We start from the raw sequence: 109,949 nt of genomic DNA, 5'->3' as shown, positions 1-109,949 counted from the left end.
ACCAAAGCCCAATCGGGCCGAATAACCTAGCAAATCTCACCAGCAACCTCAAGAAGTTTCCCTCAGCGCCGCCGGTGAGTGCGGATATAGGTCCCACCCTCAAAACCGTCAATCAGAAAATACACATCATTGGAAAAAAATTTCACGCGCCATGATCCAGAAGCCTGAAAAACCCTGCTCTACCGCCCTTCCGGGACCATGGCAGCCTTCACTGCAATATCGGCCAGAACCGATGGCGTGCCGGATTCCGTGAATGGAGACGCCATTTTCCCCTTTCCCGGCATAAATCCTATCTAACTCCCGGTGGACGCAAGCCGACATGTTTTGAGACATATAGGCGGAACCCCATGTAGACATAGAAACAGGCTGGAACCCATGTCCCGATCACCCAAACCATCCGCCCTGATCCAACAGGTCAATGATCACGTAGCCGTCCGCATGACGATCATTTTCGGGAGCATCTGGTGCGTCTACGCCTTTCTTGTCTTTTCCCTCATCCCGCTGGCAGCCCCTGCCTGGCAGAATACGCTGCTCTATATCAGCAACTGCATCCAGCTTGTGGCCCTGCCTGCCCTTATGGTTGGCAATGCGGTCCTGAGCCGCGGCACGGACCAGCGCGCGGCGGAAGACCATGCGGCGCTGATCGAGATCCTGAATGACGTGCGTGCCGAAGTTGGCGAACTGAAGGCCGTCACCAACGATCTGGCCCGCAAGACCGATGCGGCCGCACATCGCCCGCCTTCCGAGGTTGTATCCATTTCGGATGAAGCGGTTATAAATGTGATGGATGAGGCCCCCCGCACGACGGTATCCTCCAGACCTGCATAACCCTAGCCTTCCCGTAGGAACGACCATGCCGCCAGAACTCAATCGTCCAGACATCGTGGCGGAGCTTGCCGCCGTATCCGACCGTTATGAGACCGCACTGGGCAGCAACGACATACCCGTCCTTGATGCCCTGTTTTACCAGGGACCGGAAACCGTGCGGTATGGCGTGGGAGAGATGCTGTACGGATTTGACGAAATAGCCGCCTTCCGCCGTAACCGTCCGGGCGGTTCGCCGCCGCGTGATGTCCTGCGCCGCCATATCACCACCATCGGGACCGATATGGGAACGGTTGATCTGGAATTCCGCCGTCACGGCGGCACGCGCATCGGTCGGCAGAGCCAGACATGGATCCGCACGCCCGATGGCTGGAAGATCATCGCCGCCCATGTTTCCCTTATGGCGGATGTTTCCTGACCCCTTTGCGGACAGGATTTTTCAGACGGCTGCCCCGTAGCGGACCAGTCACCCTGCCGTCTGCTGCAGACGTGACAGGGCATCGACAAACCCCATAGCGAAAGATGCCGTGCCCTGTGCGTTGCGGGCCGCCATTTCGGCGGCGCGGGCATACAGGGCATGGACCGCCACGACCGCGACAGGACGCTCCGGCCCGGCCTGCGTTACGGCAAGGGCCGCCGCGATCAACCCGCCCAGCGCGCACCCGGCCCCCGTAACGGCGGTCAGAAGGCGATGCCCCCCGGGCACGACAACCATCTGGCCATCGGGGGCAAGGATATGGTCTTCCTCCCCGCTTATGGCCACGATCGCGTTACGCTCACGCGCCAGCACCCGCCCCAGCGGCACGGCCTGCGCGATCGTGACCGTGGTTTCCACCCCGCGCGCCGTACTGGCGCCCCCTGCCAGCGCCATGATTTCACTGGCATTCCCCCGGATGACAGCAGGACCACTGCCTGCAAGCTGCCGGACAAGGGCGTCATATTCCGCAACCCCCGCGCCCATGGCCACGGGGTCCAGCACCCACGGCACCTGACTGGCGTTGGCCGCCGCGACGGCAGCCTGCATCGCCGCCATGCTGCCGTTGATCAGCCCCGCCGCATTGATCCACACCGCACCGGCCCGGGCGCCAAAACCGCTGGCCCAGCCGGGTGCCGCGCCAATGGCGGGTGCGGCCCCCACCGCCAGAAGCACGTTGGCGCTCAGGGTTGCCGCGACATAGTTGGTCAATCCATAAACAAAGGGGGCCTGCGCCCGAATCTTGCGCCCGATGGCCCGACAGGCCGGATGATCATAATCCATGGAAACAGGAGAAGGCTGCATTGACCAGGGTCCTTCCACCCCATTGTCGGCCCGTGGGTACCCGACCGGACGGACAGGGGGTTGCCTTTTGATTGTAATGGACTGAAATACAAAGGACGCAGCCGGTCAAGCATGCCGGATTGCCCCTTATTTCACATATGCGCCTTTATACGCGGCATATTGTCAGGAACACACCGTGCGCCCAGTCCGCCTTTCCGCCCCTTTCCTTCTTGCCGTTGGGCTACTGGCCGCCCCCTCCGCACGGGCAGCGGATGACGCACTGGGACAGCCAACCGCCAAGCTGTGCTTCGGCCTGCGCGATGTCGCGCTGGCGGGAGGATATTCCTGGGGGAAAGGGCGCCTTTATTTTGGCGGACATTCCTATCCCGTCAGGATCAGTGGCGGTGGCGCGGTCGGAATCGGTTACAGCAGGCTGCGCGGCGAAGGAACGGTGTACAATCTGGCCCGCCTGTCGGACATCAACGGGACCTACTGGTCCGTCCGGGCGGAAGCGACCATTGCCCGTGGCCGTAACGTGGCGGTACTGGACAACAACCATGGTGTGGATATCAAGACCACCATGCACACCACCGGCGCGCATCTGGCTGCGGCCGTGATGCGACTGACCCTGCGTGTGGACCCGGGCGGTGAACGGGTTGAAACCGCGCCCGCCCGCTGCACCTTCCCCATCCATTAACAGACTGCTTTAAAACAGAAAAATTTTTCCGGATGTCGCCTTTTTTCAAGAAGGCGACGCCTCCCGAATCTTTCTGGAAAACGCTTCACCAAAAACTTTCATATGCGTTCGGGATACCGTCCCGACTGGCTTTTCGGATAGCCGTCAGGACTGGGCGCAACGGCTTCATACAACCGTACTGATCACGATTTCCACCAGATTGGGACGGCCCGAAGCCATGGCGGCCTCGATGACGGGGGCGATGTCGTCTGCCCGTGTCACAAGGCGGGAATCCAGCCCATAGGACATTGCCATGGCCTGATAGTCGATGGGGGGGTCACGCAGGTCCATGGCCAGGAAATTGCCTTCCCGTGCCGAGACATAATGTGTCTGTCCGCGCATGAAGCCCTTGAGCACATTATATTCGCGATTATTCATCACCACGAAAGTCACCGGCAACTGCTCATGCGCGGCGGTCCACAGCGCCTGGGGGGAGTAGAGCGCCGCACCGTCGCCCACCAGGCAGACCACTGGCTCACGCCCCAGCCCCAGCGATGCCCCGACCGCGGCGGGCATGCCCCAGCCCAGCGCCCCCCCGCGCAGGAAGGAGTACTGCGCGGCCCAGTCACTATCGAGGAACATGCGGGTATAGGAGGATGTGGCAATCGCCTCATCCACAATCGCAACAGCGGGGCCGATGGCCCGCACCGCCTCATAGGCCGCGACGCAGGGTGCGACGACCGGATCATGGCGATGGCGGGCAACCAGTTCACATGCCTGCTCCTGCCGCGCCGCGCGGGCGGCCACAACCCGGTCACGCGCCGCCGTGAAGGCCGCCTGCCGGGGTCGGGTTTCCTGCACCAGCAGGGGCAGCAGTGCCTCAAGCGAGGCACGGATGTTACCCACGAGCGAAAGCGGGGTCTGGAACGTACGGCCCAGATCACGCGCATCGGCCGAGACCTGATAGACCGCGCATCCCGGCGGCACGGGGGAACCTTCGGAATACAGGATGGTGATCAGCGATTTGCCACCCAGCGCAAAGATCGCATCATAATCCGCCAGACGGCGGGCGATGTCGGTTGCGCGCGTGGGCATGTTGCCCGCCCATAGCGGGCACGACGTGGCAAAGGGTATGCGCGACGGCCATGACGCGCCATAAACCGGCGCCCCCAGCACTTCAGCCACCGCCGCGACCTGTGCCGCCGCGTTCGCACCATGCACCTCATCGCCCGCAATGATGGCCAGCCGCCCCGGCGTGATGGTGGCCAGCGCCCGCGCCAGTTCCGGCAGGCCGCCTGCTATCGAGTCCCGGTTGATGACGGACGGGAACCCGATATCGACATCACTGGCTTCCTCCATCACATCCATGGGCAGCGAGAGAAAGACCGGGCCGGACGGCGCGGCCATCGAATCGTTGAAGGCACGGCGCACCAGCACCGGCAACTGGTCGGCATGCAGCACTTCCTGCGCCCATTTGACGGCGGGGGTGGCAATGCTGACCAGATCACCAAACAGAAGCGGGTCGGAAATCGTGTGCCGGGAATCCTGCTGTCCCGCCGTCACGACAAGTGGCGTCTGGGAAACACTGGCATTGAGCAGGTTGCCCATGCCGTGACCCAGACCGCCCGCCGTATGCAGGTTCAGGAAACCGGGCCGTCCCGCCGCCTGGGCATAGCCATCGGCCATGGCCACCACGCTCGCTTCCTGCAGGGCCAGGATATATTTCAGGTCCGGCCGGCGCTGGAGGGCATCGATCAGCGGCAGTTCCGTCGTGCCGGGATTGCCGAAGATGTAGCGGACCCCTTCACTTTCCAGAATTTCCAGCAGGATGTCCGCCCCACGCCGCCCCCCGGCGCGCCGTGCGGCAACTTCAAGCGGTGTAATGGCCATGCTGTTCCCTGCCTGCTTTTGTCATTATGGCCATGGCACCACGTTTTCAGGATCGGGTCCACCGCATGTCACTGAAGTGGATATCATTTTTTCCTTGAAAATGATAATAATTATTATTATCAACAACACAACCCGTGGGTTACCCGACAGCTTTCCAACCGTCGATTTCCCAACCTTCCTCACGGAACCTCAACGGCATCACCCCGGCCCGGGTGATGCCGTTCTTTTATGGACCGTAGCGATACGGAAGGCGCATATTTTCATGGCAGGCGTGCGCGGCCGGGCACTCTTTCAATTGACCCGCACGGGGGAACGCGAAGATGATACGGTCCATGTGCCGAAATGAAAGCAAACTCCTTGCCTGCTGACAGTCCTGCCGTTCACACGCCCGCATCCCCCGACACGGCGCACGCGACCGAACTGCCGCTGCCGACGGTCATCGAGGTCCTGCACCGTATCGGCACGCTCAATGCGCAGCATATTGCGGCGGCCCGTTTCTGGGCCACGGATTACCGTATTGGCGTGATGGGGGAAGATGACCCGCATCTGGACCGGACATCGCTCGGCCTGTCCCGCCGCCCCCTTAACGGACGCATGGGGTCGATCAACCGCTACAGATATATTCATGAAATCATTGGCAACCGCTACGAACGGGTCCTGATCGCCACCATGATCAACAATATGCCGATGCATGAACTGGCATACCATACCCAGCATGATGCCCATGACGTGGCGCATCTGATCACGGTGCTGCTGGAATTCCTGACCCGGCAGTACGATGCCATGCCCGGCCATCTGTGGCAGGGCTGAAAGCCCTGTCGCCACGCCTGCTGCGGTATCCGCCCCACGGACAACAATACCGCCGGACGGATACGGACAGAATGCCTGAAGGCTGCCTAAAACAGCCAATTCAGGAAACATCCAAGAATCACCGGAAAGTTCCAGGTGAAGCTTTTTTCAAAAAGCTTCAAGGAACGTCGCCTTTCTGAAAAAAGGCGACACCCAAAAACTTTTATTATTTTTAAAAAATAAATTATTTCAAACAGGTTCTTAGCGATAAGCCTCGGCAAAGGCCGCGGCAGCACCCAGCAGTCCTGGCTGGGGGTAGGTGATCAGCTTGACGGGCATTTCCGCCATCATGCCTTCAAACCGGCCCTTGGCCACGAACCGCTCGGCAAAGCCGGAACTGGGCAGATGCTTGGCCAGGCGCAGCCCCAGACCGCCCGCGATCACGACGGCACTGCCCCCCTGCGCCAGGGCCAGGTCACCCGCGACCGTGCCAAGGCTGAGGCAGAAACGCTCGAGTGCCGCGGCGGCCACCGGGTCGGAGCCTTCCAGCGCCATGGTCCACAATGCCTTGTCATCGCGCGCCTTGACCGAAAGCTCACCCATTTCGGCAATCGCCTCATACAGGTTCAGCAGCCCCGGCCCGGATACCACGCGTTCGACCGATACGCGGCGGTAACGCCGGCGCAGCACGGTCAGGATCCGGTCCTCCAGCGGGTCAAGCGGGGAAAAATCGATGTGGCCGCCTTCGGTCTCGCACACGAAATAGCCGTTCTTGCGGCGCACGACATAGGCCGACCCCAGCCCGGTGCCCGGCCCGACAACGGTTGTCACACCCTCCTCGGGCAGCGGCACGTCCGGGCCGCAGATATGCTGGAGACTGTCCGCCCCCACCTGCGCCACCGCATGGGCCACGGCCCCGAAATCATTGACCAGGATCAGTTCATCCACCCCCAGCTTGACCGGCAGCCACGCGGGCTGGATCACCCACGGGTTGTTGGTCAGCTTCAGGATATCGCCCTTGATGGGACAGGCCACCGCAATGCCCGCGGCACGCGGCAGGGGGCGGTCGATCACGCTGGCAAAGGCTTCCCATGCCAGCTGAAGGCTGGCGTGATCGGCACATTTCAGGGTCGTGGCTTCCCCCAGTGTGACAACCCGGCCCTGGTCCACCTGGGCAATGGCGAAACGGGCATGCGTCCCGCCGATATCAACTGCTACGATCTCTTTCATGTCCGGTCACGCTCCGTGCCCATGCGGCATGCTCCTTGCCTGCAATTGCAATAAAAACAGTCTACGATCATGCCCCTCCCATCACATCTTGCGCAACAGGGGACAAAAATCAGGCATCGCAGGCCTGGTTGTTAACATATCTGTGCAGGAAACAAGCCCATGCTCCGGCCAATTTCATTGATCAATGTCACGAAATGGCCACAATCATCCAGATCCGCAACAAACGCCATGCCCATGGGATGGCAGTCCTCCTGCCGCTCAGCCGGTCTGGTCGGCTTTGATTGCTGACAGAATGCGCCGCTTGAGCGGCCACGGCACCAGGGTATCGACCAGCCGCAGCACGGAAAACAGGAACGGAAAGATCAGATGCGGCCGGTCACGGTCCACCGCGCGGGCAATCCGGCGCGCGGCCATGGGGGCAGTCTGCAGGAACGGCTTGGCCCCCACCACGCGGCGGCTCATGGGCGTATCCACAAACCCCGGCGAGACCAGGGTCACCCCGATGCCAAGCGGGGCCAGCGCCATCTGCTGTGCCTCGGCAAAGCGTTTCAGCCCCGCCTTGGAGCCGGAATAGGCAGCGGCGAACGGCAGGGCATGGAAGGCCGCCACCGAACCGATCAGCACGATATGCCCCTGCCCGCGCGGCACCATGCATTCGGCGGCGGCGGCGGCCATGGCCGAAGGTGTTGCGTAATTGACCAGACCCAGCCTGAGCACGTCCTCCGCCCGTTCCACCACATCATCCCCGCGCCGCATGTCGCCCTGCCCCGCGGCAAGGATGACGATATCAAGCGGGTGGCTGGCATCGTCTTCCCGCAGGGCGGCGATGGCGGCCGTACCATCGGCCACGTCCAGTACGCGGGTCCGCACATCCACCCCGCAGCCACGCGCCCGGGCGGCCACGTTTTCCAGCCGTCCGGCATTGCGCCCCCACAGCACCAGCGGCCGCCCACGGGCGGCGTAAAGCCACGCCAGTTCCGCCCCGATCCCGCTGGATGCACCCGTAATCAGCACATATCTGCCTTCATCCATGCGTGAAGCGGTCCTTACTGTCATTGTCCATCTTCCTTTTCAGGGTCCATCTGTGCAATGAGCACAACAACAGGACGGACCACCGAATCACTTCTCTCAACCCATGCCTGCATAGCCTGCGCGGTTCCACCATGGAAACAAGGGCCCATGCCGGTAATGTTCAGGATGCAACGAACCGGTCATGAACGAAACCGATCGTCTTACTATCATTCCCGTTTCCGGCTTTCGTCAGATGACCACCTTTATCCAGTTGCCCCGCCGCCTGTACGCCGGCCTGCCCGGTTACGTGCCGCCACTGGACCTGACCCAGCGCGACCTGCTGACACCGCGCAAGAACGCCTTTTTCCGGCTGGGCCGGGCGCAGTATTTCCTTGCCATGCGCGGCGGGCGCGCGGTGGGCCGGATCTCGGCCCAGATCGACCCGGTCTCCATGGCGCATTATGGCGAACCCGTGGGCTTTTTCGGGGCACTGGACGCGATTGACGACCTGGAGGTGGTCTCCGCCCTGCTGGATGCCGCAGGCACATGGCTGCGCCAGCATGGCATGAAGCTCATGCGCGGGCCGCAGACGCTGGACAGCAATGGCGAATTCGGCGTGATGATCGAAGGCCATCACGCCATGCCCATGGTCGCCATGCCGTGGCACCCGCAATGGCTGCCGGGCATGATGGAGGCCTGTGGCTGCGTCAAGATACGCGACCTGGTGGCCTACCAGATGCGCACCGGCCCCGATGCGGAGGAAGCGCATCTGGTCCCCGCCAGCCTGCGCCTGGGGGAAGGAAGGCTGGGCAATGTCACCACCCGTGGCCTGCGCATGGACCGGATCGAGGAGGATGGCGAGATCCTGCGCACGCTTTACAACGATGCGTGGCGCAACAACTGGGGTTCGATCCCGCTGGCGCGCGAGGATGTGCAGTCCATGATCGTGGAGATGAAGCCCATCCTGCGGCCGGAGCATTTCGTGCTGATCGAACAGGCCGGCAAGCCGGTCTGTGTTGCCCTTGTGGTGCCCAATGTATTCGATATCTCATGGGACCTGAACGGCGACCCCTCGCCGCTGGGCTGGCTCAAGCTGGGCAAGCGGCTGCTGCGGCATGAATTCCATTCCGCCCGCGTCATCCTGCTGGGGGTCAGTTCCACGCTGGATGGTACGGCGCTGGGCGCCATCATGCCCGCCCTGGCCATTACCGAACTGATGAAGCGCGGCCGCAGCCTGCCCTACCGCACCATCGAACTGGGCTGGGTACTGGAAACCAACCTGCCCATGCGCCGCCTGATCGAGCGCATCACGCCCCGGCCGTGCAAGCGCTACCGTGTGTACGACCGCCCGCTGGCGGACTGAACGCGCCTAGCCGCCTACATGGCTCCAGCCGCGCCGGGCCAGCACCATCTCTGCCCCGCAGGCGTCAAGCACACGCACGCCCGCCCCTGCCACCACCTGCCCGATGCGGGTAACCGGCACCCCCTGCCGCGCCGCATGGTCACGCAGCAACGCGTCATGCCCCGGCGGCACCGCCAGCAGCAGTTCATAGTCATCCCCCCCACCCAGGCAGGTGGGCAGCCATTGCGGCCCGAGCATACGCACGGCGGGGGAAAGTGGCACCTGTGCCGCATGGATGACCGCGCCCACGCCACTTTCGCGCGCCATGTGCCCCAGGTCCTGCACCAGCCCGTCGGAAACATCCATGCCAGCGGAAGCAACCGCACCAAGCGCCAGCCCCAGACGGGGGCGTGGCAACTGGTAGCGACCCGCCAGGTAGCCATCCCTGTCGGCTATCTCGCCCCGGCGTGCCAGAAGGCCCATCGCGCCATCGCCAATGGTGCCTGTCACCCATAGCCCGTCCCCCACGCGCGCCGTATTCCGGCGCAGTGCCATGCCGGGGGCGACATGCCCCAGCACGGTCAGCGAGAGCACCAGCGGGCCGGTGGTGGATGTGGTATCGCCCCCCAGCAGGGTAATGCCGAATTCCTGCTGGTCACGCGCAAGCCCGGTCGCAAAGCCCGCGAACCAGGCCTCGTCACGCGCGGGGGGCATGGATACCGTCAGCAGGTAGCCCAGCGGCGTCGCATCCATGCCCGCAAGGTCGGACAGGTTGCAGCGCAGCAGCTTGCGGCCCACGGTCTCCGCCGGGTCATCGGGCAGGAAATGCACGCTCTCCACCATGGCGTCGGCCGCGATCACGATCTGCCGGCCCGGTGGCGGGGTAAACACGGCGGCATCATCACGCAGGTCCAGCGCGCCATGGCCTGCAAGCGGGCGGAAAATACGGGCTATGAACCCGAATTCGGCTGGCAGCCCGGTATCGGGCAGGTCACGGCACGCCATAGCCGCCCATCCTGCTTCAGGATTCCGGGGTATCGGGCGTCACGTCCATGGCTGGCTGCGCCGCCGGTTCCTGCAGGCGCCGTGACAGCGCATCAAGCACGCCATTGAGCATGCGCGGCTCATCCCCCGCCAGAAAACCGTGGGCGATATCCATGTATTCATTGATGATGACACGCGCGGGGACGGGGTCCGCCCCCGTCATTTCGCCACCCGCCGCATGCATGATCGCGCGCAGCACCGGGTCCAGCCGGGCCAGCGGCCACGAAGCCGGCAGGATCTCGTGCAGCAGGCCGTCTATGCGTTCCTGCCGCGCCACGGCGCCACGCACCACGATGCCAAACAGGCGGGCATCGGCATCGGGCACCTGCCCTTCGGCATAGCTGCCGTCCTGCACCACGGATGTGCCCAGCCGGTGGCGGTTGAACTGGTTTATGACGTGCTCGGGGCTTTCGCCAGCCTGCTCGATCTGGAACAGGGCCTGCACCGCCGCCACGCGCGATGCGGTGCGGGAACGGACCTTGGGCTGCCGGTCACCGTCTGTCTGTGTCATGGCGGGGTACTCCTGCTGTGGCGATGCTGCGAAATCAGGGCTTCATCGCCTCTTTGGGCCGCGGGGTCCAGTTCAATCTTTGTCCTTGGCACCGTCGGGGGCAAAGTCGCTGCCCTCCTCCCCCGATACGGAGGCGGAAATCGTGTCCAGGATATCGGCAAAATCCTTGGTATCCCGGAAATCCCAGTGCACGCTGGCAAAGCGGATATAGGCCACGGAATCAATCTCGCGCAGCGTTTCCATGACCAGCCGCCCGATATCGCGTGAAGGGATATCCGTCTCCCCCATGGCTTCAAGACGGCGGACAATCCCGTTGACGATCCGCTCGATCCGCTCGGCATCGACCGGGCGCTTGCGCAGCGCGATGCGGACCGAGCGCGCCAACTTCTCGCGCTCGAACGGCACGCGGCGCCCGTCGGCCTTGATGACCACAAGATCACGCAGCTGCACCCGCTCGATGGTGGTGAAGCGCTGCCCGCACGCACCGCAGATACGCCGGCGCCGGATGGCGGCGCCATCTTCATGCGGGCGGCTGTCCTTGACCTGGGTATCATCATTTCCACAAAAGGGGCAACGCATGCGCAACGGGTTCCCGACTACAGCATAAAACAGGGGCGGCCCATGCCGGCCAGCCGGACGGGACTAGCCGCCCACTTCCGCCAGCACATCCAGCACGGCTTCACCATAACGGGCCAGCTTGGAGCCACCAACCCCACGGATCATACCCAGCTCATCCAGCGTGGATGGCCGCTCCATGGCAATGTCATGCAGCACGGCATCATGAAAGATAACGTAAGGCGGGATTTCCTGTTCCCGTGCCTCTCCCAGCCGCCAGGCCCGCAGGGCTTCGTACCGCGCGGCGGCCTCGGGCGCAAGATCGGGTCGTTGCGGGCGGGCATTCCCCATCGTGCGGGCGGCGGCCTTCAGGTCCTCGGTCGCGTCCTCGCGCAGCATGATCGGCTCCTCGCCACGCAGGATGGGGCGCGCGCGCCCTTCCTCCAGCGCCAGGGAGTTGTATTCACCCGTCACCTTTATCGCGCCACGGGCAATCAGCTGGCGGATCACCCCACGCCAGAAGGGTTCCGGCCGGTCCTGGCCGATGCCGAACACGCTCAGCTTCTCATGCCCGTGGCGCGAGACCATGTCCGATCCCTTGCCCCGCAGCACGCCCACCACATGCACCGCGCCAAAACGCTGGCCGGTGCGGTAGATGGCGGACAGCACCTTCTGCGCCGCCACCGTGCCATCAAACGTGGCGACAGGATTGCGGCAGTTGTCGCAATGCCCGCAGGCATGGTCCAGTTCCTCACCAAAACAGGACAGGAGGGACTGGGTACGGCAGCCGGTCGTCTCGGTCAGGGCGATCATGGCTTCCAGCCGCGCACTCATGATGCGTTTCTGGGCATCGGGCGCGTTGGACTGTTCCAGCCAGTAGCGTGCGCGCGCCATGTCGTCGCCGCCATACAGCAGCACCGTCTCGGCCTGTTCGCCATCGCGGCCCGCGCGGCCGATCTGCTGGTAATACCCCTCGGGCGAGGAAGGCATGTCCAGATGCACCACCGCGCGCACATCGGGCCGGTCAATCCCCATGCCAAAGGCGATGGTGGCCACGATCACCACCGGCTCTCCTGAACGGAAGCGCATCAGCGCCGCACGCTTTTCAACGGGGGAAAGCCCGGCATGGAAGGGCAGCGCCGGATACCCCTTGCCCACCAGCGAACGCGCCACGCGCTCGGTCTTGCTGCGGCTGCCGCAATAGACGATGGAGGCCGCCCCCCGGTGCCGGTCCAGTATGGCGGTCAGCTGACGCAGTTCCGATGTCTTGGGCCGGACGGCGATATCAAGGTTGGGGCGGTGGAAACTGGCCTTGAGCACCGTGGCGTCGGGCATGGCCAGGGCTTCAAGGATGTCGCTGCGGGTACGCGCGTCTGCCGTGGCGGTCAGGGCAATGCGCGGCACATGGGGGAAATGCTGCGGCAGCGCCGCAAGTTCGCGGTATTCGGGCCGGAATTCATGGCCCCAGGCGGAAATGCAGTGGGCTTCGTCAATCGCGATGACGGACAGCGTCAGCCGTCCCAGCCGCTCCAGCATGCCCGGAGAGAGCAGCCGCTCGGGCGAGACATAAAGGATATCCAGCCGCCCCGCCACCAGGTCGGCGCGCACGCGGGCGGCCTCGTCGGGTTCCAGTTCGGAATGCAGCGCGCCCGCATTGACCCCCAGCTGGCGCAGGGCGGCCACCTGGTCATCCATCAGGGCGATCAGGGGCGAGATGACAAGCCCGGTGCCCGGCCGGGCCAGGGCGGGCACCTGATAGCACACACTCTTGCCGCCACCCGTAGGCATGAGCACAAGGCAGTCGCGCCCGGCCATGACCTCATCCACGGCCTGCTGCTGCAGGCCGCGAAAGTCGGGAAAACCGAAAACATCGGCCAGCACGCCGCGCGGGTCGCGCGACGGGACTGCGTGCGGTGTCATGGCATGAAGCGGTGCGCCGTCGCTCAGTGTCCGCCCACCTCGATCTCGACGCGGCGGGACGCCAGCGCACCGCTTTCATTGTTCATCGGGCCACGCGGCTGCTGGCGGATGCGGCTGGTGTCCACGCCATCCACCACCAGCTGGCGGGCGACGACCTTGGCGCGGTCAATGGCCAGCAGTTCATCGGCCGACAGGTCATGGCTGGCGGCGGCGTAACCTTCGACACGCACATTGGCGTGGCTGGCCACCGCCCGCTGGGCCGCCTGCGTGATGACAGTCTGGGCCGGCGTGTCAAGCTGGGTGGAGTTCTCGGTAAAGAACACGACATATTTGCCCGGATGGCCACCAGCGCATCCTGTCAGCAGACCAAGACCAAGAAGAAGGGACAGGCGACGCATGATGAACTTACTCCTGTTTCAGAGATTCAAAAGACGGACCGCTTGCGCGCTTCTGGTGCGTCCGACCCGGTTTTCCGCTACTTCGTGCCCTGCGGGGCTGGGCACGTCAATCCTCTGGACCGACATGCCCGCCTTCTTATGCACCAATACCGGCCATCTTGCCGCCAGAAATCCGCCATGCGTGATCCAGTTTTTCAACCCCCGCCAGCCGGTGGGCAATCAGGATGACCGTGCGGCCGCGTGTGACCTCATTCAGGGTCAGCAGGAATTCCTGCTCGGTCCGCGCATCAAGCCCCGTGGCCGGTTCATCCAGAATCAGAATTGGCGCGCGTGAAAGCAGGACACGCGCCAGCGCAAGCCGCCTGCCCTGCCCGCCCGACAGACTGGCCCCGCCTTCCCCCAGCCAGCTGTCCAGCCCTTCGGGCAGATCACGCACCACATCGGCCACCCGGGCCTGCTCCAACGCGGCCCACAGTTCCGCCTCGTCCGCGTCGGGCCGACCCAGCAGCAGGTTGGCACGAATCGTATCGGCGAACAGATGCGTCGCCTGTGAAAGCCATGCAATGCGCCCGCGCAGGTCGTCATCGCGGATGGTGGCGATATCCTGCCCCCCCAGCGTGATGCGTCCCGCCTCGGGCGCCACCACCTTGAGCAGCAGCGCCGCAAGGGTGGACTTGCCCGCCCCCGATGCCCCGAGTATCGCAACGCGCTCGCCCGCCGCTATATTTAGGCTCAGGTCATCCAGCACCGGCTGGCGGTGGGCATCCCAGCGGAAGGTAACGTGCTCGAAGCGGATATCCGTGCCGGCCGGTGCCGGTTCGGTGCCTTCGGGCGGGGCATGTTCGGGCATGGCGCCCACCGCCACCACCCGCGCCGCCGCACGGGTAATGCTACCCGCCAGCGCACCGGCACGGGTCAGGCCGCCCACGCTTTCAAACGCCGCCACGGTCAGGAACAGCACGGCTGCCGCGGGCAGCGGGGCAATGCGCGGCAGGCCCAGGCCAAGGGCCGCCGCCAGCACGGCCACAACCGCCGCCTGCCCGCACAGATAGGACGCGGCACCGGCCAGGGCCAGCATGCGCGCCTGCCGCATCTGTGCGCGGAACAATGCCGCGTCACGGGCATGGACATGGTCACGCATGCGGCCTTCCGCGCCAAAGGTCGCGATCTCGCGCAGGCCGCCCACCATATCCAGCACGCCAATGCGCAGCTGCGCGCTGGCATGGCTGACCAGCCCGCCCTCGCGCCGCCCCAGAATGGCAGCAAGCAGGGGCAGGCCAAAGGCACCACAGGCGAACAGCCCGCTCACCACCAGTGCCAGTTCGGTATCCACCATATTGATGGCAATGAACAGGAACGGCAGGACCAGCAGCGCACCCGCAAGCGGGATGATGATGCGCAGGTAAAGCCCGTCCAGCGCCTCGACATCGGACACCAGACGCGACAGCAGGTCACCCGCGCGGCGGAAGCCAAGCCCCGCCGCGGCGCCACGCGCCAGATGGCGGAAGAACCAGACCCGCACATCCGCCAGCGCGCGGAACATGGCATCATGCGTGACCAGACGCTCGGTATAGCGCAGGATAACGCGCGAGGCGCCAAAGATGCGCAGCGCCCCGGTGGTGACCACCAGCATGCCCACCGTCATGGCCGCCACACGCAGCCCCGCCGCCCGCATGAGCAGCAGCCCGATCAGCAGCGCCAGCAGCGACAGCAGCGCGCCCGCCGTCAGCAGCGGCGCGCGACGCTGCCATATCTGCAAGATCTGCAGCACCGGGGCCAGCACGCCCTCACGCCGTGCCTGGCGCGAGAATTCCCGGTTTTCCGTGGATTTCACGATGCATGCTCCCCGCTGGTGACAATCCGCCCGTGGTCAAGGTCGATCCGCTGGCCGCCAAAGCCAGCCGCCGCCGGCGAATGGCTGGCCAGGATGACGGTGCGATGTTCCGCCAGCCTGCGCAGGCTGGCGAACACATCCGCCTCGGTTTCCGGGTCGAGATGCGAAGTGGGTTCATCCAGCAGCAGCAGCGGCGCGTCCTTGAGAAAGGCGCGTGCGATCGCCACCCGCTGGGCCTGCCCGCCGGACAGGCCGAACCCGCCTTCACCAATGCGCGTATCAAGCCCGTGGGGCAGATGGGCCACGAAACTGTCCGCCGCCGCCGCCGTGACGGCGGCCTGCAGCTGGGCTTCGGTCGCACCGGGACGAGCAAAAAGGATGTTTTCGCGCAGCGTACCCGCGAACAGCACCGGCTTCTGCCCGATCCACGATGTGATGGCCACCAGTGCGGCGGGATCGATGGCCGCCATGTCGGTGCCATTGAAGGTGATGCGCCCGGCTGCGGGCTGGATGAAGCCCAGCAGCATCTCGATCAGGGTGGACTTGCCCGAACCCGACGGCCCCCACAGCACGACGGCCTGCCCGGCGGGCACGGTGAAGGAAATGTCCTCCAGTGTCGCCCCCCGCGCGGCGTCCCACGCGAAACCCACGTTCTCGAACGCCACCCGCACGCCCTGCCCCGCGTCACACAGCGCCTGGCCTTCGGCCCGCGCGGTGGCGGCATCGGGCAATATCCGCATGGCCGCCGCCGCACCCGAGGCATGGGCACGATCCTGATAGGCCAGCGCCAGACTGCGGAAGGGGGCGAAGAACTCCGGCACCAGCAGCACGACAAACAGCCCGCGCGCCACATGCGCCGCCATCACGGTGGCGGGCACGCCCTGTTCATGCAGCGCCATGATCTGCGCCCCGTTGCGCAGCGCCACCAGCACCAGCGCCACGACCAGCGCGCAGTCAATGGAGGCGGAGGAGAGGAACGCGACACGCAGCACCTTCATGGTCCGCATGCGCAGTTCCTCGGCGCTTGCGGCAAGGCGACGGGTCTCGTCCTCGGTCCGGCCGGACAGCACGATGGTGGCAATGCCACGCACCCGGTCCAGAAACCGCGCCTGTAGACGGGTCATGGCCAGGAACTGGTTGCGCGACGCCACGGCGGCCCCGATGCCGAACAGCGCCTGACCAAACGGCACGGCAAGGCCGCATGCCGCCATGATCAGCGCCGAACCCGGCTGGACCAGCGCTGCAAGGACGCCAATGACAAGCGGCGCCGCCACCCACAGCACGGAAGCGGGCAGCCAGCGGGCAAAAAAACCGTCCAGCGCCTCGATCCGGTCAACGGCAAGGGCCGTGAGTTCCCCGCTATGGTGGTTGCGCAGCAGGCCCGGCCCGCCGCGCAGGATGGCATCGACCACGCCCCCGCGCAGCCGCGCGCGCGCCTTCATGCCCGCACGCGCGGCCAGCACGTCAATACCCATCTGCAGCGCGGCGCGCAGCACGGCCAGCCCGACAAGACCGGCAAGCGGCCATGCCGCCACCTTCGTACCGCCCGGCACCAGCACGCAGGCCAGTATGCTGGCCACGCACCAGACCTGTCCCACCGCCACACCGGCCACCGCCAGCCCCAGCAACACTACAGGCATGGCCAGCCTGCGCCCAAGGCGCGACTGTGCCCTGGTCCACGCCTTCATCACTGTCTTGTCATCGTTCATGACCGCTCCCTATACCGAATGACACGGCACAGGGACAGTCATCATGCGCCACCCCAAACTGCCCGGAACATAACTCTGCCATGCATTTTTGCATGCGATCAGGGGGCCATTTCGTCTTCTTCGGGCTGCTTTAGTGGAAAAACAAGGACATAACGTGTCCCGTTTTCCTCAAAAATCTGCAGGTTGCCCCCCAGCTGGCGCGCAAAGCCCCGGATCAGCTGCATGCCGATGCCACTGCGGGCCTCATGTTCATGCGCATTGCTGCGCACGGCGGCCATGCCCACGCCGTTATCGGCAATCCACAGGCAGGCCCGCCCGCCATCCAGCGCGCGCAGCCCCACTTCCAGCGTGCCGCGCTGCTGGTCGGGGAAGGCATACTTGATCGTGTTGCTGACCGCTTCCGTCACGATCAGGGCCAGCGGCACGGCCTGGTCGGGCACCATGAGCAGGTCATCCACGCGGATGTCGAGCGTGATCCGCCCTTCGTCGGATTCGCCAATGGCGTGCATGATCTGGCCGCACAGTTCGCGCACGAAGCTCTGCATGTTCAGGCTGTACAGTTCCCCATCGGCGTACAGGTAGCGGTGCAGGGTGGCCAGCGCGCGCACGCGGTCGCGCGCCTGGGCGAATTCTTCCCTTGCCGCGGGCTGGCGGATCCGCCCGGCCTGCAGGTTGAGCAGGGACGCCACGATCTGCAGGTTGTTCTTGACGCGATGATGCATTTCCTTGAGCAGCAGTTCCTGGCGCACCTGCGCGCGTTCCAGCCGCTTCTCATGCCGCGCCAGCCTGCGCGTCGCCTTGCTGAAGGCGTGGGCAAGCTGCCTGACCTCCAGCGGCATGGCCCAGTTGGAACGGACTTCATACATCCCCCCCAGCTGCCACTGGTTGACCGATGCCGTAAGCCTGCGCAGCGGCGTTATGACCAGCACGTCGGCGCTCTTGGACGCACCCAGCAGGCCGACAAGCAGCAGCCGCCCGCTGCTGACCAGCGATATGGCGAACATGACCACCGCGTGCCGCTCCCCCGCGTTGCGCCGCGTCATGGTCAGCACATGCACGCCCCCCAGTACGCGCCCCACGGAAAACGCGCCGTCCGACAGCGTGACATGGACCTGTTCGTGCCCCTGCGCCATCATGGCGCGCGCCCACTGCATGATCCGCGCCGGGGGGCGGGTGACCCAGTTGCAGTCCGCGCACAGCGGGGCCGCCATGCGGGCACGGGCGTCCAGCACCCATATCTCGATCGGGCCATTCTGCTGCAGCAGGTCAAGCCGGGGGTCGCTGGACTGCAGGATGCTGCTGCGCCAGGACAGGGGCATGACGGCGGCAAGATAGCCCGCGCGCGCCGGGCGGCCCATGTCGTCACTGATCATGGTGGCGACGGTAATGCGGAAGAAAGCGGGAACGTTGGTCAGCGGATCGGTAATGACCCGCATGCCGATATCACCCTGGAAGCGGGGCATGTCATCCACCGTAAGCGGGATGACATCCGTCATGCGGCCCACGGCGGTCAGGATGTTGCCGCGGTCATCGGTCAGGGCGATCTGGCTGTAATGCTGCCCGGTCAGGGACTGGACCAGTTCAAGCATGCGGTGCAGGCCGCCGTCATCAAGCCGCATGCGCGAGACGGCCCTGAGCAGCGAGCCGAGATGCTCGGATTCGTGGCGCAGTTCCAGATCAATGCGCGCCACGGCCAGGTCCGTGCGATAGCCCGGTGCCTCCAGCGTGTTGTGATAGCTGTGCCACGCCTGCACCGCGCCGATCATGGCAATGGGGGTGGCGGCCAGCAGGATGATGGCCATCATCCGGCCACGCACGGCATCGAACACACGACCGATACGGGTGAACAGGCTACGGTGACGGCCCTGCCTGCCCTGACCCGGGGAGCGAAATACGGACATTTATTTTGTCCGTTTCCGGTCTTCCTCAATCAGGCGCAGCAGTTCCTCGGAGACAGGTTCCTTGGTCACATCATCGAACAACTGATGCAGCCCCCGCTTCAACCATAGCTCGAACGCATCATCCGATCTGTTTGTGGACTTCTTTCCTGGTTGCCTGGGAGGACACTTGTCCTTCAGAGCCATCGCATTATCCCGAAGTAAATTCCCACCTCAACCACATCCCCGCACATGCGGGAACGTGCATCTTACCCTGCTGTATCCTGACAGACTGGCGCGGGCATACCTGTCAGTGCCATATTAACACCACAATTCAAAGTGGGAATTCGCTTGGTCAGAACGATGCCGCAACAGGTTCGCCCACGCGGGCGCGCAGGCGCTGCACGGCCCCGCGCAGTTCGACGGTCGACAGGTCACGCTCCTCACCATACAGCCATGTGGCAAGCTGGCGGCGGGCACGGAACACGCGGCTCTTGGCGGTGCCCACGGCACATCCCGTGGCGGCGGCCAGTTCGTCATAGCTCATGCCCTGCATCACCACCAGCACCAGCGCCTCGCGCTGGTCGGCGGGCAGGCGGTTCATGGCTTCGGCCAGTTCCTTGACCACCAGGCGCTCTTCATGCGCGCCGCTTCCCGCCATGGCGGACGCGGGCACGTCCTCGATATTGCCGGTCTCGCGCTTCTTGCGCAGGTCGGAAATGAAACGGTTGCGCAGGATGCGGTGCATCCAGGCGGAAAAATTGGTGCCGGGCGTGAAGCTGTGCTGCGCAGCCAGCGCGTTGCACACGGCATCCTGCACCAGATCATCCGCCGCCGCGCGGTTGCGCGTCAGCGACAGGGCCTGAACGCGCAGGCGGGGCAGGATTGCAATCATCTCGTCATGGAAGCTGCCGGTCATCTTGGTCTCCGCTTTGATGTCGTTCATGCAGAGGGAATGAACAGGAAGCGCGAAAGGTTACATCCGGGCATATAACGAAAACGCGAGCAGGCGGAAAAAGGCCCCTACGCCCCCCGGCCCGGGCCACCGTCGCCCATGTATTCCATGATCTGCACGCGCGCGCGTGACACACGGGCCTTGATCGTGCCGACCGTCACGCCGCACACGGCCGCGGCCTCCGCATAGGTCATTTCCTGAACGCCCACCAGCACCAGCGCCTCACGCAGGCGGGGGGAGAGCCGCCAGATCGCGCCGTTGAGGTCACGCAGGGCATCGGCCTCCCCTTCCGGCGTGCCGCTTTCGGGACGGTCGGGACGCAGGGCGTAATCCGACATCACATCGCGCTCGCGCCGCCTGTGGCGCGCCTGCTCGTAGAACAGGTTGCGCGCGATGGTGTACAGCCACGCCTTCATGCTGGTGCCGGGCGTGAACTGCCCGATCGCATCCAGCGCCCGCAGCACGGTTTCCTGCACCAGATCGTCCGCCGCCGCCGCCTGCCCGGTCAGGAAACGGGCAAAACCCCGCAACTGGGGGAGAAGGGCAAGCATCTCCCCACGCAAGTGCGTGACCGCCGACGGATCAAGTGGTATTCTGGATTCCAGTTTGTTTACTCTTCAACTCTTGCAGCACAGCCTAACGCTGTCATGATCCGGAGTGTAACAGTTTATCTGGGGAGATGAATGCCTCATGCCGCTATCACGGCGTCAAGACCTGCTTCGCGCCCTGCCCTATGCCCGGCGTTACGCCCGCGCATTATGCGGCAGCCAGTCCAGTGGCGACCTGCTGGTGGCCGAGAGCCTGCGCGAACTCATGGCGGTGGATGATCCCGCCATGCCACCAAGGCTGCGTCTGTACCAGTGGATCTCGCGTCACCATGCGCAGAACGGCACGGAAAACACGAAGGCGGGCGGCATGCCGCCCATGGCGCGCAAGCTGCTGCTGCTGACATCGCTGGAGGAACTGAGCCCGGCCGACGCCGCGCGCGTGCTCTCGCTCAGCCCCACGCAGGCCGCCACCATGCTGGAAGATGCCCATGCCCGCCTGCGCTCCTGCGCGCAGACCAGCGTGCTGATCATTGAGGACGAACCCATCATCGCGATGGACATCGAGGAACTGGTGCGCCAGTGCGGGCATACCATAGCCGGTGTTGCCAGCAGCGAGGCCGAGGCCATCCGCCTGGCGCGCGAGACCCGTCCCGGCCTGATCCTGGCCGACATCAACCTGGGTGACGGGGGGGACGGCATGCACGCGGTGTCCAGCATCCTGCAGCATCAGGACATTCCCATCATCTTCGTCACCGCCTATCCCGAGCGCCTGCTGACCGGCGACACGATCGAGCCCGCCTTCGTCATCACCAAGCCGTTCGAACCGCTGACCCTTGCGGTCTCGACCTACCAGGCCGTTTCCGGTGGCGTGCCCCTGAACTGACGCAACCGCATGCCAGCACTGGCGTCAGTGGCATCCCCTCCCCCCGCCGTTGCGTATATGCTGAACGTTCCGGCCGTGCAGTCGGGCGGTGCTGGTGCACTACTGCAACCGCTTAATTCAAGAGGGCAGAATGAAACGGCTGGTCATCGTCTCCAATCGCGTTCCCGTTCCCAAGGAAGGACTGCGCCCCGGTGGCCTGGCCGTCGTGCTCAAGGACCTGCTGGCACGCAAGGGCGGCATGTGGTTTGGCTGGAACGGCACCTGCCACCCCGACGCGGCCCACCTGCCCCCCGCACTCCAGAAGGCCGAAGGCGTGGAATACGCCACCATCGGCCTGACCCCGGCCGAGCACCGCAATTACTATACCGGTTTTTCCAACTCCACGCTGTGGCCGCTCATGCATTCCCTGCCCGAGCACATCCACTTCGAACGGCGCGAGCTTGCCAGCTACTGGTCGGTCAACGAACGGTTCTGTGAAAACCTGCTGCCGCTGCTGCGCGCGGATGACGTCATCTGGATCCATGACTACCACCTGCTGCCGCTGGCCGCCCTGCTGCGCCGCCATGGCGTGCGCCAGCCCATCGGCTTTTTCCTTCACACCCCGTTCCCCGCGCCGGACATGCTGGCCACCGCCCCCGATGGCGGCACCTTCCTGCGCGACCTGCTGCGCGCCGACCTGCTGGGTTTCCAGACGGCGGATGACACGGCCAATTTCATCTTCGCCGCCACCCGCAAGGCGGGCGCCGTGGCCATGGGCGACGATGCCCTGACATTTGAAGGGCATACGGTGCGGGTCGGCACCTTTCCCGTCGAAATCGACCCCACCCGCTTTGCCGCGACCGCGCGCGATGCCGCGGACCTGGAGGACCTGCGCCGGCTGTCGGGTTCGCTGGCGGGGCGCAGGCTGGTCTTTGGCGTGGACCGCATGGACCCCACCAAGGGGCTGGACCACCGGCTGGCGGGCTATGAACGCTTCCTGGAAACCTATCCGCAGCGCGAACGCCAGGTCACGTTCCTGCAGATCGCGGCCGAAAGCCGGACGGATGTGGCATCCTACCAGGCGCTGCGCAACAAGCTGGAACACCAGATCGGCCAGCTCAACGCCCATCGCGGGCAGGCGGACTGGACACCGCTGCGCTTCCTGACACGCGGCAGCCCGCGCCCGACGGTGGCAGGCTACATGCGGCTGGCCGATATCGGCTACATTACCCCCCTGCGCGACGGAATGAACCTGGTGGCCAAGGAATTCATCGCAGCCCAGGACCCCGAAAACCCTGGCGTGCTGATCCTCTCCCGTCTGGCTGGCGCCGCAAAGCAGCTGGATGCCGCGATCCTGGTCAACCCGCTTGACCATGATGACATGGCCGACGCGCTGGAACGCGCGATGGTGATGTCGGCCGCGGAACGGCGCGAGCGCTGGCAGTCCTGCTGGAACAGCATCGCCAGCCGCACCGCCCTGGGGTGGGGGCTGTCGTTCCTGAACATACTGGAGGGGGCGAAACAGGCGTGCCCGCCCGCGTAGCAGCCCTTGCACACCGTGCCATGGAAGGGACATAAGCGGACATGGCTTCTCCTCCCCTTCTTCTCCTTCAGGATATTACCCTTACCCTTGGTGGCGCGCCGCTGCTCAACGGGGCGGGATTTGGCGTGGGCGCCGGTGAGCGGCTGTGCCTTGTCGGCCGCAACGGATGCGGCAAGTCCACCCTGCTGCGCATCGCGGCGGGTGAGATACAGGCCGATGACGGCACCGTTTTCGTCCAGCCCGGCACCACGATACGCTACCTGCCGCAGGAACCCGACCTGTCGGGCTTTGCCACCACGCTGGATTACGTGCGTGCCGGCATGGGGCCGGGCGACCCGGATTACCGCGCCGAACTGCTTCTGACGGAACTGGGGCTGAACGGCACGGAAGACCCGGCCACCCTCTCGGGCGGGGAAGCACGACGCTGCGCGCTGGCGCGGGCACTGGCCCCCGAACCCGACCTGCTTTTGCTGGATGAGCCGACCAACCATCTGGACATGCCCACCATCGAATGGCTGGAGCGTGAACTGCTGTCGCTCTCTTCCGCCATGGTCATCATAAGCCATGACCGCAGGCTGCTGGAGACGCTGTCGCGTTCGGTCGTGTGGCTGGACCGGGGCATCACCCGCAGGCTGGACCAGGGATTCGCGCGCTTCGAGACATGGCGCGAGGACGTGCTGGAGCAGGAAGAACGCGACAGCCACAAGCTGGACCGCCAGATCGCGCGCGAGGAAGACTGGATGCGCTACGGCGTGACCGCGCGCCGCAAGCGCAATGTCCGCCGCGTAGCCGAACTGGCCGAACTGCGCAACACCCGCCGCAATGCCATCCGCCCGCAGGGCGGGGTAAAGATGGAAGCACGCGAGAGCGACCTGTCGGGCAAGCTGGTGGCGGTGGCCGAGGACATCTCGCGCGCCTATGACCCCGCCCACCCGGTGGTCAGCCATCTTGACCTGCGCATCCTGCGCGGGGACCGGCTGGGCATCGTGGGCGCCAATGGCGCGGGCAAGAGTACGCTGCTGCGCCTGCTGACGGGCGTGGACAGGCCGGATTCGGGCACCATCGCCATTGGCAGCGCGCTGAACGTGGTCACGCTGGACCAGCAGCGCCGCACGCTCGACCCCAATGCCACCCTGGCCGATACGCTGACCGGCGGCGGCGGCGACATGGTGCAGGTCGGCAGCGAGAAGCGCCACGTCATCGGTTACATGAAGGACTTCCTGTTCCGCCCCGAGCAGGCGCGCACGCCGGTGGGCGTGCTGTCGGGCGGTGAGCGGGGGCGGCTCATGCTGGCCTGCGCGCTGGCCCGGCCCTCAAACCTGCTGGTGCTGGACGAGCCGACCAACGATCTTGACCTTGAAACGCTGGACCTTTTGCAGGACATGCTGGCCGGCTATTCCGGCACGGTGCTGCTGGTCAGCCATGACCGTGACTTCCTCGACCGGGTCGCCTCCTCCATCCTGATGGCGGAAGGCGGCGGGAAATGGGTGGAATACGCCGGTGGCTACAGCGACATGCTGGCCCAGCGCCGTGATGACACGCTGGCCGCCCGCCCGCGGCAGGAGCGCACGGACACCACACCGGCCAGAACCGACGTGACGCCTTCCCCGTCCCCCCGCCAGCCCGCGCGCAAGATGTCCTACAAGGACAGGCACGCGCTGGAACAGCTGCCCAAACAGATGGCGGCGCTGGAAAGCGAGATCGAACGCCTGCGTGCCCTCCTGAGCGATGCGGGACTTTACGCGCGCGACCCCGCCGCCTTCACCGCCGCCACCACGGCGCTGGAAAAGGCGCAGGCCGACCTGACGGCGGCGGAAGAACGCTGGCTGGAACTGGAGATGCTGCGCGAGACGCTTCAGTCCCCCTGAACGGGGGGAATGATCAGGCCCGATGCTTCCATCCGCGCACGGGTGGCGGCAATGCCCTGCGTTACCGCAAGGGCCGCCGCCAGCGCGCGGCGTCCGGCCACGGCATCGACCAGCACTTTCGCCCCATCAAGGCAGGAGGCGGCAAAGGCCGCGTGCTCGGCGGCCAGCGTGTCATGGTCGCGCCATGTCACGGCTTCGCGCCGGAAGCCGCCCGTGCCCGGCAGCGGCAGGCCACGCTCGCGCCCGATCATGGTCAGTTCACGCTTCATGAAATCGGCGGACAGGTAGCCTTCCTGCGAGAACAGGCGCATCCGCCGCTCGGTCTTGAGCGAGATGCGGCTTGCGGTAATGGTGGCGACACAGCCATTTTCAAAACGTACGCGGGCGTTGGCAATGTCCTCGAACGGGGAACTGACGGCCGCCCCCAGCGCGTCCACGCTCTCGATCGGGCTGTCCACGATGGCCAGCACCAGATCAAGGTCATGGATCATGAGATCAAGGATGACCGAGACATCCGTGCCGCGCGGCTTGTAGGGGGCGATGCGCGTGGCCTCGATATAGAGCGGGCGGGAAATGCGTTCGGTAATGGCCCGGTGCTCGGCCGAATAGCGCAGCAGGTGCCCCACCTGCAGCACCACACCCTTCGCATGGGCCAGACGGGCCAGTTCGTCAGCCTGTTCCAGCGTTGCGGCCATGGGTTTTTCCACCAGCACATGGCGGCCCGCCGCAAGGGCCTGCCGGGCCAGGTCGAAATGATATTCGGCAGGGGCCGCGACGATGATCGCATCCGAACAGGCCAGCAGATCGGGATAGGACAGCACCGGCACGCCACCGGCTTCCCGCGCCACCACGCGCGCGCGGTCCCCATCCGGGTCATGGATGCCCGTCAGGACCTCACGCGCGGAATCCAGCACCTTGAGCGCATGGAAACGGCCAAAATGCCCGGCCCCCACAATGCCGATGCGCAGCTGCCGCCCTGCCGTACCCGCGCCTGCCGCCTGCGTCATGCCCCGTTCCTGTCCTGACGTGTTCCCTCCATCCCGATTAGCAGCCAGGGGCGGCGGCGCACACCCCCGCCACGCTCACACCCGGCATGAATGAAAAAACGGAATGCGGCAAAACGGCAACGTCCACCATGCCTGTGGCGCATCAGCGGTTGCATCATCGGGCCGGGAGCGGCATGTTCCCGCCACTGAATTTCGTGCACACGAGACATTGACCATGCCGGGCAAGGGAACCGGCCCAGCCGGGCGTAGGGAGCTTTCCATCAAGTCATGATGTATTACAGTCGGCTCAGAATGGCCTCGGTCATTGGCGTATGTCTGGTCGGGCTGGCGCTGTGCCTGCCCAATGTCATACGCCAGCCCGTGGCATCCCTGCCCTGGCGCCAGATCCATCTGGGCCTGGACCTGCGGGGCGGGTCCTACCTGCTTCTGCAGGTGGACATGAACAGTGTCGCGGCCGACAGGCTGCGCGGCCTGCAGGATGAAACCCGCCAGACGCTGCTGAAAAACAGCCTGGGCTACCGCAACCTGGCCACCACCGCGCACGGCGTGACCTTTACACCCCGCACCCCCGAGGAAACCCGGCCCGACCTGAAAGCCCTGCGCGCCATGCCGATGAACGTGCCGGGCGAGTTCACGGTCGAGCAGGGCGGGGACGGGCAGATCACCCTTACCCTTTCGGCCGACGCGGCCCGCCAGCGCGCCTATGACGCGGTGACCCAGTCGATCGAGATCGTACGCCGCCGGATCGATGCCACCGGCGCGATCGACCCCGAGATCACCCGCCAGGGCGAGGACCGGATCATTGTGGAACTGCCCGGCATCAGCGACCCCGAGCGGGTGAAGAACCTGCTGGGCACCACGGCGAAGATGACATTCCATCTGGTGGCGGATTCCGCCATCGGTTCCTCCGTCCCGCCGCCGGGCGTGGACCTGCTGCCCATGAGTGATGGACAGGGCACGCTGCCGGTATTCTCGCATGTGGACGTGGATGGCGCGGACCTGACCAATGCCAGTGCCTCGATCGACCAGCAGAGTGGCGAATGGGCGGTGAACTTCACCTTCGATTCGGCCGGGGCGCAGGAGTTTGGTGACGTGACGCGGGCGAATGTGGGCAAGCGCTTCGCCATCGTGCTGGATAACAAGGTGATCGAGGCCCCGGTCATCCGCACCGCCATTACCGGCGGCAGCGGGCAGATTACCGGCGGGTTTTCCGCCCAGCAGGCCACCGACATGGCCCTGCTGCTGCGCGCGGGCGCGCTGCCCGCCCCGCTCAACGTGATCGAACAGCGCTCCATCGGCCCGTCGCTGGGTGCGGATTCGATCCGGGCCGGCGGCTACAGCCTGGCCGCGGGCTTCGTGCTGGTGATCGCGTTCATGGCGCTGTTCTACGGCCGGTTTGGCTGGTACGCGAACATTGCGCTCCTGGCCAACCTTGTGCTGATGACGGCCATCCTGTCGCTGTTCGAGGCAACACTGACCCTGCCGGGCATGGCGGGCATGCTGCTGACCCTGGGCATGGCGGTGGATGCGAACATCCTGATCAACGAACGCATCCGTGAGGAAGTGGCCCGTGGCCGCAGCGCGCTGCAGGCCATGCAGGCCGGCTTCGAGCGGGCCACAGCCACTATTGTGGACAGTAACGCCACCGCCCTGCTGGCGCATGTGATGCTGTTCGTTTTTGGAACCGGGCCGGTGCGCGGCTTCGCGCTTACCATCACGATCGGTATCGTGACGACCCTGTTCACCACCCTTCTCCTGTCCCGGATGCTGATGGTGCGCTGGTATGCCCGCACGCGCCCCAGCACCCTGCCGGTCTGAGGCGCGCCGCATGATGTTTGACCGTCCCCTCCTTCGGTTCGTGCCGCGCGGCACGAAAATCAACTTCATGCGTGGCCGGTTCATCGGCCTCGCCACATCGGCCGTGCTGTCCATCGCCTCGCTGATCCTGTTCTTCCACCCCGGCCTGACGCTGGGGCTGGATTTCCGCGGCGGGATCGTGGTCGAAGCCCGCACGCAGGGCCCGGCGGATTTCAACACCATCCGCGCGGCCCTGAACGCCCAGCATGTCAATGCCGCCGGCGTGCAGTCCTTTGGCGGGCCGGATGACGTGCTGATCCGCCTTGATACCCCCCCTGACAGCGAACCCGACCACGAGGCCCGCACGCAGGCCATGGTCGATTCCGTGCGCCACGCCATTGCCACCCTGCCCGGCGCGCAGGTGCTGCGGGCGGATGCGGTGGGGGCTTCGGTATCAAGGGAACTGTTCCGCAACGGCATGCTGGCGCTGGGCATCAGCCTGCTCATGATCCTGGCCTATATCTGGTTCCGTTTTGAATGGGAGTTCGCGGTCAGTGCGGTGGTGACGCTGGTGCTGGACCTGACCAAGGCGATTGGCTTCCTGGTCGTCACGCATTTCGAGTTCGACCTGGTGATGGTGGCCGCCATCCTGACCATTCTGGGCTATTCCACCAATGACAAGGTGGTGGTGTATGACCGCGTGCGCGAGAACCTGCGCAAATACCGCACCATGCCGCTTGCCGAACTGATTGACCTGTCCATCAACGAAACACTCAGCCGCACGCTGGGCACGTCGTGCACCGTGTTCCTGGCGGCGCTTCCTCTGGCGCTGTTTGGTGGCGCCAGCCTGTCGGGCTTTGCATGGGTGATGCTGTTCGGGATCGTGGTCGGCACGTCCTCATCCATCTTCATCGCCGCCCCCCTGCTGCTGCTGATGGGGGAAAAACGGCTGCGGCGTGACGCCCGGCCGCCCGCGCGCACCTGAAGCCAGGGGCGCGGGCCAGACCACACGGTCATGACCCGCGCGATTCCTTATCGCGCCACGTTATCTGTGGGCAGGTCCGTCCGGCTGTGGCGGCACCTGCCCATTTGCGTTGGGCGCACTGGCGCCGGATGCACTGGCGCCAGGGGCACTGCCGCTGGAGCCGAATAACGGCACACCGGGAAGGCAGCGCGCGGGCGTGCCGCCCCCCAGCGTGGACGGATCGACCTGATTGGTGCAGGCCAGCATGATCTCGATCGCCTGCTGCCCCCTGCGCCGCGCGGCATGCGAGGGATGGCTCAGCGCCTCAAGCAGCATGTGCTTGCCATATTTGAGCGAGGTGGCCATGTCATATACCTGCTGCCCCGACAGGCCGCCATCCTGCAGGCGGCTGACAAGCCCCCCTTCCGCCATGAAATAGGATGTCACCAGCAGGTAGTCCTGTGCGGAAGGCGGCAGGTGGGCCATGTCGCGTCCGGGCGTTGCATGACAGCCGGACAGCAGCCCCCCGGCCAGTAACGCCAGCAGGCCCGCGCGTATATGTCGTTTGAAATCAGTCATGAAACAGCCCCCCAATACGGGGGGATATTGGGCAGTTCGGACAGGGGGCACAAGACCGGCCGGCCGGCACGCACAAAAAACGGGCACCCTTCCGGGTGCCCGCCATGCCGTTCCAGCATGTTGAACGCGTTCAGCCCTTCGGCGTGGTCGCGCCCTTCTGTGCGGCTTCGGCCTTGAGTACATCAAGGATATCCTGCAGCAGCACCTCGTTGCGCGGCGGTGCCGGGGGGGTGGCAGGCTTCTCGGCCTCTTTCTTCACGGTCAGGCGGTTGATCACCTTCACGACCCAGAAAATCACGAAACCGATGATGATGAACTGGATCACCGCATTGAGGAACAGCCCGACATTGAGCGTGACCGCCCCGACCTTCTGCGCATCGGCCAGGGTGGCAAGATGCGGGCCGCGCAGGGTAACGAACAGGTTGGTGAAATCGATGCCACCGATCAAAAGCCCCAGGATGGGGGTAAAGATATCCTTGACCAGACTGTTCACGATGGCGGTGAACGCCGCACCCACGATCACACCGACCGCCAGGTCCACCACATTGCCGCGCATGAGGAATGCCCGGAATTCCCCCAGCCAGCCCGGTACATGAATATCCTTTACGTGCAGTTCGGGCACATGGTCCGGCAGTTTTGCCATGAAGGCCAATCCTTTAATTTGATGGAGATGACCTATCTCTAGCAACAACCCGCCGCCATGACGACCATATATTGCCATATACCCTGTTCGCGTGCCCGTTCGTGATGCAATGCGGTAACACCCCTGCCCCACGGGGGGCCATGGCGGCTTTTGTGGCCATGGGGTGTTGATCTTGGCGGCCCTTGTCGTCTATACGCCTGCCGATACATCGCCCCCGGTCGGCATCGGTGGGCCCAGCGCGAAAGTTGTTTGAAATGAAATCCGGCATCCACCCCGACTATCACGAGATCACCGTCATCATGACCGATGGCACCGAGTACCAGACCCGTTCCTGCTACGGCAAGCCGGGCGATACGCTGCGCCTGGACATCGATCCGAAGTCCCACCCCGCCTGGACCGGCGTGCAGCGCATGATGGACACCGGGGGCCAGGTGGCCAAGTTCAACAAGAAGTTCGGCGCGCTGGGGCAGCGCAAGAAGGGCTGATTGCCCCCTGCCTTACACTTCATGAAGTCATGACTGCGGGAAATGCCCGGTCCCTTGAACGGGGGGCCGGGCATTCCCATGTCTGGAATGCGCCGGACGCCCAAGCGGGTCCATGCGCATCACCCGGAAATGGCGGCCCGCTCGACGCAGGGGCCGCATCACAGCAGACCTTGCTTCATGGAGGTTACAGAACATGGCTTACGATTTCGCGCCGCTGTTCCGCAGCGCCATAGGATTTGACCGTCTGGCCCAGCTTGTCGATACGGCGGCCCAGAACCCGGTCAGCCCGTCCTACCCCCCCTATAACATCGAAAAACTGTCCGATGCCCAGTATGCCCTGACCATGGCGGTGGCGGGTTTTGGCCCGGATGACATCGAACTGACCGTGCAGGACAACACGCTGATCGTGTCCGGTCGCGTGGGAGATGCCCCGGCACAGGGCCGGGAAATGCTCTATCGTGGCATCGCCACCCGTGCGTTCGAACGCCGCTTCGTGCTGGCTGACCATGTGGTGGTGGAAAACGCCGACCTGACCAACGGCCTGCTTCGCATCGCCGTCCGCCAGATCGTGCCCGAAGCGCTCAAGCCGCGGCGCATTCCCATCTCGTCGGGGCATGCCATGGCAGCCGACACGGCCCGGCCCGAACCCGCCCCGGCCGGCAGCCCCGAACCGGACAGCGCGCAAAGCCTGCCCCCGGTCGTTGCGGCCCATGCCACGGCACCGGCCCCACAGCATGCGGGATGCTGCGCGGCATAAGGGCCGGCACCCACGATCCGGCGCAGGGGCGGGCCAATGGTCCGCCCCTGTTTTTTATTGATGAGAAACATTCCGGGCGCGCGGATTGAAGTCTTGACCTTTGCCACCCGCAACCTTCATATCACTGCCACGAGTGTTTTCTGTTTCTGGCGCGCCAGCAGGTACGCACGGTTCCCACGCGGATAGGGAACCGTTCCGAACACCCTTTCAGGTGCCTGCGTGTGGCGCCACACGCTGTAGGACCTGATTGATAATGACTGCCCTGCCCCTGATGCCCAAGGCAACCGCCGTGTGGCTTATTGAAAAGACGGCGCTGACCTTTACCCAGATTGCCGAATTCTGCGGAATGCACCCCCTTGAGGTCCAGGCGATTGCCGATGGCGAAGTGGCACAGGGAATCGTGGGCTACGACCCCATTGCCAACCACCAGCTGACCCAGGCGGAAATCACCCGCTGCGAAAAGGACCCCGAGGCACGGCTGAAGATCCTGCCGCCGGCCAATCCGATCAACCGCCGTTCCAAGGGCGCGCGCTATACGCCGGTGGCCAAGCGCAACGACCGCCCGGATGCGATTGCCTTCATCCTGCGCAATTTCCCGCAACTGTCCGAACAGCAGACCAGCAAGCTGCTGGGCACCACCAAGGACACGATTGAAAAGGTACGCAGCAAGCAGCACTGGAACAGCGCCAACATCAAGCCGCGCGACCCGGTCACGCTGGGGCTGTGCAGCCAGACCGACCTGAACGCCATGGTGCTGGCCGCCAACGAGCGTCTGGCACGCGAAGGGCAGGCCGTGCCCCAGCCGCTGGAACTTGATGACGAGGACGACCACGCCATCTGATCCCTTTCCGCCGCACCCGCACGGGTGCGGCGGATACCGGGGTTCAGCCCAGCCGGGCCAGGCGTTCGATTTCTTCCTTTACGCGCAGTTTCTCAAGCTTGAGGCGGCGTAGGGCGCCCTCATCGGGCAAGGGCCTGCGATCCTCGTCAAAGATACGGGCATCGAGGCGGGCATGACGGGTCTTGAGGCTGTTGATACGTGCTTCGTACGACATGGAATCCTCCAGCGTTTCGTGCGGCAACCCGATCAGGCTAGACCAGACGCGCGGGCGAATTCCATGTTAAAATTGCAGGCCATGGCGCCTTTTCCCGGCATGTCGCCTTTTGCGGCGGATATGCTTAGGATGGTAACATGCCCACCTAACAGATGAGCCGCCATGCTGACAGATCGGGATACCCTCCTTCGCAAGCTGCACGAACTGCGCAGTGAACACCGTGATCTTGATACGGTCATAAGCCGCATGGCCCTGCAGGTAACGGACCAGTTGCAGCTGCAGAGGCTGAAAAAGCGCAAGCTCCTGCTGAAAGACGAGATTACATGGCTGGAAAGCCGCCTGATCCCGGACAGCATTGCCTGAATATCTGACGAGAGTACGCCAAACGTGACCATCCCTTCCCCCTCGCCCGCCTCCACGGCCGCCCCACGCATCGGGGTGATCATGGGCAGCCAGTCCGACTGGGAAACCATGCGCCACGCCACCGAGGTGCTGGACCGGCTGGAGGTTGCGCACGAGGTGCGCATCGTCTCCGCCCACCGCACGCCCGACCGGCTGGCCAGCTATGCCAGGTCAGCGCAGGGCCGGGGGCTTTCGGTCATCATCGCGGGCGCGGGCGGGGCGGCCCACCTGCCGGGCATGTGCGCGGCCTGGACCGCGCTGCCGGTGCTGGGGGTACCGGTCGAATCGCATGCGCTCAAGGGCATGGACAGCCTGCTTTCCATCGTGCAGATGCCCGGCGGCATTCCCGTGGGCACGCTGGCCATCGGCAGGGCCGGAGCAACCAACGCCGCCCTGCTGGCCGCGTCCATTCTGGCGCTGGCCGATCCGGAACTGGGGGACAGGCTGGCCGCGTGGCGCGCGATGCAGACGGCATCGGTCGCGGATGAGCCGACCCGATGAACAGGCTTCCCCCTGGCCGCGTGCTGGGCATTGTGGGTGGCGGCCAGCTGGGCCGCATGTCCGCCATCGCCGCCGCCCGTCTGGGCTATCGCGCTCATGTCCTGACCCCCGAGGCCGATGGCCCGGCGGCCCAGGTTTCCCATGGCGTGACCGTGGGCCGGTATGATGACCATGACGCCCTGCGCCGCTTTGCCGGTGCGGTGGATGTCATTACCTTCGAGTTCGAGAACATCAGCGCCGACGGGCTGGACCTGCTGTCCGGCATCCGGCCGGTGCATCCGGCGGGTGCGATCCTGCGCATAAGCCAGGACCGTATCGCCGAAAAAAGTTTCATGGGGGAAAACGGCGTTCCCGTTGCCCCGTGGCATGCGGTGGAAAACCGGGCCGATCTGGACCGGGCGGCGGACGCGCTGGGCTATCCCTTCATCCTCAAGACCACGCGGCTTGGCTATGATGGCAAGGGACAGGCGCGCATCCATAGTGCAGCGGAACTGGACCACGCATTCGACACGCTGCGCCCCCACCCGCTTGTGGCCGAAGGCATGGTGCGCTTCGCCTGTGAGGTCAGCGTGATGGTGGCGCGCAATGCGCGTGGCGACATCAGCACCTTTGACGTGACCGAGAACCGTCACCGCAACGGCATTCTGGACATAAGCCTGGCCCCGGCCCGCATTCCCCCCGCCCTTGCGGCGCAGGCACAGGAACTGGCGCGACGCATCGCCACGGCCCTTGGCCTGATCGGCCTGCTGGGGGTGGAGATGTTCGTGGACCATGATGGCAGCCTGCGGGTCAATGAAATTGCCCCACGCCCCCATAATTCCGGCCACTGGACCATGAATGCCTGCCCCGTGGACCAGTTCGAGATGCATGTGCGCGCGGTCACCGGCCTGCCGCTGCCGCCCGCCATCCGCCACAGCGATGCAGTGATGAAAAACCTGATCGGCCCCGACGACATGGCGCTCTGGCCCGAAATCCTGGCCGCCCCACGCCTGCTGGCCCATCATTATGGCAAGGTGGAAGCCCGGCCCGGCCGCAAGATGGGGCATGTCAACGTGCTGTTCCCCGCAGGCGGCCTGCCGGGGGAATTCGGGGTGGAGGCCGCCCTTGGCCCACTCGCCACACCACCAGCAGACGACGCGGCATAAGCCCGCTAGCCAAGCAGACCCGCCGCCCGGAAGCTGAGCGTGCGGCCATTGCCCACGATAATATGGTCATGCACCTCCACCCGCATGAGCCTGCCAAGCTGGGCAATGCGCAGGGTCATCTCGATATCCGCACCCGATGGTTCCGCCCTGCCGGCAGGGTGATTATGCGCCAGCACCAGCCTTGCCGCCCCCAGCCGCAGGGCGCGGCGCATGATCTCACGCGGGTAGACGGGGGAATGGTTGACCGTGCCGGTACCCATCAGTTCATCGGCCAGCAGGTGGAACCCTTCGTCCAGAAACAGGACACGGAACTGCTCGATCACTTCATGGCCCATGCAGGCCTGCAGATATGCCTCCAGCCCCGCCTGGCCTGACAGCACGTCCGTGCGCCGCACCCGGCCGCGATACAGCCGTAGCGCCGCCTCCCGCGCCACGGCCAACAGGGGGGGCATGACCGTGCCCCGGCCCGCCACTTCATCCAGCGCGCCCACATGCGCCGACAGCATCATTCCCGCCGAGCCAAAGCGCGCCAGCAGGTCCGCCGCCAGCCGGTCGGGGGCGGGATGCGCGGGATCAAGCGTGCGGATCAGCCGCTGTACAAAGGCATGGTCATCCGCCCGGCTGACCGTTCCCGACAGGGGAACCGGAACCGGGGCCTGCGGCCTGTGATCGGGCAAAATGCTACGTTCCCAACAATTTCAGGACAAAAGCCGCCCCGATGGTACATGATGCAGACAGAAAAGGGAGGTTATAGACCTGCATGCATTTCAACAGATCCCATACCGTACTCTTTGATCTGGACGGAACCATCGTCCGCTCCCGCGATGGCATTGTGGACTCCATTCACGCTGTCCTGCGCGACCTTGGGCATGAGCCTGACCTGTCGATCGACCTGACATGGGTGGTGGGTCCGCCGCTGGAAGAACTGATCGCCCATATCCTGGCCCATTATGGCGATGACCGGGTACACGAAGCGATGGCGCTGTACCGCAGGCATTACGAATCGGAAGGCATGCATAAAAGCCCCGTATTCGAGCATATGCGCGAGACGATCGAGACCCTGTCCGCCAAGGGCGTGCGGCTGTTCGTTGCCACGTCCAAGCCACGCCACCTGGCGCGCAGGATCCTGCACCTGCGCAACCTGGTGCAGTATTTTGATGGCCTGTCCGGCGCGCGCGCGGATGACAGCGGTGCGGAAAAACCCGAACTGATCGCCGCCGTGCTGCGTGAGCATGACATACGGCGCGAGGATGCGCTGATGATCGGCGACCGCCGCTTCGACATTAGTGGCGCCCATGCCAACCATGTCCGCGCACTGGGTGTATTGTGGGGTTATGGCACGCGCGAAGAACTGACCGAAGCCGGGGCCGATGCGCTGGTCAGCCAGCCGTCCGAACTGCTGGAGGCCATAAGCCAGCAGTTTGCCGCAGCCGAAGCCCATCCCCACAGCTAGGGAACGGTCTGGAAGATAGAAAAGTTTTTGGTGACGCTTTTTTCAAAAAGCGTCAAAGGACGCCGCTTCTTCGAAAAAAGGCGGCCCCCGAAGGCTTCTGTCATGTCAGGCCACCAGGACGGGGCGCAGGCTGACTGTCCTGCCCCCGCCCCGGATCAGGCAGTCCTGCACGTCCATCCCCATCAGGCGGGCATGATTGTACAGCATGCGCCCCCAGCGCTGGTCCGCCATGCTGCCCTGCGGCGGGGGAACCGCCGCACCCGTGTCGCGCATCGTGATAAGCGAGACGGCATGCAGTTCCAGCGCGCGGGCCAGTATGGCACGGCACATCTCGGCTGCCGCCGCCTGCGGCACCACTTCATCCGCCAGCAACTGGCCTGCTGAATCCAGATGGAACACGCGCACACCATCGGGGTCCCGGTTGGGCAGCCGGTCGCAATAGGCCAGCAATGCCGCCATGTCCGCAAACAGCACACACCCGCGCAGGTCGGCATGGGCAAGCCGCCCGGCCACCAGCGCCGGACAGGCCATGACCGCAACCCCGCGCGGCCCAAGCCCCGCCGCGCGCAGACTGGCGGGGGAGGCTTCCAGCACGGCTTCAAGACTGCCAAAATGGGCCAGAAGCGCCTTGGCCTGCGGCTTGGTGTCACGGCGGGGGATGGCGGCGAACAGCAGCACTTCCAGCAGTTCATAATCGGCCAGCGACTGCGCGCCCGCCACGCGGATGCGCTGGCGCATGCGCCCCCGGTGGCCACCCGGCCCCGTTGCAACCGGTTTTTTCATGCCCGCCCCCTTCTGCAACCGCAATTCCTCCTGTCGTGTCCCCATTTCATGGGGCACCCGATAGCATTGGTGCCCCCGCGCCGGGATTGCTATAGAAGATAACGCCATGGACAGCCTTATCCCAACCGGCCGCGCGCCGGATTACCTGAACCGACTCAATCCCGAACAGCGGGATGCGATCGAGACCACGGATGGCCCGCTGCTGGTCCTTGCCGGCGCGGGCACGGGCAAGACGCGGGTGCTGACCACGCGGTTCGCGCATATCCTGCTCTCGGGCCGGGCGCGCCCGAACCAGATTCTGGCCGTGACCTTTACCAACAAGGCCGCGCGCGAAATGCGCGAGCGCGTGAGCGCCCTGCTGGGTGAACCGGCGGAAGGTCTGTGGCTGGGCACGTTCCATGCGCTGTGCGCGCGCATGCTGCGCCGCCATGCGGAGCATGTCGGGCTGACCAGCAGCTTCACCATCCTTGATACCGATGACCAGCTCCGCCTGCTCAAGCAGGTGCTCGAACCCTACCGCATCGACACCAAGCGCTGGCCGCCACAGGCCATAATGGGCGTGATCCAGCGCTGGAAGGACCGTGGGCTGGTGCCCGACGCCATCACGGCGGCTGAGGATACCGACTTCGCCAATGGCCGCTGTGCCGAGATCTATACCGACTACCAGCAGCGCCTGAAGCAGATCAACGCCTGCGATTTTGGCGACCTTATGCTGCATATGACGGAAATCCTGCGCAGGCACCCCGATGTACTGGCGCAGTACCACCGTTTTTTCCGCTACATTCTGGTGGACGAATATCAGGACACCAACACCATCCAGTACCTGTGGCTGCGCCTGCTGGCCCATCGGGACGGGCAGCCATCGAACATCTGCTGCGTGGGCGATGATGACCAGTCCATCTATTCCTGGCGCGGGGCGGAAGTGGAAAACATCCTGCGCTTCGAACGCGACTTCCCCGGCGCGCGCGTGGTGCGGCTGGAACGCAATTACCGCTCCACCCGCCAGATCCTGGGCGCGGCGTCGGGCCTGATCGCCCATAACGAGGAACGGCTGGGCAAGACGCTCCACCCCGGCCGCGAGGATGCGGAAGGCGAGAAGGTGCGCGTGATTTCCGTACAGGACTCGGACGACGAGGCCCGCATGGTCGGCGCCGAGGTCGAACGCCTGCGCGCCGATGGCCACCCGATGGCCGAAATCGCGATCCTTGTCCGCGCCGGTTTCCAGACCCGCGCGTTCGAGGAACGGCTGATCACGCTGGGCCTGCCCTACCGCGTGGTGGGCGGCCTGCGCTTTTACGAACGCGCCGAGATCCGTGACGCCATTGCCTATATGCGCGTGGTCAACCAGCCATCCGATGACCTGGCGTTCGAGCGCATCATCAACGTGCCCCGCCGGGGCGTGGGCACCACGGGCCTGCAGAAAATGCACATGCACGCGCGCGCGCGCCAGATGCCGCTGACCGCGGCCGTGCTGGAAATGCTGGCGGCGGGCGAGATCAGGGGCCGGGCGAAGGACCAGCTTGCGGCCCTGATGCGCAGCATCGCCACCACGCGCGAGATGCTGGGGCGCGAGGGGCATGTCGTCGCCATTGACCACCTGCTGGAGGACAGCGGGTATATCGACATGTGGAAGGCCGACAAGTCCCCCGATGCGCCGGGGCGGCTGGAAAACCTGAAGGAACTGGTCCGCTCGCTGGCGGATTACGAAAACCTCAGCGGTTTCCTTGAACATGTCGCCCTTGTCATGGATGCCGAGGACAGGTCCGGCGCCGACAGCATGAGCATCATGACCCTGCACGGCGCCAAGGGGCTGGAATTCGATACCGTGTTCCTGCCGGGATGGGAGGAAGGGGTCTTCCCGTCCCAGCGCACGCTGGATGAAGGCGGGCTGAAGGGGCTGGAGGAAGAACGCCGCCTGGCCTATGTCGGCATTACGCGCGCGCGGAAATTGGCCATCATCAGCCACGCCGCCAACCGCCGCATATACGGCAACTGGCAGTCCGCCATTCCCAGCCGCTTTGTGGAAGAACTGCCCGCCGAGCATGTCGAGACACGCGGCGATACCGCCAACAGCCGGCGTGCCTTCCCTGGCCGCCCCGCCGTGTTTGGCAGCACGCCCTTTCCACTCATGGCCACGCGGCGCGTACATGACGTGACACCCCCCACCGCCGCGCGGTCGGGCATGAATGTGGGGGTGCGTGTGTTCCACCAGAAATTCGGCTACGGCACCATTACCTCGGTCGAGGGAAACCGGCTGGAAGTCGCGTTTGAAAAAGCAGGCCCCAAGCGGGTGATCGATACATTTGTTGAGCAGGTATAAATGAGCCTTTCCCCCCGGCGTCACGCCACAGAACTGGAAACCATATCGGTCACGGTACCGCCGGATGCGGTGGAAGCCTATGAATCCGCCCTTTCCACCGTATGCGCCACCATCGGCATTTTTGAAGTGGACGACAGCCAGACGCTGTGGCGGGTGGAAGGTGTGAAGGACATCGGCAGCGGCGAGGACGAACTGCGCGCGGGCCTGATCATGGCAGCCCTTGCCACCGGCGTGGATGCCGAACTCGACCGCACCCATACCGAGGCCGAAGGCTGGCTGGCGCGCACCTACGAATCCTTCCCCGAGCAGCTTGCAGGTCAGCGCTTCGCCATCCGTGGCACGCATCTGGACGATGCGCCCAACCCGCAGCGCATCACCATCACGCTGGATGCCGGGGTCGCCTTCGGCTCGGGCGAGCACGGGTCCACGCGCGGCTGCCTGCGCGCACTGGAAATGGTGGCCTGTCGCAGGCCACGCCGTATCCTTGACCTTGGCTGCGGCTCGGGCATCCTGGCCATGGCGGCGGCCGCCCTGCTGCATACGCCGGTGCTGGCCACCGATATCGATCCGTGGTCCGTGCGCGTGACCCGGCGCAATGCCGCCATGAACGGGCTGGGCAACCTTATCTCGTGCCATCTGGGCAATGGCTGGGCCACGCCCGCCATCCGCCACCATGCGCCCTATGACCTGGTATTCGCCAATATCCTGGCCCGCCCGCTCTGCGCCATGGCGGCCGATCTGGCCCGTAACCTGCTGCCCGGTGGCACCGCCATTCTGGCGGGGCTGCTCAACACACAGGTCCGCATGGTGCTGGCCGCCCACCGCCGCCATGGGCTGGTGCTGGAACGCCACCTGCGTGAAGGGGACTGGGGCACGCTGATCCTGCGCAAGCCCCATGGCTGATACGCCTGATCTCCTGATCCGCGATGCCACGGACGCGGACATTCCGGCCATTGTCGAAATCGTGAATCACGCCATCCGCAACAGCACGTCCATGTGGGAGACGCACGAGACCGACATCGCCACCCGGCTGGAATGGCTGCATTCCAGTCAGGCCAGCGGCTTCCCCGTCCTGGTGGCGCAGACGCCCGATGGCCATGTGGCGGGCTACAGCAGCTGGAAGACGTTCCGCCCCTTTTCAGGCTACCGGCATACGGTCGAACACTCGCTGTACATCTCCCCGGCGTACAAGCGCCAGGGCATTGGCAGCGCCCTGCTGCAGGCATTGCTGGACCGGGCAAGGGAGGCCGATGTGCATGTCATGATAGCGGGCATCACCTCCACCAATATCGCATCGCGCCGGCTGCATGAGCGCTTTGGCTTCCAGCACGGTGGCCTGCTGCCCGAATGCGGCACGAAATACGGAAGGTGGATGGACCTGCTGTTCCTCTACCGCATCATGTCCCCCGCCTGATCTTTCACCCCCGACCAAGGATGGTTCCCATGCCCCCTGCCCCCAACCGAGCCAGCGCACTGCGTGCCGTTCTCAGCCAGATGGGCGTTGACGGTTTTATCCTGCCCCGTGGGGATGAACACCTGGGCGAATATGTCGCCCCCTGTGCCGAACGGCTGGCATGGCTGACCGGCTTTACCGGCAGTGCCGGCATGGCCGCCATCCTGCCCGACCGCGCCGCCGTGTTTTCCGACGGGCGCTACATCACCCAGATGGACCAGCAGGTGGATGCTGGCGTGTGGGAACGGCTGCATATCCGTGAAACCCCGCCACCCGCATGGCTGGCGGCCCATGGTGCCAGCCTGCGCATCGGTTATGACCCGCGCCTGATTGGTGAAAGCGCGCTGCGCCCCTTCAGCGACGCGGGGCTGGCACTGGTTGCCCTGCCCGCCAACCCGGTGGACCGGATCTGGACCGACCGTCCCGCCGCCCCCTGCACGCCCTGCGTGCCGCAGCCCGAAGACCTGGCGGGACAGTCCAGCCACGACAAGCGCGCGGCCCTTGCGGCCAGCCTGCGCGGTGCCGGTGACAGCGCGCTGGTGCTGAGTGACCCGGCCTCCATCGCATGGCTGCTCAACATCCGGGGGCAGGACGTGCCCTACACCCCGCTCAGCCTGTCTTTTGCCATCGTGCATGACACCGGGCATGTCACGCTGCTGATCGACCCGGCCAAGCTGTCCGGTCCCACGCGCGCGTGGCTGGGGCCGGACGTGACCCTGCTGCCCCCCGATGCGCTGGAAGAGACCCTGCGTGCCCTGGCGCCCGCGCGCGTGCAGGTGGACCCGACCGGCAACGCCATCTGGTTCATCCAGACACTGGTGGATGCGGGGGCCACCGTCATCCGCAAGGAAAATCCGTGCGTGCTGCCCAAGGCGATCAAGAACCCGACCGAACAGGAGGGCAGCCGCCACGCCCACCTGCTGGATGGCGTGGCCATATGCCGCTTCCTGCACTGGCTGGAGGGGAACGCAACCCGTACCACGGAACTGGAGGCGGCAGACCGGCTTGACCGCTTCCGCGCGGCCAGCCCCGATTACCGGGGCGAGAGCTTTCCCGCCATTTCGGGTGCCGGGCCAAATGGCGCGGTCATCCACTACCGTGTCACACCTGAGACCAGCCGCGCGCTGCAGGCAAACGAAGTCTACCTGATCGACAGTGGCGGCCAATATCCCTTCGGCACGACGGACATCACCCGCACCGTCTGGACCGGTCCCGACGTGCCGGGTGCTGATATCCGCAACGCCTTCACCCGTGTCCTGCGCGGGCATATCGCGCTGGCCCGGGCGCGCTTTCCCACCGGGGTGACCGGCCATGCGCTGGACGCGCTGGCCCGTCATGCCCTGTGGGACGGGGGGCTGGACTACGACCACGGCACCGGCCACGGCATTGGCAGCTATCTGTCGGTGCATGAGGGGCCAGCGACCATCGCCCCCGTCTTCCGGCCCGTCATGCTCCGTGCCGGCATGATCCTGTCCAACGAACCGGGCTATTACCGCCCCGGCGCATTCGGCATCCGGCTGGAAAACCTGCATTTGGTACAGCCATCCCCCATTGGGGAAGCGGGGCGCACGTTCCTGGAATTCGAGGTGCTGACCCATGCCCCCTTTGACCGGCGGCTGATTGATGCAACCCTGCTGCAACCTGACGAAATTGCATGGCTGGACCGCTATCATGCGCGGGTTCTTGAAAGGATCGCCCCACAGCTTGAGAGTTCGGCACGCACATGGCTGGAAGCCGCCTGCGCGCCCCTTAACGCCGGATAATGTGACTGCAAAACCACGGCCATCGCCCCGTGGCCCGATTGTCACACGGGGCGGGGCGGCCTAGGACTTTTAACCAGTTCCGACGGGGCACCCGGCAACGAACCGGGTCCGCCAAGCCGGTGCGCATGCTGAAACGCTTTTCAGTAGCAAGCACAAAGGGAGACGTTCGAGAATGTCTACAGAAAAAACAATTCCCGCTACCCTGATTCCCGGTGATGGAATCGGGCCTGAGATTGTCCAGTCCGTTGTCGAGATCCTGGATACGGTTGGTGCGCCCTTCAAATGGGAAAAGGCCCTTGGCGGTGTCGCGGCACTTGACGCCACCGGCAGCCCGCTCCCCAAGGAAACCATCGAGAGCATCCGCCGCACCGGCCTTGCGCTGAAAGGCCCGCTGACCACCCCCGTCGGTGGCGGCTTCAAGTCCATCAACGTGACACTGCGCCAGGAGTTCGGCCTGTTTGCGAATGTCCGTCCCACAAAGACCATCGTGCCCGGCGGCCGGTTCGAGAACATCAACCTCGTCATCTTCCGCGAAAACCTTGAGGGGTATTACGCGGCGATGGAAAACTACATTCCCTATGGTGACGACCCGCATGCCATCGCCACCAGCGCGGGCTACACCACGCGCAAGGAATGCAACCGCATTGTCCGCTATGCCTTTGAATACGCGGTCAAGAACAACCGCAAGCGCGTGACCCTGGTGCACAAGGCCAACATCCTGAAGCTGCTGACCGGCCTGTTCCTGGAAGAAGGCCGCAAGGTTGCCAAGGAATATGAAGGCCGCGTGGAAGTGAACGAGCGCATCGTTGACGCCTGCGCCATGCAGCTTGTGACCGACCCGTGGCAGTATGACTGCATTGTCACCACCAACCTGTTCGGTGACATCCTGTCCGACCTGACGGCGGGCCTGGTTGGCGGCCTTGGTCTGGCGCCGGGTGCCAATATTGGCGAGAAGGCCGCCGTGTTCGAAGCCGTGCATGGCTCCGCACCCGACATTGCGGGCCAGAACAAGGCCAACCCGACCTCGCTGCTGCTGGCTGCGAACATGATGCTGGCCCATGTGGGCCGCCAGGATCTGGCTACCCGCATCGACAAGGCCATCGAGAAGGTCATCACCTCGGGCGCCGTGCGCACGGGCGATCTGGGCGGCAAGGCCAGCACGACCGACCTGACCGCAGCCCTGAAGCAGGCGCTGGTCTGATCCGGCCCTTCCCCATGGTGGCCTGACCGCCATGGGGAAGATAAAAAAGGGGCCGTGGCGCATCAAACGCCACGGCCCTTTTTGTCTATGACAGTTTTCGGGTGCTGCCTTTGTTCAGAAAGGCAGCGTTCCTTGAAGCTTTTTGAAAAAAGCTTCACCAGAAACCTTTCCCTGATTGATCGGCGTTTAAGCCGGTCAGCTTCCGCGATAGGTCGAGAACCCGTACGGCGAGACCAGAAGCGGCACATGGTAATGCCCCCCCTTTTCCCCCGCCGCTACCTGCGCCATGCCAAAGGCGATCGGCACGACATCAAGGAATGGCGGGTCGGACAGCACCACATCCTGCCCCCTGAAATAATCTGCCACCGCGAATTCCAGCCGGTAGGCCCCGGCCTGCATCGCGCCCGTCTGCTGGCCCAGTTCGGGGCAGCGGCCATCGGCATTGGTCACGCCACGGAACAGGCAGTCCTGCCCCGCCCACAGGCTGATCGCCATGCCAGCCGCAGGCCGGCCCGATACAAGGTCAAGCACATGGGTGGAAAGGGTGCTCATGCCTCCGCCTCCAGCTTTGCCAGTACATCGGTCAGGCGCAGGGCCGCAATCTTGTTGATTTCAGCCAGGGCCACCTGCTGTTCGGCAGCACTCGTGTTTTCCAGCCGGGTTTTCATGCCGTCCAGAATGCCCTGCTTGTCCGAGCGCCGCACGCAGATGATGAACGGAATGCCGAATTTGGCCTGATAGGCATCATTCAGCGCGCGAAAGGTGGTGAACTCCTCCGGCGTCAGCCGGTCCAGCCCGGCGGAAGCCTGCTCGGCGGCGGATGCCGAGGTCAGGGTCGGGTCCACCCCCATGCGCTGCGCCAGTTCGGGATGCGCGCGGATCAGGGCCAGCTTCTCACCCTCGCTTGCGTGCGCCAGTTCATGCTGCATGGCGGCCAGCAGGGCCTGCGGGTCGGCAAAGGGCGCATGGGCATACGCGCGCTGGGCAATCCAGGGGGAGTGTTCGTATATCGGGCCAAACAGTTCGACAAACCGCACGGCGGAAAGGGCATTGACCCGGTCCATCACGCCGCTCATGCCGGATGCACCTGCAGCCAGTGGCGCGCGATATCAAGCCGGGTGGCCACCCATACCTTCTCCCGCGTGGCAATATAGTCCAGAAAACGCGCCACCGCCCGCGCGCGGCCGGGACGGCCCGCAACACGGCAATGCAGGCCAACCGACATCATGCGCGGCCTGTCGGCCCCTTCCTCATACAGTTCATCGAACGTATCACGCAGGTAGTTGAAGAACTGCTCGCCCTCGGTAAAGCCGTTCAGGGCGACGAAACGCATGTCGTTCACATCCAGCGTATAGGGCACGATCAGCTGTGCGCGGCCGTTGCTGCGGTCATAATACGGCAGGTCATCGGCATAGGAATCCGCGTCATAGACAAAGCCACCCTCCTCGGCCACCAGGCGTGCGGTATTGGGGCTGGTGCGCCCCTGGTACCAGCCCAGCGGGCGTGAGCCGGTCAGCTTCGTGTGCAGCGCGATGCATTCCTGTATGTGCGCGCGCTCCACCGCTTCGGGCACATGCTGGTAATCAATCCAGCGCAACCCGTGGGAGGCGATTTCCCAGCCCGCTTCCTTCATCGCGGCCACCGCCTGCGGATTGCGCGCCATGGCGGCCGCAACCCCGAATACGGTCAGCGGCTGGTTGCGCCGGGTAAAGATGCGGTGCAGCCGCCAGAACCCGGCGCGCGAGCCGTATTCATACAGGCTTTCCATCGCAATGGCGCGTGCGCCGGGAATGGACTGCGCGCCCACCATTTCGGACAGGAACGCCTCCGACCCGCGATCACCGTGAAGGATCGAATTCTCGGCGCCCTCTTCGTAATTGATCACGAACTGGACGGCGATGCGCGCGCCGCCGGGCCATTTCGCGTCGGGCGGGTTGCCCGCATAGCCTACAAGGTCGCGCGGATAGGAAGCGGATTCAGACATGAGGGTGTGTTTCCCGGTCATCATGCACCATAAGCGGCAAGGGCTGCGTCCACCCCCGCGCCCGCGACAAAGTGGTGGCCCTCGGCACGCAGTGCGGCTTCAAGCGCGCCCAACGTGAGCAGTACCTTGGATTTTTCAGCATTATAGCCCATCGCGCCGATGCGCCAGATCCTGCCCTGCAGCGGGCCGAACGCGGTGCCGATCTCGATTTCGAAATCATTGCGCATGCGCGCCCGCACCCGCTCGCCATCCACGCTGGCGGGAATGTACACACCCGTCACGTTGGTCATGCGATGCGCATCGCTGCCAAACAGGTCCAGCCCCATGGCGCGCAGGCCCGCGCACATGGCTTTCGAGGCACTGGCATGACGGGCAAAACGGGCTTCCAGCCCTTCTTCCACCATGATGCGCGCGGCCTCGCGCGCGGCGTACAGCATGCTGGTCGCCTCGGTATGGTGGTTGAGCCGCTTTTCGGACCAGTAATCCATGATCATGGCCAGATCGAGATAGTTCGACGGGATGCGCGCACGCACGCCATCGGTCGTATCCGCGCCACGGATGCCCGCTTCCACATGCCGGCGGGCAAAGATATGCGCCGCCGCCCGGTCGGAAATGGTGATGGGGGCGGAACCCGGCGGTCCACCCATGCATTTCTGCAGGCCACCGCTGACCACATCGATCCCCCAGTGGTCGGTCGCAACCGCCATGCCCCCCAGGGTTGCCGTGGCATCGACATAGGACAGCACATCATACTCGCGGCACAGTGCCCCCACGCCATCCAGCGGCTGGGCCATGGTGGTGGAGGTATCGCCATGGATGCAGGCCAGCACCTGCGGGCGGTGGGTCTTGATCGCGCCTTCAATCTGCTCCAGCGTGGCCACTTCCCCCCACGGGATGTCCAGCGTCGCAATCTCGGCCCCGATACGGGTGGCAATTTCGGACAGCAGCAGGCCAAAGCGGCCCGCGCGGACGATCAGCAGCTTCATCCCCGGCTCGACCAGCGAGACGAGTGCCGCCTCGATGCCTGCGCGCGCCGTGCCATCGACCAGCATGGTCCAGCGGTTTTTGGTCATGAACACCCGGCGATAGAGGTCCATCGTCTGGTTCATGTATTCCGTCATCTCGGGATCGAACTGTCCCAGCATGTCGGCGGCCATGGCGCGCAGCACGCGCGGATGGGCGTTGACCGGCCCCGGCCCCATCAGGAGGCGGGCTGGCGGGTTGATCTGGCCGTAGAAGGTCTGCGTCATCCGGAATGTCTTTCAAGAAGTCCGATAAAGGTGATGAGGGCACGGAAGGCCGCATCGGTGTCGGCGGGTGTCACGGATTCGGCGGGATTGTGGCTGATCCCCCCCGCACAGCGGATGAACAGCATGGAAACCGGGGCCAGATGCGCCATGATCATCGCATCATGCCCCGCCCCGCTGACCAGCACGGGCGCGGGCGCGCCGGTCACGCTGCCAACCGCCTGTTCCATCAGTTCCGTCAGCCGTCCGTCACAGGGTGTTGCGTCAAGATCCTGCTGGAGGGTGATGTCCATCTCAAGCCCGCGCAGGGCACAGGTATGGCGGGCCGCCTTCAGGATATCCGCCACCGCCTGGTCACGCCCCGCATTGCTCCCGGCGCGGACATCAAGGCTCAGCACCACCTCCCCCGGCACCACGTTGGCGGCCCCCGGCACCACGTCCAGCGAGCCAACCGTGGCCACCAGCCCGTCCGTGCCCGCGCGCCCGATCCGCTCGGCCGCCAGGATGATGTCGGCAGCCCCCGCCAGCGCATCGCGCCGCAGCGCCATGGCCACGGTACCCGCATGGCCCGCCATGCCGCGCAGGGTGATGCGGTAGCGCTGCTGGGCGGCAATGGCGCTGACCACGCCCAGCGCGCGATCCGCCGCCTCCAGCGCGGGCCCCTGTTCGATATGGGCTTCCACATAGGCCAGAATGCCGTCCCGCCTGCGTGCGGCACGGTGCATCTGCCCGGCATCAAGGCCGAATTCCGCCAGCGCGCTGGCCAGCGTCGCCTCCCCCGCCCAGTCGGCCATGGCCGGGTCCGGGTCCTGCGGCACGCCCGCTACGGCGTGGGAAGTCAGCATGCCGGTGGGAAAGCGCGATCCTTCCTCATCACCAAACCCGATGACTTCCAGCGCGAAGGGAAAGCGTTTCCCCGCATGCGCGAAATGCGCCACCGTCTCGATCCCCAGGATCACACCCAGCATGCCGTCATAGAAACCGCCATCACGCACGCTGTCGATATGTGAGCCGAGCAGCACGGCCGGGGCATCAGGGACCAGCCCCTCATACCGCCCGACCAGGTTGCCCGCCGCGTCCATGCGCGTGGCCATGCCCGCCTGTTCCATCCACTGCGCCAGCCGTGCGCACGTTGCGCGGTAGGATGGGCCGAGATAGGGGCGGAACAGTCCGCCCTCCATATCCGAATACGGTGCCCGGCCCAGTTCGGTGCAGCGTGCGACCGCACGCTGGCCCGAGGGGGTATCAAGCCTGTCCATCAGAATTACCATGCTGCCACACATCCATCGCTACGCGGGTCGGTCGCCCCTTCCAGCAGGCCGGACGGGTGGCGCACCAGCGCCCCCGCATGCCCCATGGTGGAGGAAAACGCCTCCACCCGTTCCATCTGGTGGCCCGCCGCCTGCATGCGGGCAATCACTTCGGGGTCGAAGCGGTCCTCGTATTTCAGGCTGACGCTTGACTTCCCCCATGTCCGCCCCAGCAGCCAGCGCGGTGCCGTGACCGCCTGCTGCAATGGCACGCCATAGCGCGCGTAGCGGGTGAAGATGGCGGCTTGTGTCTGCGGCTGGCCCTCGCCCCCCATGGTGCCATAGACCATGGTGCGCCCGTCATCGAACCGGGCACCGGCGGGGTTAAGGGTATGGAAGGGCTTGCGACCGGGCTGCAGGCCGTTCCACCCCTGCGGGTCAAGCCCGAAGCTGGTGCCACGGTTCTGCCAGACCACGCCGGTGCGGGGCAGCACGATACCCGAGCCATATTCGAAATACAGGCTCTGGATCATGCTCACTGCCAGCCCGTCGGAATCGATCACGCCCAGCCAGACCGTATCGCCCGCCTGCGACTGCCATGGCCAGGGGGCGGCGTGGTCGGGGTCGATGGCGGCGGCCATGCGGTCCAGCGCCTTGCGGTCATCCAGGATGTCCTGCGCCTGCACGGTCATGTAGGCGGGATCGCCCACATGGGTATCACGGTAGCGGAAAGCCTGCTTGGTTGCTTCCACCAGACCATGCAGGTAATCGAAATCATCCACCTGCCCCGCCCGCAGGCGGTCAAACAGGGCAAGGATCAGCAGCGAGGCCACGCCCTGCGTGGGGGGGGCCATGTTATACAGGTCCGCCCCACGGATGCGGGCATGCAGCGCGGGCTGGTGGCTGGCCCGGTGCGCCTGAAGGTCCGCCAGCGTAAGCGGGCTGCCCAGATCGGCCAGGTCGGCGGCCAGTTCACGCGCCACCGTGCCACGATAGAAGCTGTCCAGCCCCTGATCCGCCAGCTGTCGCAGCGTACCGGCAAGACGGGGGTTGTGCAGGATGTCGCCCACCTGCGGCAGGCGGCCACCGGGCATGAACTGCGCGGCAAATCCGGGCACGTCACGCAGTTCGTCCGCTTTCCGCGCGGTCAGTTCGGCGGCACTTGCGGTAACGGGCGCGCCCTGTTCGGCATAGTACAGCGCATCACGCAATATGCGCCCCAGCGGCAGGCCCGGCGCCACGGCATGGCTCCATGAAAGCGCCATGTCCCAGCCGGACACGGTACCAGCCACCGTATTGGCCGCAAACGGGCCGCGCCACGGAATGGCATCCAGCCCGGCGGCACGGTAGAAGCCCACATCGGCCCGGGCGGCCGCCGCCCCGCAGGCATCTATGGTTTCCACGCGGCCATCGGGCCACATGGTCAGCCAGAAGGCATCCCCGCCAATGCCGGTCATGTGCGGATAGACCACGGCAAGAGCCGCAGCCGTGGCGACGGCGGCCTCCAGCGCGGTGCCACCGGCCTTGAGTACATCCAGTCCCGCCTGGCTGGCCAGATGATGCGGGGATGTGACCATGCCCCGGCACGAGCGCGGCGTATTGAGCATCAGCTATCCTTCCGCGCGTAACCCGCACCCAGCGGGCGGCAGGCCGCAAGACCCGCGCGCTGCAGTTCGGCCGCCACGGCAAACAGCCGGTCCTCGGCGCCGGGGGCGCCAACAAGCTGGATACCCAGCGGCATCCCCGCCACCGCCAGCGGCACGGCCAGGACGGGCAGGCCCGTCAGGCTGATCGGCTGGGTGAAAATGCCAAGATTGGCGCGGGCCGACACGCTTTTGCCATCCACGATGATGGCGGGCTGGTCGATGCGTGGCGCAACACCCACCGTGATGGGGGCCACCAGCACATCGGCCTGCGCCAGGGCTTCATGCACCCGGGCGCGGAACCAGCGACGGAAGCGCTGTGCCTGCACGAAGGTGGCGGCAGGCAGCATGGCCCCGGCCATAAGCCGCGAACGCGTTGCCGGATCATACTGCATGGAACGCAGGCGCAGGCGCGGCAGGTGCAGGTTGCCCCCTTCGGCCGCCGTGATCAGGAAGGCCGAGGCCCGCGCACGCGCGACTTCTGGCAGTTCGATCACCCTGTCACCGCCCAGATGCGCCATGACCGCATCAATGCCCGCCGCCATTTCAGGGCTGATGTTGCTGGCAAACCAGCCGCCCAGACGGGCAACACGCACCGACCCCACATCCGGCAGCGCCATCGGGCTCCGGTCCGCCATGATGGTGTAGACGGCCTGCAGGTCCTCAACCGTGGACGCCATCGGCCCGACCACGTCAAGACTGGCCACGAACGGATAGACCCCCTGCAGCGGCACCTGCCCATAGGTGGGCTTCAGCCCCCACACCCCGCAGAGCGAGGACGGCACGCGGATCGAGCCATTGGTGTCCGACCCAAGCGCGAACGGCAGCAGCCCCGCCGCGACCGAAGCCGCCGACCCGCCCGATGACCCACCGGCCAGGCATGCCGGGTCATGCGGGTTGCGGGTGGTGCCGGTATGCGCGTTTTCGGTGGAGAAGCCGTAGGCGAACTCATCCATGTTCAGCGTCGCCACCGGCACGGCACCCGCCGCGCGCAGGCGGGCCACCACGGCGGCATCCCGTGATGCGGGCAGGTTGTCACGCAGCACGATGGAGCCTGCGGTGGTCACTTCGCCCTGCACGTCAAACAGGTCTTTTACGCCAAAGGGCACGCCCGCCAGCGGGCCGGGGTCCCGCCCTGCCGCCACGGCCCTGTCCACGTCCTCCGCCTGCGCCACGGCGGCAGGGCCAAGGATGCGGGTCACGCTGTTGAAGCGGGTGTCACGTGCCTCGATATCCGCGATCACGCCCGTCACGACCGAAACCGCGCTGCGCCGTCCGGCCCGCACGTCTGCCGCAATGGCAAAGGCCGCACCGCCGGGCTGCATGTCAGCGCTCATGGCGTGTACTCATAGGCGGGTTCACACGTATCGGGCAGCGCAAATCCCGCAAGCAGATCGGCATAGCCCTGCAGCAGCACGGCATTCGCCACGACGTCGGGCAGGCTGGCGGCCGGAACGGACAGCCCGATGCCCCGCGCCATGTCGGATACGGGTGGGACCTTGCGGTCATCATGCCCCCCCGCGCCGGTACCGGGCGCGGAAGGGGAAAGGCGTGCAGCGCTGCTCATCTACTCACTATCTCCCGAATGGATAAATCTACCCGGGACGCATCATGCAACAGGTGGGTCAAGACTGACCAGTTCCTGCACGTCATAGGACAGCAGACTTTCCAGGTGCTTCTGGCCATCCGCCACATAAAGGTCACGCCCCAGCCCGTGGGCCAGGCGCTCCACGCCAAAGCGCATGCCGCTGATCGAGGCCCCCGAAAGCCCCATGCTGGGCGTGGCCGAAAAGGTGAAATTGTGAATGTTCGCAAGCATTGGCGCCAATGGGTCATCCTTGCTGCGCGGCTGGAACTGATAATTGGCGCCCAGATAGGGATAGCTTTCCAGCACCGCACTTTCCGAACCCCCGGGCGCGGTGTAACGGTCCCCCCACAGCGCCACGGATGCGGCAAACGACTTCGTTTCCGGCCGGAGCGCGAGATCGGTTGCAAAGCCGGTCCCGATGATCACGAAATCGAAGCGCATCTCGCCAGTGGGCGAATCGACCACGATCTCGTCGCCTTCCATGCGCACCGCCGTCCACGGGCAGCCGGTGCGGTAAGAGAAATTGGCATGGCGGCGGCAGCGCCAGAACGTATCCTGCGGCGGCGGCTGGTTCAGCTCGAATATCCGGCGCATGAAGCCCCAGCGCAGGTCATCGGACAGGGCGGGGTAATAGGCCAGGAAGCCGGTATTCTCCATCCACCGGTACGGGTTGATGGAGGGGATTTCCTTACGCCGCAGGCACAGCGTGACACTGCCCGCGCCCTCTTCCAGCGCGGTGGCCGCGTTATCGAAGGCGGATGCCCCCGCCCCCAGCACGCCGATGCGCTTACCCTTAAGCGCCGCGAAATCAATGGCTTCGGATGTATGGGCATAACGCGTGCGCGGCAGCCCCTCACGAATGAAATCGGGCACATTCCACGTACCACAGCCTTCAATGCCGGTGGCCAGCACCAGCTTGCGGGCATAATGCACATGCGTCGTGCCATCGGGCCGGCCAAAGGTCAGGCGCAGCAGGCCGTTTTCCCATGTAACACCCTGGAAATCATGATCATTGGCAACCGGCAGGTCCAGGATGTCGCGGTACCAGTCCAGATAGGCCTGCCACTGCCCGCGCGGGATCTTGTCCAGCTTTTCCCAGGCTTCGGCCCCGAACTGCGCCTCATACCATGAACGCGGCGTGAGCGAGGGCACGCCCAGGTCGGGCCCGGTCACGTATTTGGGCGTACGCAGCGTGATCATGCGCGCAAACGTCACCCACGGGCCTTCGCCCCCCTTCGCGGCACGATCGAAGATACGGACATTGGTGATGTTGTTGCGCTTGAGGGCAAAGGCCGTGGCAAGCCCGCCCTGCCCCGCGCCGATAATGGCGACATCCAGCACGCGCCGACCATCATGCTCGATGGCGGGAACCCATTCCCTGCGCGGGTAGCGGATGATTTCCAGATCGCGGCGCACCGCCGCGTCCAGTGCTGCAAGCCCGCCCTGTGCCCCGGTACCGGGCTGCGTGTTGGTATCCATCTGCGGGTCCCCGTCTGTTTTCAGCGTTTGATGATGCAGCCCGCATGGCGCCCCCCGGCGCCATGCGGATATCCCCCAACCGCACCATGATGGTTAAATCTAATCAAACCAGACGGTGTTCCGTCCAGTATAATGATCTGACCGTTCCGTTGCCCAAAACGCAACACAGGGTCAGACAATCCGTTCATCACCCACCCCCTGCACGCGGCGCAGTTCCTGGCGCAGTTCCTCGATCACGGTTTCCAGCAGTGGCGGCAGCCAGCGGGATTCGCGCACATAGGCGCCAAGGTCGGTCACCGCGCGGGTATCGCGCAGGGGCACATGGCACAGGCGTTCCTGCCCCGGCCGGGTCTCCAGCGCCAGGGGGGACTGGAACGCAAGCCCCGCCCCCGCCTGCACCATGCGGTTGGTCAGTTCGATCGATCCGGTATGCAGCACCACGTTCAGCCGGTCCTGCCACGGGCGCAGCATCGGTTCCATCACCCGGTAGAGCGAGAGCGTGCGCGTGGGCAGGATCAGGCGGTAGGCCACGCATTCCTCTACCGTGACCGTACGCAGCGCCGCCAGCGGATGGTCCGGCCGCACCACGGCCCCCACGGGAAAATGCGCCACCGCCACCCGCCGCAGTTCGGGATAGAGCGCCAGCGAGAACGCAATGCCCAGATCCACCCGCCCATCCTGCAGGGCGGAGACGATGGTCTTGGGCGACCCCACCTCCACATGCAGTTCAACAGTGGGAAACGCGCCCAGTATCCGCTCCAGCAGGGCGGGCATCAGCTGTCCCGCGATCCCTTCCACCGCCATGATGCGCAGCCGCCCGTCATGGCGGCCGGACAGGGCGTTGATCTGTTCTTCCGTCCGGGCGGCGTCCTGCATCACGGTCACGATATGCCGGGCCATGATGGTGCCCACGTCGGTCAGCACCATGCCCTCGGGCAGGCGGTCGAACAGCGGGGCGCCGATCTCGGCCTCCATCTGCGCCAGCTGCCGGGTCAGGGCGGACGGCGTGACATTGAGCCTGCGCGCCGCCTCACGGATGGAGCGGCATTCCCGCACGGCGTTGAAATACGAAATGCCGCGCGCATGCAGGCGCATCATGCGCGGGGTGCGGGAAAGCGGATCATTCATAAGGTCGTGTCATCCCCGTTTATCCTGTGCCCTCAGCCTGCGCCGGATGCAGGAAACGGGTCACGATTTCCGCCGCCACCAGTGCCGCGATCACGGCGGGGCGCTTGTCGCGCACGCCCCGGTCGCCTATCGGGCAGACCATGGTGGCGATCCGCGCATCGGGCAGGCCGATCTGGCGGAACCCCGCTTCAAACCGCCGGCGCTTGGTGGCCGAGCCGATCAGCCCGACATAGCGAAAATCACCCCGTTCGAGAATGGATGCAACAATCAGGCTGTCCAGCGCATGGCTCTGTGTCAGGACCAGTGCGCCGGAACCGGGGGGTGCCGTGGCCACCAGCCCTTCCCAGTCCCCATCATCATGCACCGTGACACCGGGGGGAATGGTGGGGCCGAATTCATGCGGGCGCGAATCGCACCATGCCAGCCGCAGCGGCAGGGGAGCGAGCACATGGGCCAGCGCGCGCCCCACATGCCCGGCACCAAACAGCAGGAGCAGCGGCTGGGTACGCCGCGCCTGTTCAAGCCGGGCCAGCACGTCTTCCAGTTCATCCGCGTCGGGCAGGTCAAGCGTAAGCGTGACTTCCCCGCCGCAGCACTGGCCCGAGTTACCGCCAAGGCTTATGCGTACCTCCTGCCGCGCACCACCCGTGCGCAGCAGGGCGCGGGCCTGATGGATCGCGTTCCATTCCAGATCCCCGCCACCAATCGTGCCCGACTGTTCACTGGCCGTAAGCAGCATGAAGGTCCCGGCCGCGCGCGGGGTGGAGCCACGCGCGCCAGACACGCTGACCCGTGCCACGGGCTGGCCTTCCAGCCGCCACCGCACCAGATCGGCCCGCATCTGCATGTCCATGGGTCAGGCGGCGGGCAGCGGGCCGTTGCGCATGCGTTCCACCGTGCGCAGGACCATCTCCGGCGTGGCGGGGGCATCCAGCCGCGGGCAGGTGCGGTAGCCATCAAGGCTGGCCAGCGCATCCGATATGGCCTGCAGGACCGAGACACCGTGCACGAAGGGCGGCTCCCCCACCGCCTTGGAGCGGAAGATGGTGTGCTCCCGATTGGGCGCATTTTCCAGCAGGTCCACATTGAACACACGCGGACGGTCGGAACAGGCCGGGATCTTGTAGGTGCTGGGCGCATGGGTGCGCAGCCGGCCCGCGCCATCCCAGACCAGTTCCTCACATGTCAGCCAGCCTGCCCCCTGCACGAAGCCCCCCTCGATCTGGCCGATATCGAGCACGGGGTTCAGCGATTCGCCTGCATCATGCAGGATATCGACGCGCTCGATCTTCATCTCGCCCGTCAGCAGATCGACAATGACTTCGGAACAGGCGGCGCCATAGGCGAAATAATAGAACGGCCGCCCCTGCCCCGTATCCCCGTTCCACGAGATCTTGGGCGTCTTGTAAAACCCGTTGGCGGACATGGAGATGCGGGCAAAATAGGCCTGCCGCGTCAGGTGGGCGAACGCGATCACCTTCTGCCCCACATGCACGCCATCGGGCAGGAAGCGGACTTCATCCTCACCCACGTTCCAGTGGGCGGCCGCGAATTCCACCAGCCTGCGCTTGATGCGGCGCACCGCGTCCAGCACCGCCATGCCATTGAGATCCGCGCCACTGGACGCAGCGGTGGCCGATGTATTGGGCACCTTGCCCGTGGTGGTGGCGGTAATGCGCACCCTGTCGGTGCCCAGCCCGAGTTCGCGCATGACCACCTGCACCATCTTGGTATGCAGGCCCTGCCCCATTTCGGTGCCGCCATGGTTCACCTGCACCGACCCATCGGTATAGACATGCACCAGCGCACCGGCCTGGTTGTAATGGGTGGCGGTGAACGAGATGCCGAACTTGACCGGTGTTATGGCAATGCCGCGCCGCAGGTGGCGGCTGCCCGCGTTGAATGCCCGCGCCGCCGCGCGCCGCTGCGTGTAATGGCAGCGCCGGGCCAGCTGGGGCAGCAGGTCGTGGGTGATCGAATCCTCCACCACCATGTTGTAGGGCGTCACGTTACGGTCATGCGTGCCGTACACGTTGCGCAGCCTGACTTCCAGCGGGTCGAGGCCGGTGGCGAAAGCCACTTCCTCGATCACGCGCTCGGCGGCAACAATGCCCTGCGGGCCACCAAAACCGCGATAGGCGGTGTTGGACTGGGTATTGGTGCGCAGCGGCTCGGAACGCAGGCGCACATCGGGGTAGAAATAGGCGTTATCGGCATGGAACAGCGCCCGGTCGATCACCGGGCCGGACAGGTCGGCCGACCAGCCGCAGCGCGCGGCCAGCACCATGTCCACCGCCACGATCCGGCCTTCATCGGTAAAGCCGACATCATAGTCGATCACGAAGTCATGCCGCTTGCCGGTCATGGTCATGTCGTCATCACGGTCAAGGCGCATCTTGGCGGCACGTCCCGTGCGGTCGGCCACAAGGGCGGCCAGGCACGCGCAGGCATTGGCCTGTGTTTCCTTGCCGCCAAAGCCGCCGCCCATCCGCCGCACTTCGGTGGTGATGAGGTTGGACGGGCGGTCGAGCACATGGGCGATCATGTGCTGGGTCTCGGTCGGGTGCTGGGTGGAGGAGATGACATGCATCTCCCCTTCCTCACCGGGGCGGGCCAGGGCGATCTGGCCTTCCAGATAGAAATGCTCCTGCCCGCCCACGGTCATGCGGCCCGACAGGCGGCGCGGCGCGTGGGCAAGGCCGGCCTGCGCATCGCCACGCTTCATTTCCATGGGCCGCCAGACCATGGGGCTGCCGGCCTCACGGGCCTGCGCCACGTTCAGGATGGCGGGCAGGTCTTCATACTCGACCCGGGCCAGCCGTGCCGCCCGCCGTGCCGCCCCGCGCGTGGTGGCCGCCACGACAAACAGCGGCTGACCGTAAAACGCGACCAGATCGGTCGCCAGCAGCGGCTCATCGCCCTTGCCCACCGGGCTGATCTGGTTGTCACCGGGAATGTCGGCGGCGGTATAGACACCCACGACCCCCTCGGCCTGCCGCACGGCGCTCAGGTCCATGGACAGCACGCGGGCATGCGCGCGCGTGCTCAGGCCGGGCACAAGGTGCAGCGTGCCACGGGGTTCGGGCAGGTCATCAATATAGCTGGCGCTGCCCTGCACATGCATGGCGGCACTTTCATGCCGCAGGCTGCGTGAGGCCCCGCCGGGCACGATCGTGTCCGCCACGGCCGGGATTGCGGCGGCGGCAGGCATGTTTGCGTCAGCCATGGGCGTGTTCTCCGCGTCCGGTGCAGGCGGCCTGCACGCTGATCGGCGCGCGCGCGCCCTCCGGCCCGCAATCGGCATACAGGCGTGTCAGCAGGTTGGCGGCAACGGTGCGGCGGTACCAGTCACTCGCCCGCATGTCGGAAATGGGGGCGAAATCCATCGCCATTGCCGCGCGCGCAGCCTCCAGCGTGGGTTCATCCCATATCCGGCCGCGCATGGCCGCTTCCGTATGGCTGGCACGACGCGGGGTGGCCGCCATGCCACCAAAGGCGATGCGGATATCGGCAATGCGGCCATCAGGCGCCAGCGTAAGCGAGAATGCCCCCAGAATGGCCGAAATGTCCTGATCGAACCGCTTGGACACCTTCCACGCCCGGATGGCCGTATCCGGCCCCGGCACGGGAATGGTGACGCCTTCCACAAACTCATCCGGCGCGCGGTCCTGTTTGCCGTAATCGATGAAGAAATCCTCCAGCGCCATGCTGCGCCGTACGTCACCGCGACGCAGGTGCAGCCGGGCACCCGCCGCGATCAGCACCGGCGGTCCGTCCCCGATGGGGGAGCCATTGGCAATGTTGCCGCATACCGTACCCGCGTTGCGCACCTGCACCGAACCGATGCGGCGGAACACCTCCTCATCCGGCTGGGGCAGGATTTCCGACAGCGCCGCGCGGGCTTCCTGCCATGTGACAGCGGCCCCGACATACAGGCCGTCCGGCCTGTGTTCGATCCGCCGCAGTTCGGGTATCTGGCCAATGGAGACGACATGCGGCAGCACGCGCAGGCCCTTGGTCACCCACAGGCCGACATCCGTCGCCCCCGCCACGATCCGGGCATCGGGGTGTTCCTGCATGGTCGCGGCCAGCCCGTCCACGGTCGCGGGAATGCTCAGGCTGCCGGTCGGGCCGCTGATCTCCACGGTTGCGCCATCGCGCAGGCGTTCCAGCCTTGCTGCCATGTCCTGCGCCATGGCGTCAAAATGGTCGGGGCCGGCTTCCATGGCGTGGCGCATGGCGCGCACGATGGGCGCGTAGCCGGTGCAGCGGCACAGATTGCCCGCCAGCATGTCATCAATGCCGCGCTCGTCCTGCGCCAGCCCCGCCGCCTTGCGCCCCGCCACCATGGACATGACAAAGCCCGGCGTGCAGAACCCGCATTGCGAGCCGTGATGGTCCACCATGGCCTGCTGCACCGGGTGGAGCGTACCGTCGGGCGCGCGGATGTCCTCGATGGTCAGTACCTGCGCGCCATCAAGCATGCATACGAACTGGATGCACGCATTGACCGCGCGCCAGACCAGCCGGTCGCCTTCCAGCCTTACCACCAGCACGGTGCAGGCACCGCAATCGCCTTCGTTACAGCCTTCCTTGGTGCCGGTGCGGCCCTGCTCCTCGCGCAGCCAGTCCAGCAGCGTGCGCGTGGGCGGCGTATGCGCCAGCGTGTGGCATTCGTCCCCCACATAGAAACGAATGGTGTGTCGGATCTCCGTCAACTCTGTTCCCCCCGTCATGCCGGCCACAGGACTGCCCTGCCCCCCTCAAGGCCGACAGCCGGAACAGCCGCGTGTTCCCTCTTGCGTTATATATGGAACCTGCCCGGCTCCTGTCACCTCACCAAAAAAGGCAATGGCCCCATCGCAGAATGAGTGCGCCACGGGACAAAACGCTCCAGCCCGCGTCATCCGGCGTGCAGGCATCTACAGCAGGTCACGCAACCCCCGCCCCCGCGGACCCATGGGTTACCCGTCGCCTTCCGGTGCAATGAATGGCGTGGCCCCTGTCCGGGATCAGCCATCGCGCAGGGACAGGCGGGCCGCCTCGCGCAGTTCCACCGACAGGCCGGAGCGGAAGGCCGGGCACGGCACATAGGTCCCGTAACAGCCGTCATCATACAGCCGGTTGTCCTTCCACACCGTAACCCCGCCCCGGATCACCTGCACCGCGCGGCCACCCAGCATGATCCCGCCATAGGGAGTACCGGGGCCGTGGGGGCTGGTTTCCTGAGCATCGGGGTCCCACAGCACCAGATCGGCATCAGCGCCGGGCATGATGGCCCCCTTGCGTGGATAGATGTTGAAGGCACGCGCCGCCGCCTGCGCGGTCACGGCCACGAATTCCTCCGCCCCCAGCAGCCCTGCCTGCACGCCATGCCGCCAGACCACGCGCATGCGTTCCGCCAGGCCACCGGGCAGGCCATTGCCCGGCCGGCCCACCGGGCGGAACCCGCTGGCCACTATGCCGATGGTGCCACACGCCAGCGCCCCCCACAGCGCACGCCGGTGCGTGCCGTCACGAAAGGGCGGCAGGCTGGTCCAGGCGGCACCACCCCCGGCCGCATCGGCGTCATGGGCCGTCTCGTCCACCACCAGATGGGGGGCCAGCACATGCCCCTCCACGCGCTGGCCGTTCAGGCGGGCGGCGGCCAGGCAGGCTACGGCCCCCATGGTGGAAACCGGGCCGACCTGCACCGGCGCGCCCTTCAGCCCCGCCAGCATGAGGGCACGGCCCGTGGCCTCGGCCTCGACCGGCGGGGGCGCGCTGAGCAGGCTGGCCTCGCCCCCCGTAATGCCCGCCCGCGCCAGTTCCGCGCGCAGATAGGCCACGGCCTGCGCGTTCTGCGCCTCGATCCGGCATAGCGCGCCACAGGCGGCGGCGTGGCCGGCCAGTTGCAGGATGGCGCGGTCGGACAGCCCGTCGGCCATGGACAGGTGAAAGGCGTTGACCCCCCTGCGCGCCACCAGCATGTCCATGCCCTGCAGCACATCGGGGCTGGCTGCGGGCAGCGCCATGTGCACCCCCACATCGACCCGTGAACGCGCCGCCGCATGCCACCATGCGCGCCATGCATCGTCCAATGAAGCACCCTGCGGGTACAGGGTATCGAGTATGGTGGTGGTGCCCCCCGCAAGGGCCTCGGCCGTACGGGCAAAACCGGCTTCATCCGCGCCGATGGCGGTATGCGGGTCAACCCCGCCGGGCATGACCAGCAGGCCACCGGCATCGACCACCGTGCAGCCCGCCGGTATGTCCAGATCCGGCCCGACGGCCAGCATCTCGCCCATGCCGCCACACAGCACGTCCACCCGCAGCGAGGCCTGCCCCGTCACCACCATGCCGCCACGCACCAGCAGCAGGTCACGCACCACCCCGTGCCGCGCGCCCATGCCGCTAGTGATCGCGGATCTTGACGGACAGGCCCAGCGCCGCCCCCAGGCGCTCAAGCCTGCGGCGCACGCTTTCCCCCTGCACCACGTCCCGCCCCGGGGCGAAATGCAGCGACAGGACGCCGCCTTCACACTCCAGCCGCGTGCCATCCAGCAGCGCCTCGGTCCCGCCGCTGACACTGTAGGCCAGCCGCAGGGCCTGCCCCAGCGCCACGGCATGGCCAAAACGCATCTGGTCGAGCAGCAGCCGTGAGGGTTGCAGGTAATCCATCGACAGGTCAGCCCCGTACCGCACCGCCAGCGTAAGCGACAGGAAAGCCCGCGCCGGATGGGTAAAGCCCACGCCCTGCAGGCGCAGGATGCGCAGATAGGTCTGTTCGGCGCGGTATTCCGGGTGGTCATGCGCGCCCACGTCCGACAGGCCGCAGGCCACATGGCGCAGGCGCCGGGCGTCCTCATCCTCCTGCACGAAAAGCGGGGCGGTCCAGTCCGCCAGCCGACCCGGCAGGGTCATGCTGCGGCCCAGCATGCGGCACATTTCATGCGCCACCGCGTCCTGCGGGTCATTGGCCGCGACCGAAGCGGCGACATTGCGCATGTACCACCCTTCCCGCAGGCCATCGACACAGAACACCACCCCGCGCGACTGCGTGCGCCGCATGAGGCGGCGCAGCACGGTCGCGGCATAGGGCGTATCCTCCAGCCGCTTGCGCGGTACGCCGGGCAGGCGTTCAAGCGAACGCCGGCCGGCCCCGATGATCCAGTCCGCCATCTCACGCGCGGTTTCGGGCGGCAGGCTGTAAAGATGGACGATGTTGAGCGGATAGGCCGTGCGCGCGATCTGCAGGCGTGCCAGCGCGCGGAAGGCGCCGCCCACCAGATAGATGTCCTGCCCCTGCACATCATCCAGCCAGTCCACGCGGGACAGGTCCTCATCCACCAGCGCGCGGGCGCGGGCCAGATCGCCATCGGCACGGTCATTGAGCCGGATCACCCCCAGCGGCAGCGTGCAGGCATTGCGCTTGCGCCCGTTCTCCAGCCGGATCAGTTCCAGCGAGCCACCACCGATATCGGCCACCAGCCCGTTGGCGTCCGGTATGCCGCACAGCACGCCGGTGGCGGAGTAGTCGGCTTCCTCCTCCCCGCTCAGGATGCGGATCGGCACGCCGGGCAGGCGCGCGCGCAGGCCCGCCACGAATTCCGGCCCGTTGGAGGCATCGCGCACGGCGGCGGTGGCCAGTACCTCGAAGGGGCTGGCCTCCATCCCGCGCGCAATGGCGTTGAAGCGGGCCATGACTTCCATGGCCAGCGGCACGGCTTCCTCGTTCAGCCGCCCCGTGGCGTTCAGCCCCCGGCCCAGGCGCAGGACCACCTTTTCGTTGAAGATGGGGGCCGGATTGCGCGAAATGCCATCAAACACCACAAGGCGGACGGAATTCGACCCCAGGTCTATGACCGCCGAGCGGTGAAACCCACCATTACCCGTCACATCCGGCCCCATATGCTGCCTGTCCCCCATGCCATGCGCGCGCCATCCATGCCGTTGCCCTCAGTCCTCAATGTTCTGTTCCGTATGCCATGGCTGGGAGGCGCTGACCCGGATGGGGGCATCCCCCGCCGCCGTGCCGCGCCCCATCGGCCCCGGATGCTCCATGAAATATTCATGCGATGAAAACGGCCTGCGTCCCGGCTCCAGCCTGCGCCACACGCCGTTGCGCTGCAGGATCCATGACTGCAGGTTGTCCTTCAGGTCAATGACCATGATCTGGTCCAGCACGCGGGCATGGATCTGCGGGTCCAGCATGGGCACCATGCTTTCCACCCGCCAGTCCATGTTGCGCTGCATCCAGTCCGCCGAGGAAATGTAGAGCTTCGCCTGCCGGGAAGGCAGGCGGTGCCCGTCACCAAAGGCATAGATGCGCGCGTGTTCAAGGAAGCGGCCGACGATGGACTTGATCCTGATGTTTTCCGAAAGCCCCGGAACACCGTGGCGCAGGCAGCAGATGCCGCGCACCACCGCCACGATGCGCACCCCGGCGCAGGAGGCTGCGTACAGCCGGTCGATCAGGTCGGGGTCCACCAGCGAGTTCATTTTCAGCCAGATATGCGCAGGCCGGCCCGCCTGCGCATGCGCGATCTCGCCCGCGATCAGTTCCTCCAGCGTGCGGCGGATCGTGACGGGGGAAAACGCGATCGCCTCCATCCGGGCGGGCACGGCATAGCCGGTCATGTAGTTGAACAGCCGTGCCGAGTCCCGCACCAGTTCGGGATTGCAGGTGAAGTAGGACAGATCGGTATAGATGCGCGCCGTGATGGGATGATAGTTGCCGGTGCCGAAATGGGCATAGGAGCGCAGTGCCCCCCCCTCGCGCCGCACCACAAGGCTGAGCTTGGCATGGGTCTTGAGGTCGGAAAAACCAAAGACCACCTGCACGCCCGCCGCCTCCAGCGCACGCGCGAGGCGGATGTTCGCCTCCTCATCGAAGCGTGCGCGCAGTTCGACCATGGCGGTCACGGCCTTGCCCGCCTCCGCCGCCTCGATCAGCGCCTTGACGATCGGGCTGTCGCGCGACGTGCGGTACAGCGTCTGCTTGATCGCCACCACGGCGGGGTCAAGTGCCGCCTGCCGCAGGAACTGCACCACCACGTCAAAACTCTCGAAGGGGTGGTGCACGATCATGTCACGCGCGCGGATGGCGGCAAAGCAGTCACCGCCGCAATCGACAATCCGTTCGGGAAAACGCGGGGTGTAGGGCGGGAACAGCAGGTCCGGCCGGTCATCGACGATCAGCTGCTTGAGGTCCACCACCCCGATCAGCCCGGACTGGACGGATACCTCATCGGGGGGCGGGGCCAGCCCTTCGGCCATGGAACGGGCCAGGTCCTCGGGCATGCGGGATTCGATATCGAGATGGATCACCACCCCGCGCCTGCGGCGCTTGAGCGCGCTTTCGTACGAGCGGACCAGATCCTCGGCCTCGTCCTCGAATTCCACGTCCGTGTCGCGCACGATGCGCATCACCCCCCAGTCCCCCGCCACCAGGCCGGGGAACAGGCGGTCGATGCACATGACAATCAGGCGTTCAAGCAAGATGAAGCGCGTCACACCGGGGGGCGACAGGCTTGCCGGCAGCCGGATGAAGCGCTCGATGCGCGCGGGCAGCAGGATCAGCGCCTCCATCACGAACTGCCCGGTCTCGGCATTGAGCAGCCGCAGCGCCTGCGCAATGCCCATGTTGGGAATGAAGGGCAGCGGATGGGCGGGGTCTATGGCCAGCGGGGTCAGGACGGGGAATACCCGCTCCATGAAGCAGCTTTCCAGCCAGGCCTGTTCCTCGGCGGTAAACGAGACCTCGTCACACAGCACGATGCCCGCCCCTTCCAGCTCGCGCTGCAGGTCGCGCCAGATGCGCTGCTGTTCATACAGCAGCCTGCCGGTCCGCTCACGCACGGCCGCAAGCTGCTGCTGGGGGGTCAGGCCATCGGGCGAGGTCTTGACCAGCCCCTCGCGCACCTGTCCCACCAGCCCCGCCACACGCACGGAGTAGAATTCATCAAGGTTGCTGGCGCTGATTGACAGGAAGCGCACCCGCTCCAGCAGCGGGTTGCGGGGATTGTCGGCCTCATCCACCACGCGCTGGTTGAAATCGAGCCACGACAGTTCCCGGTTGATGAACCGCTGGGGCGACGTGGCATCGGGCAGCGGCATCACGGGTTCACGCACCACCATCTGCCGCCCCGTGCTGGCAGGCTTGCGGCTGCGCGTACGGGCACGCGGGGCCGGTGCGGGCTTGGCTGCGGACTTGCGTGGCGGTCTGGTCACTGGTTTCAAGCTCCCGTTCGGCGGTGGCATTATGTTTGTTGCAATCGACCCTAAAGAGCCATGCGGGTCCTGGCCAGAGCATGGATGCCGGCACGCCGTTCAGGGACCGGGTCCGGGCGGCGTATCCCCGGCCCCCGCCAGCATGTCGGACAGCACGCTTGCCGCCAGCGCGCGGGTGACGGGGCGCCCCGTGGCCAGGGCCGCGTGATCAAGCCGGCGCACGGCGGCCTGCATGGCGCGCGCGGTACGCGGCAGGCGGCGCAGCAGCCATTCCACCACCGGCTGGGCCACCACGATCTGCCGTTCCGCCAGCAGGCGCAGCAGCAGCACGCGCAGCAGCCCGTCCCCCGGCTGGCCCACGGCCACGGCCATGGTCGCGCGCAGCCTGCTGGCCAGATCGGGCAGGATGACCGGCCAGCGCGCCGGTGGCGTGCGCGCGCCCAGCAGCACGGCCATGCCCTGTTCCCGCGCGCTGTTGAGCAGGTGCAGCAACGCATGCTCGTCACCACACATGTCCGCCCCGTCCAGCGCCATGGCCATGGGTGGCCTGCGCCCGCCACGCGCGGCAAACAGGGCCGCGACATGCGCATGCGTCAGGCTGCCGCCGTGCAGGAGAAGGGCCTCATGCCGCCGCGCCCAGATATCGAGCATATGGGTCTTGCCGGTGCCCGCCGGCCCCCACAGCGCCAGCCTGCGTTCGGGCCACGGGGTGGGACCGAGCAGCCAGCTGCGGGCGGCGGCGTTGGAGGCGGAAAACACGAAGTCACTGGCGGCAAAGCGCGGCGTGTGGGCAAACGGCAACACCAGCTGCCCGATCGCCCCGGCAACCGTGTTTTCATCCGTTTTCAGCTTCGTGCGCCCATCCACTGCTTTGTGCGTAGCCCCGCCATGACGTAAAGAGAGCCGGAAGTCCGTTTGGCCCCGGTTCCATATGGCGGTTTTCATAGCCTGCCCGCGGGAGTCCGGGGAAGTGATAGTTTGATTACGAAAAAAGGCCCGCCGCATGACGTCCGCCCCCCGCCCGCCCGTTGCCCCCGCCGATACCACGCCCGCCACCTACCGCGATGCCGGGGTGGACATTGCCGCCGGTGACGCGCTTGTCGAAGTGATCAAGCCCGCGGCAAAGGCCACGGACCGTCCCGGCACGATGGGGGGGCTGGGCGGATTTGGCGCGCTGTTCGACCTGAAGGCGGCGGGCTTTGCCGACCCCATCCTTGTCTCCTGCACCGATGGGGTGGGCACCAAGCTCATGATCGCGATCGAAAGCGGGCTGCATGAGACCGTGGGCATCGACCTTGTGGCCATGTGCGTGAACGACCTGGTGGTGCAGGGTGCGACACCGCTGTTCTTCCTGGACTATTTCGCCACCGGCAGGCTGGCGGTCGAGGATGCGGCCAAGGTGGTGCGCGGCATTGCAAAAGGCTGTGCCGACTCCGGCTGCGCGCTGGTGGGCGGCGAGACGGCGGAAATGCCGGGCATGTATGCCGCGGGCCATTACGACCTGGCTGGTTTCTCGGTCGGGGCGGCGGAACGCGCGGCGCTGCTGCCCGGCACCATCCAGCCCGGTGACACGCTGATCGGCCTGCCCTCTGCCGGTGTGCATTCCAATGGCTTCTCGCTCGTGCGCAGCATCGTCACCCGCAGCGGGCTGGGCTGGGACGCGCCCTGCCCCTTCGCCGAAGGCCAGACACTGGGCCAGGCGCTGATGACGCCCACCACGCTGTACGTCCATCCCGTGCTGGACCTGCATCATGCGGGGCTGCTGGTGGGGGCGGCCCATATTACGGGCGGCGGCCTGCCGGGCAACCTGCCGCGCGTGCTGCCCAAGGGCGTGTGCGCCGTGGTGGATGGCACGAGCTGGCCCATCCCGCCCGTGTTCAGCTGGCTGGCCAGCACCGGCAATGTCATGACCGAGGAAATGCTGCGCGTGTTCAACTGCGGCATTGGCATGGTGCTGGTGGTGCGCGACAGCGCCGCGGCCCTTGCCCATCTGGCCGAACGTGGCCAGCAGGCCTTCGTGATCGGCTCGATCGTGGCGGGCGAAAGCGCGGACAGCCCGGCCACGCTGGCGTTTGACGAACTGCCCGAACTGCGTGACTGATCCGGCCGTGCAGCACAAGACACCCATCGCCATCCTGATCAGCGGGCGCGGCAGCAACATGCGCGCGCTGATCGAATCGTGCGCCCGCCCCGACTACCCGGCCCGCATTGCCCTGGTACTCAGCAACAACCCCGACGCGCCGGGGCTGGACGTGGCGCGGGCTGCGGGCCTGACAGCGCAGGCCATCGACCACCGCCCCTATAAAAAGGACCGGGCAGCGCATGAGCGCGCACTGGATGCCGCCCTGCGCGCGGCGGGCGTGGACTATGTCTGCCTTGCGGGATACATGCGCCTGCTCACCCCGTTCCTGACCACGGCATGGCGCGGGCGGATGCTCAACATCCATCCCAGCCTGCTGCCCGCCTTCCCCGGCCTGCACACGCATGAACGCGCGCTGGAAGCGGGCAGCCGCATCCATGGCTGCACCGTGCACTGGGTGACCGAAGGCATGGATGAAGGCCCCATCATCGGGCAGGCGGCGGTGCCCGTCCTGGCCGATGACACGCCCGATATGCTGGGCGCGCGCGTGTTGCGGCAGGAACATCGCCTGTATCCCGCCGCCCTGCACCGCGTGCTGGCGCCCGACGCGGCACCCGCCGCCACCACGTCAGACTGCCTGCTGTCGGTCTGATCCCTGATCCGTAAACGTTTTCGGGTGCTGACTTTTTTTCAAAAAGGCGGCGTTCCCTGAAGCGTTCCGGGCTTTTTGAAAAAAGCTTCACCAGAAACTGCCTTGTGACGGGCATGATGGTGCCAGGGCCAATTGTTCAGACAGCCTCCGGACATGAAAAAAGCCAGCCCGAAGGCTGGCTTTTCCATTGGCGGGGACAAAAGCCCCCGCCACCATGACCCGTAAGGATCAGGGCAGGATTTCGGTGCCGGCGAAGAAGAAGGCGATTTCGTTCTTCGCGTTTTCCAGGCTGTCGGAACCGTGGACGGAGTTCGCCTCGATGCTTTCGGCAAACTGCGCGCGGATGGTGTGGGCCTCGGCCTTCTTGGGGTCGGTGGCACCCATCACTTCGCGGTTCTTCAGCACGGCGCCTTCGCCTTCCAGCACCTGCACCACGACCGGGCCGGAGATCATGAAGGACACGAGGTCGTTGTAGAACGGACGCTCCTTGTGCACTTCATAGAAAGCGCCCGCGGTCGCCTTCGTCAGCTGGATGCGCTTCTGGGCAACGATGCGCAGGCCATTGCCTTCGAACACGGCATTGATCTTGCCGGTCAGGTTACGGCGGGTCGCATCGGGCTTGATGATGGAGAGGGTACGTTCGACTGCCATGGGACAGCTCCTTTCAAACAGATACTGAAATGCACGGGGCGGCATTGGAGATGACCCGACATCGCCCTACAAGGGCCATCTAGAGCATATCGCCGCGGACTGGTAGGTACAACCCGCACGAAACCAGCCATGTCCCCCATATTGCCGGAGTTTTCCCCCGTGAGCCTGCTCGTCATAACCGACCTGACCCTGCGCATTGCCGGCCGCACCCTGCTTGATGGTGCCAGCCTGAGCATTGACCCGGGTCGCAAGATCGGCCTTGTCGGCCGCAACGGGGCCGGGAAATCCACGCTTCTGGCCGCAATCGCAGGCGATATCGCGCCCGATGGCGGCACGATCCACCTTTCCGCCCGCGCCCGCATGGCGCGCATCAGGCAGGAAGCGCCCACCGGCCTTGGCTCCCTGCTGGACACGGTGCTGGCGGGTGATACCGAACGCACCAGCCTGCTGGCCGAATCCGAAACCTGCACCGACCCCGCCCGCGTGGCCGACATTCACGAGCGCCTGCTGGCCATCGACGCCCATAGCGCCCCGGCGCGGGCGGCGGCCATCCTGTCCGGGCTGGGGTTCAGCACGGAAGCACAGGCGCGCCCGGTATCGGATTTTTCGGGCGGGTGGCGCATGCGCGTGGCCCTTGCCACGGCGCTGTTCCTCAACCCCGACCTGCTCCTGCTGGATGAGCCGACCAACCACCTTGATCTTGAAGCCACGATCTGGCTGGAAAACTGGCTGGCCCGCTTTGCGGGGGCGGCGCTGATCGTCAGCCACGACCGGGGCCTGCTGGACCGCGCGGTCGATGCCATCGCCCATCTGGACCGTGGCAAGCTGACCCTGACGCCGGGCGGGTACGAGGAGTTCGTGCGCATCCGCACCGAACAGGCGCTGCAGCAGGCCCGCATGGCCGAGCGCATCAACGCCCGGCGCGCGCACATGCAGTCCTTCGTTGACCGCTTCCGCGCCAAAGCCACCAAGGCAAAGCAGGCGCAGGCCCGCATCAAGGCGCTGGAAAAACTGCCGCAGATTGACAGCGTGGTGGAGGATACGCCCAGCCACTTCGCCTTCCCCGAACCCTCCGCCCTGCCGCCGCCCATGCTGACGATGGAGCGGGTCTCGGCCGGGTATGGCGATCACACCATCCTGTCCAACCTGTCACTGCGCATCGACATGGAGGACCGGATTGCCCTGCTGGGTGCGAACGGCAACGGTAAATCCACCTTTGCCAAGCTGGTGGCGGGCAGGCTTGCCCCGCAATCGGGCACGATGCAGCACAGCCCGAAGCTGAAGGTGGGCTATTTTGCCCAGCATCAGGCCGAGGAACTGCGCCCGGACGAAACCCCGGTAGACCACATGGCCCGTGCCCTGCCCGGTGCCACGCCGCCTGCCGTGCGCGCGCAGCTGGCCCGCTTCGGGCTGGATGCGGAACGGGCCGAAACCCCCACCCGCGACCTGTCAGGCGGCGAGAAGGCCCGCCTGCTGCTGGCACTGGCCACGCGGGACGCGCCGCACCTGCTGATCCTGGATGAACCGACCAACCACCTTGACCTTGACGCGCGGGATGCGCTGATCCGGGCGCTGGCGGAATTCGAGGGCGCGGTCCTGCTGATCAGCCATGACCCGCATCTGGTGGAACTGGTGGCCGACCGGCTGTGGCTGGTGGGGGACGGCACGGTGCGCCCGTTTGAGGGCGACATGGCGGAATACCGCACATGGCTGACCGAACGCGCCCGCGCGGTCTCGAACAGTGATCCCGCACGCCCCGCCGCCGCCCCCAGGCGTGACGACCGCCGCGAACGCGCCGAAGCCCGCAAGGCCACGGCCCCCCTGCGCAAGCGCATCCGCGACGCCGAACAGCTCATGGCCCGCCTTGTAGCCGAACGTGCGAAGCTGGAAGCCCGTCTGGCGGACCCCAAGCTGTATGAAAGCGGCAGGGCGGAGGATGTCACGGCACTCAACACCCGGCTTGCCGCCATCGCGCGCGAACATGACAGGGCGGAAGAAGACTGGCTGGAAGCGGAGACGGAACTGGAAGCTGCCAGCGCGGAGTGAAATGTAATAAAAGTTTTTGGGTGTCGCCTTTTTTCCAGAAAGGCGACGTTCCCTGAAGCTTCTTGAAAAAAGCTTTACCAAAAACGTCTTTGCGTTTTTCTGTCAGGCTGGCAGGCGCCGCAGCCCTGATCGCTGGACCAGTATGCCCAGCCCGAACACCGCAAGCCCCGTGGCGGACAGGCAGGCTGCTGCCCATCCGACCGACTGCATGCCGTAACCCGCCGCAATCACAGCGCCCCCCAGCCACGCCCCGAAGGCATTGGCGATATTGACGGCGGAATGGTTCAGGGCGGCGGCCAGCACCTGTGCATCCGCCGCCACATCCATAAGCCGCGCCTGCAACGCGGGCAGCAGCCCGATGATGCCGCCCATAAGGCTGATCACCAGCAGGATCGCCACCATATTGCCCGCACACAGCGCAAACAGGCAGGACATGAGCGTGCTGCCCGCCAGGATCACCGCGATCGCCCGCACGGGGCTGGCATCAACCAGCCTGCTGCCCGCGATATTGCCCGCGACCATGCCCACGCCCCATAGCGACTGCGCCAGCGGCACCACCCCTGCCGGCACATGGGTGACCGTAAGCAGCACTCCGGTCATGTAGGAGCCGATGCAGAACATGCCGCCAAAGCCGATAGCCCCTGTGGCCAGCGTGAACCACAACGGCCCCCGCTTCAGCACCCCCAGTTCGCGCAGAGGCGAACTGGCGGGTCCCGCCGCCATTTCGGGCACGTTGCGCGCCAGCAGGCCCAGCGCCACCACGCCCATGAGCGTGATGACCCCGTACATCGCCCGCCAGCCCAGCACCTGCCCGCCCCATGTGGTCAGCGGCACCCCCACCACATGGGCCACCGTCAGCCCGACAAACACCCCCGCCACCGCGCGTCCCCGGCGCGCGGGGTCCGCCATGGCGGCCATGATCAGGGCAGCCACGCCGTAAAAGGCCCCATGTGGCAGTCCGGTCATGAACCGTGCGTAAACCAGTGAGCGGTATCCTGGCGCCAGGACGGAGGCCGCGTTGCCCATAATGAACAGAACCTGCAGCGCCAGCAGCAGCCTGCGCCGCGACAGCCCGGCCCCCATAATGGTGATGAGCGGCGCGCCCACCACCACCCCCAGCGCGTACGCGCTTATGACATGCCCCGCCACCGGCACCGATACGCCAAGCGTACGCGCCATGTCGGGCAGCACGGCCATCAGCGCGAACTCCCCCGTGCCAATGGCAAAGGTGGCGACGGCCAGCGCCAGCCCGGCATGGCCCACCAGTGGGCGGCGGCCCGCGGGGCCGGAAGGCATGTCAGGACTGGTCACATATCCGCCCTTTCGTGGCAGTAAGGATTGGCTTACGGCTTGCAGGTCAGTGCGGGGCCGGCCCTGTCATGCGTAATGGGGCGGCATGGCCCCGCATTGCAGTCCGGCCCGGCGCGACCCAGGCTCCGTGCCAAACGTTATCGTGGTTCCATCTGTGCCTGCATTCACGCACGGCACAACCCGTTTCATGCCCACCATATGGACATTTAGATGACACTCTCATCCCCTTCGGCCCCTTCCCACGTCCCACCGGAGTCCGGACACGGCACGGAAAAAAACCATTCCGGGGATCCCCGCGCCGTACAGCTTGCCCGTATCTATGCCCTGCTGCGCCTGACGCTGGCCATCACCATCGTGGTCATGCTGATCTGGGTGGTGGGCGATGTACTCATGGTCATCTTCGCCGCGACCCTTGTCGCCGTTATCCTGCACAATCTTGCCGGCATTGTGGAACGCCGCACGCACATGCCCTACTGGCTGGCACTGGGCGCCGTGGTGGTCGTGCTGATCGGTGCCCTGACCGGACTGATCTGGAGCAGCGGCCCCGAAATCTCGGAACAGGCGGTCAAGCTGCGCACCGCCCTGAGCGAACAGGCCCACAACCTGCGTAACGGCATGGGCGATTCCTCCACCGGGCGCATGATCCTGGACAACCTGCCCACCACACTGGGCGGCAATGAAGCCACATCGGGCAATAGCGGCTTCGGTTCGCTGGCCGGGTCCATGACGGGCTTCGTCTCCTCCGCCTTCGGGGCGGCGGGCACGCTGGCGGTCATCCTGATCGCGGGGCTGTATTTCGCCATCTCGCCCGAACTGTATGTCAACGGCATGCTGCGCATGGTGCCCCATCCCTACCGCATGACGGCGCGCGAACTGCTGCTTACGGCGGGGCGCACCCTGTGGGCCTGGACGGCGGGACAGGCACTGGACATGACCGTGGTGGGGCTGCTGTCCTTCATCGGGCTGTGGTGCATTGGCGTGCCGCTGGCGCTGGCGCTGGGGGTTGTGGCCGGGCTGGCCAACTTCATCCCCTATATCGGCGCGTTCGTGGGCGCCGTGCCCGCCGTGCTCATCGCGCTCTCGCAGGGCACGCGGGAGGGGTTCATGGTGATGGGGCTTTATGCCGCCATCCAGTTCTTTGAAGGCAATGTCATGGCGCCCCTGATCCAGCGCCACGCCGTGCAGATGCCGCCCGGGCTGACCATCCTGTCACAGACGATCTTTGGTACCATCCTTGGCATTCCGGGGCTTATCCTGGCGTCTCCCCTTACCGCCGCCCTGCTGGCGGTGGCGGACCGCGCCACCCCGGAACTGAAGGAAGACGAGCGGGTCTGAAGACCGTTTCACGATAATGGATTGATCATGAACAAGCGTTTTTGGGGCCGTTTAAAAAAACGATCCCAAAAACTTTGACCCTACCGGAACTGCTGGTCAAAAGCCCATGACCAGCGATGTCCCGGTCCGGATGGATGGCAGTGTCATCCTGTTCTGTCCGGCCTCTTCATGTATTCTCAAAAAAGCTGGCATTCCCCGTTTTCCGGGATTTCATATGCAGGATCATGACCAGTCATCATACCTCCGGTAACGGGGATCGCGAGGAGTGCAGATGACCATAAAAAAGTAGACAATTCCGGCGATTATCCAGATTCCCGCGAGTGCCAGAGCCGCGATGACAAAATAGTACGCCACAAACAGTGGCCAGAGCACGACATGCAGAAACGTATGGAACGTTATGTATTGAATACCAGGTAATCCAAAGATGAATACCTGAAACATGACCCCCAACAGCAGGTAGAACAGAACTAACTTAAAGGTGGAAGGCGTCTCTGTCACATTCCGATTCCTGTAGCCGGATGTTTCCATATAGGCAGGGCATAGCTGCCCTAGCACATTATAAGACCACCTTGTCTATATTATTTATGAAAAGCGCAGGCAGACATCTGCCTCAGGGGCCGCATGCCCGTTCCTGACCATGCCCCCGATCATACCCGGGGGCTGTAGTCAGGCCACAGCCCTGGTGCACTGCCCCCGCCGGTGTCGATATATTTCGGGCGGACGAAGTGGACCCGATCCGGTTATCCCTATCCGGCCAGCAGGGTATTCACATCCACATGCGCCATGCCCGCGCGGGTGGCGGCCAGCATGCCCTCGCGGCTGTCCTCGAACACCAGGCAGGCACCAGGTTCAAGCGCCAGCCTGCCCGCCGCCAGCAGGAACATGTCCGGCGCGGGCTTGGGGTTTTCCACGTCATCTATGGTGATGATGGCGTCAAACAGCCGTTCCAGCCCCAGATGGCGCAGGCAGGCCGAAACGATCCGCCGCGACCCGTTGGACGCCACCGCCATGGGCAGGCGACCATGGTAATGGCGGGCAATATCCGCCACCACCGTGATCTCGCGCAGCGCATGCAACTGCTGGAGCATGCCATCGCGCGCCCGGGTTATGATGCCCTCGCGGTCCACGCCGCGGCCCAGCTTTTCCTCGATGATGTCAAGCACCATGTGCTCCGACATGCCACCATGGCCATGGAACCACTCCAGCGGCACGTTCTGGCGCAGGCTGTCCTCCAGCGCCGCGATCCAGCCCTCACGGTACATGGGCAGGCTGTCGACCAGCGTGCCATCACAGTCAAAGATCAGCCCGGCCGTGCTGTGTGGCACAAGGCTCATGGGAAAGCGGACCGGGGATAGTCATACTGGTTGACCAGATCACGCAGCGCGTTGAAATCCTTGTCCTTGTAGTGATGGAAGCGGATGACGGCGCCCGGCTTTTCCTCCACGAACACGGTATTGTTCCAGTCCGCCGCACTGATGCCGGTCCAGAGCGTGATACGGTAGGGAGTGGGCTGCCCCCCTGCCTGCGGCTGCTGGCCTGCAGGCGGCGCCACCTGCATTTCCAGCACGGCATCCCCGCTGGAAGGCGGCGTCTGGCCCAGCGGGCCCCAGCCCTTGGTATGGGCCTGCATCCAGTCATTGAGCGCATGGACCTGGGCTGCGGTCAGCGGGCGCTCCGCGCGCATCGGGCCGATTGAAATGGTGCCGCTTTCCATGGTGGGAAAGCTCATCGGGCGGAAATTGGGCATGGCCATGTACCACAGCCCCGCCGCCGTACCGATGGTAATGAACAGGAACCCGATCAGCAACGCTGTCTCGCGTCTCATTGTCGTATGATCTCCCTCAGGACTCGCACACGGCCGCGATAATCCGGCCTACGTCGTTATCCGACAGTTCAGGATGCAGCGGCAGCGCCATGATGCGGCGCGACAGGTCCTCGGCCACGGGCAGGGCCGCCCCGTCATGGCTGGCCCTGTAGGCAGGCTGCTGGTGCAGCGGGCGCGGATAGTAGATGGCCGAGGCGATGTTGTGCCCCTTCAGCCTGTCCTGCAGTGCGGCGCGCGCGTCTTCCCCCTTCGTCAGTACGGAATAGACCGACCACGACCCGTGGCTGTCCGGCACGCGGGCGGGCGGGATGACATGACCTGCAAGGCCACGGTCATAGGCCGCGGCGATTTCGCGCCGGCGTTCAAGCTCCATGTCGAACACATCCAGCTTGGCCAGCAGGATGGCGGCCTGGATCGTATCAAGCCGTGCGTTCATGCCGGTGCGCAGGACTTCGTAGCGGGTCCTGCCTTCGCCATGCGTGCGCAGCGAGCGGTAAAGTTCGGCGCGCGCCGGGTCATCGGTCAGGATGCCGCCCGCATCGCCATAGGCCCCCAGCGGCTTGGAGGGGAAGAAGGACAGCGTGGTCGCCACCGCCTCACGCCCCAGCCTGCGGCCGCCCAGCGTGGCACCAAAGCCCTGGGCGCAATCCGCCATCAGGAACAGCTTCTCCTCCGCCGCGATCGCGCGCAGTTCCGCCCACGGCGCGGGCTGGCCGAACAGGTCCACCCCGATCACCGCGCGCGGGCGCAGCCTGCCCGCCCTGCGCACGTCCGCGATGCGGCTGCGCAGGCTGGCGGGGTCGATCTGGAAAGTAGCGGGGTCCACATCCACGAATACCGGGGTTGCGCCCAGCACCAGCGGCACCTCCGCCGTGGCGGTATAGGTGAAGGCGGGCAGGAACACGGCATCGCCCGCGCCGATTCCCTCCGCCATCAGCACGATCTGGATGGCGTCCGTGCCCGATGACACGCCAACACACTGCGCGGCACCGCTGTAGCTGGCCAGCCGCCCCTCCAGTTCCGCGACTTCAGGACCCATGACAAAGCGGCAGTGCTGCATGACCGCATCGACACGCTGCCTGATTTCCTTGGCGATCAGGCTCTGCTGCTGGGGCAGGTTCAGAAAACCTATGGGTGTCTCCACCGGAGCGTTCATGATGCATTCCTTTCCACATCGATCTGCCCCGCCGGGTCGGGCATGTCCATGCCATGCGGGTTATGGGCAAATTCGGGTACAAGCCTCCGGACCAGATCCAGCGCACGGGCGCCATCACCATCCCGGCATGCCACTGTAAGTGCATCCATGATATTGGCGACCTGCGCAAGGTCCACCGTACGCGGCGTTGCCATCCGCAGGCCGGGACAGCCGGTGGGCTGCAGGATTTCCTTTTTGTAAAACAGGTCTTCCGTCAGCTTTTCGCCCGGTCGCAGGCCCGTGAAACGGATGTCGATGTCACGCCCCGGCCGCAGCCCGGCCAGCACGATCATCTGGCGTGCCAGATCCACGATCCTGACCGGCGTGCCCATGTCCAGCACGAACACCCCCCCCCGGCGCAGCGGGGCGGCAAGCCCCGTGGCCTGCACCCCCGTGCCACAGGCCGTGGCCTGCAGGACCAGCCCCACCGCTTCGGACACGGTCATGAAATACCGCTCCATGCGCGGATCGGTGACCGTAAGCGGGCCACCACGCTCCAGCTGGTGGCGGAACAGCGGGATGACCGATCCGGTCGATCCCATGACATTGCCAAACCGCACGCTGACGCAGCGCATGCCGGTGGCGCCATCCGTCATGTCGCGGGCCTGTACGTCCAGTGCCTGACAGTACATTTCCGCCACCCGCTTGGACGCCCCCATGACCGAAGCGGGATTGACCGCCTTGTCCGTCGAGACCAGCACCATCGCCCGCGCCCCATGCCGGGCGGCGATATCGGCCACGATACGGGTGCCCGTCGCGTTGGTCAGCAGGCCCTCGCAGGGGTTTTCCTCCACCATGGGAACATGTTTCAGCGCGGCGGCGTGAAAGACCAGTTCCGGCTGGAAACGGGCAAAAACCCGTTCCATGCGGGCAGGATCACGAATATCGGCCAGCACCAGATGGCGTGCCGGCTCCGGCGCGTTTTCCGCCAGGTCTATGTCCACCTGCCACAGCGCGAACTCCCCCACATCCAGCAGCACCAGTTCAGCGGGGCGGTGGCGGGCAATCTGGCGGGCCAGTTCACTGCCGATCGTGCCACCCGCCCCGGTAATCAGCACGCGCCTGCCCCCCAGCAGGCCAGCCAGTCCCTGCGCATCGGGCAGCAGGGCCGGGCGGTTGAGCAGGTCCGCCAGCCGGACCGGATGCAGGGGGCCCGCCTGCCCCCCGGCAATACCCGACAGGTCGGGCATGCAGCGCACGCGGGCACCCGTTTCCTGCACCATCCGCAGCACACCGGAAAGCCGCTCCCCCCTGAAGCGCCCGTCCGCCACGACCAGCAGCACGTCACCATCCCGCGCCATGGCGGAAACGATACGGCGCAGTTCCGTCACCTGCCCCAGAACCGGCACGCCGCGCACCCGCCGCCCCGGCCTGCGCTGGCGGCTTTCCACCACCATGCCCACGACACGCCCCGCCATGGCGGGCATGAGCTTCAGGAACCGCGTGGTGTCGGCCTCACTACCCAGCACGATCACGGGGCAGCCCACCCGCCCGGTACGCGGGCCTGCCTGCCGCCAGCGCTGGTAGGCCGCCCGCGTGGCCGCCATGCACACGAAGGCCGCCATGCCGTAGCTGACGCACCAAGACGCGGCCCCGACCCCCCTGTCGCCCGCTGCCGCCAGCACCCCCATGACCAGTACGCCCGCCAGCACGCAGGCGCAGCCCAGCCGCCAGAAATCCGACCGCCCGGCAAAGCGCCAGTGCTGCACGAAAATGCGAAACGGCAGTCCCCCCGCCGCAATACCGCCCAGCCCCAGCCCGGCCACGCCCCATAGCGGCCAGCCCCCGGGCGCGTGACCGCACAGGCCAACCGCCCCAAGGGCCGCCACGGCCCCCATGATCACATCAAGGGCGCTGTTTACCGCTATGGTCCGTGTCATGCGCAGGCATGTGGCAAGAGAACGGCTGCCGGAGGATTGCGTCACCATTACTCTCTCCCTATAGCCGAGCAGGGCAGGGGCAAGAAGGAGAGATCATGCACCGCACCGTGCTTTCATGACGCCACCGCCTTCCACGCATGACGGGGCCACCCTCGCCGCCGCGCTGCTGGTGGGTGCCGCTGCCGTGGCGGCACTGCTGTCGCGCCGGGTCATCGGGCTGCACGTCATGGATTATCCGGGCAGCCGCAGCGCGCACGCCGCCCCCGTGCCCAAGGGCGGGGGACTGGCCATCCTGACCGTTTTCGTCATTGGCGTGCCGCTGCTGCAGCGCATGTTCCACCACCATCCCGATGTGGGGGACGTGACACTGCTGGCCGCAACCGCATGGCTGGGCCTGTTCAGCTGGCGTGACGACATGCGCCCCATGCCGCCGCTGTGGAAGCTGGGGGCACAATGCGCCGCGGGCATGCTGGTGGCATGGGGCGGCATGGCGGCGTCAGGGCACAGCGTAACCCTGCCGGGGCTGGCATGGCGCATGCTGTGGCTGGTCATGCTGTGCAACGTGCTGAATTTCATGGACGGGCTGAACGGACTGGCCAGTGGCTGCACGCTTATCGCGGCCCTTGCCACGGCGGCACTCTGCCTGATGGCGCAGGGCGGCGTGGAGACATGGGGCACCGCACTGCTGCTGGCCGCGGGCATAGCGGGCTTCCTGCCCTTCAACTTTCCCCATGCCCGGCTGTTCATGGGGGATGTGGGCAGCCAGTGCTGCGGGCTGGTGCTGGGCGCGCTGGGGCTGCACATGGCCACCATGCCCCGGCTGGCGCACGGGGCGGCGCTCATGCCGCTCATGCTGTGTGGCCTGCTGGCCGATGTGGGCCTGACCCTGCTGCGCCGGGCATGGCTGCGGCGGCCCGTCATGCAGGCGCATCGTGAACATGTCTACCAGATGGCCCATCGCGCGGGCCTGCCCGCCCCCTTTGTCACGCTTCAGGCATGGGGGGCGACACTGTGCGGCGCGCTGGCGGCCATGGTGGTGGGCCTGCATGGCGCGCGCCCGGCCATGTCCCTTGGCGTGCTGCTGTGCCTGCAACTGGCCTGGACCGTGGTCGTGACCCGGCTTGTGCGCCGCACGCCCGGGCTGCACTGGTAGCAAAAGGAACAGGGGAACGGCCTGCTGGCCATTCCCCTGTCCGTGCAGCCGACAGTGGATCGTATTTATTTGGTCAGGGTAATCTTCATGCCCTGTGCCGCAGCGGCCAGACGACCGCCGGAACTGGATGTATCAAGCCGGATACGCACGCCCGCCGGATTGTTGAGCAGTACGGCCCCGATGCCGGTCCCCGCCGTCACATCACCGTTGACGGCGGCGTAGCTTCCCTCGAAATCCTTGACCCGGGTCAGGTTATAGACCGTGCCATGTCCCTTGATGTTGGCATACCCCACCGCCGCCAGTGACCCGCCTTCAATCCTGAAGCGATAGGTATGGTGCTGGAACACGAGCTTGCCCGTGCCCCATGTGTGACCAACGCCGATATCAAGCGACTTGAACTTCATGGTCACCTCGCCCGACGGCGTGCCAAGCGTGGACTCCTCGGCCATGGCGGCGTGGGGAAGACCGGCCAGCGGAGCCAGGACGAGTGCGAGAACAGCCAGACGGCGTGACATAAGCATGGGATCAGACCCTTTCCATCCTTGGGTGCAATATTGACCCGCAGATAACTCAGCCCGCGCGGCGCAGTTCCTCGACCCCGCGCACACGCTGCGGCCTGCGGGCCGGGGCGGCTTCCTTTTCCTGGATCGCGGTCGCGGTCTCGGTCACGATCTTGCACAGCTCACGCAGGTAGGCCTTGCCCTTGGGCGTGTAGCGGATCAGCACGGAACGGCGGTCCATCTGGTCCTGCACGCGACGCACAAGGAACAGCGCCTGCAGCCGGTCCAGCGCACGGGTGATGGCGGGCTTGGACACGTTCAGCTCTGCGGCAAGGTCGCGGACCGTCTGCTCGTCATTGGTGAGATAGCAGGTCAGGAACACGGCCAGCTGGCGTGCCGAAAGATCCGGCCCGTCGCGGCGGACCATGGCGACAATGGTGTCGCGCAGGGCGTTGATCGTCTGGTCCTGATTAGTCTGTGATGCCTTGACCATCGGTTGAAATCCTCTGTCGAATGTCAGGTCCGGCTCCCTGCCCGCGCAAGTGCGGGAATCGGGCCGGACCTGGAATGATGTCGTTTGCTACTGCCTATATAATTGGCATTTACGGCATATATAAGTCGCAGCAAGCAAATTAGTTCGCATCCGGCATTGTTTCTTTAGTGGTGCATTCTGTCCTCGATATTAAATATTTTTAATATCCCTTCGTAAGTCGCTCTTAAACCAAGACTTTCTCCACCTTCCGGTTTGCCAAGCCGTGCAGAATCATTCCATCCGTAGGTGTCGATATGAACCCAGCGCACATCAGTTTTGACAAAATTCTCCAGAAAAAGGGCCGCCGTAATGGCCCCGGCCATCGGTTTGGATGAAATATTGTTCAGGTCTGCCACCGGACTGCGCAGCCATTTCCGGTAGCCCGGCCATAGCGGCAGCCGCCACAGCGGGTCGCCACAGGCCATGCCCGCGGCAACGAAAGCGGCTCCCGTTTCCTCATTGTTGCTGAACAGGGCTGGAACATCCGGGCCAAGGGCCACGCGGGCCGCGCCGGTCAGGGTGGCCGCGTCAACCAGCAGGTCGGGCTGGCGCGCGCAGGCCGCGTGCAGCAGGTCGCACAGCACGAGTCTGCCCTCCGCATCGGTATTGCCGATTTCCACCGTCAGCCCCGCGCGCGTCCGCACCACGTCGGACGGGCGCATGGCATGACCGGATACGCTGTTTTCCACGCAGCCCAGCCGCAGTTCCAGCCTGACGGGCAGGTCACGCAGCATGATCAGGCGCGCCAGCCCGAGCATGATGGCAGCGCCCCCCATGTCCTTTTTCATCCGCAGCATGCCGGCTGGCGGTTTGAGGTCGTAGCCACCCGTATCAAAACACACGCCCTTGCCCGCCAGTGAAAGAAGCGGGGCATCATCCGTGGCGGTGCTGCCCTGCCAGTGTGCTTCCACCACGCAGGGCGCGCGCTCCGATCCCATGCCCACATGCCGCACGGTCGGGAAATCCTGCGCCAGGCGGGCACCACGCAGCACCGAGACATGCGCCCCCAGTGGCAGCAGGGCCGCTTCCGCCGCCGCTGCCAGATCATCCGGCCCCATGAGGTTGGGGGGCGTATTGATGAGCGAGCGGGCCAGGTTCATGCACTGCGCCATCTGGCTGGCGCCATGTCCCTCCGCCCCCACCACCAGCCGCGCCGCCGGGGCGGCGGGCGCGTTTTCCCGCCCGAATGCCGGCATCCGGTAGGCGCCAAGGCAGAAGCCAAGCGCGATGTCGCCCGCTGCCACCTCCGCCGGGGCGCTGACCCGCCACAGCCCGGCGGGCAGCGAGTCGGGCAACGCGCCGAATACGAACGGGTCGGCCCCTTCCGCTTCATCCCCCATGCCCAGCAGGGCGGTGGCAACCGTGCCATCGGCCCCCGGCAGCAGCTGGATCTGGCCATGCCGGGCGACAAAACCGGCCTGCGTGGCAAAGCGGGCCGCCCCTTCCTCCACCAGCGCGGCCAGTTCACCCAGCATGCCGGGGCGGATGGCATGCACCACCCCTACCGGCTCATGCCCCACATGATCGGCGGCGACCAGACTGTCCTGTCCTTGCAAGCTGTTCATCGAACGTCCCTTCGTGCATGGCTTTATATCAGGCAGGGTGCGTCCGGCTTTGCGCCAACGCAACACCCCGGCTGGCCCGCATGCTGTTTTGCTTGCATTTGCGGCCACTTGGCCGGAGCATGGGGACATGACGGGTGTACCCAAGGGCACTGGTGGCCCCTATCGCGCAGCGGCCGGGCAGGGTTCCGGCCTCCCTTCCGACACGACGGTGCGGGCCGTACTCGGCCCGACCAATACCGGAAAGACCCATCTGGCCATAGAACGCCTGCTGTCACATGGCTCGGGCATCATCGGTTTCCCGCTACGGCTGCTGGCGCGCGAGAACTATGACCGCATGGTGGCCCGCAAGGGCGCGCAGGCCGTGGCCCTGATAACGGGTGAGGAAAAGATCGTTCCCCCCAATGCCCGCTGGTTTTCATGCACGGTGGAAGCCATGCCGCTGGACCGGCGGGTGGAATTCGTGGCGGTGGATGAAATCCAGCTCTGCGCCGATCCCGACCGGGGCCATATCTTTACCGACCGCCTGCTGCATGCGCGCGGCACGGCGGAGACGATGTTCCTGGGTGCCGACACCATCCGCAACCTGATCCGCAGGCTGGTGCCGGGCATCGAGATCGAACACCGGCCCCGCCTGTCGCAACTGACCCATGCCGGGGGCTGCAAGCTGACGCGCCTGCCGCCGCGTTCAGCCATTGTCGCCTTTTCCGCCAGTGAAGTTTACGCCATTGCCGAACTGCTGCGCCGCAGGCGGGGTGGGTGCGCCATTGTCATGGGCCAGCTTTCACCGCGCACGCGCAACGCGCAGGTTGCCCTTTATCAGGAAAAGGAAGTCGATTACCTGGTTGCGACCGACGCCATCGGCATGGGGCTGAACATGGATGTGAACCATGTGGCCTTTGCCAGCCTGTCCAAATTCGATGGCACGCGGGTGCGCCCGCTCAACGCGGGGGAAATAGCCCAGGTGGCGGGCCGTGCCGGGCGTGGCCTGCGCGATGGCACGTTTGGCACCACCGGTACCTGCCCGCCCCTCCATGAAGAACTGGCCGAAGCGGTGGAGGAACACCGCTTCGACCCGCTGACCCGCCTGGCATGGCGTAACAGCACGCTTGATTTCTCGTCCGCCCCGGCCCTTCTGGCCAGCCTCAACCAGGCTTCCCCCCGGCCGGAACTGGTGGCGGGGCATGAGGCCAGCGACGTACTGGCCCTGTCGGCCCTGGCGGCAAGCACCGAGATCCGCCCGCTGATCCATTCCCGTGCGGCGACGCGGCTTCTGTGGGAAAGCTGCCAGATCCCCGATTTCCGCAAGCTGGGGGATGACAGCCATATCCGCCTGTGTGGCCGTATCTTTACCCATCTCATGACCGATGGCCGCATCCCCGCCGCGTGGATGGAAAACCAGATCACCCATTTCTTCCAGACCGAAGGCACCATAGACAGCCTGATGCAGCGGCTGGCGGGCATAAGGGTATGCAGCTATGTCGCGGCCCGTACCGGATGGATCACCAATGCCGCGCACTGGCAGGCCCGCACGCGGGAGGCAGAGGACCGCCTGTCCGATATCCTGCACGAACAGCTGACCGCCCGCTTTGTCGACCGCCGCGCCACCACCCTGATCCGCAGGCTGGATGAAGGCGGGCATGACAGCCTGCTTTCCGCCGTGACCGCGCAGGGCAATGTGGTGGTCGAAGGCCACGAGGTCGGGCGGATTGCCGGGCTGGACCTGATTGCGGGCGACCATACGGATGCGGAGGATGGCCGCCTGCTCATGCGTGCGGCGCGTCGGGCGGTGCGCAGCGAGATACCACGCCGCGTCGCCCTGCTGGTGGGGGATGATGACCGGCAGTTCGCCTTCTCCGCCGATGGCACGCATGTCATATGGCAGGGCATGCCGATTGCCCGCATGCAGCCGGGCAGCACAATCCTTTCGCCGCGCCCGCAGGTGCTCGACAATCCGTTGCTGGACAATGCCCAGCGCGAGCGCATCCGGGGCCGGCTGCAGTCATGGATCAGCCAGGTGGTGCATGAACATCTTGCCCCCCTGTTTGCCGTGCAGGCTGCCGTGGCCGGCACACCCGAGCTGAGGGGACTCGTCCACCGCCTGGTGGAAGGCGCGGGCATCGCCCCACTGCCCCGTGGCGAGCGCCCCCGCCCCGACATGCTCCGCCGCCTGCGCCAGCTTGGCATACGGGTCGGGCATTACAGCCTGTTCATGCCCGCGATCCTGAAGGAACGCCCGCTGCGGCTGCGCGGCTGGCTGGTGGCGATCAGCCTGAACATGGCCTGCCCGCCCCTGCCCGCCATGAGCCGCATCACCCTGGCACCCGATGCCCTGCCCGCCCCCTTTCTGGACCGGATGGGCTGGCTGGACGCAGGGCCGGTGCGCATCAGGCTGGATATCGCGGAGAAGTTCATCCTGGAACTGGCGCGCATGACCCGCCATGCGCCCATACCCCTGCCCGCGCTGCTGGCATCGCGTCTGGGCGTGCGGCGCGAGATGCTGCCCGCCCTGATGAAGGGGCTGGACATGCGTGTCTATCACCCCCGGCCCATGGCGGCTGACAGCTACGGCCCGCCAGCCCCCCTCATGATCCGGTTCCAGCCCCGAACGGGAGAGAACCGGAAGGACAACACGACCCGTGCCCCACGCCGCAAGGCTGGCAGACCACCGCCGGTCACGCCGGCCCGCGCCACGCGGCCCGACAGCCCCTTTGCCGCCCTCGCCACCCTTTTCAAGCGCTCCTGACCGCCATGAAACAGACCCCGCCCCCTGCAATGCCAACCGCCCAGCGACTGGACCTGTGGCTGCTCCATGCCCGCTTTGGCCGCAGCCGCACGGCCTGCGCGCAACTGGCAACAGGGGGGCATGTGCGCATAAACCGCCAGCGTGTGACCAAGGCCCACGCCCAGGTGCATGTTGGCGATATCCTGACCCTGCCCTCGCCAGACAGGAAAACGGTGATCGTAATTCGCGTCAGGGCCTGCGCGGAACGGCGGCAATCCGCCCCACTTGCACAACTTCTGTATGAAATTGTTCCGGAAACCGCCTGAATATTGTGGCGCTACCGCCAATGCTGGCACTGATTGTGCATTACCTGCGGTCTTGGGCTTGCCACGGCCCGAAAACACTCTCATATCTTCCGCCATTCCCGATGAGGTCGTATCCCCTGTGATGCCTCATCCCTTTCAATGGCCGGGCCTATTGCCGCAGGCCGCACAAATAATGATCGGAGATAGGCGATGACCTATGTGGTCACCGAAAACTGCATTCGCTGCAAATTCACGGATTGTGTCGAAGTCTGTCCGGTTGACTGCTTCTACGCGGGTGAGAATTTTCTCGTAATCAATCCGGATGAATGCATCGACTGCGGTGTGTGCGAACCCGAATGCCCGGCTGAGGCCATCTTCCCCGATAGCGACGACCGCGCCACCCCCTGGGCCGAGCTGAACGCCAAATACGCCGCCGTGTGGCCCAACATCACGCGCAAGCTCGATGCCCCGGCCGATGCCGAGGAATGGAAAGACAAGCCCAACAAAAAAGATCTTCTCTCCCCCGAACCCCAGAAGGGCTGATCCCGGCTTCTTTACCGCAGGGTCGCTTTTCCCAATAAAAAAGACCGGCACGGTTCCCCGTGCCGGTCTTTTTTTATGCTGTCCGGCCCGGGGGTGGTTTGCCCCACCCCCGAACCCCGACATGACGCCGCTTAGCGCGACATCATGTTGATGGACGTGTCATGCATGATGAACATCGTGCCGGCCACAAGGACCAGAACCGACAGCACCGTGAAGACAAATGCCATGACATTCCAGCGCTGTTCGGACGAACCGTTCATGTGCAGGAAGTAGATCAGGTGAACAACGATCTGGACAACCGCCAGCAGGGCAATCGCCCCGCCCGTGGCGGAGGGTGACATCGCATGCGACATCACCAGACCAAACGCCGCAACCGTCAGGATCACGGCCAGTACGAACCCGGTAAGGTAAGACCCTACGCTCCCGTGGCTCTCTCCCGAGGAAGAAATATGGTCTCCCATCAGATCACACTCATCAGATAGACAAAGGTGAAGACACAGATCCAGACGATGTCCAGAAAGTGCCAGAACAGGCTGAGGCAGGTCAGCTTGCCGATCATGCGCTCGTTCAGCTCGGTCTTGCCAGCCGTCTGGAACAGCAGGACCGCCATCCACAGCAGGCCGCAGGTGACATGCAGGCCATGCGTGCCAACCAGCGTGAAGAAGGACGACAGGAACGCGCTGCGATCCGGGCCGTTACCTTCGGCAATCATGTGCGAGAACTCACGGATTTCCATGAACAGGAAGCCCAGGCCCAGCAGGAAGGTCACCCCGAGCCAGGTCCGCATGGTGCTGACCTTGTTCTCGTGGGCGGCAATCATGCCAAAACCATAGGTGATGGAGCTGAACAGCAGGATTGCCGTTTCAATGCCAACACCCGAAAGCTCGAACACTTCGTGGCCGGTCGGACCGCCGGCAAACTGGTCACGCAGCACCGCGAACACTGCAAACAGTGTACCGAAGATGATGCAGTCCGTCATCAGATACAGCCAGAACCCGAACACCACGGGAGATTCGTGGTGTTCATCATGGGCATGGGCTGCATCAGCAGTCATGTTTTGCGCCATTATTCCGCTGCCTGTGCTGCCATAAGGTTATGGGTGTGCTCCTGCTCAATGCGAACCACCTCGGACACCGGCACATAGTAATCGACGTCATTGTCGGACGAACGGGCGATCACCGTAGCGATGACGCCAATCAGACCAACAGCCGCCAGCCACCAGATGTACCAGATCGCGCCGAAGCCAAGCACGAAGCTGAAGGCACCGATCAGGAAACCGCATGCCGTGTTCTTGGGCATGTGGATCGGCTGATAGTTGCCACCGGCCTGACGGGTGTCGATACCGGCTTCCTTGTCATGAGCAAAGGCATCCAGCTCATGCACTTCCGGCAGGATAGCAAAGTTGTAGAACGGCGGGGGCGAGGACGTGGACCATTCCAGCGTACGAGCGTTCCAGGGATCGCCCGTCAGGTCACGGTTCTCGGCCAGGTTACGGTCACGGATCGAGACATACAGCTGGGTCAGCTGGCACACGATACCGCAAGCGATCATGACAGCGCCAACTTCAGCCAGCAGCAGCCACGGGTGCCATTCGGGGTTGTCGTAGTGGTTCATACGACGGGTCATGCCCTCGAAACCAAGGACATACAGCGGAACGAAGGCAAAGTAGAAGCCAACGAACCACAGCCAGAACGCGCGCTTGCCCCAGGCTTCGTTCAGCTTGAAGCCGAAAGCCTTCGGGAACCAGAAGTTCATGGCGGCAACGTAACCGAAATACACGCCACCGATGATCACGTTATGGAAGTGGGCGATAACGAACAGCGAGTTGTGCAGGACGAAGTCAGAGGCCGGAATGGCCAGCATGACACCCGTCATACCACCGATCGAGAAGGTGATCATGAAGCCGATCACCCAGTACATGGTCGCATGGAATTCAATGCGGCCCTTGTACATCGTGAACAGCCAGTTGAAGATCTTCACGCCGGTCGGAACCGCGATGATCATCGTCATGATACCGAAGAACGCGTTGACGTTCGGGCCGGCACCCATGGTGAAGAAGTGGTGAACCCACACCACCAGCGACAGGACCATGATGGAAGCGGTCGCATAGACCATGGTCTTGTAGCCGAACAGCGGCTTGCGGGAGAAGGTCTGCGTGATTTCGGAGAACGCACCGAAGGCAGGCAGAACCAGGATGTACACTTCCGGATGGCCCCAGCCCCAGATCACGCTCAGATAGAGCATCTGGTTGCCGCCGCCGTCATTGGTGAAGAAGTGCATGCCCAGGTAACGGTCCAGACCCAGCAGGCCCATGGCCACGGTCAGGATCGGGAAGGCAACCATGATCAGCACGGTCGTGCAGAAAATGGTCCAGGTGAACACCGGCATGCGCATGTAGGTCATGCCCGGCGCACGCATCTTAACGATGGTGGCGAAGAAGTTCACACCCGTCAGCAGCGTGCCCACACCGGACAGCTGGACCGCCCAGATATAGTAGTCAACACCGACGCCGGGGCTGAACTGCTGCTCGGACAGGGGCGGATAGGCCAGCCAGCCGCACTGCGAGAACTCACCGATGAACAGCGAGACGTTGACCAGCAGAAAGCTGATGGTCGTCATCCAGAAGCTCAGCGTGTTCACGAAGGGGAAGGCCACGTCGCGCGCACCGATCTGCAGCGGCACCACGATGTTCATCAGACCCTGCATGAACGCCATGGCCATGAAGAAGATCATGATGGTGCCGTGGGCGGAGAAGATCTGGTCATAGTGGTGCGGCGGCAGGTAGCCGGGGTTGCCGGCATAGGCCAGCGCAAGCTGGGAGCGCATCATGATCGCGTCCGCAAAACCACGGAACAGCGCCACGAGGGCCACAACGATATACATGACACCAATGCGCTTGTGGTCGACCGAGGTCAGCCATTCACGCCACAGGTAGCCCCATTTACCGTAATAGGTGATGAGACCGACAACAGCGAGGCCAGCAATGGCCGCACCGATGAACGTCCCAACAAGGATCGGCACATCATAAGGAATGGCCGACAAAGTCAATTTGCCAAACATCTGTCCTATTCCTTCATGTTCATGTCGGACATCGCGGACTGCTGCACATGCAGCATCTTGCCGGTGCTCTTATCCATGACCATGCCGTTGTTGTACTTGGCAACGATCTCATCAAAGAGACCCGCATCGACATGCGAGAAGTATTCAACCGGGTTGGCCTCGCTCGGCGCGGCCAGCTTCGGATAGCTTGCGCTGTCCAGCTGCTCGGAAGAAGCCTTAACCTTCTCTACCCACGCGCTGTACTGGTCCGCGGGCATTGCCAGCGCACGGAAACGCATGTCGGAGAAGCCACGGCCACTGAAGTTGGAGGATTCACCCTGGAAGTCACCCGCTTCATTGGCAATCAGGTGCAGCTGTGTCTGCATGCCTGCCATGGCGTAGATCATCGTGCCGAGCTGCGGGATGAAGAACGAGTTCATCACGGAGTCAGACGTGATCCGGAAGTCAACCGGCGTGTTGACCGGCATGGCCATCTGGTTGACGGTCGCGATCCCCTCATCCGGATAGATAAAGAGCCACTTCCAGTCCAGTGCCACAACATCGACATGAATGGGCTTGACATTGGCGTCAGCCTCAATCGGCTTGTACGGGTCAAGCGAATGACATGTCTGGTAGGTCAGCACCGCCAGGAACAGGATGATCAGGCTGGGAACGGCCCAGATGACCACCTCGATCTTGTTGGAATGCGACCATTTCGGCAGGTATTCCGCCGCGGTGTTGGACTGACGGTAGTGCCATGCGAACACCAGCGTCAGGATGCAGACCGGTATGACAACCAGCAGCATCGCGTAGGTCGAGGTCAGGATCAGTTGTTTCTCGTGTAAACCGATCACGCCCTTGGGGTCGAGTGTATCCCATGTGCAGCCTGCTAGCAGCGCTGCCGAAGATAGACTCATCAGCTTTGTTAATCTTGGCAAGATTTTTTTCTTCATCTCACGCCTCGTTGGTTTCGACATCACCCTGTTTTGCTCACATCCTCGCTTCATCCACGGGCTTAGACAACAACGGCCACGTTATACGCTTGGCAGGGAAAATGCATCCGGCTTTCCCCCTGGCACCCAGCGACATCGCGCCTACGTCGACTTCCGAAATCGAAAAACGCTCTCTTTCGGTTTGCATCCGTCATGAGTTAGTTGCCGACCGGCTGACCATGATCTTGATCAATACGGCCCGCCAGACCTTACGTAATCATTACTGTCAGGGCAGATCGGACCATAAATCGCGATGCCGTCCTGTGTGCTGAAGCGCATGTCCTGTGCCGCATACCCTTTCATATGGTTTCTCTATTCAAGGGTTATCCGACCGGAATGGCCTTAGAAGCAAGCCTTCACATAATATTTCAATAGATTTCATTGCTAAAAATTTATTCAAAAAAATCATTGTTTTACAATGGGTTGCGCAAGTGTCACGAAGCTCACACTCTCGTCATTTAATATTTTCTATATATGAATAAGTCTTATCTTTTTTAACAACTGCCCCGTCAGGGTCATCATTTCATACGAAAAAGGGCCACCACTTGCGTGGCGGCCCTGCTGGCCCCTCATATCAGACCGTATCGGTCTTGATAGGTCAGGACTCCTGTCTCAGTCGTTGCTGTTGCTGCGCACGCCCATGAACTGCAGCAGGAACTGGAACAGGTTGATGAAGTTCAGATACAGGTTGAGCGCGTCATAGACGGACCGCTTGGCAGCCTGATCTGCCCCTTCGTAATAGGCGAACTGCTGATAGGTGGCCTTGATGCGCTGGGTGTCGAACATGGTCATCCCGACAAACAGCAGCACACCGACCGCGCTATAGACAAAATACAGTCCCGGGCTGTGCAGGAACATGTTCACCAGCCCCGCAATGACAAGACCGAACAGCCCCATCATCAGGAAAGAACCGAACCGGCTGAGATCGGTACGAGTCGTGTATCCCCAGATTGACATGGTGCAGAAGGTGGCGGCCGTAATGAAGAACACCCGCGTGACCGAAACACCCGTAAACACCATGAAGATGTTGGACATGCTGGCACCCATCACGCCGCAGAACAGCCAGAACAGGGTCTGTACCGTCTGGGTGGACAGGCGGTTGACGCCAAACGACATGACCAGCACGAAGCCCAGCGGCGCGATCATGGCCAGCATGGACAGCGCGGTCGGCCGCAGTGCCACCCCACCCATGGGCAGCGGCACATGCTGATAGAACAGCGCCTGCAGTCCGGTATTGGCAATCAGATAGGCGACGAGTCCGGTCAGGACCAGTCCTGATGCCATCCAGTTGTAGACTCGCAGCATATAGGCGCGCAGGCCCATATCGACAGAGTCCACGGCGCTGTTAGCGGTGGGGCGGATGAAGCTCCGCGAATCAGGGCCAAAAGCCATTGTGTTTCCTTCCTCCACGTCCTGGACCGACGTGCCTCTCCCAGCATGTGGGGCTACGGTAGAACACGTTCAAGAACTACAGCGTGTCCAACACATTACAATACGGCAACATGCCTCCCGGGCACATCACACTATATATACTGTACACCTGTCAGTCCGGCATATGCCGTTTCTCCCTTTTTACCGGCAGGATCATCATGCGTCTTTTCATTGGCCTGGAACTTCCGCCTTCCATCTCGCTGGCACTGGCTGACCTGCGGGGCAGCCTGCCGGACGTGGCGTGGACTGCCCCCGAATCCTGGCACCTCACCCTGCATTTCATCGGTGAGGTCACCCAGCCACACCAGCTGGAAGAAATCCATCACGCCCTCTGCGCCATTCACGCCGCCCCTCCCCTTCTGGAACTGGCCGCCCCCGGCCTGTTCGAAACCCATGGCCGTCCCGCCCGGGACGTGCTGTGGATTGGCTGCGCACCGGATCCCGCCCTGCTGCACCTGCGCAGCCGGGTGCGCGCGGTGATGAATCGCACCCTGCCCGCCACGGTACCAAACAGCCGGCGCTTCGTACCGCATGTCACGCTGGGGCACCTGCACAATCCGGGTCCGGAGCTGCGGCAACGCTGGCTGGCTACCGCCCTGCCCGCATCGCAGCCGCAGACAGTCGGGCATTTCACGCTTTTCCGTTCCATCCGCCATGCTGATGGCCCCTTCCACGAAGCACTGGAACACTATCCCCTGCCGTCCTGATTCTCCGCACGGAAGCTGGCGGGGGAGGGTCCAGTACGGTTCCGGCAAGGCAGCCCGATCCATAATTCATGCCATTTATGAATAATAAAAATATATTTCTGACGAATTATTGTGAACCATATGCCACCGGCGACCAGACACGTATTGTAATTTTCCTAGATATATCAACACATTTTTAGGATTTCTCCACAATGTCCAGCTATCCGTATCATTGCTTATCGGACACCATGTTCACGTTTTAGTGAGCCTGAACACTAAAATGTCAGGAGACGGGCGTGCTAGCCTCTCTATGTTCGGATGAAACGGACTGCCTGCTTTTCTACCCTGCCTGAAGCCGGTTTCCTGTCTGGTCGGAAAAGAGGCGCACCCCGCGCTTTTTTACCGGGTACATTCAGAAAGCCTGCCCCGGCGGAAAGTTGCAGCGGCGGGCGTCCTGAATTCGAAACCGTTAGTTTTCTGAGGACATCACATATGATTTCTGCCGTTTTCGGAAAAAGACGTTCTCTGAGCAGAACGCTTACAGCCGGAACGATATGTGCGGCTCTTATCTCGGGTCATGCCGTCATGGCATCCGCGGATGACGGGCAGGGCGCCACGGGGGAAGCGATCATCCACGCCGATGATCACCCCGGCAACTGGATGACCTACGGCCGCACCTATTCTGAACAGCGCTACAGCCCGCTGGACCAGATCAACCGTTCCAACGTTGGTAACCTCAAGCTGGCCTGGTATCTGGACCTTGATACCAACCGTGGCCAGGAAGGCACGCCGCTGGTTGTCGATGGTGTCATGTACGCCACCACCAACTGGAGCATGATGAAGGCCGTCGATGCCGCAACCGGCAAGCTGCTGTGGTCCTATGACCCGCGCGTGCCCGGCAACATTGCCGACAAGGGCTGCTGTGACACGGTCAACCGTGGCGCCGCCTACTGGAACGGCAAGGTCTATTTCGGCACGTTCGATGGCCGCCTGATCGCGCTTGACGCCAAGACCGGCAAGCTGGTCTGGAGTGTCAACACCATCCCGCCCGAAGCCCAGCTGGGCAAGCAGCGTTCCTATACGGTTGATGGCGCGCCGCGCATCGCCAAGGGCCGCGTGATCATCGGCAATGGTGGTTCCGAATTCGGCGCCCGTGGCTTTGTCACGGCTTTCGATGCGGAGACCGGCAAGGTCGACTGGCGCTTCTTCACGGTTCCGAACCCCAAGAACGAGCCGGACCACGCCGCATCCGACAGCGTGCTGATGAACAAGGCCTACCAGACCTGGAGCCCGACCGGCGCCTGGACCCGCCAGGGTGGCGGCGGCACGGTTTGGGATTCCATCGTGTATGACCCCGTGGCCGATCTGGTCTACCTGGGTGTTGGCAACGGTTCGCCGTGGAACTACAAGTACCGTTCCGAAGGCAAGGGCGACAACCTGTTCCTGGGCAGCATCGTGGCGCTGAAGCCGGAAACCGGCGAATACGTCTGGCATTTCCAGGAAACGCCGATGGACCAGTGGGACTTCACCTCGGTCCAGCAGATCATGACGCTTGACCTGCCGATCAACGGTGAGACCCGTCACGTCATCGTTCACGCACCGAAGAACGGCTTCTTCTACATCATCGATGCGAAGACCGGCGAGTTCATCTCGGGCAAGAACTACGTCTATGTGAACTGGGCCAGTGGCCTTGATCCCAAGACCGGTCGCCCGATCTACAACCCCGATGCGCTCTACACCCTTACGGGCAAGGACTGGTACGGCATTCCGGGTGACCTTGGCGGCCACAACTTCGCGGCCATGGCGTTCAGCCCCAAGACCGGGCTGGTCTATATCCCGGCGCAGCAGGTGCCCTTCCTGTACACCAACCAGGTTGGCGGCTTCACCCCGCACCCGGACAGCTGGAACCTGGGTCTGGACATGAACAAGGTCGGCATTCCCGACTCGCCCGAAGCCAAGCAGGCCTTTGTTAAGGACCTGAAGGGCTGGATCGTGGCCTGGGACCCGCAGAAGCAGGCTGAAGCCTGGCGCGTGGACCACAAGGGCCCGTGGAACGGCGGTATCCTGGCAACTGGCGGCGACCTGCTGTTCCAGGGCCTGGCAAACGGCGAATTCCATGCCTATGACGCGACGAACGGTTCCGACCTGTTCCACTTCGCGGCTGACAGCGGCATCATCGCGCCGCCCGTCACCTACCTTGCCAATGGCAAGCAGTATGTCGCGGTCGAAGTGGGCTGGGGTGGCATCTATCCGTTCTTCCTTGGTGGCCTTGCCCGCACCAGCGGCTGGACCGTCAACCATTCGCGCATCATCGCCTTCTCGCTCGATGGCAAGTCCGGCCCCCTGCCCAAGCAGAACGACCAGGGCTTCCTGCCCGTCAAGCCGCCGGCGGAGTTCGACAGCAAGCGTACGGATAACGGTTACTTCCAGTTCCAGACCTATTGCGCCGCCTGTCATGGTGACAATGCCGAAGGTGCGGGTGTGCTGCCTGACCTGCGCTGGTCCGGTTCCATCCGCCACGAGGATGCGTTCTACAATGTTGTCGGCCGCGGCGCGCTTACCGCCTACGGTATGGACCGCTTCGACAGCAGCATGAACCCGACCGAGATTGAGGACATTCGTCAGTTCCTGATCAAGCGTGCGAACGAGACCTATCAGAGGGAAGTTGACGCCCGGAAGAACACTGCCGGTATCCCCGAGCAGCTGCCGTAATCTCCCGGTTTTGACAATTTTTCGCATCGACGCGACGCATGATGGTGAACATAATGATCAACAGGCTTAAGGTGACATTCAGCGCGGCAGCGTTTAGTCTGCTGGCAGGGACGGCATTGGCTCAGACGCCCAGTGCCGACTCCGCGCTAGTCGAAAAGGGGGCGTATGTCGCACGACTGGGTGACTGCGTAGCGTGTCATACCGCCCTCCACGGTCAGGCTTATGCGGGTGGGCTTGAAATCAAGAGCCCCATCGGCACAATCTATTCCACAAACATTACACCGGACCCCACCTACGGTATCGGTCGCTATACGTTTGCGGAATTCGATGAAGCCGTCCGCCACGGTATCCGCAAGGATGGGTCCACGCTGTATCCGGCCATGCCCTATCCTTCCTTCGCCCGTATGACGAAGGAAGACATGCAGGCGCTGTATGCGTATTTCATGCATGGGGTGAAGCCGGTGGCACAGCCGGACAAGCAGCCGGAAATTTCCTGGCCGCTGTCCATGCGCTGGCCCCTGGGTATCTGGCGTATGATGTTCTCGCCCGCGCCGGCGGATTACACACCGGCTCCGGGCACGGATGCCGACGTGGCGCGTGGCGAATACCTAGTCACGGGTCCGGGCCATTGCGGCGCCTGTCATACCCCGCGTGGCTTCGCCATGCAGGAAAAGGCACTGGACGCCAAGGGTGGGCCTGACTTCCTGGCCGGTGGCGCCCCGATTGACAACTGGGTTGCCCCCAGCCTGCGCAACGACCCGGTCGTGGGTCTGGGCCGCTGGTCCGAGGATGACATCTACACCTTCCTCAAGTCCGGCCGTATCGACCACTCCGCCGTATTCGGTGGCATGGGTGACGTGGTGGCATGGAGCACCCAGTACTTCACGGATGCGGACCTGCATGCCATGGCGAAGTACCTGAAGAGCCTGCCGCCGGTACCGCCCTCGCAGGGCAACTACACCTACGATGCGTCCACCGCGACCATGCTGGCTTCGGGTAACACCGCCAGTGTCCCGGGTGCCGATACGTATGTGAAGGAATGCGCCATCTGTCACCGTAACGACGGTGGTGGCGTGGCCCGCATGTTCCCGCCGCTGGCTGGCAACCCGGTTGTCGTGACCGAGAACCCGACCTCGCTGGTGAACGTGATTGCACATGGTGGCGTGCTGCCGCCAAGCAACTGGGCACCGTCCGCAGTGGCCATGCCGGGTTACAGCAAGTCGCTGTCCGCCCAGCAGATTGCTGACGTGGTCAACTTCATCCGCACCAGCTGGGGCAACAAGGCACCCGGCACCGTTACGGCGGCGGATGTGACCAAGCTGCGTGACACGGGCGCCCCGGTTTCCAGCTCGGGCTGGAACAGCATGAGCAGTGGCTGGTCGGTCTTCCTGCCGCAGCCCTATGGCTCAGGCTGGACGTTTGCACCGCAGACGCACACCGGTCAGGACGCCGCGCAGTAATGCGGCAGGGTGGCTCCCCGGAGCCACCTTTCCCTGAATGCTGACCAGGTAAAGCCGCCATGGGTTCCACCCATGGCGGCTTTCCTGTTTTAAGGGCCCTGTTCATACTGCATCACGCCATTATCGAACGGAGACACTCCAGCATGCGGCACATCGTGGTACTGACCGGCGCGGGCATAAGCCAGGAATCCGGACTCCAGACCTTCCGGGGGCCGGACGGATTATGGAACCATGAGCGGATCGAGGATATCTGCACGCCCCAGGGCTTCCGGCGTGACCCGCTTCGGGTGGATCGATTCTACAATGGTTTAAGGGCCCAGCTGGCCGACGTGCAGCCCAATGCCGCCCACCGCGCACTGGCCGAACTGGAACAGGCCGCGCGCACCGGCCGGTGGCAGGGGCAGGTCACCATCGTTACCCAGAACATAGACGACCTGCATGAACGCGCGGGCAGCCGGAATGTGATTCACATGCATGGCGAACTGCTGCGCCTGCGCTGCACCCACTGCCATGCCACCCCGCCATGGCATACCGACTGCTATCCCGACACACCCTGCCCCCATTGCGGCCAGCCCGCGCTACGGCCCGATATCGTATGGTTTGGGGAAATGCCCCATCATATGGACGCCATTGCCCGGCATCTGGCGGCATGTGACCTGTTTGTCGCCATCGGCACGTCCGGCGTTGTGTATCCAGCGGCGGGATTTGTGGAGAACGTGGCCGATCATGCGGATACCATGCTGTTCAACCTTGACGCGCCACAGGGGCCATCCGCGTTCGAACAGGTCATTCTGGGGCCGGCCACCCGCACCGTGCCGATCTGGACACACGACCTGATGGCGGCGTAAGGCTGGACCATGGCCGAAACCCTGCAAGACCTGCTTGATGCCATCCGCGCCTGCCAGACCTGTGCCGCCCACCTGCCGCTTGGCCCCCGCCCGGTCCTGCATGTCTCGCGCACGGCACGGCTGCTGATTGCAAGCCAAGCCCCCGGCACGCGGGTGCATGAAACGGGACAGTCCTTCAATGATGCCTCGGGCGACCGGCTGCGCGGGTGGATGGGCATAGACCGGGCCACATTCTATGATTCAAGCCGGATCGCGCTGGTACCCATGGGCCTGTGCTATCCCGGCCGCCTGCCGCAGGGGGGCGACTGCCCGCCCCGCCCTGAATGCGCGCCGCAGTGGCGGGCCCGCATCATGGCGCAGATGCCTGATATCCGGTTGACCCTTGTCGTGGGGTCGTATGCCCAGCAGCACATTCTGGGCAAGGGGCGGGTCAGTGAGCGCTGCCTCGACTTCCGCCGCTACCTGCCACGCTATTTTCCACTCCCGCACCCGTCATGGCGCACCGGTGCATGGGAACGGCGCACACCCCGTTTTGGCAGTGACGTGCTGCCTGCCCTGCGCGCATGTGTACAGGCCGTTCTGGCAGACCAGCCACTACCTGTTATTGCGCCCGCGCCTGCGGACTGAAGACCTGACCCACAACAATAAAAGTCTCTGGGCGCCACCTGTTTTCAAAAAGGCTGCATTCTTCAAAGCTTTTTGAAAAAAGCTTCACCAGAAACTTCTCCATGATTACAGAAATGCGCCAGCGCGCCGGACGCAGGCCGTGATCAGCTGGCCATGAGCAGTACGGCATGCGCGCTGGACAGGATCACACCCTGCACGCCCGTGATCAGGATCTGTACCCCGATCGAAAGCAGGATCAGCGCAGCCAGGCGCGAGACAATGCGTGTGCCTGTGGTACCCAGCAGGCACAGCAGCTGGTCGGCATAGGTATAGGCGGCCCATACAATCCCCGCCACCAGCAGCCCCGCAAGCGAAAGCACGCCATAGAACACGAAATGGTTGCCCCCCGGCGGCCCTTCGGACCCCAGGGCAATCGCTACCGCAATCGTGCCGGGGCCAACGGTAAAGGGCATGGTCAGGGGAAAGAATGCCTGCCCCATGATGTTGGCGCTGGCCTGCACCGCGCTGCCCTGGGCCTGCTTGCGGGCTTCCTCCGTTTCCGGTGCCTGCAGCAGGGACCACGCCCGCACCGCCACCACCAGTCCGCCGGCAATACGCAGAGCGTCGATGGTAATGCCGAAAAATGAAAGAACCAGCCCCCCCATCCAGATGGAGGCCAGCATGAGCACGGCGGAATAGAGTGCGACCTGCCGCGCCAGCGCAATACAGTTGCGGCGTGACTGCCCGGCCGTAACCTGCGCGAAAATAAGCGCCGCCCCCAGCGGGTTGACGATGGAAAACAGCGCCGGAAACGCCATGAGAAAGGCACCCGGCAGGCTGGGCAGCCCCACCACGGTGGAAAAATGGGTCAGCAGTCCCGCATGTGCCGTCATGGCCTGCGCCTGCTGCTGCACGGATCATGGCACATGGTGGCTCAGTCCCTTTCCGGCCCGGTTGGCACGAAGGCCCGGCGCATGAGCGCCCGGACCATATTCAGGTCATCGGCCGCGGCACACAGGAACCAGGGGTGACTGGGATCGCCCTCTTCCGTCAGCGGCCAGGGGGTCAGCCCCAGTTCGTTATAGACCGGCAGCAGGCATATGCCCGTGCGCCAGAATGCCGGCTGGCAGCCTTCCTGCACCGCAAGGTCACGCAGCCACCAGATGGTGGAAACACAGTCATCCATGCTGCCCGCCGGATCACCCAGCCCGATCAGGTACGGCCCCAGCCGCACAAACGGCAGCAGGGCCTGCCGGCGTGCCCCCGGTATCAGTCCCGCGGGCGGCGGCGTGCGCTGCCCCAGCCCCTCCAGCGCATGGTCCAGCGCGCCATAACGCGCGCGCGTGGCGCTGTCCCATGGCAGGACATGGATGCGCCCCGGCCGCACCAGCCGCACGATCATGACCAGCCCCAACATGACCGCCAGCCCCAGCGTCCACTGCGCAATGCCGGGACGGGTGGCAAACAGCATGATCTCCCACCAGCTTCCGCCCGCCGAATCATGCGGTCCCGCCAGCACCAGCACCACGACGGAACTGATCAGCAGCACAAGCGACACGATGGTGTGGGACGAAAGCGGCTCGCTCATGATCCGGGCATGGCGGTAATAGGAACTGCGGAAGGGCGCGATCAGCATGCAGACCAGCAGCAGCAGCCCCGGCACCGCCATGGGGGAGCCACGCAGCAGGGTCAGCGCGCAGGCACCGCCCAGCAGGACCAGCGTGGCCTTCCACGCCAGCGTTACACGTTGCGAGAGGCCAATGCCCAGCCCGATCAGCGCAACACCCGCAAGCGAGAGCAGGTAATCCCCCACCATGGCAAAAACCGGCTGCAGCCGTCCGGCATTGAGCCAGTTTTCGGGATCGAGCAGCGTCAGCGCCAGCAGCAGCCCCCCACATAGTGATACGGCGCCCGTGGCCACGGCCACGGAAAAATCGGCCTCGCTTTCCCGTATGACCTGACTGGCCCGGCCCGTGCGCGGCCCGCGCAGCGGACTGCGGGCACCCGCCTTGCGCGCAAGGGCGGCATCACCGCGCAGGAACAGTTCATGGGCGGCGAACATGATTCCCGCCACGAACAGGGGCACGATGTAGTAGAACAGCCGGAAGATCAGGATGGCGGTCACGATGCGGGTCGCGGGTACATAGGCGCCCAGCGCCAGCATCATGGTGCCATCGAATACCCCAAGCCCGCCGGGCACGCTGGCCACCAGCCCTGCCGTGTAGGAGGCGATGTAGATGGCAAGGAACGTACCGTAATCCAGCCCCGGCGTCACGGGCAGGAACGTGTAGGCAATCGTGGCGGTCGCGGCCACTTCCAGCGCCGCCACCACGGTCTGCATGACCGCCATGGCGGATGAGGGGAAGGTGATCTGCCACCGCCAGATCTTCACCTCGTTCACATAATGGCCCATGACCACATAGGCGATCACCCCGCCCCACAGCAGCACGCCCGCCAGCCGCATTACCATGGCGGGCAGCGCATTGCCGATGAAGGGCACCGTGCCCGGTTCCAGCACGAGCACGCCACCGATCAGCACGGCGGCCCCCAGCAGGTAGGTGGCCGAGCAGAAGGCGATGATCTGGGCCACCTGGAATGGTCTCAGCCCCCAGTTGCCATACAGCCGGAAGCGCACCGCCGCTCCGGAAATGGCCGAAAACCCGAGATTGTGCGACAGCACATAGGAACAGAAGGCCGCGAACGCCGTGCGCCGGAAGGCCAGCCTGCACCCCACCTGCCGCACCGCAAGCCAGTCATAGAAAGACAGGACAAGATAGGACAGCAGCGTAAAGCCCGCCCCCGCCCACAACGTGCCGGCGGGAATGGCCGCCAGCGCAAGACTGATGTCATGCCAGTGCAGGCTGCGGACCTCGCGCTGCACCACAATCACAGCCCCTACCAGCAGCAGCAGCCCGATCCCGTGGGGCAGGTGGCGGATCAGCGCGCTCCTGCGCCGCGCGGGTGACGGACCTGGTGCCGACTGCCCTGCTTCGTCCGGCAGCCGGTCGTCAGCTTGCGATGGACGTTCAGCCATGGGCTGGCCCTCAGGCCGCTGTTCCTTCGGTGCGGGTCAGGGCCGCCTCGATCAGGGCCACGGTCTCCGCAACGCCGTACAGGGCTACAAAAATCCCGAAACGCGGCCCTTCCTTCTGCCCCAGCAGCACTTCATACAGGCAGCCGAACCATGCCCGCAGCGGCTCGAAGCCATGGGTCTTGCCGATCTCGAACACCAGGTTCTGGCAGGCATCAGGGGTTATCTCCGTCCCTTCAAGCCCGCGCAGGGCTTCGGCCAGATCAGCCAGTGCGCGGCGCTCATGCGCATCGGGCGCGCGGTAATGCTTCGTGGGGCGCACGAAATCGGCGTAATAGACAATGGCGTGTTCCACCAGCCGCGCCAGCATGGGGCAGCTTTCGGGTGTGGCCTGTGCATCATAACGCTGGATGAACTTCCACAGCACATCCGGCGTCTCGGCATTGGCCACACTGGCCAGGTTGAGCAGCATGCCAAAGGTGACGGGGCTGCCCGCATCCGCCGGGATCAGGCCCTTGTGGATGAACCAGGCCGGGTTGGTCAGAAGCTGCGGATCATCGGTGGCAAGGGTCTTGGCCTTGGCCACATGCGCCAGGTATTCATCCGTTGCCTTGGGGATCACGTCAAAGAACAGGCGCTTGGCACGCTGCGGGGCGTTGAACATGTACTGGCCAAGGCTTTCGGCCGGGGCATAGCGCAGCCATTCCTCGACCGATATGCCATTGCCCCTGGACTTGGAGATCTTCTGCCCGTTCTGGTCCAGAAACAGCTCATAGGTCAGCCCTGCTGGCGGCTGGCCACCAAGGATGCGGCAGATCCTGCCCGACAGGCGCACGCTGTCGATCAGGTCCTTGCCCGACATCTCGTAATCCACACCCAGCGCATACCAGCGCATGGCCCAGTCGGCCTTCCACTGCATCTTGGCGTGGCCGCCGGTGACGGGGGTCTCGAACGTCTCGCCATCTTCATCGGTCCAGCGCACCGTGCCCGCCACGGGGTCGATCGCATCCATCTTCACCTGCATGACCTGGCCGGTGCGCGGGTGAATGGGCAGGACGGGGGAATAGGTTGCGCGCCGTTCCTCGCCCAACGTGGGGGCGATCACCGCCACGATCTTGTCATGCACTTCCAGCACGCGCTTCAGGGCCGCATCAAAACGGCCGCCTTCGTAATACTGCGTGGAGGAGGCGAATTCGTATTCAAACCCGAACCCGTCAAGGAAGGAACGCAGGCGGGCATTGTTGTGGGCGGCAAAGGAGTCATGCGTGCCGAACGGGTCGGGCACCCGCGACAGCGGCTTGCCGATATACTGGCGCAGCATGTCCTGGTTGGGCACATTTTCCGGCACCTTGCGCAGGGCGTCCATATCATCGGAAAACGCCAGCAGCCGCGTGGGCAGGCCGGTCAGCTTCGTGAAGGCCTGCCGCACCCATGACGTGCGCGCCACCTCGCCAAACGTGCCGATATGGGGCAGGCCGGACGGGCCATAGCCGGTTTCCAGCAGGGCGGGACGGGACGGCGTCACCTCGCGCCCGCCCACATGGGCCGCGAGTTTCGCCGCCTCCTCGAACGGCCAGGACTTGGGAAGGGGCGAGATAAGGGAGGGGTGCTGTTCTGACATGGACCGGCAAGCTATGGGCAGGAAGGACGCGGGTCAATTATCCTATTCCACACCCTGTGGTACAGCAATGAGAATACATGACACACGACGGGCGACAGACGTCCGCGCGTGCCCTATATCATGTACCAGCATGCCAGACACCCCGCCCCTGCCGGACAGCGCGCCGGCACTCCTGCCGCGCAATGGCGCCTGGTCGGTCCTGACCCCGGATGGGGAACTGCTGACCATAACGGCAGCAGACATACGGCGCGAACTGCCGCACTGGCCCGCGCCGCTTGTCATCCATGCCCCCGCCATGGCCCGCAGGCTCGACCTGCCGCCGCTGCCACGCCCCGGCCCGTGGCTGGACCTGCTTGAGCTTTTTGCCTTTGTCATGCCCGCCTGGGGCGTGCCCCCCACCGCGCGCGGACTGGGCGGGGCACTGGACATTGCAGCCCACAGGCTGGACGCGCCCGAGGCCGACCTGCTGCCCGACTTGGCCTTCGCACTGCTGCACCGCCTGGCCCGGACGCGCGACACGCCCGAGGCGGCCATAAAGACCGCGCTGGCCTGGCGCATGCGTGAAGCGAGCTGGCCATGGGGGGCCGCCACCTGTGCCGCACTGGGGCTTGGCCCGGACGAACGCCCCCCGGCCGACGCCATCCAGCCCAATGACGCGCTGCGGGTCTGGACCCGCCTGCCCCAATGGGAGGAAACCGCCCCGCTCCCCGCTCCCGGCGCGCATCCGGTCACGGGGGAGGAAGCACGCGCCCGCCTGCGCGCCATACTGGGTGAAGGGGCCGAACAGCGCCCTGCGCAGGAAGCCTTCAGCCATGTCGTGGCCAGCGCCTTCGCCCCGCGCGCAACGCAGGGCGACCCGCACATGGTGCTGGCGGAAGCGGGAACCGGTACCGGCAAGACGCTGGGCTATGTAGCCCCTGCCAGCATCTGGGCACGGCGCAATGGCGGCAGTGTATGGATCAGTACCTATACCCGCCACCTGCAGCGCCAGATCGAATCGGAACTGGGCCGCCTGCACCCCGACCCGGCCACGCGCATGGCCCATGTGGTGGTGCGCAAGGGGCGGGAGAACTACCTGTGCCTGCTCAATATGGAAGAGAGCGTGAACATCGCCCTCTCACGCGGGCAGGCGGGCAATGGCGCGCTGGTCGGGCTGGCGCTGATTGCGCTGTGGGCCGCCCATACGCAGGATGGCGACCTGTTTGGCGGCGACCTGCCCGGCTGGTTTGCCGACCTGTTCGGCCGTGGGCTGCTGGTCAGCATTGCCGACCGCCGTGGCGAGTGCATCCATGGCGCCTGCCCGCATTACCAGAGCTGCATGGTGGAGCATTCCATCCGCCGCGCGCGGACGGCGGACCTTGTCATTGCCAATCACGCGCTGGTCATGTCGCAGGCGGCATGGCACGCGCTGGACGGGTCGGACACCAGTAACGAGGACCACACCCCCACCCGCTACATCATGGACGAGGGGCACCACATTGCCGATGCGGCGGACAGTGCCTTCGCCCTTGAACTGTCGGGGCTGGAGGCCGCCGAACTGCGGCGCTGGCTGCTGGGGGCCGAAGGGGCACGCTCGCGCGCCCGTGGGCTGCGGCGCCGGCTGGAAGACCTGCTGGCCCATATCCCCCGCATGGAAACCCCGCTCGATACCGCCCTGATGGCCGCCCGCGCGCTGCCGGCACCGGGATGGTCCGCGCGCCTTGCCGCCCTTGATCCCGTGCACCGCGCGGCCACCCCGCCCGCCGCTGCCGGGACGGAATCAGGTGAGCCAACCCTGTCCAACCCCACCGAGATGCTGCTGCACGAACTGCGCCAGCAGGTACTGGCCCGCACGCAGGGCAGCCCCGAGGGCGGCCCCCGGCGAAGCGACAGTGAATGTGATCTCTATCCCATGCCCGATGCGCTGCGCATGGCGGCGCAGGCCATGGAGCGCGCCCTGCGGCGGCTGGCCGAACCCCTGCGCACGCTGGTGGCGCGACTGGATGAGGCGCTGGAGACCGAGGCCGACTGGCTGGATACCCCGATGCGCGAACGCATAGCCGCCGCCAGCCGCTCCATCCGCCGGCGCGCGCTGGCGCGGGTGGATGGCTGGTGCGCCATGCTGGGCAGCATCCAGGCGGAAAAACCGCAGGTGGGTGGCGAAACCCCGCAATATATCGACTATATCCGCATGGACCGGCGCGAGGGCCAGAACCCCGGTGAGCGGGATGTGGGGCTGTACCGCCACTGGCTGGACCCGACCATTCCCTTTGCCAGCGTGCTGGCCGCCCCTGCGCATGGCGTGCTGGTCACTTCCGCAACCCTGCGTGACGAGACGGGGGATGCATCGGATGATGAGGGTGCGGACCGCGCCTGGGATGCGGCCGAAGCCCGTGCGGGCGCGATCCATCTGCCCTCCCCCGCCATCCGGGCGTCCTTCCCCAGCCCGTTCGATTACGCGCGGCAGAGCCGGGCCTTCATCATTACCGATGTGGCGCATGATGACCCGGCTGCCCTGGCCGGGGCCTACCGCACGCTGTTCACGGCATCGAACGGGGGGGCGCTGGGGCTGTTCACCGCCATATCGCGGCTGCGGGACGTCTACCGCCGCATCGTGACCCCGCTGGAAGCAGCCGGGCTGCCGCTTTACGCCCAGCATGTGGACCCGATGGACAACGCAACACTGGTGGACATACTGCGCAGCGAGCACAATGCCAGCCTGCTGGGCACGGATGCGATGCGTGACGGAGTGGATGTGCCGGGCGCGGCACTGCGGCTGGTCGCGTTCGAACGCGTGCCCTGGCCACGGCCCGACATCCTGCACCGGGAGCGGCGCATCCATCTGTCGGGCGGGGAACCGGGGCGGTATGATGACAGGATAGCCCGCCTGCGCCTGCGGCAGGCCTTTGGACGGCTGATCCGCAGCCGCCAGGACAGGGGTGTGTTCGTCCTGCTGGACAGGCGCACCCCATCACGCCTGCTATCGGCTTTTCCCGCCGGGGTAACGGTGCGCCGCCTGGGCCTGCGTGCCGCGGCGGCGGAGATCGGGGCCTTCCTGCATGAGCAGGATACGGCAACCGGCCAGCTTCACTGACCGGACGCCCGGGCCCTTCCCGCTACACCATTCCCCGGAGCGGGAGAAGTGTCAGAGCGCCTTGAGGTTGGTCGCGGCGGCCTTGCCACGTTCCATGGCGATGTCGTAGCTGACAGCCTGATCCTCGTTCAGGCCACGCAGGCCAGCCGCCTGCACGGCAGTGATATGCACAAACACGTCCTTGCCGCCATCATCGGGCATGATGAAGCCAAAACCCTTGGTTGCGTTGAACCATTTTACTTTTCCGGTAGCCATAGCCAGTCTCTTCTCCAGCGCCATCCTTGCCGGTCCTAATACCGGCAATCCGGGCGCGTGCCTTTACGGCCATGAAAAAAACGGGGCATCCGGAAAACACCCTGCAGCTTTCACGTCGTTCGTGCACCATAGGGGCAGCATGAAAAGGGCCGCCCTGTCAAATGATGACGCGCGCTGGCCGCGCAGATCGGGACATAATCAATCAAAAAATAGTGACTGCCCGCCCATGGGTCCCACCGTTCGGCCGCCGCCCCGCCCGCATGGCATGCCTTACCGGCGGCCCGGCAATGCAATACACTTTAAACCGTAACGAATCAGACCGCGCGGAACCCACTGCCCATGAGCCAGAACATTTATGACCAGCCCGATTTCTTTCACGGCTACAGCCAGTTGCCCCGCTCACGCGCGGGGCTGGATGCCGCGGCGGAATGGCCCGCCATGCAGGCCCTGCTGCCGCCGCTTGCGGGCGCGCGCATTGTTGACCTGGGCTGCGGCTTTGGCTGGTTCTGCCGCTGGGCCAGCGCGCGCCATGCCGGATCGGTACTGGGGATAGACCTGTCGGAAAACATGCTGGCCCGCGCCCGCGGCTTCGGCCATGACGCGGCCATTACCTATGCCCGGCAGGATCTGGAAACGCTGGACCTGCCCGCAGCGGCGTTCGATCTGGCCTACAGTTCGCTGGCGCTGCACTATATCCGCGACCTTGCCCCCCTGCTCCGCACCATTCACGCAGGGCTGGTACCGGGCGGGCATTTCGTATTTTCTACCGAACACCCGATCTATACCGCCCCGTCCCGGCCCGACTGGATACAGGATGCCGCAGGCACCCGTGTCTGGCCGCTCAATGACTACCAGATCGAAGGCCCCCGCAGCACGGACTGGCTGGCGCCGGGCGTGATCAAGCAGCACCGCACGCTGGGCACCCTGCTCAACCTGCTGACCGGCACGGGATTTACCATCACGCATGTGGAGGAATGGAACCCGAGCGACAGGGACCTTGCAGCCCACCCCGACTGGGCACCCGAGCGTGACCGGCCAACCTTCCTGCTGGTTGCCGCGCGGAAACCGGCTTCCCCCATGCCATAAAAAAACGGGTGTGACCGAAGTCACACCCGTTTTTCCGAAAAGTCCGCAGGGGGTGGGGAAGGCGGGCGGACCCGCCATCCCCGGACACCCGGCATGGCCTGAGGCTATGCTCAGAAGTCCATGCCGCCCATGCCACCCATTCCGCCCATGCCACCTTCCGGCATGGCAGGAGCCTTCTTTTCGGGGCGCTCGGCCACCATCGCTTCGGTGGTGATCAGCAGGCCCGCGACCGAGGCCGCATCCTGCAGCGCCGTGCGCACGACCTTCATCGGGTCGATGATGCCGGCTGCCACCAGGTCCTTGTAGTCACCCATCTGGGCATCGAAACCGAAGGTGTAGGTGTCGTTTTCCAGAACCTTGCCGGCAATGACCGCACCGTCTTCACCCGCGTTGTGGGCGATCTGGCGCAGCGGGGCCTGCAGGGCCTTGCGGATGATGTCCGCACCAACGCGCTGGTCGTCGTTATGGAAGTGCAGGCCACCCAGCTTGGTCGAAGCGCGGGCCAGTGCCGTGCCACCACCGGGGACAATGCCTTCCTCAACCGCCGCACGGGTCGCGTGCAGGGCATCGTCAACGCGGTCCTTGCGCTCCTTCACCTCGATCTCGGTGGAGCCACCGACGCGGATCACGGCAACGCCGCCAGCCAGCTTCGCCAGGCGTTCCTGCAGCTTCTCACGGTCGTAGTCGGAGGTGGTTTCCTCGATCTGCGCACGGATCTGGCTGCAACGGCCCTTGATGCCCTCGCTGTTGCCAGCGCCTTCGACAATGGTGGTGTTTTCCTTGTCGATGTGCACCTTCTTCGCGGTGCCCAGCATGTCCAGCGTCACGCTTTCCAGCTTGATGCCCAGATCTTCGCTGATCACCTGGCCGCCGGTCAGGATCGCGATGTCTTCCAGCATCGCCTTGCGGCGGTCGCCAAAGCCCGGGGCCTTGACGGCGGCGATTTTCAGGCCACCACGCAGCTTGTTGACCACCAGGGTCGCCAGCGCTTCGCCATCAACATCTTCCGCGATGATCAGCAGCGGACGGCCGGACTGCACAACGGCTTCGAGCAGCGGCAGGATCGGCTGGAGCGAGGAGAGCTTCTTCTCGTGGATCAGGATGTAGGGGCTGTCCAGATCGACGGTCATCTTCTCCGCGTTCGTCACGAAATACGGGGAGATGTAGCCACGGTCGAACTGCATGCCCTCGACCACGTCCAGCTCGGTGTGCAGGCCCTTGGCCTCTTCCACCGTGATGACGCCCTCGGAACCGACCTTCTGCATGGCCTTGGAGATCATTTCACCGATCTCGGCCTCGCCATTGGCGGAAATCGTGCCGACCTGTGCCGTCTCGGCCGGGGTCGTGATCTTCTTCGCGTTCTTCTTCAGCTCTTCAACAACAACGCCAACCGCCTTGTCGATGCCGCGCTTGAGGTCCATCGGGTTCATGCCAGCGGCCACGGCCTTGGCACCTTCACGCACGATGGCCTGCGCCAGCACGGTGGCGGTGGTGGTGCCGTCGCCCGCGATGTCGTTGGTCTTGGAGGCGACTTCGCGCACCATCTGCGCGCCCATGTTCTCGAACTTGTCGGCCAGTTCGATTTCCTTGGCGACGGAGACACCGTCCTTCGTGATGCGCGGTGCGCCGAAGCTCTTGTCGAGCACGACGTTACGGCCCTTGGGGCCCAGCGTCACCTTGACTGCGTCTGCAAGAATGTCCACGCCACGCAGCATGCGCTGGCGGGCTTCACCGCCGAACTTTACGTCCTTGGCTGCCATTTTCTTATTCTCCGGTATGGAAAGTTTTTCAGGAGGTTACTCGGTGCGGAAAACGCGGGTGGGTCAGCCGACCACGCCCATGATGTCGCTTTCCTTCATGATCAGCAGTTCTTCACCGTTGATCGTCACTTCCGTGCCCGACCACTTGCCGAACAGCACGCGGTCACCCGCCTTTACGTCCAGGGCCACGATCTGGCCCTGCTCGTTACGGGCACCCGGGCCTGCCGAGATCACCTCGCCTTCCATCGGCTTTTCCTTGGCGGTCTCAGGAATGATGATACCACCTGCGGTTTTTTCCTCGCTCTTGAGGCGACGGACGACCACACGGTCATGCAGGGGACGAAATTTCGTCATGGGATGGATCGCTCCATAATATCTAAAGGTAACGCCCTTGAATCAAGCAACGCCACCGGTTGGCGCGCGCGCCAGGCCGCATCGCGTTAGCACTCCCCTCATGAGAGTGCTAACAACCAGATAGGAAGCCCCCCTACGGGTGTCAAGAAGCGGGACGGGGCTGATGGCGCGGAATTCGCACATCCGGTCCATCAAGGCCGGATCTCAGGATTTTATCTTTTGATATCAGACATCTGTTTCATCCAGGCCCGACCCGTCAAAAGGGGAGGCCCTGCCCTCCGTGCAATACATGATGGGGGTGGCACCGATTCCGTCCCTGCCCCCTGCCATGCCAGGGGGAATGCGCTCTCCCTGCATGGGGCTTAACGGAACCAGTACCGGTCGGGCAGATGAAAGCCGGGATATGGTGCGGGCAGGAGAAAATTCCCATAAACCGCATCTTCACGCGGGTTTCATATTGACGCGATGGTGCCCCGCATCATTGTGTGACGGACAATAATGGAACAAATGGAGTAGAGGCCATGGGCGCAGTCATCACCATTACCGCGACCGACGGGCATGCATTTTCCGCTTACCGGGCCGGTCGGCCAGATGCCGCGCGCAGCGTTGTGGTGGTGCAGGAAATATTCGGGATCACGCCTTATATCCGCGCCGTGTGCGATTCCTTTGCGGCACAGGGCTATCAGGCCATTGCCCCCGCCCTGTTTGATCGCGTGCGGCGCGATGCCATCCTGCCCTATGACAGCGCCGGCATGCAGGAGGGCCTGGCCCTGCGCAGCCGGATTGCACAGGCCGACACGCTGAAGGACCTTGTTGCCGCGGCCGCTATCCTGCCAACGGACAGGAAGGGCATTGTCGGCTTCTGCTGGGGCGGCAAACTGGCATGGGAAGCAGCCTGCCACACCAGGGCCTTTGCCGCGGCCGTGGCCTGGTATGGCGGCGGCATTGCCCAGACCCGCAGCCAGGTGCCCAACTGCCCCGTGCAACTGCATTTTGGCGCAGACGACGCGCATATCCCCGCAAGCGAGGTGGAAGCCATCCGCGCGGCGCATGAGGATATCGAGATCTTCACCTATGAAGGGGCCGATCACGGCTTTGGCTGCACTGACCGCCCTTCCTATAACGAAGCGGCCGCAACGCTGGCCATGCAGCGCACGCTGAGCTTTTTCGAGCACTGGCTGTAACGGGCCCGCATGAAAAAACGCCCGTGCCCGGCAAGGCATGGACGTTCCTTCAGGAGCCAAGAGGAAAGACGTTCCAGGCGAGGCTTCTTTCAAAAAGCTTCAGAAAGGTGCGGCCTTTAAAAAAAGGCGGCACCCGGAACCTTCTGTTGCCTTCCCGGATCAGGCCCGGTTCAGCACGCGGCCGGCGACGGCATCCAGCTTTTTCAGCAGGGCCGGGTCACGTCGATCGGGGGCCGTGATGATGGCATGTTCCAGCGCCCGGTCACAGCCCGCGTAGCAGGGGCCACGCTTCGCGCCCAGCTTCGGGATGACAGAACGGACAAGGGCGCGCGCACGGCTGGCATTTTCCTGCATGACCTTGACCACCGCATCCACCGTCACGCTGTCATGACCGTCGTGCCAGCAGTCGTAATCGGTCACCATGGCCACGGTGGCGTAGCAGATCTCCGCCTCACGGGCGAGCTTGGCTTCAGGCATGTTGGTCATGCCCACCACCGAACAGCCCCAGGAGCGGTAGAGGTTGCTCTCGGCACGGGTGGAGAACTGCGGCCCTTCCATGACCAGATACGTGCCGCCGCGCGTCACATCCAGCCCCAGTTCGCGGCACTGGCCTTCCAGCACGTCGCCAATGCGCGGGCAGAGCGGGTCGGCCATGCCCACATGGGCGACACAGCCGGTATCGAAAAAACTTTTCTCGCGCGCGAACGAACGGTCGATGAACTGGTCGATCACCACGAAATGGCCCGGCGGCAGTTCTTCCTTGAGCGACCCCACGGCGGAAAGCGACACGATATCGGTCACGCCGGAACGCTTGAGCGCATCGATATTGGCCCGGTAGTTCAGCCGTGAGGGCGGCAGCGGATGCCCGCGCCCATGGCGGGGCAGGAACACGCAGCGCACGCCATCGAGCCGGCCGAACAGAAGCTGGTCGGAGGGCTTGCCCCATGGGGTCTCGACGGTGCGCCACTCCTTGTCTTCAAGGCCTTCGATATCATACAGGCCGGAACCACCGATCAGGCCGATAACCGGCTCGATCTGTTCGCTGCTGGCAGGGTTAGGGGACATTGGACCAGGTTCTCCGTTTCAGGCAGATGGAAAGGACAAGCAAAACCAGCAGGAACACCACGGCCCCCACGCCCGCGCGGTGCCGCGCGGTCAGGTGGGGACTGGCCACCCATGCCAGGAAGGTCGTGACATCGCGCGCCTGCTGGGCAACGGTTGCGGGCGTGCCATCGGGATAGGTGACACCGCCCTCATGCAGCGGGGGCGGCATGGCGGTCTGCCCGTTGGCGGCATAGGGGTTGTAGAACAGGCCCGGCGGCACGGCGGTGCCGGGCGGCGGGGTCTCGCCATAGCCGGTCAGGAAGGCCAGTATCCGGTCCACCCCGCCGGGATGGACCACCGCCAGCCGCGACTGGTCGGGCGGCATCACGCCGTGATTGGCCGCCGCCGCCGCGTGGGGATTGGGATAGGGCGAGAGCAGGTGGTCATCCATGTTGGCCGGGCGCGTGACCGGGTGGCCGCTGCCGTCCACTCCGGCGGGCACATGGTGGGCGCTGGCAATGGTGTTGACATCCGCCATCTTCAGTCCCAGCCCCGCAAGGTCGCCATAGGTTACGGACTTCATGCCATGGCAGGCGGAACAGACCTGGGCATAGACCGTATAGCCACGCTGGACGGCCGCCATGTCGAAATGCCCCAGCGGGCCGCTGAAGCTCCATGCCTGCGGCGGGGGGGCACGGTAGTCGTGTCGCGGCTGCGCCAGTGCCGTACTGGCGGGCAGGCCAAGCGCCGCCAGCAGCAGGCCGCGCCGCAACCAGCCCCCTGCGCGCGCGCCATGGCCGCGCTGATGACGCCGTTCCTGCATGTCCGCTCCGTTTCCGCCCCAGTGATCGGTCTTCCTTCCGCATCGGATGCAAAAGGCTGGCCCTTCCTAGTGTCCTGATCGAGAAGTTTATATGATTATCCTGATGGCAGGGGTAATCGAATGGGACGTGTAGCGGTTGCGATTGAACTGACGGCATTGGAGCGT

At 64.9% G+C, this 109,949-nt stretch carries 100 protein-coding genes; 39 read left to right on the top strand and 61 right to left on the bottom strand.

Annotated features, from left to right (window positions below; translation table 11 throughout):
- Nucleotides 1-375 precede the first annotated feature (375 nt).
- Entirely contained in the window at nt 376-828 is a 453-nt protein-coding gene (locus CFR78_RS09960; RefSeq protein ID WP_007399361.1) for a hypothetical protein, read from the top strand.
- 25 nt (nt 829-853) lie between these two features.
- Nucleotides 854-1,243: an oxalurate catabolism protein HpxZ gene (hpxZ, locus tag CFR78_RS09955; RefSeq protein ID WP_007399360.1), complete on the top strand. Its 390-nt coding sequence runs from the start codon at nt 854-856 to the stop codon at nt 1,241-1,243.
- Nucleotides 1,244-1,291: 48 nt separating this feature from the next.
- Here hpxZ and CFR78_RS09950 read toward each other — a convergent pair whose 3' ends face one another.
- Complete coding sequence (locus CFR78_RS09950; RefSeq protein WP_034931623.1) at nt 1,292-2,104, bottom strand: hydroxyethylthiazole kinase; 813 nt, start codon at nt 2,102-2,104, stop codon at nt 1,292-1,294.
- 175 nt (nt 2,105-2,279) lie between these two features.
- Between CFR78_RS09950 and CFR78_RS09945 the strand changes: the two genes are divergently transcribed.
- Nucleotides 2,280-2,780, top strand: coding sequence for a hypothetical protein (locus tag CFR78_RS09945; protein ID WP_007399358.1), 501 nt, complete (start codon nt 2,280-2,282; stop codon nt 2,778-2,780).
- A 165-nt stretch (nt 2,781-2,945) separates the two neighbouring features.
- On the opposite strand, the gene CFR78_RS09940 is transcribed toward CFR78_RS09945, so the two are convergent.
- Nucleotides 2,946-4,649: a thiamine pyrophosphate-binding protein gene (locus CFR78_RS09940; RefSeq protein ID WP_034931620.1), complete on the bottom strand. Its 1,704-nt coding sequence runs from the start codon at nt 4,647-4,649 to the stop codon at nt 2,946-2,948.
- Between CFR78_RS09940 and CFR78_RS16255 the strand changes: the two genes are divergently transcribed.
- Both CFR78_RS16255 and CFR78_RS09935 read left to right on the top strand, forming a co-directional pair.
- The gene (locus tag CFR78_RS16255; protein WP_181417520.1) at nt 4,642-4,995 is read left to right on the top strand and encodes a hypothetical protein; all 354 of its coding nucleotides are present in this window, start codon (nt 4,642-4,644) and stop codon (nt 4,993-4,995) included. The two genes, CFR78_RS09940 and CFR78_RS16255, sit on opposite strands and share 8 nt — an antisense overlap.
- Before the next feature lie 11 nt (nt 4,996-5,006).
- Nucleotides 5,007-5,459, top strand: coding sequence for a hypothetical protein (locus tag CFR78_RS09935; protein WP_034931616.1), 453 nt, complete (start codon nt 5,007-5,009; stop codon nt 5,457-5,459).
- A gap of 240 nt (nt 5,460-5,699) precedes the next feature.
- Here the strand turns inward: CFR78_RS09935 and glk are convergent, their stop codons facing one another.
- Both glk and CFR78_RS09925 read right to left on the bottom strand, forming a co-directional pair.
- On the bottom strand, nt 5,700-6,668 hold the full coding sequence (gene glk, locus CFR78_RS09930) for a glucokinase (RefSeq protein ID WP_007399354.1): 969 nt from the start codon (nt 6,666-6,668) through the stop codon (nt 5,700-5,702).
- A 258-nt stretch (nt 6,669-6,926) separates the two neighbouring features.
- Nucleotides 6,927-7,724, bottom strand: a complete 798-nt coding sequence (locus CFR78_RS09925; protein ID WP_034931612.1) for an SDR family NAD(P)-dependent oxidoreductase — start codon at nt 7,722-7,724, stop codon at nt 6,927-6,929.
- A gap of 157 nt (nt 7,725-7,881) precedes the next feature.
- On the opposite strand from CFR78_RS09925, the gene CFR78_RS09920 reads away from it, so the two are divergent.
- Nucleotides 7,882-9,042, top strand: coding sequence for a hypothetical protein (locus tag CFR78_RS09920; RefSeq protein WP_034931611.1), 1,161 nt, complete (start codon nt 7,882-7,884; stop codon nt 9,040-9,042).
- A 6-nt stretch (nt 9,043-9,048) separates the two neighbouring features.
- Here the strand turns inward: CFR78_RS09920 and thiL are convergent, their stop codons facing one another.
- From thiL to CFR78_RS09865, 11 genes are all read right to left on the bottom strand, one after another.
- Nucleotides 9,049-10,026, bottom strand: coding sequence for a thiamine-phosphate kinase (gene thiL / locus CFR78_RS09915; protein WP_034931608.1), 978 nt, complete (start codon nt 10,024-10,026; stop codon nt 9,049-9,051).
- A gap of 16 nt (nt 10,027-10,042) precedes the next feature.
- Nucleotides 10,043-10,576 (bottom strand): transcription antitermination factor NusB, encoded by a 534-nt coding sequence (gene nusB, locus CFR78_RS09910; protein ID WP_007399348.1) that lies wholly within the window; start codon nt 10,574-10,576, stop codon nt 10,043-10,045.
- 72 nt (nt 10,577-10,648) lie between these two features.
- Nucleotides 10,649-11,155, bottom strand: a complete 507-nt coding sequence (gene nrdR / locus CFR78_RS09905) for a transcriptional regulator NrdR (RefSeq protein ID WP_034931674.1) — start codon at nt 11,153-11,155, stop codon at nt 10,649-10,651.
- A gap of 63 nt (nt 11,156-11,218) precedes the next feature.
- On the bottom strand, nt 11,219-13,051 hold the full coding sequence (recQ, locus tag CFR78_RS09900) for a DNA helicase RecQ (protein ID WP_034931606.1): 1,833 nt from the start codon (nt 13,049-13,051) through the stop codon (nt 11,219-11,221).
- Nucleotides 13,052-13,074: 23 nt separating this feature from the next.
- On the bottom strand, nt 13,075-13,449 hold the full coding sequence (locus CFR78_RS09895) for an OmpA family protein (protein ID WP_007399345.1): 375 nt from the start codon (nt 13,447-13,449) through the stop codon (nt 13,075-13,077).
- 136 nt (nt 13,450-13,585) lie between these two features.
- Nucleotides 13,586-15,283, bottom strand: a complete 1,698-nt coding sequence (gene cydC, locus CFR78_RS09890) for a thiol reductant ABC exporter subunit CydC (protein WP_034931603.1) — start codon at nt 15,281-15,283, stop codon at nt 13,586-13,588.
- Nucleotides 15,280-16,992: a thiol reductant ABC exporter subunit CydD gene (cydD, locus tag CFR78_RS09885; RefSeq protein ID WP_034931600.1), complete on the bottom strand. Its 1,713-nt coding sequence runs from the start codon at nt 16,990-16,992 to the stop codon at nt 15,280-15,282. The genes cydC and cydD overlap by 4 nt, the downstream gene beginning before the upstream one ends.
- A 98-nt stretch (nt 16,993-17,090) precedes the next feature.
- Nucleotides 17,091-18,893 (bottom strand): sensor histidine kinase, encoded by a 1,803-nt coding sequence (locus tag CFR78_RS09880; RefSeq protein WP_181417519.1) that lies wholly within the window; start codon nt 18,891-18,893, stop codon nt 17,091-17,093.
- Entirely contained in the window at nt 18,894-19,076 is a 183-nt protein-coding gene (locus CFR78_RS16620) for a hypothetical protein (protein WP_110581103.1), read from the bottom strand. It lies immediately after the preceding gene.
- Nucleotides 19,077-19,224: 148 nt separating this feature from the next.
- Nucleotides 19,225-19,788 carry a sigma-70 family RNA polymerase sigma factor gene (locus CFR78_RS09870; RefSeq protein ID WP_034931669.1) on the bottom strand — a complete coding sequence of 188 codons (564 nt, stop codon included), beginning with the start codon at nt 19,786-19,788 and terminating at the stop codon, nt 19,225-19,227.
- A 104-nt stretch (nt 19,789-19,892) separates the two neighbouring features.
- Nucleotides 19,893-20,375 carry a sigma-70 family RNA polymerase sigma factor gene (locus tag CFR78_RS09865; protein WP_034931595.1) on the bottom strand — a complete coding sequence of 161 codons (483 nt, stop codon included), beginning with the start codon at nt 20,373-20,375 and terminating at the stop codon, nt 19,893-19,895.
- Between the two features lie 139 nt (nt 20,376-20,514).
- Between CFR78_RS09865 and CFR78_RS09860 the strand changes: the two genes are divergently transcribed.
- The 3 genes from CFR78_RS09860 to CFR78_RS09850 all read left to right on the top strand — a co-directional run bounded on the left by CFR78_RS09860 (nt 20,515) and on the right by CFR78_RS09850 (nt 24,645).
- Entirely contained in the window at nt 20,515-21,255 is a 741-nt protein-coding gene (locus CFR78_RS09860) for a response regulator (protein WP_034931593.1), read from the top strand.
- Nucleotides 21,256-21,385: 130 nt separating this feature from the next.
- The gene (locus CFR78_RS09855) at nt 21,386-22,777 is read left to right on the top strand and encodes an alpha,alpha-trehalose-phosphate synthase (UDP-forming) (RefSeq protein WP_034931590.1); all 1,392 of its coding nucleotides are present in this window, start codon (nt 21,386-21,388) and stop codon (nt 22,775-22,777) included.
- Between the two features lie 41 nt (nt 22,778-22,818).
- Nucleotides 22,819-24,645 carry an ABC-F family ATP-binding cassette domain-containing protein gene (locus CFR78_RS09850; RefSeq protein ID WP_034931589.1) on the top strand — a complete coding sequence of 609 codons (1,827 nt, stop codon included), beginning with the start codon at nt 22,819-22,821 and terminating at the stop codon, nt 24,643-24,645.
- Here the strand turns inward: CFR78_RS09850 and CFR78_RS09845 are convergent.
- Nucleotides 24,633-25,652, bottom strand: a complete 1,020-nt coding sequence (locus tag CFR78_RS09845) for a Gfo/Idh/MocA family protein (protein ID WP_034931587.1) — start codon at nt 25,650-25,652, stop codon at nt 24,633-24,635. The genes CFR78_RS09850 and CFR78_RS09845 overlap by 13 nt on opposite strands.
- A 267-nt stretch (nt 25,653-25,919) precedes the next feature.
- On the opposite strand from CFR78_RS09845, the gene secD reads away from it, so the two are divergent.
- Together secD and secF are read left to right on the top strand one after the other, a co-directional pair.
- Nucleotides 25,920-27,470, top strand: coding sequence for a protein translocase subunit SecD (gene secD, locus CFR78_RS09835; RefSeq protein ID WP_084149701.1), 1,551 nt, complete (start codon nt 25,920-25,922; stop codon nt 27,468-27,470).
- A 13-nt stretch (nt 27,471-27,483) separates the two neighbouring features.
- Nucleotides 27,484-28,434, top strand: a complete 951-nt coding sequence (secF, locus tag CFR78_RS09830) for a protein translocase subunit SecF (protein WP_034931664.1) — start codon at nt 27,484-27,486, stop codon at nt 28,432-28,434.
- 60 nt (nt 28,435-28,494) lie between these two features.
- Here secF and CFR78_RS09825 read toward each other — a convergent pair whose 3' ends face one another.
- Nucleotides 28,495-28,992 (bottom strand): hypothetical protein, encoded by a 498-nt coding sequence (locus CFR78_RS09825; protein ID WP_034931584.1) that lies wholly within the window; start codon nt 28,990-28,992, stop codon nt 28,495-28,497.
- 130 nt (nt 28,993-29,122) lie between these two features.
- Nucleotides 29,123-29,635 (bottom strand): large conductance mechanosensitive channel protein MscL, encoded by a 513-nt coding sequence (mscL, locus tag CFR78_RS09820; protein WP_110581102.1) that lies wholly within the window; start codon nt 29,633-29,635, stop codon nt 29,123-29,125.
- Between the two features lie 254 nt (nt 29,636-29,889).
- On the opposite strand from mscL, the gene rpmE reads away from it, so the two are divergent.
- From rpmE to CFR78_RS09805, 3 genes are all read left to right on the top strand, one after another.
- The gene (rpmE, locus tag CFR78_RS09815) at nt 29,890-30,120 is read left to right on the top strand and encodes a 50S ribosomal protein L31 (RefSeq protein WP_034931579.1); all 231 of its coding nucleotides are present in this window, start codon (nt 29,890-29,892) and stop codon (nt 30,118-30,120) included.
- Nucleotides 30,121-30,313: 193 nt separating this feature from the next.
- Nucleotides 30,314-30,877, top strand: a complete 564-nt coding sequence (locus CFR78_RS09810) for an Hsp20 family protein (RefSeq protein ID WP_007399324.1) — start codon at nt 30,314-30,316, stop codon at nt 30,875-30,877.
- 253 nt (nt 30,878-31,130) lie between these two features.
- Nucleotides 31,131-31,718 carry a DUF1013 domain-containing protein gene (locus CFR78_RS09805; protein ID WP_007399322.1) on the top strand — a complete coding sequence of 196 codons (588 nt, stop codon included), beginning with the start codon at nt 31,131-31,133 and terminating at the stop codon, nt 31,716-31,718.
- A 43-nt stretch (nt 31,719-31,761) separates the two neighbouring features.
- Here the strand turns inward: CFR78_RS09805 and CFR78_RS09800 are convergent, their stop codons facing one another.
- On the bottom strand, nt 31,762-31,932 hold the full coding sequence (locus CFR78_RS09800; RefSeq protein ID WP_083824484.1) for a YdcH family protein: 171 nt from the start codon (nt 31,930-31,932) through the stop codon (nt 31,762-31,764).
- A gap of 162 nt (nt 31,933-32,094) precedes the next feature.
- Here CFR78_RS09800 and CFR78_RS09795 point away from each other — a divergent pair, with 162 nt between their 5' ends.
- From CFR78_RS09795 to CFR78_RS09785, 3 genes are all read left to right on the top strand, one after another.
- Nucleotides 32,095-32,295 carry a YdcH family protein gene (locus CFR78_RS09795; RefSeq protein WP_007399319.1) on the top strand — a complete coding sequence of 67 codons (201 nt, stop codon included), beginning with the start codon at nt 32,095-32,097 and terminating at the stop codon, nt 32,293-32,295.
- A gap of 81 nt (nt 32,296-32,376) precedes the next feature.
- Complete coding sequence (gene purE / locus CFR78_RS09790) at nt 32,377-32,835, top strand: 5-(carboxyamino)imidazole ribonucleotide mutase (protein WP_034931662.1); 459 nt, start codon at nt 32,377-32,379, stop codon at nt 32,833-32,835.
- The gene (locus CFR78_RS09785; RefSeq protein ID WP_034931576.1) at nt 32,832-33,980 is read left to right on the top strand and encodes a 5-(carboxyamino)imidazole ribonucleotide synthase; all 1,149 of its coding nucleotides are present in this window, start codon (nt 32,832-32,834) and stop codon (nt 33,978-33,980) included. The genes purE and CFR78_RS09785 overlap by 4 nt, the downstream gene beginning before the upstream one ends.
- Nucleotides 33,981-33,985: 5 nt before the next feature.
- Here the strand turns inward: CFR78_RS09785 and CFR78_RS09780 are convergent, their stop codons facing one another.
- Nucleotides 33,986-34,657, bottom strand: coding sequence for a JAB domain-containing protein (locus tag CFR78_RS09780; protein WP_007399316.1), 672 nt, complete (start codon nt 34,655-34,657; stop codon nt 33,986-33,988).
- An 83-nt stretch (nt 34,658-34,740) separates the two neighbouring features.
- Between CFR78_RS09780 and CFR78_RS09775 the strand changes: the two genes are divergently transcribed.
- A complete protein-coding gene (locus CFR78_RS09775) occupies nt 34,741-35,433 on the top strand; it encodes an HAD hydrolase-like protein (RefSeq protein ID WP_007399315.1) in 693 nt (230 codons plus the stop codon).
- Nucleotides 35,434-35,538: 105 nt separating this feature from the next.
- On the opposite strand, the gene CFR78_RS09770 is transcribed toward CFR78_RS09775, so the two are convergent.
- Nucleotides 35,539-36,216: a JAB domain-containing protein gene (locus CFR78_RS09770; RefSeq protein WP_223846629.1), complete on the bottom strand. Its 678-nt coding sequence runs from the start codon at nt 36,214-36,216 to the stop codon at nt 35,539-35,541.
- A 106-nt stretch (nt 36,217-36,322) separates the two neighbouring features.
- Between CFR78_RS09770 and CFR78_RS09765 the strand changes: the two genes are divergently transcribed.
- The 5 genes from CFR78_RS09765 (at nt 36,323) to CFR78_RS09745 (ending at nt 42,953) form a co-directional block, all read left to right on the top strand.
- Nucleotides 36,323-38,536 carry an ATP-dependent helicase gene (locus tag CFR78_RS09765; protein ID WP_034931573.1) on the top strand — a complete coding sequence of 738 codons (2,214 nt, stop codon included), beginning with the start codon at nt 36,323-36,325 and terminating at the stop codon, nt 38,534-38,536.
- Nucleotides 38,537-39,439: a 50S ribosomal protein L11 methyltransferase gene (locus tag CFR78_RS09760; RefSeq protein WP_034931571.1), complete on the top strand. Its 903-nt coding sequence runs from the start codon at nt 38,537-38,539 to the stop codon at nt 39,437-39,439.
- Nucleotides 39,432-39,950 (top strand): GNAT family N-acetyltransferase, encoded by a 519-nt coding sequence (locus CFR78_RS09755; protein ID WP_034931568.1) that lies wholly within the window; start codon nt 39,432-39,434, stop codon nt 39,948-39,950. Before CFR78_RS09760 ends, CFR78_RS09755 begins: the two co-directional genes overlap by 8 nt.
- Nucleotides 39,951-39,979: 29 nt before the next feature.
- The gene (locus CFR78_RS09750; RefSeq protein ID WP_034931658.1) at nt 39,980-41,752 is read left to right on the top strand and encodes an aminopeptidase P family protein; all 1,773 of its coding nucleotides are present in this window, start codon (nt 39,980-39,982) and stop codon (nt 41,750-41,752) included.
- A gap of 172 nt (nt 41,753-41,924) precedes the next feature.
- A complete protein-coding gene (locus CFR78_RS09745; protein ID WP_007399307.1) occupies nt 41,925-42,953 on the top strand; it encodes an isocitrate/isopropylmalate dehydrogenase family protein in 1,029 nt (342 codons plus the stop codon).
- A gap of 195 nt (nt 42,954-43,148) precedes the next feature.
- Here the strand turns inward: CFR78_RS09745 and uraH are convergent, their stop codons facing one another.
- The 17 genes from uraH to CFR78_RS09655 form a co-directional block, all read right to left on the bottom strand.
- Entirely contained in the window at nt 43,149-43,505 is a 357-nt protein-coding gene (gene uraH, locus CFR78_RS09735; RefSeq protein WP_007399306.1) for a hydroxyisourate hydrolase, read from the bottom strand.
- On the bottom strand, nt 43,502-44,029 hold the full coding sequence (uraD, locus tag CFR78_RS09730) for a 2-oxo-4-hydroxy-4-carboxy-5-ureidoimidazoline decarboxylase (RefSeq protein WP_034931565.1): 528 nt from the start codon (nt 44,027-44,029) through the stop codon (nt 43,502-43,504). Before uraD ends, uraH begins: the two co-directional genes overlap by 4 nt.
- A complete protein-coding gene (gene puuE, locus CFR78_RS09725; protein WP_034931563.1) occupies nt 44,026-44,937 on the bottom strand; it encodes an allantoinase PuuE in 912 nt (303 codons plus the stop codon). The genes uraD and puuE overlap by 4 nt, the downstream gene beginning before the upstream one ends.
- Nucleotides 44,938-44,957: 20 nt before the next feature.
- Nucleotides 44,958-46,187, bottom strand: coding sequence for a pyridoxal-phosphate-dependent aminotransferase family protein (locus tag CFR78_RS09720; protein WP_007399303.1), 1,230 nt, complete (start codon nt 46,185-46,187; stop codon nt 44,958-44,960).
- Nucleotides 46,184-47,455 carry an allantoate amidohydrolase gene (locus CFR78_RS09715; protein WP_034931655.1) on the bottom strand — a complete coding sequence of 424 codons (1,272 nt, stop codon included), beginning with the start codon at nt 47,453-47,455 and terminating at the stop codon, nt 46,184-46,186. The genes CFR78_RS09720 and CFR78_RS09715 overlap by 4 nt, the downstream gene beginning before the upstream one ends.
- Nucleotides 47,449-49,041 (bottom strand): gamma-glutamyltransferase family protein, encoded by a 1,593-nt coding sequence (locus CFR78_RS09710; protein WP_034931561.1) that lies wholly within the window; start codon nt 49,039-49,041, stop codon nt 47,449-47,451. The genes CFR78_RS09715 and CFR78_RS09710 overlap by 7 nt, the downstream gene beginning before the upstream one ends.
- A complete protein-coding gene (locus CFR78_RS09705; RefSeq protein WP_034931560.1) occupies nt 49,041-50,414 on the bottom strand; it encodes an AtzE family amidohydrolase in 1,374 nt (457 codons plus the stop codon). Before CFR78_RS09705 ends, CFR78_RS09710 begins: the two co-directional genes overlap by 1 nt.
- Nucleotides 50,411-50,644 (bottom strand): DUF4089 domain-containing protein, encoded by a 234-nt coding sequence (locus tag CFR78_RS09700; protein WP_007399299.1) that lies wholly within the window; start codon nt 50,642-50,644, stop codon nt 50,411-50,413. The genes CFR78_RS09705 and CFR78_RS09700 overlap by 4 nt, the downstream gene beginning before the upstream one ends.
- A 42-nt stretch (nt 50,645-50,686) precedes the next feature.
- Nucleotides 50,687-52,144: an NAD(P)-binding domain-containing protein gene (locus tag CFR78_RS09695; protein WP_007399298.1), complete on the bottom strand. Its 1,458-nt coding sequence runs from the start codon at nt 52,142-52,144 to the stop codon at nt 50,687-50,689.
- Nucleotides 52,145-52,315: 171 nt separating this feature from the next.
- Nucleotides 52,316-53,272, bottom strand: a complete 957-nt coding sequence (locus tag CFR78_RS09690; RefSeq protein ID WP_007399297.1) for a LysR family transcriptional regulator — start codon at nt 53,270-53,272, stop codon at nt 52,316-52,318.
- 19 nt (nt 53,273-53,291) lie between these two features.
- The gene (xdhC, locus tag CFR78_RS09685; protein WP_034931557.1) at nt 53,292-54,125 is read right to left on the bottom strand and encodes a xanthine dehydrogenase accessory protein XdhC; all 834 of its coding nucleotides are present in this window, start codon (nt 54,123-54,125) and stop codon (nt 53,292-53,294) included.
- Nucleotides 54,126-54,128: 3 nt separating this feature from the next.
- Nucleotides 54,129-56,498, bottom strand: a complete 2,370-nt coding sequence (xdhB, locus tag CFR78_RS09680) for a xanthine dehydrogenase molybdopterin binding subunit (RefSeq protein WP_051672098.1) — start codon at nt 56,496-56,498, stop codon at nt 54,129-54,131.
- On the bottom strand, nt 56,491-57,981 hold the full coding sequence (gene xdhA, locus CFR78_RS09675) for a xanthine dehydrogenase small subunit (RefSeq protein WP_051672099.1): 1,491 nt from the start codon (nt 57,979-57,981) through the stop codon (nt 56,491-56,493). Before xdhA ends, xdhB begins: the two co-directional genes overlap by 8 nt.
- Nucleotides 57,982-58,284: 303 nt before the next feature.
- A complete protein-coding gene (locus CFR78_RS09670) occupies nt 58,285-59,661 on the bottom strand; it encodes an amidohydrolase family protein (RefSeq protein ID WP_051672097.1) in 1,377 nt (458 codons plus the stop codon).
- A 4-nt stretch (nt 59,662-59,665) separates the two neighbouring features.
- Nucleotides 59,666-61,162 carry a Ppx/GppA family phosphatase gene (locus CFR78_RS09665; RefSeq protein WP_110581105.1) on the bottom strand — a complete coding sequence of 499 codons (1,497 nt, stop codon included), beginning with the start codon at nt 61,160-61,162 and terminating at the stop codon, nt 59,666-59,668.
- 48 nt (nt 61,163-61,210) lie between these two features.
- Complete coding sequence (locus CFR78_RS09660; protein ID WP_408884605.1) at nt 61,211-63,514, bottom strand: RNA degradosome polyphosphate kinase; 2,304 nt, start codon at nt 63,512-63,514, stop codon at nt 61,211-61,213.
- 69 nt (nt 63,515-63,583) lie between these two features.
- On the bottom strand, nt 63,584-64,351 hold the full coding sequence (locus tag CFR78_RS09655; protein WP_007399288.1) for an HdaA/DnaA family protein: 768 nt from the start codon (nt 64,349-64,351) through the stop codon (nt 63,584-63,586).
- 136 nt (nt 64,352-64,487) lie between these two features.
- On the opposite strand from CFR78_RS09655, the gene purM reads away from it, so the two are divergent.
- Nucleotides 64,488-65,585, top strand: a complete 1,098-nt coding sequence (gene purM, locus CFR78_RS09650) for a phosphoribosylformylglycinamidine cyclo-ligase (protein ID WP_034931553.1) — start codon at nt 64,488-64,490, stop codon at nt 65,583-65,585.
- A gap of 7 nt (nt 65,586-65,592) precedes the next feature.
- Entirely contained in the window at nt 65,593-66,216 is a 624-nt protein-coding gene (gene purN / locus CFR78_RS09645) for a phosphoribosylglycinamide formyltransferase (RefSeq protein WP_034931640.1), read from the top strand.
- Nucleotides 66,217-66,444: 228 nt separating this feature from the next.
- On the opposite strand, the gene ndk is transcribed toward purN, so the two are convergent.
- Nucleotides 66,445-66,867 carry a nucleoside-diphosphate kinase gene (ndk, locus tag CFR78_RS09640; protein ID WP_034931550.1) on the bottom strand — a complete coding sequence of 141 codons (423 nt, stop codon included), beginning with the start codon at nt 66,865-66,867 and terminating at the stop codon, nt 66,445-66,447.
- A 159-nt stretch (nt 66,868-67,026) separates the two neighbouring features.
- Between ndk and CFR78_RS09635 the strand changes: the two genes are divergently transcribed.
- Nucleotides 67,027-68,913, top strand: a complete 1,887-nt coding sequence (locus CFR78_RS09635; protein WP_034931548.1) for an ABC-F family ATP-binding cassette domain-containing protein — start codon at nt 67,027-67,029, stop codon at nt 68,911-68,913.
- Nucleotides 68,914-69,015: 102 nt separating this feature from the next.
- Here CFR78_RS09635 and CFR78_RS09625 read toward each other — a convergent pair whose 3' ends face one another.
- Nucleotides 69,016-70,209 carry an MFS transporter gene (locus CFR78_RS09625; RefSeq protein ID WP_172459702.1) on the bottom strand — a complete coding sequence of 398 codons (1,194 nt, stop codon included), beginning with the start codon at nt 70,207-70,209 and terminating at the stop codon, nt 69,016-69,018.
- 225 nt (nt 70,210-70,434) lie between these two features.
- Here CFR78_RS09625 and CFR78_RS09620 point away from each other — a divergent pair, with 225 nt between their 5' ends.
- The gene (locus CFR78_RS09620) at nt 70,435-71,559 is read left to right on the top strand and encodes an AI-2E family transporter (RefSeq protein WP_007399280.1); all 1,125 of its coding nucleotides are present in this window, start codon (nt 70,435-70,437) and stop codon (nt 71,557-71,559) included.
- Between the two features lie 222 nt (nt 71,560-71,781).
- On the opposite strand, the gene CFR78_RS09615 is transcribed toward CFR78_RS09620, so the two are convergent.
- The 5 genes from CFR78_RS09615 to CFR78_RS09595 all read right to left on the bottom strand — a co-directional run bounded on the left by CFR78_RS09615 (nt 71,782) and on the right by CFR78_RS09595 (nt 76,507).
- Nucleotides 71,782-72,057, bottom strand: coding sequence for a hypothetical protein (locus tag CFR78_RS09615; protein ID WP_034931546.1), 276 nt, complete (start codon nt 72,055-72,057; stop codon nt 71,782-71,784).
- Between the two features lie 248 nt (nt 72,058-72,305).
- The gene (locus tag CFR78_RS09610) at nt 72,306-72,893 is read right to left on the bottom strand and encodes an HAD family hydrolase (RefSeq protein WP_007399277.1); all 588 of its coding nucleotides are present in this window, start codon (nt 72,891-72,893) and stop codon (nt 72,306-72,308) included.
- Nucleotides 72,890-73,384, bottom strand: a complete 495-nt coding sequence (locus CFR78_RS09605; protein WP_034931544.1) for a hypothetical protein — start codon at nt 73,382-73,384, stop codon at nt 72,890-72,892. Before CFR78_RS09605 ends, CFR78_RS09610 begins: the two co-directional genes overlap by 4 nt.
- Before the next feature lie 16 nt (nt 73,385-73,400).
- Nucleotides 73,401-74,540 carry a DegT/DnrJ/EryC1/StrS family aminotransferase gene (locus tag CFR78_RS09600; protein ID WP_034931541.1) on the bottom strand — a complete coding sequence of 380 codons (1,140 nt, stop codon included), beginning with the start codon at nt 74,538-74,540 and terminating at the stop codon, nt 73,401-73,403.
- On the bottom strand, nt 74,537-76,507 hold the full coding sequence (locus CFR78_RS09595; protein WP_034931539.1) for a polysaccharide biosynthesis protein: 1,971 nt from the start codon (nt 76,505-76,507) through the stop codon (nt 74,537-74,539). Before CFR78_RS09595 ends, CFR78_RS09600 begins: the two co-directional genes overlap by 4 nt.
- 67 nt (nt 76,508-76,574) lie before the next feature.
- On the opposite strand from CFR78_RS09595, the gene CFR78_RS09590 reads away from it, so the two are divergent.
- The gene (locus tag CFR78_RS09590) at nt 76,575-77,612 is read left to right on the top strand and encodes a glycosyltransferase family 4 protein (protein ID WP_034931537.1); all 1,038 of its coding nucleotides are present in this window, start codon (nt 76,575-76,577) and stop codon (nt 77,610-77,612) included.
- A 65-nt stretch (nt 77,613-77,677) separates the two neighbouring features.
- Here CFR78_RS09590 and CFR78_RS09585 read toward each other — a convergent pair whose 3' ends face one another.
- From CFR78_RS09585 to CFR78_RS09575, 3 genes are all read right to left on the bottom strand, one after another.
- Nucleotides 77,678-78,133, bottom strand: a complete 456-nt coding sequence (locus tag CFR78_RS09585; protein WP_007399272.1) for a hypothetical protein — start codon at nt 78,131-78,133, stop codon at nt 77,678-77,680.
- 49 nt (nt 78,134-78,182) lie between these two features.
- Nucleotides 78,183-78,605 carry a MarR family winged helix-turn-helix transcriptional regulator gene (locus tag CFR78_RS09580; protein WP_110581098.1) on the bottom strand — a complete coding sequence of 141 codons (423 nt, stop codon included), beginning with the start codon at nt 78,603-78,605 and terminating at the stop codon, nt 78,183-78,185.
- A gap of 164 nt (nt 78,606-78,769) precedes the next feature.
- Nucleotides 78,770-80,209: a leucyl aminopeptidase family protein gene (locus CFR78_RS09575; RefSeq protein ID WP_110581097.1), complete on the bottom strand. Its 1,440-nt coding sequence runs from the start codon at nt 80,207-80,209 to the stop codon at nt 78,770-78,772.
- Between the two features lie 127 nt (nt 80,210-80,336).
- On the opposite strand from CFR78_RS09575, the gene CFR78_RS09570 reads away from it, so the two are divergent.
- From CFR78_RS09570 to fdxA, 3 genes are all read left to right on the top strand, one after another.
- On the top strand, nt 80,337-82,952 hold the full coding sequence (locus tag CFR78_RS09570; RefSeq protein WP_034931533.1) for a helicase-related protein: 2,616 nt from the start codon (nt 80,337-80,339) through the stop codon (nt 82,950-82,952).
- 5 nt (nt 82,953-82,957) lie between these two features.
- Complete coding sequence (locus tag CFR78_RS09565) at nt 82,958-83,257, top strand: RNA-binding S4 domain-containing protein (RefSeq protein ID WP_007399268.1); 300 nt, start codon at nt 82,958-82,960, stop codon at nt 83,255-83,257.
- 189 nt (nt 83,258-83,446) lie between these two features.
- A complete protein-coding gene (gene fdxA / locus CFR78_RS09560; RefSeq protein WP_034931530.1) occupies nt 83,447-83,779 on the top strand; it encodes a ferredoxin FdxA in 333 nt (110 codons plus the stop codon).
- Nucleotides 83,780-83,910: 131 nt separating this feature from the next.
- On the opposite strand, the gene cyoD is transcribed toward fdxA, so the two are convergent.
- The 5 genes from cyoD to CFR78_RS09535 all read right to left on the bottom strand — a co-directional run bounded on the left by cyoD (nt 83,911) and on the right by CFR78_RS09535 (nt 89,202).
- Nucleotides 83,911-84,240, bottom strand: coding sequence for a cytochrome o ubiquinol oxidase subunit IV (gene cyoD, locus CFR78_RS09555; protein WP_014106571.1), 330 nt, complete (start codon nt 84,238-84,240; stop codon nt 83,911-83,913).
- The gene (gene cyoC / locus CFR78_RS09550; protein WP_034931528.1) at nt 84,240-84,845 is read right to left on the bottom strand and encodes a cytochrome o ubiquinol oxidase subunit III; all 606 of its coding nucleotides are present in this window, start codon (nt 84,843-84,845) and stop codon (nt 84,240-84,242) included. Before cyoC ends, cyoD begins: the two co-directional genes overlap by 1 nt.
- A complete protein-coding gene (gene cyoB / locus CFR78_RS09545) occupies nt 84,845-86,839 on the bottom strand; it encodes a cytochrome o ubiquinol oxidase subunit I (protein WP_007399264.1) in 1,995 nt (664 codons plus the stop codon). Before cyoB ends, cyoC begins: the two co-directional genes overlap by 1 nt.
- Nucleotides 86,840-86,844: 5 nt before the next feature.
- Nucleotides 86,845-87,771: a ubiquinol oxidase subunit II gene (gene cyoA, locus CFR78_RS09540; RefSeq protein ID WP_166498128.1), complete on the bottom strand. Its 927-nt coding sequence runs from the start codon at nt 87,769-87,771 to the stop codon at nt 86,845-86,847.
- Nucleotides 87,772-88,422: 651 nt separating this feature from the next.
- Nucleotides 88,423-89,202 carry a Bax inhibitor-1/YccA family protein gene (locus CFR78_RS09535; RefSeq protein ID WP_034931526.1) on the bottom strand — a complete coding sequence of 260 codons (780 nt, stop codon included), beginning with the start codon at nt 89,200-89,202 and terminating at the stop codon, nt 88,423-88,425.
- Between the two features lie 197 nt (nt 89,203-89,399).
- On the opposite strand from CFR78_RS09535, the gene thpR reads away from it, so the two are divergent.
- The 5 genes from thpR (at nt 89,400) to CFR78_RS09510 (ending at nt 95,574) form a co-directional block, all read left to right on the top strand.
- A complete protein-coding gene (thpR, locus tag CFR78_RS09530) occupies nt 89,400-89,948 on the top strand; it encodes an RNA 2',3'-cyclic phosphodiesterase (RefSeq protein WP_034931524.1) in 549 nt (182 codons plus the stop codon).
- A 471-nt stretch (nt 89,949-90,419) separates the two neighbouring features.
- Nucleotides 90,420-92,639: a PQQ-dependent dehydrogenase, methanol/ethanol family gene (locus CFR78_RS09525; RefSeq protein ID WP_007399258.1), complete on the top strand. Its 2,220-nt coding sequence runs from the start codon at nt 90,420-90,422 to the stop codon at nt 92,637-92,639.
- A gap of 53 nt (nt 92,640-92,692) precedes the next feature.
- Nucleotides 92,693-94,099 (top strand): c-type cytochrome, encoded by a 1,407-nt coding sequence (locus CFR78_RS09520; RefSeq protein WP_007399257.1) that lies wholly within the window; start codon nt 92,693-92,695, stop codon nt 94,097-94,099.
- A gap of 143 nt (nt 94,100-94,242) precedes the next feature.
- The gene (locus tag CFR78_RS09515) at nt 94,243-94,947 is read left to right on the top strand and encodes an NAD-dependent deacylase (protein WP_034931522.1); all 705 of its coding nucleotides are present in this window, start codon (nt 94,243-94,245) and stop codon (nt 94,945-94,947) included.
- 9 nt (nt 94,948-94,956) lie between these two features.
- Nucleotides 94,957-95,574, top strand: coding sequence for a uracil-DNA glycosylase family protein (locus CFR78_RS09510; protein ID WP_034931519.1), 618 nt, complete (start codon nt 94,957-94,959; stop codon nt 95,572-95,574).
- Nucleotides 95,575-95,717: 143 nt separating this feature from the next.
- On the opposite strand, the gene CFR78_RS09505 is transcribed toward CFR78_RS09510, so the two are convergent.
- Genes CFR78_RS09505 through CFR78_RS09495 form a run of 3 tightly spaced genes read right to left on the bottom strand, consistent with a single transcriptional unit; the run spans nt 95,718 to nt 100,205 of the window.
- Complete coding sequence (locus tag CFR78_RS09505; RefSeq protein WP_034931631.1) at nt 95,718-96,446, bottom strand: MarC family protein; 729 nt, start codon at nt 96,444-96,446, stop codon at nt 95,718-95,720.
- Between the two features lie 41 nt (nt 96,447-96,487).
- Nucleotides 96,488-98,587, bottom strand: coding sequence for a lysylphosphatidylglycerol synthase domain-containing protein (locus tag CFR78_RS09500; RefSeq protein ID WP_034931513.1), 2,100 nt, complete (start codon nt 98,585-98,587; stop codon nt 96,488-96,490).
- A 10-nt stretch (nt 98,588-98,597) separates the two neighbouring features.
- On the bottom strand, nt 98,598-100,205 hold the full coding sequence (locus tag CFR78_RS09495) for a lysine--tRNA ligase (RefSeq protein WP_034931511.1): 1,608 nt from the start codon (nt 100,203-100,205) through the stop codon (nt 98,598-98,600).
- A gap of 130 nt (nt 100,206-100,335) precedes the next feature.
- On the opposite strand from CFR78_RS09495, the gene CFR78_RS09490 reads away from it, so the two are divergent.
- Complete coding sequence (locus tag CFR78_RS09490) at nt 100,336-103,278, top strand: ATP-dependent DNA helicase (RefSeq protein ID WP_034931508.1); 2,943 nt, start codon at nt 100,336-100,338, stop codon at nt 103,276-103,278.
- Between the two features lie 51 nt (nt 103,279-103,329).
- On the opposite strand, the gene CFR78_RS09485 is transcribed toward CFR78_RS09490, so the two are convergent.
- On the bottom strand, nt 103,330-103,533 hold the full coding sequence (locus CFR78_RS09485) for a cold-shock protein (protein ID WP_010507660.1): 204 nt from the start codon (nt 103,531-103,533) through the stop codon (nt 103,330-103,332).
- 339 nt (nt 103,534-103,872) lie between these two features.
- On the opposite strand from CFR78_RS09485, the gene CFR78_RS09480 reads away from it, so the two are divergent.
- Entirely contained in the window at nt 103,873-104,619 is a 747-nt protein-coding gene (locus tag CFR78_RS09480; protein ID WP_034931505.1) for a class I SAM-dependent methyltransferase, read from the top strand.
- A gap of 110 nt (nt 104,620-104,729) precedes the next feature.
- On the opposite strand, the gene groL is transcribed toward CFR78_RS09480, so the two are convergent.
- Both groL and CFR78_RS09470 read right to left on the bottom strand, forming a co-directional pair.
- Nucleotides 104,730-106,379 (bottom strand): chaperonin GroEL, encoded by a 1,650-nt coding sequence (gene groL / locus CFR78_RS09475; protein WP_007399245.1) that lies wholly within the window; start codon nt 106,377-106,379, stop codon nt 104,730-104,732.
- 63 nt (nt 106,380-106,442) lie between these two features.
- Nucleotides 106,443-106,733, bottom strand: a complete 291-nt coding sequence (locus CFR78_RS09470; RefSeq protein ID WP_034931502.1) for a co-chaperone GroES — start codon at nt 106,731-106,733, stop codon at nt 106,443-106,445.
- A gap of 521 nt (nt 106,734-107,254) precedes the next feature.
- Between CFR78_RS09470 and CFR78_RS09465 the strand changes: the two genes are divergently transcribed.
- Nucleotides 107,255-107,917: a dienelactone hydrolase family protein gene (locus CFR78_RS09465; protein ID WP_034931500.1), complete on the top strand. Its 663-nt coding sequence runs from the start codon at nt 107,255-107,257 to the stop codon at nt 107,915-107,917.
- A gap of 159 nt (nt 107,918-108,076) precedes the next feature.
- On the opposite strand, the gene CFR78_RS09460 is transcribed toward CFR78_RS09465, so the two are convergent.
- Together CFR78_RS09460 and CFR78_RS09455 are read right to left on the bottom strand one after the other, a co-directional pair.
- Entirely contained in the window at nt 108,077-108,982 is a 906-nt protein-coding gene (locus tag CFR78_RS09460; RefSeq protein WP_007399240.1) for an S-methyl-5'-thioadenosine phosphorylase, read from the bottom strand.
- The gene (locus tag CFR78_RS09455; RefSeq protein WP_034931499.1) at nt 108,972-109,784 is read right to left on the bottom strand and encodes a cytochrome c1; all 813 of its coding nucleotides are present in this window, start codon (nt 109,782-109,784) and stop codon (nt 108,972-108,974) included. Before CFR78_RS09455 ends, CFR78_RS09460 begins: the two co-directional genes overlap by 11 nt.
- Nucleotides 109,785-109,949 lie beyond the last annotated feature (165 nt).

Origin of the sequence: Komagataeibacter rhaeticus (assembly GCF_003207855.1) — a bacterium.
In the GTDB taxonomy this organism is placed as follows: Bacteria; Pseudomonadota; Alphaproteobacteria; order Acetobacterales; family Acetobacteraceae; genus Komagataeibacter; species Komagataeibacter rhaeticus.
This window is presented reverse-complemented; position numbering and strand designations above follow the sequence as displayed.

Excerpts from the sequence above, each read along its gene's own strand:
- CFR78_RS09960 (WP_007399361.1), top strand. The coding sequence starts at position 376 with ATGTCCCGATCACCCAAACCATCCGCCCTGATCCAACAGGTCAATGAT.
- hpxZ (WP_007399360.1), top strand. The coding sequence starts at position 854 with ATGCCGCCAGAACTCAATCGTCCAGACATCGTGGCGGAGCTTGCCGCC.
- CFR78_RS09950 (WP_034931623.1), bottom strand. The coding sequence starts at position 2,104 with ATGCAGCCTTCTCCTGTTTCCATGGATTATGATCATCCGGCCTGTCGG.
- CFR78_RS16255 (WP_181417520.1), top strand. The coding sequence starts at position 4,642 with ATGGCCATGCTGTTCCCTGCCTGCTTTTGTCATTATGGCCATGGCACC.
- CFR78_RS09940 (WP_034931620.1), bottom strand. The coding sequence starts at position 4,649 with ATGGCCATTACACCGCTTGAAGTTGCCGCACGGCGCGCCGGGGGGCGG.
- glk (WP_007399354.1), bottom strand. The coding sequence starts at position 6,668 with ATGAAAGAGATCGTAGCAGTTGATATCGGCGGGACGCATGCCCGTTTC.
- CFR78_RS09925 (WP_034931612.1), bottom strand. The coding sequence starts at position 7,724 with ATGACAGTAAGGACCGCTTCACGCATGGATGAAGGCAGATATGTGCTG.
- CFR78_RS09920 (WP_034931611.1), top strand. The coding sequence starts at position 7,882 with ATGAACGAAACCGATCGTCTTACTATCATTCCCGTTTCCGGCTTTCGT.
- thiL (WP_034931608.1), bottom strand. The coding sequence starts at position 10,026 with ATGGCGTGCCGTGACCTGCCCGATACCGGGCTGCCAGCCGAATTCGGG.
- nusB (WP_007399348.1), bottom strand. The coding sequence starts at position 10,576 with ATGACACAGACAGACGGTGACCGGCAGCCCAAGGTCCGTTCCCGCACC.
- nrdR (WP_034931674.1), bottom strand. The coding sequence starts at position 11,155 with ATGCGTTGCCCCTTTTGTGGAAATGATGATACCCAGGTCAAGGACAGC.
- recQ (WP_034931606.1), bottom strand. The coding sequence starts at position 13,051 with ATGACACCGCACGCAGTCCCGTCGCGCGACCCGCGCGGCGTGCTGGCC.
- CFR78_RS09895 (WP_007399345.1), bottom strand. The coding sequence starts at position 13,449 with ATGCGTCGCCTGTCCCTTCTTCTTGGTCTTGGTCTGCTGACAGGATGC.
- cydD (WP_034931600.1), bottom strand. The coding sequence starts at position 16,992 with ATGAACGATGACAAGACAGTGATGAAGGCGTGGACCAGGGCACAGTCG.
- CFR78_RS09880 (WP_181417519.1), bottom strand. The coding sequence starts at position 18,893 with ATGTCCGTATTTCGCTCCCCGGGTCAGGGCAGGCAGGGCCGTCACCGT.
- CFR78_RS16620 (WP_110581103.1), bottom strand. The coding sequence starts at position 19,076 with ATGGCTCTGAAGGACAAGTGTCCTCCCAGGCAACCAGGAAAGAAGTCC.
- CFR78_RS09870 (WP_034931669.1), bottom strand. The coding sequence starts at position 19,788 with ATGACCGGCAGCTTCCATGACGAGATGATTGCAATCCTGCCCCGCCTG.
- CFR78_RS09865 (WP_034931595.1), bottom strand. The coding sequence starts at position 20,375 with ATGCTTGCCCTTCTCCCCCAGTTGCGGGGTTTTGCCCGTTTCCTGACC.
- CFR78_RS09860 (WP_034931593.1), top strand. The coding sequence starts at position 20,515 with ATGCCGCTATCACGGCGTCAAGACCTGCTTCGCGCCCTGCCCTATGCC.
- CFR78_RS09855 (WP_034931590.1), top strand. The coding sequence starts at position 21,386 with ATGAAACGGCTGGTCATCGTCTCCAATCGCGTTCCCGTTCCCAAGGAA.
- CFR78_RS09850 (WP_034931589.1), top strand. The coding sequence starts at position 22,819 with ATGGCTTCTCCTCCCCTTCTTCTCCTTCAGGATATTACCCTTACCCTT.
- CFR78_RS09845 (WP_034931587.1), bottom strand. The coding sequence starts at position 25,652 with ATGACGCAGGCGGCAGGCGCGGGTACGGCAGGGCGGCAGCTGCGCATC.
- secD (WP_084149701.1), top strand. The coding sequence starts at position 25,920 with ATGATGTATTACAGTCGGCTCAGAATGGCCTCGGTCATTGGCGTATGT.
- secF (WP_034931664.1), top strand. The coding sequence starts at position 27,484 with ATGTTTGACCGTCCCCTCCTTCGGTTCGTGCCGCGCGGCACGAAAATC.
- CFR78_RS09825 (WP_034931584.1), bottom strand. The coding sequence starts at position 28,992 with ATGACTGATTTCAAACGACATATACGCGCGGGCCTGCTGGCGTTACTG.
- mscL (WP_110581102.1), bottom strand. The coding sequence starts at position 29,635 with ATGGCAAAACTGCCGGACCATGTGCCCGAACTGCACGTAAAGGATATT.
- rpmE (WP_034931579.1), top strand. The coding sequence starts at position 29,890 with ATGAAATCCGGCATCCACCCCGACTATCACGAGATCACCGTCATCATG.
- CFR78_RS09810 (WP_007399324.1), top strand. The coding sequence starts at position 30,314 with ATGGCTTACGATTTCGCGCCGCTGTTCCGCAGCGCCATAGGATTTGAC.
- CFR78_RS09805 (WP_007399322.1), top strand. The coding sequence starts at position 31,131 with ATGACTGCCCTGCCCCTGATGCCCAAGGCAACCGCCGTGTGGCTTATT.
- CFR78_RS09800 (WP_083824484.1), bottom strand. The coding sequence starts at position 31,932 with ATGTCGTACGAAGCACGTATCAACAGCCTCAAGACCCGTCATGCCCGC.
- CFR78_RS09795 (WP_007399319.1), top strand. The coding sequence starts at position 32,095 with ATGCTGACAGATCGGGATACCCTCCTTCGCAAGCTGCACGAACTGCGC.
- purE (WP_034931662.1), top strand. The coding sequence starts at position 32,377 with ATGGGCAGCCAGTCCGACTGGGAAACCATGCGCCACGCCACCGAGGTG.
- CFR78_RS09785 (WP_034931576.1), top strand. The coding sequence starts at position 32,832 with ATGAACAGGCTTCCCCCTGGCCGCGTGCTGGGCATTGTGGGTGGCGGC.
- CFR78_RS09775 (WP_007399315.1), top strand. The coding sequence starts at position 34,741 with ATGCATTTCAACAGATCCCATACCGTACTCTTTGATCTGGACGGAACC.
- CFR78_RS09770 (WP_223846629.1), bottom strand. The coding sequence starts at position 36,216 with ATGAAAAAACCGGTTGCAACGGGGCCGGGTGGCCACCGGGGGCGCATG.
- CFR78_RS09765 (WP_034931573.1), top strand. The coding sequence starts at position 36,323 with ATGGACAGCCTTATCCCAACCGGCCGCGCGCCGGATTACCTGAACCGA.
- CFR78_RS09760 (WP_034931571.1), top strand. The coding sequence starts at position 38,537 with ATGAGCCTTTCCCCCCGGCGTCACGCCACAGAACTGGAAACCATATCG.
- CFR78_RS09755 (WP_034931568.1), top strand. The coding sequence starts at position 39,432 with ATGGCTGATACGCCTGATCTCCTGATCCGCGATGCCACGGACGCGGAC.
- CFR78_RS09750 (WP_034931658.1), top strand. The coding sequence starts at position 39,980 with ATGCCCCCTGCCCCCAACCGAGCCAGCGCACTGCGTGCCGTTCTCAGC.
- CFR78_RS09745 (WP_007399307.1), top strand. The coding sequence starts at position 41,925 with ATGTCTACAGAAAAAACAATTCCCGCTACCCTGATTCCCGGTGATGGA.
- uraH (WP_007399306.1), bottom strand. The coding sequence starts at position 43,505 with ATGAGCACCCTTTCCACCCATGTGCTTGACCTTGTATCGGGCCGGCCT.
- uraD (WP_034931565.1), bottom strand. The coding sequence starts at position 44,029 with ATGAGCGGCGTGATGGACCGGGTCAATGCCCTTTCCGCCGTGCGGTTT.
- puuE (WP_034931563.1), bottom strand. The coding sequence starts at position 44,937 with ATGTCTGAATCCGCTTCCTATCCGCGCGACCTTGTAGGCTATGCGGGC.
- CFR78_RS09720 (WP_007399303.1), bottom strand. The coding sequence starts at position 46,187 with ATGACGCAGACCTTCTACGGCCAGATCAACCCGCCAGCCCGCCTCCTG.
- CFR78_RS09715 (WP_034931655.1), bottom strand. The coding sequence starts at position 47,455 with ATGGTAATTCTGATGGACAGGCTTGATACCCCCTCGGGCCAGCGTGCG.
- CFR78_RS09710 (WP_034931561.1), bottom strand. The coding sequence starts at position 49,041 with ATGCTCAATACGCCGCGCTCGTGCCGGGGCATGGTCACATCCCCGCAT.
- CFR78_RS09705 (WP_034931560.1), bottom strand. The coding sequence starts at position 50,414 with ATGAGCGCTGACATGCAGCCCGGCGGTGCGGCCTTTGCCATTGCGGCA.
- CFR78_RS09700 (WP_007399299.1), bottom strand. The coding sequence starts at position 50,644 with ATGAGCAGCGCTGCACGCCTTTCCCCTTCCGCGCCCGGTACCGGCGCG.
- CFR78_RS09695 (WP_007399298.1), bottom strand. The coding sequence starts at position 52,144 with ATGGATACCAACACGCAGCCCGGTACCGGGGCACAGGGCGGGCTTGCA.
- CFR78_RS09690 (WP_007399297.1), bottom strand. The coding sequence starts at position 53,272 with ATGAATGATCCGCTTTCCCGCACCCCGCGCATGATGCGCCTGCATGCG.
- xdhC (WP_034931557.1), bottom strand. The coding sequence starts at position 54,125 with ATGGACATGCAGATGCGGGCCGATCTGGTGCGGTGGCGGCTGGAAGGC.
- xdhB (WP_051672098.1), bottom strand. The coding sequence starts at position 56,498 with ATGGCTGACGCAAACATGCCTGCCGCCGCCGCAATCCCGGCCGTGGCG.
- CFR78_RS09670 (WP_051672097.1), bottom strand. The coding sequence starts at position 59,661 with ATGGGCGCGCGGCACGGGGTGGTGCGTGACCTGCTGCTGGTGCGTGGC.
- CFR78_RS09665 (WP_110581105.1), bottom strand. The coding sequence starts at position 61,162 with ATGGGGCCGGATGTGACGGGTAATGGTGGGTTTCACCGCTCGGCGGTC.
- CFR78_RS09660 (WP_408884605.1), bottom strand. The coding sequence starts at position 63,514 with ATGCCACCGCCGAACGGGAGCTTGAAACCAGTGACCAGACCGCCACGC.
- purM (WP_034931553.1), top strand. The coding sequence starts at position 64,488 with ATGACGTCCGCCCCCCGCCCGCCCGTTGCCCCCGCCGATACCACGCCC.
- ndk (WP_034931550.1), bottom strand. The coding sequence starts at position 66,867 with ATGGCAGTCGAACGTACCCTCTCCATCATCAAGCCCGATGCGACCCGC.
- CFR78_RS09625 (WP_172459702.1), bottom strand. The coding sequence starts at position 70,209 with ATGCCTTCCGGCCCCGCGGGCCGCCGCCCACTGGTGGGCCATGCCGGG.
- CFR78_RS09620 (WP_007399280.1), top strand. The coding sequence starts at position 70,435 with ATGACACTCTCATCCCCTTCGGCCCCTTCCCACGTCCCACCGGAGTCC.
- CFR78_RS09610 (WP_007399277.1), bottom strand. The coding sequence starts at position 72,893 with ATGAGCCTTGTGCCACACAGCACGGCCGGGCTGATCTTTGACTGTGAT.
- CFR78_RS09605 (WP_034931544.1), bottom strand. The coding sequence starts at position 73,384 with ATGAGACGCGAGACAGCGTTGCTGATCGGGTTCCTGTTCATTACCATC.
- CFR78_RS09600 (WP_034931541.1), bottom strand. The coding sequence starts at position 74,540 with ATGAACGCTCCGGTGGAGACACCCATAGGTTTTCTGAACCTGCCCCAG.
- CFR78_RS09595 (WP_034931539.1), bottom strand. The coding sequence starts at position 76,507 with ATGGTGACGCAATCCTCCGGCAGCCGTTCTCTTGCCACATGCCTGCGC.
- CFR78_RS09590 (WP_034931537.1), top strand. The coding sequence starts at position 76,575 with ATGACGCCACCGCCTTCCACGCATGACGGGGCCACCCTCGCCGCCGCG.
- CFR78_RS09585 (WP_007399272.1), bottom strand. The coding sequence starts at position 78,133 with ATGCTTATGTCACGCCGTCTGGCTGTTCTCGCACTCGTCCTGGCTCCG.
- CFR78_RS09580 (WP_110581098.1), bottom strand. The coding sequence starts at position 78,605 with ATGGTCAAGGCATCACAGACTAATCAGGACCAGACGATCAACGCCCTG.
- CFR78_RS09575 (WP_110581097.1), bottom strand. The coding sequence starts at position 80,209 with ATGAACAGCTTGCAAGGACAGGACAGTCTGGTCGCCGCCGATCATGTG.
- CFR78_RS09570 (WP_034931533.1), top strand. The coding sequence starts at position 80,337 with ATGACGGGTGTACCCAAGGGCACTGGTGGCCCCTATCGCGCAGCGGCC.
- CFR78_RS09565 (WP_007399268.1), top strand. The coding sequence starts at position 82,958 with ATGAAACAGACCCCGCCCCCTGCAATGCCAACCGCCCAGCGACTGGAC.
- fdxA (WP_034931530.1), top strand. The coding sequence starts at position 83,447 with ATGACCTATGTGGTCACCGAAAACTGCATTCGCTGCAAATTCACGGAT.
- cyoD (WP_014106571.1), bottom strand. The coding sequence starts at position 84,240 with ATGGGAGACCATATTTCTTCCTCGGGAGAGAGCCACGGGAGCGTAGGG.
- cyoC (WP_034931528.1), bottom strand. The coding sequence starts at position 84,845 with ATGGCGCAAAACATGACTGCTGATGCAGCCCATGCCCATGATGAACAC.
- cyoB (WP_007399264.1), bottom strand. The coding sequence starts at position 86,839 with ATGTTTGGCAAATTGACTTTGTCGGCCATTCCTTATGATGTGCCGATC.
- cyoA (WP_166498128.1), bottom strand. The coding sequence starts at position 87,771 with ATGAAGAAAAAAATCTTGCCAAGATTAACAAAGCTGATGAGTCTATCT.
- CFR78_RS09535 (WP_034931526.1), bottom strand. The coding sequence starts at position 89,202 with ATGGCTTTTGGCCCTGATTCGCGGAGCTTCATCCGCCCCACCGCTAAC.
- thpR (WP_034931524.1), top strand. The coding sequence starts at position 89,400 with ATGCGTCTTTTCATTGGCCTGGAACTTCCGCCTTCCATCTCGCTGGCA.
- CFR78_RS09525 (WP_007399258.1), top strand. The coding sequence starts at position 90,420 with ATGATTTCTGCCGTTTTCGGAAAAAGACGTTCTCTGAGCAGAACGCTT.
- CFR78_RS09520 (WP_007399257.1), top strand. The coding sequence starts at position 92,693 with ATGATCAACAGGCTTAAGGTGACATTCAGCGCGGCAGCGTTTAGTCTG.
- CFR78_RS09515 (WP_034931522.1), top strand. The coding sequence starts at position 94,243 with ATGCGGCACATCGTGGTACTGACCGGCGCGGGCATAAGCCAGGAATCC.
- CFR78_RS09510 (WP_034931519.1), top strand. The coding sequence starts at position 94,957 with ATGGCCGAAACCCTGCAAGACCTGCTTGATGCCATCCGCGCCTGCCAG.
- CFR78_RS09505 (WP_034931631.1), bottom strand. The coding sequence starts at position 96,446 with ATGACGGCACATGCGGGACTGCTGACCCATTTTTCCACCGTGGTGGGG.
- CFR78_RS09500 (WP_034931513.1), bottom strand. The coding sequence starts at position 98,587 with ATGGCTGAACGTCCATCGCAAGCTGACGACCGGCTGCCGGACGAAGCA.
- CFR78_RS09495 (WP_034931511.1), bottom strand. The coding sequence starts at position 100,205 with ATGTCAGAACAGCACCCCTCCCTTATCTCGCCCCTTCCCAAGTCCTGG.
- CFR78_RS09490 (WP_034931508.1), top strand. The coding sequence starts at position 100,336 with ATGCCAGACACCCCGCCCCTGCCGGACAGCGCGCCGGCACTCCTGCCG.
- CFR78_RS09485 (WP_010507660.1), bottom strand. The coding sequence starts at position 103,533 with ATGGCTACCGGAAAAGTAAAATGGTTCAACGCAACCAAGGGTTTTGGC.
- CFR78_RS09480 (WP_034931505.1), top strand. The coding sequence starts at position 103,873 with ATGAGCCAGAACATTTATGACCAGCCCGATTTCTTTCACGGCTACAGC.
- groL (WP_007399245.1), bottom strand. The coding sequence starts at position 106,379 with ATGGCAGCCAAGGACGTAAAGTTCGGCGGTGAAGCCCGCCAGCGCATG.
- CFR78_RS09470 (WP_034931502.1), bottom strand. The coding sequence starts at position 106,733 with ATGACGAAATTTCGTCCCCTGCATGACCGTGTGGTCGTCCGTCGCCTC.
- CFR78_RS09465 (WP_034931500.1), top strand. The coding sequence starts at position 107,255 with ATGGGCGCAGTCATCACCATTACCGCGACCGACGGGCATGCATTTTCC.
- CFR78_RS09460 (WP_007399240.1), bottom strand. The coding sequence starts at position 108,982 with ATGTCCCCTAACCCTGCCAGCAGCGAACAGATCGAGCCGGTTATCGGC.
- CFR78_RS09455 (WP_034931499.1), bottom strand. The coding sequence starts at position 109,784 with ATGCAGGAACGGCGTCATCAGCGCGGCCATGGCGCGCGCGCAGGGGGC.